The sequence below is a fragment of the uncultured Friedmanniella sp. genome, from assembly GCF_964244285.1.
In the GTDB taxonomy this organism is placed as follows: Bacteria; Actinomycetota; Actinomycetes; order Propionibacteriales; family Propionibacteriaceae; genus Microlunatus.
The window spans coordinates 411,747-521,278 of sequence record NZ_CAXTHT010000002.1; the positions used below are offsets into that span (position 1 = coordinate 411,747).

The window sequence follows — 109,532 nt, forward strand, 5'->3', positions numbered from 1 at the left end:
GCGGCCCTGACGGCATGGCCCTGGCGCCGAACGCCGCGGTCAGGCGGGGTAGGCGACCCCGGTCAGCTGCTCCGACGCCACCCAGAGCTGTCGGGCCACCTCGGGGTCCGTCGCGGCCGCGCTGCGCCCGACCAGTGTCGGGTACCCGCTCATCTCGTTCCGTCCGTCCGGGCCCACGTAGCTGCCGCCGGGTAGGTCGGTGACCACCGCGTACAGGCTCGGCAGCGCCCCTTGGGCGTCACTCTGGGCGAACACGCGGTTGGCCACGGCCATCGCCGCACGGGCGACCGGGTTGCTGGAGCGGCCCTGCAGGTTCGTCGCCGCGTAGCCCGGGTGGGCCGCCAGAGCGCGGATGGGAGAGCCCTGCTGCTCCAACCGGTGCTCCAGCTCGAGGGTGAACAGCAGGTTGGCCAGCTTGGACTGCCCGTACGCCGCGTACGGGGTGTAGCGGCGACGCTCGAACTGCAGGTCGTCGAGCACGATCCGGCCCCGTCGGTGAAGGCCGGAGGAGACGGTGACCACGCGGTCGGTGATGGCCGGCAGGAACAGCAGCGTGAGGGCGAAGTGGCCGAGGTGGTTGGTGCCGAACTGACGCTCGAAGCCGTCGACCGTCGTGCCCCGGGGGACGGCCATGATGCCGGCGTTGTTGACCAGCACGTCCAGCGGCCCCGTCCAGCCGGCGGCGAAGGCGCGGACCGAGGAGAGGTCGGCCAGGTCCAGCAGCCGCACCTCGACGTCGCCCGTCATGGCCCGGGCCGCCTCCTCGCCGCGCGCCCGGTCGCGGACGGCCAGCACCACCCGGCCGCCGGCGCGAGCCAGCTCGGCCGCCGTCACCCGACCCAGCCCGCTGTTGGCACCGGTGACCACGAAGGTCCGTCCGGCCTGGGAGGGAATCTGGTCAGCGGTCCACGTCACGCGCCCACGATAGGTGGGGGTTCAGCGGGTGCTGACTCCGGCGTCCGCCAGCTCCGCCAGGGTGGCGTCGAGCCGGTCCGGGGCCACGGCGGCGGTCAGGCTGAGCAGCACGGTGGTGGCGAAGCCGGCCTGCGCGGCATCCAGGGCGGTGGCGCGGACGCAGTGGTCGGTGGCGATCCCGCACACCTCCACCGCCTCGACCCCGTGCTGGCGGAGGAAGTCGGCCAGCCGGCTGCCCTGCGCCGAGCGGCCCTCGAAGCCGGAGTAGGCGGCCTCGTACTCGCCCTTGTCGAAGACGGCGTCGAAGTCACGGAAGCCGAGGGCGTCGTGGAACTCCACGCCGGGCGTCCCGACCTCGCAGTGCCGGGGCCAGCTGTCGACGAAGTCGGGGGAGTCGGAGAAGTGGCTGCCGGGATCGATGTGGTGGTCGCGGGTGGCCACGACCACGTCGTAGGGGTGGTCGCCGGCCAGCAGTCCGGTGACCGCGGCCGCCACGGCAGCCCCACCGGCGACGGCCAGCGACCCGCCCTCGCAGAAGTCGCGCTGCACGTCGACGACGACCAGCGCGGTGCTCACGCGTCCGCCCGTGCCACGGCCCCGAGCCGGGCGGCGAAGGGGTTGCCGTCGGGGATCCCGGCACCGGCGTAGACGGTCTCCAGCACCGGTTCTCCCCGGGACATCTTGGACGCCTCCATCGGCAGCTCGGCGCGGCTGCGGACGTGCCGCTCGCGGGCGGCCGAGAGGGGCTCGTCCCCGATGACCTCCCCGCCGCGGACCAGCGGCACCAGCAGCTCACGGTCGTCGGAGTCGTGCCGGGAGACCGCCCCGACCCCGATCAGCTCGGCCTCGGCCACGCCGTCGGGGGAGAGCTGGCGGACGGCGTACTTGCGTCCGCCGACCGAGATCTTGTCGGTGCTCTTCTTGGCCACGGGCTCCAGCGGCGCGCCGGGGTCATTGGAGCCGGCCCGGGCCACCAGCTTGTAGACGAAGCCGCAGGTCGGGTGGCCGCTGCCGGTGACCAGCGAGGTGCCGACGCCGTAGCCGTCGACCGGCGCCCCGGACAGCGCAGCGATCGTGTACTCGTCCAGGTCGCTGGTCACGATGATCCGGGTCGTCGTGGCGCCGAGGGAGTCCAGCAGCTCGCGCACCTGGGTGGCGCGCAGGGCCAGGTCGCCGGAGTCCAGCCGCACCGCCCCGAGCCGGCCGCCGGTCAGCTCGACCCCGGTCCGGACGGCCGCCTCGACGTCGTAGGTGTCGACCAGCAGGGTGGTGTCCTCACCCAGCGCGGCGATCTGGGCGGCGAACGCCTCCCGCTCGGTGGGGTGCAGCAGGGTGAACGAGTGGGCCGAGGTGCCGCGGGTCGGGACGCCGTAGCGACGACCGGCCTCCAGGTTCGACGTGGCCTCGAAGCCGGCGATGTAGGCCGCCCGGGCCGCGGCGACGGCGGCCAGCTCCTGGGTCCGGCGCGAGCCCATCTCGATGCACGGCCGGCTGCCCGCCATCAGGGTCATCCGGGAGGCCGCCGAGGCGATCGCGGCGTCGTGGTTGTAGATGCTGAGCAGCACCGTCTCCAGCATCACGCCGGCGGCGAAGCTCGACTCGACGACCACGATCGGCGAGCCGGGGAAGTAGATCTCGCCCTCCGGGTAGCCCCAGATGTCGCCGTCGAAGCGGAAGCCCGCCAGCCAGTCGGCGGTGGCCGTGTCCACCACGTCCGCCTCCTGCAGGAACCGCAGCGACTCCTCGTCGAAGCGGAACTGGTTCAGCGCCCGCAGGGCCCGGCCGACCCCGGCGACGACGCCGTAGCGGCGGCCCGGGGGCAGCCGTCGGGCGAACAGCTCGAACACGCAGCGCCGGTTCGCCGTCCCGGCCTCCAGCGCGGCCCGCAGCATCGTGAGCTCGTAGTGGTCGGTGAGCAGGGCGGTCGTCGGCACCTCGCGGGGTCCCCAGGAGGTGGCGCCGGTCGACAACACGTCGGTGCCGGTGCGTGGAGAAGCGGTCACGACGGTCAGCCTAACGAGCGCCACTGGTGCGACCGCCGCGCCGGGTTTGTCACAATGGTCGGCATGGCCGAAACCGAGGGTGGCAGCGCCGTCCCTGCCGGCGGCACCGCAGTCGTCGAGCGGCCGCTCGAGCAGGTCCTCCCGCAGACCCCCTGGGTGACGATCGTCTGGGACGACCCCGTGAACCTGATGTCGTACGTGACCCACGTGTTCGTGACCTACTTCCACTACGCCAAGCCCAAGGCCACCAAGCTGATGATGCAGGTCCACTCCGACGGCAAGGCCGTGGTCTCGAGCGGCTCGCGGGAGGAGATGGAGCGCGACGTGAACGCCATGCACGAGTACGGCCTCTGGGCCACCATCGACAAGTCCGACGAGTGATGGGGGCCGACACGTGAGGAAGTTCTCCCGGCGCCGTGGCGTGATCAGCACCTCCCTCAGCGGCTATGAGGTCGAGCTGCTGACGTCCCTGGTCAACCAGCTGGTGGAGCTGGTATCCGACGGCGAGCCGGAGCAGTACGCGCCGGCCGAGGGGGAGGCGGACTCGTTCGAGCGACTGGTCCGCGACCTGCAGGCCGACCCCGACGAGCCCGAGGTCTCCGACGACCCCGTGCTCCGGCGGCTGTTCCCCAACGCCTACCCCCACGACGCGGCCGCGTCCTCGGACTTCCGGCGCTTCACCGAGCGCGACCTGCGGGGCAAGAAGGTGGAGGACGCGGTGGTCGTGCTTCGGGCCCTCGGGGAGACGGAGGCCGGCGCGAAGGACCTGCGGGTCGACCCGGCCCAGGCGGACGCCTGGCTGCGGACGCTGACCAGTGTCCGGCTCGCCGTCGCCACGCGGCTGGGGATCACCGACGCCGAGAGCGCCGACGACCTGGCCCAGCTGCCGGAGGAGGACCCGCGCAGCTTCATGGTCAGCGTCTACGACTGGCTCGGCTTCGCCCAGGAGACCCTGATCTCGTCCCTGTAACCGTCTGCTGAGCCCGTCGAAGGGCGGGTACCGGTTAGGCTCGCCGCCGTGCTCAGCATCGCCCAGTCCCACGTGGACGCCATGGTGGCCCACGCCCGCGCCGACCACCCGGACGAGGCGTGCGGGGTGATCGTCGGCCCGGAGGGGTCCGACGTCCCGACCCGGATCCTGGCCATGACCAACGCCGACCGCTCGCCCACCTTCTTCCGCTTCGACCCGACCGAGCAGCTGCACCTCTACCAGGAGATGGACGACCGGGACGAGGAGATCGTCGTCGTCTACCACTCCCACACCGCGACCGAGGCCTACCCGTCGCGTACCGACATCTCCTACGCCGCCGAGCCGCAGGCGCACTACGTGCTGGTCTCGACCGCCCTTCAGGAGAGGGTCTCAGTTCGTTCGTACCGGATCCTCGACGGTGTCGTGACCGAGGAAGAGCTCGCGATCTCGGAATAGTGCCTGGTGGGCGCGCGTTCGGACGGAGAACGCCGCGGCACGTGGCGGCCTGGTCAGAAAGAGGCGGACATGGCGGTAGAGGTACGGATCCCGACGATCCTGCGCACCTTCACGGGCGGGGAGAAGAGGGTCGACGGCACGGGCGCCACGCTGGCCCAGGTGATCGACGACGTCGACTCCCGGCACCCGGGGATCAAGTCGCGGCTGATCGAGGCCGACACCCTCCGCCGCTTCGTCAACGTCTACGTCAACGACGAGGACGTCCGGTTCTCCGGTGGGCTCGAGGCGGCAACCGCGGACGGGGACGTCGTGGTCGTGCTCCCGGCCGTCGCCGGCGGCTGAGCGTGGTCCGCTACAACTCCCTCGCCGACTCCGTCGGCCACACCCCGCTGGTCGGACTGCCGTCGATGTCCCCGAGCCCGACGGTGCGCCTGTGGGCCAAGCTCGAGGACCGCAACCCGACGGGATCGATCAAGGACCGTGCCGCCCTCAACATGATCCGGGTGGCCGAGGACTCGGGCCAGCTGCGGAAGGGCTCGACCATCCTGGAGCCCACGAGCGGCAACACGGGCATCTCGCTGGCCATGGCCGCCAAGCTCGCCGGATACCGGCTGATCTGCGTGATGCCGGAGAACACCTCGGTCGAGCGACGCCAGATCCTCGCGATGTGGGGGGCCGAGATCGTGTCCTCCCCGGCCGCGGGCGGCTCGAACGAGGCCGTCCGGGTGGCCAAGGAGCTGGCCGCGGAGCACCCCGACTGGGTGATGCTCTACCAGTACGGCAACCCCGCCAACGCCGAGGCGCACTACCTGACCACGGGCCCCGAGATCCTCGAGGACCTGCCCGAGGTCACCCACGTGGTGGCCGGTCTGGGCACCACCGGCACCCTAATGGGCGTGGGCCGTTTCTTCGCCGACAAGAAGCCCGACGTCAAGATCATCGCCGCCGAGCCCCGCTACGGCGAGCTCGTCTACGGACTCCGCAACCTCGACGAGGGCTTCGTGCCCGAGCTGTACGACCCGCAGTACGTGACGTCGAGGTTCTCGGTCGGCTCCCGCGACGCCGTCCGTCGCGTCCGTGAGCTGCTCGAGCGCGAAGGCATCTTCGCCGGGCTGTCCTCCGGCGCGATCGTGCACGCAGCGCTGGCCCAGGCGGCCCGCGCCGAGAAGGCCGGGGTGGCCGCGGACATCGTGCTGGTCATCTGCGACGGCGGCTGGAAGTACCTCTCCACCGGCGCCTACACCACCGATCTCGACGCCACCGAGGACTTCCTGGACACCCAGGTCTGGGCCTGAGCTCTCACCGAGCGCCGGCCACCCAGCCGGGGTCCCGGCCGGCGGCACCGAGCGTGCGGTGCAGCAGGGGAGCCTGGTCCTCGACCGGGACGACGGGCCCGAAGAGGCCCCGTCGGGCGGCGGGGTCGTCCGGGGTCTCCGACACCATCTGCCAGGACGCCGCCACGTTCGCCTCGGCCACCCGGATCTGCTGACCGGTCGCCACCGCCAGGTCCCAGCCGTGCAGCACCAGCTCGTTGTTGGCCACGACGCCCATCACCGTGCCGGGCAGTTCCACCCCGCCCGCGACGGTCATCCCCGTCCAGGCCGCAGGGTCACGCCAGCCGCCGACGAGCCCGGCCAGCCGGAGCGGCAGCTCCTCGCGCCATCCGGCCGCCAGCTCGACGTCCGCCGAGCTCGGGGCGCTTCGCGTCAGGGGTCCGTCGAGCTTTCGGGCGGCGTCGGTGAAGGCGCGGCTGAGGCCGATGAGGTGCACCAGCAGCACGCTCACCGGGTAGCGGCACGGCGTCGGCAGGCTCAGGTGCTCCTCGGTCACGCCGAGCACGAGGCGTGCGAGGTCTATGGCGGGCGCGTCGAGGTCCAGGGGCGGGGCGTCGGGCGTGGGCATGAGGGGTGGACCGGCGCCGGGTCGTAAACTCATCGCCCGTGACTCCCGACACCGAGGCCCCGATCGGGATCTTCGACTCCGGGTTCGGTGGGTTGACCGTGGCGCGGGCGGTGATCGACCAGCTGCCGTACGAGGACGTGGTCTACCTCGGCGACACCGCACGTGCTCCCTACGGCGAGCAGCCCATCGCCAGCGTCCGCGAGTTCGCCCTGGAGTGCCTGGACCACCTCGTCGCCCAAGGGGTGAAAGCCCTGGTCATCGCCTGCAACTCGGCCAGTGCGGCCGTGCTGCGGGACGCTCGCGAGCGGTACCGGGTCCCCGTGGTCGAAGTGATCCTGCCGGCCGCCCGGCGGGCCGTGGCCACCACCCGGAGCGGGCGCGTCGGGGTGATCTGCACCGAGGCGACCGCCACCTCCCAGGCCTACGACGACGCGTTCGCTGCCGCTCCGCAGGTGGAGCTCTCCACCGTGGCCTGCCCCCGCTTCGTTCCCTTCGTCGAGGCCGGGGTCACCGGTGGGCCCGAGCTGCTGGCCTGCGCCGAGCAGTATCTGCAGCCGCTGCGGGCGGCCGGGATCGACACCCTGGTGCTGGGCTGCACGCACTACCCGCTGCTGACCGGGGTCCTCGCCTACGTCCTCGGCGACGGGGTCAGCCTGGTCTCGAGCGCCGACGAGTGCGCGCTGGAGGTCTACGCCACCCTGACCCGCCGCGGCCTGACCCACGACCACCCGCGGAGGCCGAGCCACCGCTTCCTCACCACCGGCAGCCCGGAGGCGTTCGAGGGCGTGGGTCGCCGACTGATGGGCGGCCTGGTCTCCGACGTCGAGCAGTTCGCGTGAGGAGCTGACGTCGTGCGCCTGACCGTCATCGGCTGCAGTGGTTCCACGTCGGGTCCCGACTCGCCCGCCTCCAGCTACCTCGTCCAGGCGCCGTACCAGGGCCGGACCTACTCGCTGGTCCTCGATCTCGGGCCGGGGGCGTTCGGCCGGCTGTGGGCCCAGCTCGACCCGCGCGAGGTCGACGCGATCGCGCTGACCCACCTGCACCCTGACCACTGCCTGGACCTCTGCGCGTTCTACGTGGGCGCCCGCTACTCCCCGACGGCACCGTGGGCACCCGTCCCGGTGCTGGGACCGTCCGGCACCCGCGAGCGGATCGTGCGGGCCTACGAGGTCACCGCTCCCGGCGTCGTCGATCCCGAACCCGGACCCGGCATCGGCGAGCACTTCGGCTACCGGGACTGGCGGCCCGAGCAGCGGCTCGGGCCGTTCGTGGTCGAGACCGTCCGGGTCGACCACCCCGTCGAGACCTACGCCCTCCGTGTCACCGGAGACGGTCCTGGCGGCGGCACCCTGGTCTACTCCGGCGACACGGGCCCGTGCCCCGCGCTGGTCGAGCTGGCGCGCGACGCCGACCTGCTGCTGGCCGAGGCGGCCTTCCTCGACCGGCCCGGCAACCCGACGGGGCTGCACCTCTCGGGCCGCGAGGCGGCCGAGACCGCGGCTGCGGCGGGGGTGCGCAGGCTGGTGCTCACCCACATCCCGCCCTGGCACGACCCGGACCGGGTGCTGGCCGAGGCGGCGCCCCACTACCAGGGCCCGATCGAGCTGGCCCGGTCCGCCTGCTCCTGGACTGTCGGTGCACGCCCCTAGGGTGGAGCCCATGACCCGAGCCGACGGACGCGAACTCGACCAGCTGCGCGAGGTGCGCTTCACCCGGAACTGGCTGAGCCAGGCGGAGGGGTCGGTGCTCGTCGAGTACGGCCAGACGCGGGTCCTCGTCGCGGCCAGCGTCACCGTCGGGGTGCCCCGCTGGCGCAAGGGCTCCGGGCTCGGCTGGGTGACCAGTGAGTACGCGATGCTGCCGCGGGCCACCAACACCCGGAGCGACCGCGAGTCGGTCAAGGGCCGGATCGGCGGTCGGACGCACGAGATCAGCCGGCTGATCGGCCGCAGCCTGCGGGCGGTGATCGACTACAAGGCGCTCGGGGAGAACACGATCGTGCTCGACTGCGACGTCCTGCAGGCCGACGGCGGCACCCGGACGGCCTCGATCACCGGCGCCTACGTCGCCCTCGCCGACGCCGTGGCCTGGCTGCGGGGCCGGGACGCGCTGGCCGGCGAACCGCTGGTCGACAGTGTCGCGGCGGTGTCGGTGGGCGTGGTCGGCGGCGTCTCGATGCTGGACCTCTGCTACACCGAGGACTCCGCCGCCGACACCGACATGAACATCGTGATGAGCGGCGCCGGTACCTTCGTCGAGGTGCAGGGCACCGCCGAGGGCGCCCCGTTCGACCGCGGAACCCTCGACCAGCTGCTCGACCTCGGCGCCGCCGGTTGCGCCGAGCTGACCCGGCTGCAGCAGGCCGCGCTGAGCGCGTGAGCCTTCGACAGGCTCCGGGGGCGGTCGTCGTGCTGGCCACCAACAACGCCAAGAAGCTGGCCGAGCTCCGACGCATCGTGGCCACTGCGGCGCCCGAGATCGAGGTGCTCGCCCTCGCCGACCTCCCGGCGTACCCCGAACCGGCCGAGACAGGGGCCACGTTCGAGGAGAACGCCCTGCTCAAGGCTCGGGCCTGTGTCGAGGCCACCGGCCTGCCGGCGCTGGCTGATGACTCGGGACTGTCCGTGGACCGGCTGAACGGGATGCCCGGCGTCCGCTCGGCGCGCTGGTCGGGGGTCGACGCGAGCGACGCGAGCAACAACGAGCTGTTGCTGCGCCAGCTGTTCGACCTCACCGGAGCCGACCGGCGGGCCCATTTCCACTGCGCCATGGCCCTGGTGCTGCCTGAGGGCACCGAGCAGGTCGCCCGGGGGACCATGTCGGGTCAGCTCGTCGAGGCCCCGGTAGGGGACAATGGCTTCGGCTACGACCCGCTCTTCGTGGCTGACGGGCACGACCGGACCACCGCCGAGCTCGACCCGGCGGCCAAGGACGCGATCAGCCACCGGGGCCTGGCCATCGCCGCGATCGTGCCGGTGCTGGTCGCCGAGCTGCACCGCCTCCGACCGGGCGCGGCCACCGATGCGCAGGAGGAGTCCTGAGTGAAGACCTACCTCGACCTGCTCGACCACGTCCTCGACACGGGAGTACCGAAAGGGGACCGCACCGGCACGGGCACCCTCAGCACGTTCGGCTACCAGATGCGCTTCGACCTGCGCGCGGGCTTCCCGCTGCTGACCACCAAGAAGCTGCACGTCCGCTCCATCGTCGCCGAGCTGCTCTGGTTCATCTCGGGGTCGACGAACGTGAAGTGGCTGCACGAGCAGGGCGTGAGCATCTGGGACGAGTGGGCGGACGCGGACGGCGAGCTCGGCCCGGTCTACGGCTACCAGTGGCGCTCCTGGCCGACGCCGGAGGCGGGCCACGTGGACCAGCTGGCGGGCGCGGTCGAGGCGATCCGTACCAACCCGGACTCGCGGCGACACCTGGTCAGCGCCTGGAACGTGTCCGACCTCGGCGACATGGCCCTGCCCCCCTGCCACACGATGTTCCAGTTCTACGTGAGCCCCGCTGACGGGCCGGGTACCCGCGGCCGGCTGTCCTGCCAGCTGTACCAGCGCTCGGCCGACGTCTTCCTCGGCGTCCCGTTCAACATCGCCTCCTACGCCCTGCTCACCCACCTGGTGGCCCAGGTCTGCGACCTCGAGGTGGGTGACTTCGTGCACACCCTCGGCGACGCCCACCTCTACGTGAACCACCTGGACCAGGCCCGACGCCAGCTCGAGCGGGAGCCCCGCCCCCTGCCCCGGCTGGTGCTGAACCCGGCGGTGGGGTCCCTGGACGACTTCGCGATGGACGACATCGTGATCGAGGGCTACGACCCGCATCCGGGCATCAAGGCCCCGATCGCGGTCTGAGCCGTCGATGAGCCCCCGAGCGGAGGTGGTCGCGATCGCCGCCGTGGCCCAGAACCGGGTGATCGGTGCCGGTCCGGACATCCCCTGGCGTATCCCGGGCGAGCAGGCCCGCTTCAAACGGCTGACCATGGGCCACCCGTTGGTCATGGGCCGTCTCACCCACGACTCGATCGGGCGTCCACTGCCCGGCCGGACCACCCTGGTGGTCAGCCGGGACCCCGACTACGCCCCCGAGGGGGTGGTGGTCTTCGGCGACCTCGACGCCGCTCTCGACCGCGCCCTGCAGCTGGACGACCGGCTCGTGTTCGTGGCCGGGGGCGGCCAGGTCTACCGCGCGGCCTGGGCCCGGCTGGACGCCCTCGAGCTCACCGAGGTCCACCAGGAGCCGCCCGGGGACGTGCTGTTCCCGGTCGTCGACCCCGAGCAGTGGCGGCAGACCGAGCGGGAGGAGCACGACGGGTTCGCCCACGTCCGGCTCGTCCGGCGGAACGGCTCCAGGCGGTAGGCTGCGGCCGCCGCCGGAGTGGTGGAACGGTAGACACGCAGGATTTAGGTTCCTGTGCCTACGGGCGTGAGGGTTCGAGTCCCTCCTTCGGCACCGGCTCGGTCAGAGGCCGAGCTCGCGGCGCAGCTTGTCGACGTGGCCGGCCGCGCGGACGTTGTACTGCGCGACGGCGACCGTGCCGAGCCCCTTGGCGTTCACGTCGACCACGAAGGTCGAACGGATCACGCCTTCGACCAGCTTGCCGTAGAGCAGCTTCTCCCCGTACGCGCCGTAGCTGTCGAGCGTGCTGCGCTCGGTGTCGGACAGCAGCGGGAAGCCCACCGAGGACCGCTCGCGGAAGGTGGCCAGCTTGGTCTGGGCGTCGGGGGAGACGCCGAGCACGTGCACGCCCGCCGCGCTGAGGTCGGTCATCGCGGCCGTGAAGTCGACGGCTTGGGTGGTGCAGCCCGGGGTGAGCGCCGCCGGGTAGAAGTAGACGATGACCCGCTGGCCCGCGAAGTCGGCGAGGGACACCGGCTGACCGTCGGCGTCGGGCAGGGTGAAGGCCGGGGCCGGATCGCCGGTCGTCAGTCGGGTCGTCATGTCTCCGACCCTACTGGGGGCCGCCGACATCCATGCTCGTGTACCCGTCCGCCGCCATCCTCGGCCGCCCTCAGGCCTGCGGCGCCGCTGCAATACGCTGGCCCCCCAGACGCCGGCAGCTGCCGCGTCGGCCGCAGCAGGGAAGGGGTGGTGATGATGGCAGGCAGCAGCTCGGGCCGTCCGGATCGCGACAAGGACCAGATCGAAGCCGACCTGGCCGCCACGCGCGACCGCCTCACCGGAGCTCTCGAGTCGTTGATCGACCAGGTGCACCCCCAGCGGATCAAGCAGCGCGAGATCGCCGGCGCCAAGCGCTTCGTCAGCACCGAGATCGAGAACGCCAAGTCGCTGGTCTACAACGCCCGGGGCGACCTGCGCACCGACCGCTTGGCCGTCCTGGGCGGCGCCGCGGCAGGGCTCGTGTCCCTGGTGGTGGTCCTCCGCGCGGTCGCGCGCCGCCGCCGAGGCTGACCCCGCCTTCCCGGTACTGCTTCCCGCCCGGGTCGGTGTGTGAGAGGCTCCTTAACAAATCTCGACACTCGGTCAGCACGAGTTGCTCCAGAGTGACGAAGATCATCTAGTGTGGCGAAGTGGCACCACGGATGGGTGCCTCTACAACGAAGTGAGGCCTGAATGACTTTTCCACGTCCGGCGCGCCGCGTGCTTGTCGCGGCAGCGTCCCTAACCGCATTGCTCGCCGCGGCCGCCTGTGGTGGCGGTGGCTCCTCGACCCCGGCCGGTTCCTCGGCTCCGGGGGTCGACTTCTCCAAGCAGGGTGACACCGAGCTCTGGACCGGCAAGGACACCTCGGGGAACCTGAAGAACGTGGTGGCGGCCTTCAACGCCCAGCACCCGGCCGGCAAGGTGATCATCCACGAGCTGCCCGACAACGCTGACCAGCAGCGGGCGCAGATGATCCAGAACACCCAGATCAAGAACCCCAAGATGGGCATCCTGAGCACCGACGTCGTCTGGACCTCGGAGTTCGCGGCCAAGGGCATCCTGGTGCCGCTGCCGGCCGACCAGTTCCCGACCGACGGCTTCCTCAAGCCCACGGTCGACAGTGCGACCTACTTCAACAAGGTCTACGCCTACCCGCAGTCCTCCGACGGCGGCCTGCTGTACTACCGCAAGGACCTGCTCGACAAGTACAGCCTGCAGCCGCCCACCACCTTCGATGAGATGAAGGCTGACTGCACCAAGATCAAGGCGGGCGAGAACAACCCCAAGCTGGAGTGCTTCGCCGGCCAGTACAACAAGTACGAGGGTCTGACCGTCAACTTCGCCGAGGCCGTCAACGGGGCCGGCGGGGTCATCGTCGGCGACGACGGCAAGCCGAACGTGAACACCCCCGAGGCCATCAAGGGCCTGAGCACGCTGGCTGACTGGTTCAAGGACGGCACCATCCCCAAGGGTGCGATCACCTGGCAGGAGGAGCAGGGCCGTATCGCGTTCCAGGCCGGCAACCTGATCTTCCACCGCAACTGGGGCTACGTGTACAACCTCGCCGCCAAGACCGACGGCTCGTCCAAGATCGTCGGCAAGTACGCGGTGGCTCCGCTGCCGGGCATCGCCGGTCCGGGCGTCTCCAGCCTCGGCGGTCACAACCAGGGCATCGCCACCAACGCCGAGAACAAGGGCACGGCCGCGGACTTCATCAAGTACTTCTGCAGCGAAGAGGTGATGAAGGCCAACGTGATCGCGACCTCGTCCTCGGCCACCCGCGAGGGCATCTACTCCGACCCGGCCGTCATCAAGAAGTTCCCCTACATGCCGATCCAGCTCAAGAGCATCGAGACCGCGAAGCCGCGGCCGAAGGCGGTCGAGTACGGTGACGTCACCCTGGCCATCCAGGACGCCGCTTACGGTGCCCTGCAGGGTCAGACCCAGCCGGATGCGGCCATGGCCAGCTTGCAGACCAAGCTCCAGACGCTGATCAAGTAGTTCCTCGCTCTTCGGACCCCGGCGTGGCGTGAGCCACGCCGGGGCTCGGGGCATCTCTCCTCAAAGGAGGTTGGCCGCATGGCAACTGCCACCGCGGAGTCACAAAGTCTCCCCGCCGTCCAGCAGGACGGTCACAAACACAAGAAGAGCGCGCTCAGCGACGGACAGGGCCGGCTGGCCTGGATCCTGCTCGCCCCGACGCTGCTCGTGATCATCGTGGTGGCCGGCATCCCGGTGCTGCTGTCCATCCGCGAGTCGTTCTTCCAGACCAACTCCCTGCCTGACCCCACGACGGGCATCATCACCGGTGGGGAGAGCTTCAGCGGGCTGAAGAACTTCACCGCCATCTTCACCAACCCGGACAAGGTGGTCGGCAACTACGGCACCATCGGTCGCTTCTCCAACGCGTTCCTGAACACAACCGCCATCACCATCGTCTGCGTCATCCTCGAGACCGTTCTCGGGGTGGCGATGGCGCTGATCATGGCCAAGGCGTTCAAGGGCCGCGGGATCGTGCGCGCCGGCATCCTGGTGCCCTGGGCCATCCCCACGATCGTCTCCGCGCTGATGTGGAAGCTCATCTTCGACGAGGCCGGGGTGATGAACCGGATCCTCGGTACCCAGATCCTCTGGCTCGCCGACTCGCCGTCCTCGTTCTGGGCTGTCGTGATCGCCGACGTCTGGAAGACGGCGCCGTTCATCGGCCTGCTGACCCTCGCTGGGCTGCAGACCATCCCCGCCGAGGTCTACGAGGCCGCCAAGGTGGACGGAGCGACGACCTGGCAGCAGTTCGTCCGCATCACGCTGCCGATGGTCAAGCCCACGTTGGTGGTGGCGGTGCTCTTCCGCACCCTCGACACCCTCCGCATGTTCGACCTGCCCTGGGGCATGGTCGGGCAGGGCAAGTACCGGGTGGAGACCGTGTCGATCTTCGCCTACCAGGAAGCGACCGCCACCCGCTACGGGCCGGCGGCCGCCTACGCCATCGTGCTGTTCCTCTACGTGCTGCTCGTCGCCTTCATCTTCGTGAAGGTGCTCGGTGCGGACGTGATCGGTGACTCGGGCCTGCCCAAGAAGAAGAAGAAGCGGGGACGCGGCGCCGGTGTCGGCGGCGAGGACTCGGTCAAGGCCCAGGGCGCACCTGCGCTCGAGGCGATGGGAGGGAACCACTGATGGCTACCGCGGTAACGGCACCCACCCAGGCGCACCTGTCCCAGGCCGAGGTCGCGAAGCTCTCGCACCCGAAGCGGAGCGGCAAGGCCCTGTTCGGGATGATCGCTTCCTACGTGGGGATGGCGCTCATCGTCCTCTACTGCGTCATTCCCTTCTACTGGATGATCGTGTCCTCGCTGCGCCAGCCGAGCGAGGGCCGCAGCACGGAGTTCATCCCCAGCCCGGTGTCGGTGTTGAACTACAAGGGCGTCTTCGCGGGCGGCAACGCCTTCGGGCGCGCGTTGATCAACTCGGTGATCGTCTCGGGGACCACCACCGTGCTCACGCTCCTGTTCGGCATCGTGGCGGCGTACGCGCTGGCGCGGCTGCAGTTCAAGGGCAAGGGCGCCGTGCTGTGGCTCATCATGGCCTGCTCGATGTTCCCGTTGATCATCCTGATTCCGCCGCTGCTGAAGATGTTCTCCTCGACGGCGCCGTTCCAGTGGTTCCCCAACTGGATCAACACCTACCAGGCGGTCATCGTCCCCGGCCTCAGCTTCGGCTTGCCGCTCGCGGTGTGGAACCTCACCGCGTTCTTCAAGCAGATGCCGGTGGAGCTGGAGCAGGCGGCCATGGTGGACGGCTGCACGCCGGCCGTGGCCTTCCGTAAGGTGATCCTGCCGCTCGCGGCACCGGGCGTGTTCACGACGGCGATCATCGTGTTCATCGGGTCGTGGAACGAGTTCCTGGTCGCCCTGACCTTCCTGACCGACCAGGACCGGCAGACCGCCACCGTGGCGATCAGCAAGTTCACCGGGACGACCGGCTTCGACACTCCGTACGGCTCCATCATGGCGGCCGGTGTGATCGTGACCGTGCCACTCCTGATCGCGGTGCTGCTCTTCCAGCGCCGCATCGTCGCCGGCCTCACCGCAGGTGGCGTCAAGTAGGACCGCCTGAGCCCGTCGAAGGGCTCGAAGCCAGAGCTGGCGCAGTCGCAACCCGCGACTGCGCCAGTCCTGTGTCTGAAGGGTCACACCCTGTGGAGCCGCCGGACACAGGCTCGGCTCAGCCGGCCGACGTACCGTGAGAGAGTGAATCAGTTCTACGGCCACCTGCTCCTGGCCGCGTCCGTCCTGGTGGGCTCGGCGATCCCCTTCGTGCCCACCGGTGAGATGGTCAGTGGTGCGGCTGCAGTCGCTGCCCACTCCAAGCTCAACGTCTTGTTGATCTTCCTGATCACGTGGATCTGCTCGGTCCTGGGCGACACGGTGATGCTGATGGAGGCTCGGCTCGGCCGCCGTCGTCTGCAGGGTTGGCTGAACAGGGCGAAGTTCGGCACCCGGGTGACGACGGCTCAGCAGTCCCTGACGGGGAACGCCTTCAACGCGGTGGTGACCGGACGGCTGATCCCGGGCGGTCGGACGCCGGTGATCGTCGCGCTGGGCCTGTCCCGGTTCTCGGTCCGGCGCTTCATGCTGCTCGACACGGTCGCCTGCGCGCTCTGGGCGGGCATCTACTCCACCATCGGCTCCATCGGCGGCCGGATCGCCACCCACCCGGTCTGGGCGATGGTCATCGCCATCGCCTTCGCGGTGTCGATGGGCGTCCTGGTTCAGGAGCTGCGCAAGCTCTGGAGCTGGTACCGCGGTCGGTCGGTCACCGAGGACGCTGAGCCGAAGGTCGCCCACGCGCTCGACGTCGCTGACGAGGCGCGGGCTCGGTAACCTCGCTGGGTCGGGCCGCAGGTCAGCGGGCGAACGGCGTGTTGTGCCGCTGAGCCGCGATCAGAAGGTCCTCCCGCATCGCCGAGCTGCTGGCGTTGGCCAGGGCGCGCTCGATCTCACGGCGGGAGCGGCGCTCGTTGCGGCGGGAGCGGAGGTGGGTGGTGAGGCGTGACATGAGCGTTCCTTGCTGTTCCGAGGTCGAACTATTCGATCTCGAAATCTACAACCTGAAATCAGTCCGGGGTATTCCGCTCCGCCGGGCGGTACGAAGCCGGAGGTTGTCGATCCCGCCCTGCCTCTCCGGACCGCAGGTACGCTGACCTCAAGCCTCCAGTGGCGCTGCTCCATCCAACCCCCCGTTCGGAGCCAGGCACGTGTTATCACCTGTCCAGACCAGTCCCACGACGGTCATCCCTGACGTCCTCGAGGCGGCTCAGACCTACGACATCCGACGGCTGCTGTTCCTGCTGAACCAGTCGCAGACCACCTTCGGACTGGGAACGACGGTCGATGAGATCGTGATGCCCTCGATGCGCCTCGTGGGACGCCTGTGGGAGAGCGGCCAAGCCGACGTGGGCGAGGAGCACGTGGCCACAGTGGCGACGCAGATGTGGCTGGGACAGGTACTGGCGAACTCGGTCCCCCCGAACCGGATCGGCACGGTGTTACTCGCGTGCGGTCCGAGTGACCTGCACAGCCTGGGCCTGGAGTGCATGGCGGCCCTGCTCGCCGAGCGAGGCGCCGACTGTCGCAGTCTCGGCTCGGCCGTCCCGACGCGGTCGGTCGCCGCAGCCGTCGCCCGGGTCCGCCCCGTGGCGGTCGTGCTGGTGTCGCACTCTCTCAAGGGGCGGCCGGGAGCTGTCCGGACCCTCACCGCTGCGGCTCAGCAGGGCGTCGACGTCTACTACGCCGGAGCAGCCTTCGGGCTCGAGGGGAGTCGGACAGGTGTCCCGGGCTGCTATCTCGGCGAGCGTCTGAGCGACGCGGCCGACCTGGTGGTGCGGCTCAGTCTGGGCTGAGATGCGACGTTGACGCGAGGTCTACTGTGGGAGCACGCGACTCGGTTCCCCCGGACCGGGCACGGGCACCATGAACAGTGGGCCGGCGGCGCTTTCCCCCAGCAGCGTCGGGTCCGCGGTAGGGGCGTGGATGACCGACACCTCTCCGGCTACGGCAGTCGAACGTGCCGGCTCACCGGCGACGCCGGCGACGCCTCTGGTGGGCCAGGCGGCGGGCGCGGACGAACGCCTGGTGGACGAGCTCGACCGCTCCGTCCGGCGGCGACGGGTCCAGCGGCTGCTGCGGGCGCACAAGCTGCTCGCAGCCGAGCTCAGCCTGCCGTCGCTGTACCGCCAGGTCGCCGCCGTCGGTGGTCGCCTGGTCGACCGGTCGGCCTCCTCGCTCGTCGTGCTGAACGCCGACGGCGAGGTGGTCCAGCTGCTCGAGTGGGGGGCCTCGACCGGCGAGGCCACCACGACCGAGCTCCAGCCGGCCGACGCCGGGCAGCTGACGCGGCTGGTGAGCCGGCTCTGGCCCGAGCTCGTGCGTCGCCTGTCTCCGCGCGAGCGGGTCGCCCCGGAGGTAGGTGCTGCGTGGCTGCCCGGAGACCTGGCGGTGCCCGTCACCTATCGCGGCACCCTGCTCGCCGTCCTCAACGTGCACCAGGAGAGCTCGCGGTCCTTCAGTGTCGCCGACCGGGACATCCTGGCCAGCTTCGGTCTCACCGCCGGTATCGCGATCGAGAACGCCCGGCTGTACGAGGAGTCCCGGCAGCGGGAGGTCTGGCTGGAGCACGCCGCCACCCTCAGCACGGGCCTGCTCGGGAGTGCCGGGCAGGGGACGGCGGTGGCGCTGGTGGCCGAGGGGGTGCAGCGGCTGGCCGACGCCGACCACGTCGCCCTCTGGACCTCAAGCAGCCCCGACGACGTCTCGACGGCGTCGGCCGCCGGCTGGGAAGGGACGCTACCGCTGCCCTCGACGGCCGACGTCCTGGCGCGGCAGGCGCTCGAGCAGCGGCGGGGAGTCCGGACGCTGGCCGGCGATCACCCGCGCAGCCCGCTGGGTGTGGCCGCCGTCGGGCTCGGGGCGGGGCCGCTGATGGCCTTCCCCTTCGGTGCCGAGGGCGGGCAGTCCGGTCTGATGGTGGTCCTGCGCCGCAGCGGCCGTCCGGCCTTCTCCGGGTTCGAGCTGGACCGGGCGATCGAGTTCACCACCCAGCTGGCCCTGGCTGTCGAGGTGCTTTCGGCGCGGACCCTGCACCACCAGCTGCTGCTGGTCACCGAGCGCGAGCGGCTGGCCACCAACCTGCGCGACGACGTCGTCCAGGATCTCTACGCCGCGGGCCTGAAGGCCAGCAGCCTGGCTGCGGACATGCCGAACGGGGAGTCGCGGTCGAGGCTCAACGAGGTGGTGGCGATCCTGCACGACTGCGTCATCCAGCTGCGCCGCTCGATCTTCCGGCTCAAGCAGCCGGGCTTCGAGGTCGCCGCTGATGACGACGACTCTCGGGAGGGCCGCGAGGGTGTCGAACCTCCAACCCGCTGAAGGCTTACTCCCAGGGCAGACTGACCCTGTCCGGTGCGCCGTCATCGGCACGCAAGCCCGACGGACGTGACCAGCACGGTCGTGAGCGCCAGCCGGCGAGGTCGATGACTCCGACAATCTGCGTCCCTCGAGACCTCAGACCTCACACCGAGACCCGGGGCGGTTCAAGGGAGCCTGGCCCGGGTCTTCGGCTTCGGGGCGGCGGAGCTGTGGTCAAGCTGAGTCGATCGCCCTTCCCGACGGGCGGTGACCTGCAGCCGCCGACGCGCTGACCCAATCGTGCCAAGGCGGCCGGTTCAAGCGGGCCTTGCTGCTCGCGCTCGCCCGCGGGCTCTGACCCGGTCTTCCTGTCGCGCAGCATCAGCGGCCCTCGTCACCGCTCCTGTGGCGCTCGCTGCCCAGAGGCTGGCGTCGCTGCGTGCTCGTCCAGACCGGGTCCGGCCGCGAGCTGCCCGACGTTCGCAGCGGAGGGTGGTGGGGCGGAGCCGCTGACCTCGATCAGGCCGTAGACCCGCCCGGCGGGCCCTCGAAAGTGCTGGTAGCGCACCGGCCCCGCCCCACCCCCCGAGCCCAGCAGGCTCCAGCCGCTGGCCGCGAGGTCGCGAACGACGGCGTCGAGGTCGGCTACGCGGAAGCCCAGCACGACGTCCTGGTCGGCGAAGAGGTAGGGGGGAGCGTCGTAGCCCGGCGCGCAGTACTCGATGACGTCCCCACGGCGTGTCTGCAGCATCACGTGGTACTCGGTGCTCGCGAGCACCTCGAGCCCCAGGACCTCGCCCAGCCGCCGCGCATCGTCCAGGTCTTCGACGTCGACCCGGTGCGCGACCCAGGTGATCTCGTGGGCCGGCGGAGTAGTCACGGCACAACTATAAGGCCTTTACATTTCTGCGGTGAGCGGTTAGCGTCCTCGCATCGAGCTCACGAAGGAGTGGTTGATGGCAGCTCAGCAGGAACCGATCGTCGTCCTGGGGGCCGGGCCCGCCGGCATGGCGAGTGCCCTCGCCCTCCACGCGGCAGGCCAGCCGGTGGTGCTCCTCGAGCGGTACACCGAGGCCCGCCCGGCGGGCAACATCTTGAACCTGTGGCCGCCGCCCATCAAGGCACTGGCGCTGATGGGGGTCGACGTGAGCGACCTTGGGGCACCCTGCCACTCCACGTTCCGCAGCAGCACGGGTCGCGTCCGGGCCGATGTCCAGATCCCCTCCGAGGTCGTCGAGGAGTTCGGCGGCGGCTTCATCGGCATGCTCCGCCCCGACCTGTACCGGCGGATGCTCGCGGCCCTGCCCGAGGGCATGTTGCGCACCGGACAGGAGGTGAGCGGCATCGCCGACCGCGGCCCGCTGGTCGAGCTCACGCTCCGGGACGGGACGACGGTACGGACGCCCGTGCTGGTCGGCGCCGACGGCATCGGCTCCATGGTGCGCACGCACCTGTGGGGTGACACGCCCAAACGCGAACACAAGCTGGCGATCATCGGCGGCTACACCTTCGAGCTGCCACCGGCGGCGGAGCCGGGGGAGTGCGTCGTCGCGCACAGCGCGACCACCCAGGGTGCCTACACCTCGATCCGCAGTGAGGGCCGCGACGGCTACCAGTGGTGGGTGCTGGAGGCGTGGGAGCCGTCCCGACCGGCGCCGGCTGACCTGCACGCGCACGCGACCGCGGCGGCGGCCCCCTTCGGCGACGCCCTTCGTCAGCTGGTGGCCGCCACCCCGGCGGGAAACCTGCAGCGCTGGCCCATCCGGGACCGGGTGCCGCTGAAGAAGTGGTCGAAGGGTCGCATCACCCTTGCCGGTGACGCCGCGCACGCGACGTCGCCGTATGCGGCCTACGGTGCGGGGATGTCGATCGGCGACGGCTACTTCATCGGCCAGGCGCTCGCCGGGGTCGACCTGACCGACAGCGGGGCCGTAGCAGCCGCGCTCCTCGCGTACGAGAAACCCGCATCCCGCACACGACCGCCCAGGTCCAGCAGGCCTACATCCTCGGCAAGGTCTTCCACCACGCTCCGGCCCCGCTCCGCCCCGTCCGCGATCTCATCCTGAACCGAACGCCGTTGCTGCAAAAGCAGGTCGGCGAGCGCAGTCCGGCCGAGATCGTGGCCCAGCTCGCCGAGATGGGGACGGGCGTTCGCGAGCCGGCCTCGGCGCCGCACTGAGGAGGATGCCGCTGAGAGAAGATGCAGGGGTGACCTTGCCCCCGCACCTTGCCCCCACGGTCCGAGTCCCTCAGCAGGAACGCAGTCGCCAGGGCTGGGAGCGGGTGCTCGAGGTCGGGCTCCAGCTCCTCGAGGACGGGGGCGCCGAGGCGGTCACCATCACCGAGGTCTGCCGCCGGGCCCGAGTGTCCCCGCCCAGCCTGTACGCGCGGGTGGACGGTCGAGCCGGGCTGTTCGCCGCCGTCTACGAGCGAGGGATGACCGCCGTCCGGGCGACCGAGCAAGCCGTCTTCGAGGCACGGCCCGCGTTCGGGGCGCCGCCGGAGGCCCGGGCGGCTGACGCCGCCGCCGGCCTGGCCGAGGTGTTCCGCCGGCATCACCGCTTCCTGCGCCCGGTGATCGCGCTGGCCGCCGCGGACCCGGACCTGCTGCGGCGCGGCGGGACCGAGTCCCAGCGACTGCTGGGGCTCGTAGCGGCTGCGCTACCCCTCCCGCCCGACCAGGCGGGTGAGGTGGCCCGCACGCTCTACGCGGAATGCATCCTCCGCACCATGTACGGGCCGGCCTTCCTCACCCCCGAACCCGAGACCGACGCCGGCTTCAAGCAACGCCTGGGTCGACTCGCCGCCCGCATGTGCGCTTTCGACGTGGCGTGAGGGACCGGAGGCTGCTGAGATCAGCCGGCCCGGTCCAAGGTCGGGTCGGCCGAGTCCCACCGCGACACCGACACCGACACCGACTTGAGCTGACTACCGGGCCATCGGTTCTGATGCCCTGGCCCCTGCACCAGTCCTTGGGGCCCCCGAGAATCGGGTGGAACCGAGCCGAAACCGTTTGGCTAGGGAGTCTGTGCGCCGCGAGGGAATCGAACCCCCAACCCGCTGATTAAGAGTCAGCTGCTCTGCCTATTGAGCTAGCGGCGCGCGAGGAGCAACATTAGCAAACGGCTGCGGCGGGGTGAAATCGACTTCTCCCGGCTCGAGGACGGCCATGGCGGCGTCGTGACCGCCGAGGCCGCTGACCGCCCCGCCGCGGACGGCGCCGGAGCCGCAGAGCAGGACGCCCGGGTACGCGGTGGCGACGCCCCAGCGCTCAGCGGCGCTGGCCGGGGTCGCGCCGGCGGGCAGCCAGGGCCAGCTGAGGTCGCCGTGGAAGATGTGACCGCCGGGCAGGCCGAGCTCGTCCTCGAGGTCGAGCGGGGTCACCACCTCCACGCACGGCCGTCCGTCGGCGTCGACCTCCAGACAGTCCTCGAGCGGCTCGGCCAGCACGGCCTGCAGGGAGCGGAGCGCTGCCGCGCCGACCTCGGCGCGCCGGCCGTCCGGGTCGTCGGCGAACAGCCGGGCCGGGGTGTGCAGGGCGAAGAGCGTCAAGGTGTGCGCCCCGCCGGCACGGAGCTCTGGCCCGAGGATCGTCGGGTCGGTCAGGCTGTGGCAGTAGGCCTCCACGGGCAGCGGGTCGGGGATCCGGCCGGCCTCGGCCTCGGCGTGGGCCTGCTCGAGCCGGGTGTAACCCTGGGCCAGGTGCAGGGTGCCCGCGAAGGCGGTCTCGGGGTCGAGTCCCGACCGTAGCCGCGGCAGCCGGCGCAGCACCAGGTTGACCTTGGTCTGGCTGCCTTCGGGCCGCACCGCCGGCTCGCCGAGGAGGGCCGCGAGGGTGGCCGGTGCGCAGCCCACGAGGACCGAGGGAGCAGTCACCCTGCTGCCGTCGGCCAGCGTCACGGTTCCGCCACCCGACGGGTCGGGCTGCAGCCGGACCACCGCAGCACCCGTACGCAGCTCGGCGCCCGCCGCCCGGGCCACCCGTTCCAGCTCGGCGGCGACCCGGCCCATGCCGCCGACCGGTACCCGCCACTCGCCGGTCCCGTTGCCCACCACGTGGTAGAGGAAGCAGCGGTTCTGCCGCAGGCTCGGCTCGTGCGCGCGGGCGAAGGTGCCGATCAGTGCGTCGGTGAGGACCACGCCACGGAGGGTGTCGTCGATGAGGCTCGCCTCGAGCAGCTCGCCGACGGGCCGCTCCACCAGGCTCCGCCACAGGTCCGGCTCGACGCCGTCGCGCAGGTCCTCCTCGCGGGGGAGCGGCTGCATCAGCGTGGGCGCCACGACCTCGGCCAGCGCAGTGAGTCGTTCCTCCAGCCGCTGCCAGCCGGCACGGTCGGCCGGTGCGACCGCCGTGAACGACGCTTCTGTCGCAGGCCCGGGAACCCGCTCCACCAGCAGCCCGCCGTCCCCGAGAGGGGAGTAGGAGGCGATCCGGCGCGAGGCCAGCTCGAGCTCCAGACCGAGCTCGTCGACCAGCTGCCGGGGGAGCACCGAGACCAGGTAGGAGAACCGTGACAGGTTCGCATCCACGCCACGGAACGGCCGGCCGCTGGCCACCGCGCCACCGACGGTGTCCCGCGCCTCGAGCAGCACGACGCGGCGCCCGGCCCGGGCCAGGTAGGCGGCGGCCACCAGGGCGTTGTGGCCGCCGCCGATGATCACCGCGTCGGGATGATCATGGTGCAGGACACCATGATCATCGTCGACGCGGCTGTTGATCATGGTCAGGAGGCGTTGCAGGCGGCGAGCTCGTCCTCGGTCAGCTCCAGGTCGGCGGCGAGAGCGGAGTCGGTGATCGACTCTGGTCGCCGGGCGCCGGGAATGCAGATGACGTGGTCACCGAGCGAGAGCTCCCAGGCCAGCACGACCTGCTGGGGGCTGACCCCGTGGTCGGCGGCGACCTGGGCGAAGGCCGGGTACTTCTCGGCCACGGCCTTGGCGCCTCCGCCGGTACCGCCCAGCGGGCTCCACGGCAGGAACGCGATGCCGTGCTCGCCGCAGTAGTCGAGCTCGTCCTGGCTGGAGCGGAAGCGGGGCGAGAACTCGTTCTGGACGCTCACCAGACCGCCCTCGCCGAGCACCTGCACCGCCACCTCGATCTCCTCGACGTTGGCGTTGGAGATGCCGATGGCCTTGATCAGGCCCTCGTCCTGCAGGGTCTTGAAGCTGGCGATCACGTCGCCGTAGACGAGCCACCGGTCGGGCCGGTGCCACTGGTAGAGGTCGAGAGCGTCGACGCCGAGGTTGGTCAGCGACTTCTGCACCGCTGAGCGCAGGTACGCAAGCGTTCCGTCGCGGCCCCACTGCTCGCCCTCACTGCGGGTGATGCCGCCCTTGGTGCCGATCACGATGCCGGAGGTGTCGCCGCTCCAGGACTTCACGGCCTTGCCGACGATGAGCTCGTTGTGACCCATCGTGTCCCAGCTGGGGGAGTAGATGTCGGCGGTGTCGATGAAGGTCACGCCGGCATCGAGCGCGGCGTGGACGGTCGCGATGGCCGCGTCCTCGTCGGGGTAGGTGTTGTCGTTGTTCATCGAGACGGGCATGGCGCCGAGTCCGATGGCGGAGACGGTGTAGGGGCCGAGTTGTCTGGTTTTCACGTCGCTGACGCTACCCGGGGCATTCAGCGCCGAACCGCGGCCAGTCGCTGGCGGCGCAGCTCGGTCACCTCGGGCCGGTCCAGCGGCACCATCGGCTCACCGAGAGCCAGCGACAGCACGTGGTCGGCCAGCGCCGGGTTGCGGGCCAGCACCGGTCCGTGGGGGTAGGTGCCGACGACGGTCCCCGCGACGGCGCCCTCGGTCCCGTCGCCGCAGTTGCCGACGCCCACCTCGACCCGGGCCAGCGGGCTCGCGCCGGGGCCGAGGACGGTGTAACCGCCGTGGTTCTCGAAGCCCGTCAGCCACCGGTCGTCGCCGTCCCGGCCCTCCCAGCGGCTGAGGATCTCCCCGACGGCTCGCACCGGACCTCGGGTGGTCGTCACGTCGAGCAGGCCCAGGCCGTCGATCACCGCGTCTTCCGGCCCGTCCGCCACGGTGAACGAGCGGCCGACGATCTGGTAGCCGGCGCAGACCGCGAGCACCGCCGCGCCCCGCTCGACCGCCCGGTGCAGCCCGCCGTCGGCGCGCAGCGCGTTGACCGCCGAGATCTGGGCCGCGTCCTCACCGCCCCCCAGCAGGTAGACGTCCCCGGACTCGGGCAGCGGCTCGCCCGGCTCGACCGTGCTGAGCACGGCGTCGAAGCCCCGCCAGGCCAGCCGCCTGGCCAGTACGGTCGCGTTCCCGCGGTCACCGTAGATGCCGAGCAGCGACTGGTAGACCAGCACCACTTCGACGCGTCGGCCCCGGCCCTGGTCCACCCCCTGCTTCAGCTCGACGGTGCTCATCAGACCCCTCCCAGCTTGCGCAGCCGTTGGAACGGTGTGTAGGTCGCGATCACGTCGACCGGTGCCGGGTGGCCGGCCAGCGCCTGGGCGAGGTCCGGGACGCAGCGGCACTCGACCTCGGCGTAGGCCAGCCGGACGGCCAGGTCCTGGGCTCGCGGCCCGGTGGCCACCACCGTCCGCCCCGCCAGCTGCTCGTACTCGACGTCCCACAGCCAGGAGACGTCCCGTCCGTCCGCGGCGGCGGAGTCGATGGCCAGCACGACCGTGTCGGTCTGGGCCAGCGGCAGCGCCTCGGCCCAGCCCGCCGGGTTCTTGGCCAGCAGCAGCCGCGCCGTCGTCCCGCCCACCTGCATGGTGGCGAACCGGCCGGCCGGCGCGGTGACCGTCCGCATCCCCTCGAGCGCGGTGGCCGTGTCCACGCCCAGCAGCTCCGCCGCGGCCAGCGCGCAGGCTGCGTTGCCGACGTTGAAGGCCCCCGGTACTCGGAGCTGCGGGTCCCAGGCCTGACCGGCGCGGTCCAGGATCCGGCCGTCGGCGACCCGGTAGTCCGCGGCTGGCTGGGCCAGCCGGCAGCCCGAGCAGTGCCAGTGCCCGCCGCCCTCGCCGGTGCTCCCGGGCTGCTCGCGGACCAGGCCGGAGCCGCAGTTCGGGCACAGCGACGCGTCCTGGGTCCAGGTGCTGGCCGTGTCCACCCAGACCACCCGGCGGGCGGTCTCGGCCGCCCAGACGATCAGCGGCTCGTCGGCGTTGGCGACCACGACGGGCCCGTCCTCGCCCGCGGCGGCAAGCGCGGTGCGCCAGCTACGGCCCAGGCCCTTGATCTCGTGGTGGCGGTCCAGCTGGTCCCGGCTGAAGTTCAGCAGCACCAGCACCTCGGGCCGGCCCAGCCGGACCAGGTCGGCGACGACCCGCTCGTCGGTCTCCAGCACGGCGATGTCGGCGTCGGGCTGGCCACTGAGCGCGGACGCGATCCCGTGGTGCAGGTTCGCGCCGTCCGCGTTGTGCACCAGCCGTCGGCTCTGGTCGCCCAGCGAGGCGCGGACAGCTCCCGCCAGGAAGTGGGTGGTGGTGGTCTTGCCGTTGGTGCCCGACACCATCGCGACCCGGCGGCCGCGCAGCAGCTTGGCCAGGGCCTCCGGGTCGAGGCGCATCATCACCTGGCCGCGGATCGAGGCGCCGGACCCGCGACCGGCCACGCGGGAGGCGACGGCGGCCAGCCGACCGGCCCAGATGGCCCCTCTCAGCCGGACGCGGCCGGCGAGGGGTGGGGGAGCAGACGGCGCGGGCATGGGAGCCATTGTCGCCGCACCTGCCGGGGGCACGGGCGGTCCGTCGCGGCGGGTCGGGTGTCGCGTCGCCGCCGGAAGCCTAGGGTGAGGGCAGGAGGGTGCCCGGTGGACGGTGTGTCGACGGTCGTGGCTGTGCTCGCGGCGGTGGTGATCGTCCTTGCGCTCCTCTTCTACGTCGTCACCCTGGTCTGGGCGGGTCGGAACCGTCTGGGCACGGCCGGCACCGCGCCCGGCGGGACGGGGCCTCGCCCCCCGGACGGGCCCTCGGAATCTCTCGCCCGGGGCTTCAGCTACCTCCACGTCTCGCCCCGCTCGTCCGCCCGGCGGGCCGGGGTCCAGCAGCGGCTCGAGCGGGCGTACCGGCGCGTCGACGCCGTGGACCCGTACGCTGCTCCCCGCCGGATCGGTGAGGCCCTGCTGCAGGCCGGGCTGACCGAGCCGCCACCGTCCACCCGACCGGAGGACCGCCGATGACCGAGCGTCCCGCAGGAACCGAGCGCTACTCCGACCCGCTGCAGGTCTACGCGGGGGCCGACGAGCAGACCCGGGCCGTGATCGAGAAGGAGCTCGACCGGATCGACCTGCTGGACCGGCGCGACGCCGAGCTGAACGCGCGCGGACTGAACTACGGCGTGGTGGTCACGCTGGCCTTCCTCGCCGCCTGCGTCTACCTGATCGCCAGCGGCCACGGGGTCGAGGGCACCGTCCTGGGCGTCATCTTCATCGCGGCCCTGGTCGCCATCCTCGCCGTCGGCCGCCGCCGCTGAGGATGGTCGTGGGGTTCCGGGCACCGCGGCGCACCCTGCTCGTGATCGGGCTGGTGGGCGCGGTCCTCACGGGCTGCACGGCGGAACCGGCACCCCCGCTGGTGTCGCCGTCCCCGCAGGTCTCCGCCAGCGTCACGCCCGCGCTCTCGTCCCCACCGACGCCCACCCTCACGCCGACGTCTCCGCCGACCCCCGCCCGCAGCCCGAGCCCGACCCCCGCGACGACTCCCAGCTCGCCCCCCGCGCCCCCGCCCAAGCCCGTCATCCTGATCGACCCCGGCCACAGCGGCCGCTCGATCACCAGCACCGACCGGGCCACGGGCCTCCGGGACATCGACTACCCGAACTATCCCGAGATCGACGAGGTCTTCGCCATCAGCAGGTGCGCTGCGCAGGCGCTGCGCCGCGACGGCTACCGGGTCGTGCTCACCAAGAAGCAAGCCCGCGACTCGGTCGGCCTGGCGGCCCGGGCGCGGATGGCGGCCGCCGAGAACGCCGTGCTCGCGATCAGCGTGCACGACGACCACAGCCAGACCGCGGACTTCGAGGCCACCTACTCCCAGCGCGGGGTGAAGCACGCCGGGCGCTACCACGCGATGTACCGGGGGAGTGGCGCGAACCGTACGGTCTTCGACCGGGCCGGCGTCGCTAGGCGGAGTGAACGGGCCGCCGCGGCGATCGCGAAGGCCAGGAGCCAGGCCCAGGGCCGTCCCGTGAGCGTCCGCGAGAACATCTACACCGGCCGGGCGCCGCTGGAACCGGGCAACCTCGCCCTCGTGCAGCTGCTGTCGAGCGTGCCCTGGGTCTACAACGAGATGGGCGCGCTGACCGGCGGCGTCACCAGCCGGACCATGACGATGGCGGACCAGCGCGGCTACGCCAAGGGTCTCGTGCTGGGCGTCGAAGCCGCCGTCCCGCGCTCGACCGGCCGGGTGGCTCAGCCCAGCCGGGGAATCGGCCTGGTGGCCGGCTGCCTGGAGGGCACCCGGTAGCGGCGTCGACCTGCCGAGCGCGGCCGAGCGGCTGCTGCCGGGGCGCCGGAGGGTCGTGGACCCGTCCATCCACCGGCAGGGATGACTCGGGCGATGGGGTGAGTGACGGGACTTGAACCCGCGGCCACCTGGACCACAACCAGGTGCTCTACCAACTGAGCTACACCCACCATCGCTCCTGCGGCGGGCGCAGGGGCAGCGTCGAGTGTAACGGTCCGGCCCGGCCGAGCCGAAATCAGTTGCCGGTCGGGGCCGCCGGGGCCGCACCTGCGCCGGTGAGGGCGCCGGCGTGACGGCCGGCGATCTCCTTGGCCGTGGCCGAGTCGGGCCCGGGCAGCGGCACGAAGACCGCGTCCCGGTAGTAGCGGAGCTCCTCGATCGACTCCCGGACGTCCGCGAGCGCGCGGTGGTTGCCCGACTTCGCCGGGGCGGAGTAGTAGGCCCGGGGGAACCAGCGGCGGGCCAGCTCCTTGACGCTCGACACGTCGACGTTGCGGTAGTGCACGTGGCTCTCGAGGGCCGGCATGTCCCGGGCGAGGAAGGCCCGGTCGGTGCCGATGGTGTTGCCGGCCAGGGGTGCCTTGCGCGGTTCGGGCACGAACGCCCGGAGGTAGTCGAGGATCTGCTCTTCGGCCTCGGCCATGGCCAGGCCCGACTCGAGCTCGGCGAGCAGGCCGGAGGAGGAGTGCATCTGGCGCACGAAGTCGCCCATCTGCTCCAGCGCCGCGTCGGTGGGTTTGATGACCAGGTCGATCCCGTCGCCGAGGACGTTGAGCTGACCGTCGGTGACCAGGGCGGCCACCTCGATCAGCGCGTCGTTGACCAGGTCGAGCCCGGTCATCTCGCAGTCGGCCCACACCATCACGTCGCGCACGCCCCTCACCTTACGGTCCGGGTCCGTCCGCGCGGGCCGGCGGCGTACACCGGAACCCAGCGGACCAGCCAGCCCGAGCCGGCCCAGCTCAGCAGGCCGATCGCGACGGCGGCGACGGCGAGCGGGGCGAACAGGCTGACGCCGCTGACCAGCAGCGGCCCGGACGCGTTGCCCAGGTCGGCGGCGAGCCGCCAGCCGCCGAGGAACTGGGTCCGGCCGACCGACGGCGACGCGTCCGCGCCGAGGGTCATCACGATGCCGGCGCTGATGCCGTTGCCCAGTCCCATCAGGCAGGCGACGAGGCCGATGCCGACCGCGCCGGAGGTGAGCGGCAGCAGCAGGAACCCGAGCCCCAGGACGATCATCGAGGGGACGGCGACGTAGACCCGGCCGAACCGGTCCATGATCGCGCCACCGGGGTAGAAGAGCAGCATGTCGACCCCGGCGGAGACGCCGTAGATGATGCTGGTCGTCGCCGCGTCCAGGCCCTGGGCCTCGGCCCAGAGCGGGATGATCGACTGCCGCGTCGCCCGGGCGGCGGAGATCACGAGGACGCCGAGTCCGAGGGTGAGCAGCACCCGGCGGTGCTCGGCCAGCACGCTGCGGACCGTCCTGGGGCTCTGGCCGGCTGAGACGGTGTCAGCCCGGGCCTGACGGGTGACGTCGGGCAGGAAGGCGGTCAGCGCCGCGGCGGAGAGGCTCATCAGTGCGGCAAAGCCGTACGCGGCCCCGATCGTCCAGGTGGTGACGATGGCCGCGCCCGCGAACGGGCCGAGAAAGAGCCCGATCCGGAAGGTGCCGCCCAGCGTGGACAGCGCGCGCGCACGCATCCGGATCGGCACCACCTCGGTCAGGTAGGCCTGCCGGGCCAGGCTGAACACGGCGCCGGCCAGTCCGGTGACCAGCACCGCGGCCGCGAGCAGGAGCAGGCTGTGGGCGAGGAAGGCACCGAGCAGGGCCACCGCGTCCAGCAGGCAGGCGGCGACCAGTGCCCGCTGCTCGCCGATCCGCGCCGCCAGCGCGCCGGCCGGGAGGTCCCCGATCAGCTGGCCGATCCCGGTGAGGGCGACGACCAGTGCCGCCACCGTGACGCTGGCCCCGAGGCTGCGGGCCGACAGAGCGACCAGGGGCACGATGGCGCCCTGGCCGATCGAGACGAGGACGGTGGGGCCGTACGCCGGGACGGCGATGGAGCGCCAGCTCACCTGCTGACCCTGCAGTCGACCGCCGTCGGTTGGTCGGTCGGGTCCGATCATGGGCCCGAATCTACGGGCCCCCGCGACGGGCTCGGCGGCTAGGATGCCGGACGGCGGACCGCGCGTCCCAAGCCCCCGTAGCTCAGAGGATAGAGCAGCAGCCTTCTAATCTGTCGGTCGTAGGTTCGATTCCTACCGGGGGCGCAGGTGATCTCAAACTCGAGCGGCGACCGACCAGCTTCTCATCTGTCGGTCGTAGGTTCGATTCCTACCGGGGGCGCAGGCGACCGACCAGCTTCTCATCTGTCGGTCGTAGGTTCGATTCCTACCGGGGGTGCGCTCACCGGAACGGCGTTGCGCCTCTTCTCGACCGTTGCGCCGTCCGTAGAGGGCGCAACGATGGCGAAGCGGCGCAACGTCGTCGAAAGGCCGTCGGGCTGGGTCCGACGAGCGCCTCGTGCGCCCAGAGGATCCGGGGCCGATAGCCTGCCACCCATGGCGACCGTAACGCTCCCGGGCGGGCCCACCCTGAGCTACCGGGAGTGGGGCCGGCCCGACGGCGCCGTGGTCCTGCTGCTGCACGGACTCGGCAGCTCGAGCGCCGGCTGGCGCCACCTCGGCCCCGTGCTCGGTCGGCACTTCCGCTGCATCGCGCCGGACGCCCGCGGGCACGGTGAGAGCAGCTGGATGGCCGACTACTCCTTCGAGGCGATGCGGGACGACGTGGTGGGCCTGATGGGCCAGCTCGGCATCCTGGCCGCCATCCCGTACGGGCACTCGATGGGTGCCCTCACCGCCTACCTGCTTGCCGCGACCCAGCCCGACCTGGTCCGTCGGCTGGTGCTGGAGGAGATGCCGCCACCGGACGCCGCCGAGCCGCACCGCCCGATCCCTCGCCAGCCGGACCCGACCGCCGACCACGACTGGCGGGCCGTGATCGCGGTCCACCGCTGGCGCAACGTCGACCACCCGGGCTGGTGGGACCACGCCGATCGGATCACCGTGGACACCCTCGTGCTGGGCGGCGAGCAGAGCTACCTGCCACAGTCCCGACTGCGCGACCTGGCCGGTCGGCTCCCGCACGGCACGTTCGCGTCGCTCGACCTGCCGCACGGGATGCACGAGGACCGGCCCGGCGAGGTGCTGACCGTCGTCGAGCCGTTCCTGACCCGCTTCGCCAAGTAGCCCCGAACCGCTCGGGGCGTCAGAGGCCGCAGGTACCCTGGGCCGCATGTCCGTGGCCGCCTCCGCCGTACCCAAGCAGCAGCGGCGCGCCCTCAGCCGCAACGGGCTGCCGGCCGAGCCGGACCCGAACGAGCCGCTGCCCAAGCGCCTGCTCAGGACGCGCCTGTTCTGGGTCACCGTGGTGGTGCTCCTCGGCTACGTCGCCTGTCTGGCACTGCTCTACCGCCAGGTCGTGCCCGACCAGGAGGTGCCGGGCGGCATCGTCCCGGGCCTGGGGACCGAGGCGGTCCCGATCGCGGCCAAGTACGCCGCCATCACGGCCGTCCCGCTATCCCTGCTCTTCCTGTGGGCGGACCGCTTCCGGCCGCAGCGGTTCTGGGTCTGGCTGATGACGTTCGGCTGGGGCGCCTGCGTCGCCACCTTCGTCGCCGCCCAGATCAACACCTGGGCCGCGTCCCACCTCAGCGTCATCGGGGACGGTGACCCGGCCACCAGCGCCCGCGCCGCCATCTACGTCGCCCCGTTCGTGGAGGAGGCGGCCAAGGCCACGATCCTGTTCTGGCTGGCCATCCTGATGCGCTACCAGTGGGTCAGCCGGCTCAGCGGGATCGTGCTGGCGGGGCTGTCGGGGGCGGCATTCGCCTTCGTCGAGAACATTCTCTACTACGGCCGCGCCTACCGGTACGCCGCGCGGACCTTCGGCCAGGTGGCTCCGCTGGAGGCGCTGCAGCAGACGTTCCAGCTGCGCGGGCTGCTCACCTTCTTCGGCCACCCGCTCTTCACCTCGATGACCGGCATCGGGCTCGCTGTGGCGATGAGGTCGCGGAGCAAGATCGTCCGCGTCGTCGCGCCGCTGGCCGGCTACTGCGCCGCCGCCTTCCTGCACATGGCCTTCAACACCACGGCCTCGCTGGTGTCGGGCCGCCAGCTGCTCTACATCTACCTCGGGGTGGCGCTGCCGGTGGTGATCGGCCTGGTGCTGTTCATCGTCCGCCAGCTCTTCCGCGAGGGTCGGCTGATCCGCGAGCGGTTGACCGACTACGTCCGCGTCGGCTGGCTGCCCGCCGACGACCCGGTCGCGCTGTCGCGGTTGCGCACCCGGACCAGGGCCGTCTGGCACGCCCTCTTCCTCGGCCCGGCGGTGCTGCTGGCCACCGTACGGATGCAGCGGGCCGTGACCGAGCTGGCCTACCTGCGCGACGCCATGGTGCGCGGCCTGGTCGACCAGACCGGCCTGTCGCGGGAAAAGCTGCTCCTGGCCCGGATCCGGACGCTCCGCGGGGCGGCGATCACCCAGCCCACCGGTCGAGCCGCCTACCCGCAGCTGCGCCGTCGCCCGGTGGGCGCGCAGGCCTACTCGCCGGCCAGCTATCCCGGCCCCGCTGGCCTGGGCGGCAACTACCCCGCTCCGCGCGCGGCGGCCCCGTACGTCCCTCCCACGGGAGTCCCGCCGACCGCGGTGAACCCGCTGGGGCAGACTGCTACCCAGTACTCGGAGGTCGACCCGACCTGGAAGCCGCCCGGAGAATGAGAACAGCGGCGTAGCCGCGAAGGAGCGCCGATGCCCGGCAGTGAACGCACCCCGCTCGAGCTGGCTCTCGTCGAGCTGCGGTCCGCGGTCACGCCGGTCACCTTCCCGCTGCCCCTGCCCGAGGCGGCCGACTCGGCGCGTACGGTCACCGACATCACCCGCCAGCTCGACGACTACGTGCTGCCCCGGCTGGCCGGAATCGACGCGCCGCTGCTCGCCGTCGTCGGCGGCTCCACCGGCGCGGGGAAGTCCACGCTGGTCAACTCCCTCGTCGGTCGCCGGGTCACCGCGCCGGGCGTGATCCGCCCCACCACCCGGGCGCCCGTCCTGGTCCACCACAGCAGCGACGCGCACTGGTTCGCCGACGACCGCATCCTGCCGGGACTCGCGCGTTCGACCGGTGCCCGCAACGACACGCAGTCGCTGCAGCTGGTCACCGACGACAGCATCCCGCCCGGTCTGGCGCTGCTGGACGCTCCCGACATCGACTCGGTGGTGAGCGAGAACCGGACCCTGGCGGCCCAGCTGCTCGCGGCGGCCGACCTGTGGCTTTTCGTCACCTCGGCCGCCCGCTACGCCGACCAGGTGCCGTGGGACTTCCTGCACTCGGCCGCTCAGCGCAGCGCGGCCGTCGCGGTGGTCCTGGACCGGGTGCCGCCGCGGGCGATGGCCGACGTGCCGCCCCACCTGGGTCAGATGATGAGCGAGCGGGGCCTGGCCGGATCGCCGCTGTTCGCCGTCCCCGAGACCGCCGTGGACGCTGACGGGCTGCTGCCCGTGTCGGCCGTACAGCCGATCCGCGGCTGGCTGGCCGCGCTGGCCGCCGACAAGACCAGCCGGACCGCGGTCGTCCACCGCACCCTCGACGGCGCGATCGCCGCCCTCACCACCCGGACGCCGCGGGTGGCCGCCGCGCTGGGGGACCAGCTGGAGGCGGTCGAGCGGCTGCGGGCCGAGGCCGACCACAGCTACGCCGAGGCCGTCCGTACGGTGCAGGTCCAGACCGCCGACGGCACCCTGCTGCGCGGGGAGGTGTTGACCCGCTGGCACGAGTTCGTGGGCACCGGTGAGTTCTTCCGGGCGCTGGAGCAGAAGGTCAGCTGGCTGCGCGACCGGGTCACCGCCGCGATCAAGGGCCAGCCGCCCGAGGCCGACAACCTGAAGGTCGCCGTCGAGTCCGGCCTCGAGTCCCTGGTCGAGGCCGAGGGTGACGCCGCCGCCGAACGAGTCGAGGCGTCCTGGCAGGCGAACGCGGCCGGCCGGGCCGTGCTGGAGCGGACCCGGGAGGACCTGTCCCGCTCGTCGGTGGATTTCGACCGGGCCGTCGACCGGGCGATCCGGGACTGGCAGGGCGCCGTCCTGGACCTGGTGGCCGACGAGGGGATGACCAAGCGGTCCCGCGCCCGCTTCCTGGCCTTCGGCGTCAACGGCCTCGGGGTCGCGCTGATGATCGTCGCGTTCGCCCACACCGGCGGGCTGGTCGGCGCCGAGGTGGGCGTGGCCGGCGGGACGGCTGTGCTGGCCCAGCGGGTGCTGGAGGCCGTCTTCGGCGATCAGGCCGTCCGCCGGCTGGCCGACATCGCCAAGGCCGAGCTCGACCTCCGGGTCGAGGCCCTGATGTCGGCCGAGCTGCTGCGCTACCACGCCGTCCTGGACGCGCTGGCGCTCGACCCGGCCGCGGCCGACCGGCTACAGAGCGCCACGGCAGCCCTGGTGGCGGCGCGGGCAGGCGGCCTGCCCGCCGCCGCGCCCGAGTCCGAGCCGGCCCTGGCGGCGGCCCCGGCACGGCCGGCCCTCGAGGCGCCGCGGGTCTCTCAGCTCCCGTTCGGGACCCAGGACGGGGGCGAGGTCTGGGAGGCCGAGCTGGTGGAGCCGCCCGCCCCGCGGCAGGAGCTGCGCTGATGGCGGGCAAGGGCCTGGCCCTGCTACGCCGACGCGACGAGACGGAGCAGCTCAGCGTCCGCGTCCGCGCGCTTGGCGAGGCGGCGGAGCTGTGCGAGGGTCGGGCGGCCGAGGAGGCGGTGGCCGAGGCGAAGCGGGTCGTCGCGCAGACCGACCGTCGGCTGGCCGTGTCGGGAGCCGCGACCGTGGTGGCCCTGGCCGGCGCCACCGGCTCGGGGAAGTCGAGCACGTTCAACGCCCTGACCGGCACCGACCTGGCGACGGTGGGCGTCCGACGGCCGACCACCTCGAGCCCGCTGGCGGCCAGCTTCGGTGACGATGCCGGTGAGGAGCTGCTGGACTGGTTGGCCGTCCCCCGCCGGCACGGGCTGGCCGTGGATGGGGTTGCGGCCGCCGGGCTGAGTGGCCTGGTGCTGCTCGACCTGCCCGACCACGACTCGACCCAGATCGCCCACCGGCTGGAGGTCGACCGGCTGGTGCAGCTGGTCGACATGCTGGTCTGGCTGGTGGACCCCCAGAAGTACGCCGACGCGGCCCTGCACGATCGCTACCTCAAGCCGCTGGCCTCGCACGCGGCGGTGATGATGGTCGTCCTGAACCAGGTCGACACCCTGACCCCGGAGCAGCGGGACCAGTGCCTGCGCGACCTGCGGCGGCTGTTGGCCGCCGAGGGCCTGGGCGCCGTGGAGGTGCTGGGCGTCTCCGCCCGGACGGGAGCGGGACTGCCCGAGCTGCGCAGCCGGCTGGCCCGGCGGGTCGCGGACAAGAAGGCGGCGGCCACCCGGCTGGCCGCCGACGTCTCCGCCGCGGCCGACCGGCTCTCGACCGCGTCCGGGACGGGAGGCGTGGCCGGGCTGCCGCAGTCGGCGGTGGAGGCGCTGAACTCCTCGTTCGCCCAGGCGGCGGCCGTCCCCGTGGTGGTCGAGGCCGTCGACAAGGCGTGGCGGCTGCGCGGCGGCCTGGCCACGGGCTGGCCGGTGCTGGCCTGGCTGGCCCGCTTCAAGCCCGACCCGCTGCGGCGACTGCACCTGGACCGGCTGGGCGTCGGCGGCCGGCGGCGCGAGATCGACCCGTCAACGCTCGGCCGCACCTCCCTGCCGGCCACCACCGGCGTCCAACGGGCCCGGGTCGACAGCGCGCTGCGCAGCCTCGCCGACGCCGCGACCAGCGGTATGAGCCGCGGCTGGGCCGACGCGACGAGGCGGGCCGTCCGCTCGGGGGAGTCCTCGCTACCCGACGCGTTGGACCGTGCCGTCGCCGGCACGGACCTCGACCTGGCCGGGCACCGTCGCTGGTGGAGGTGGGTGCAGGTGGTGCAGTGGGTGCTGGTCGCCGCCGTGGTGGCCGGACTGCTCTGGCTGGGCTCGGCGTTCGTGCTGGCCTACCTGCGGCTGCCGCCGCTGCCCGACGTGCTCTGGTGGCGGCTGCCCGCGCCGACGGTGCTGACGCTGGGCGGGGTGGTGGCCGGCCTGCTCGTGGCCGCCCTGTCCCGGATCGGGGTGGCGGTGGGTGCCCGGCGGCGGGCCCGGCAGGCCCGGTCGGCGCTCCGCCGCTCCATCGCCGCCGTCACCGAACGCCTGGTGCTGGAGCCGTTGACCGTCGAGCGCCAGCGCTACGAGGACGCGCTGACGGCCCTGCGGCAGGCCCGGGGCTAGGCGACGAGCTACGGGGGGTGCGATGGGGGCGGCGGAGGATGTCGTCAGCGCGGCCGACGCGATCGGGCCCCTGGGGACGATCCGGGACGACGACCCGGTGTGGGCGTACAACGACGGCCCGACCGGGTGGACCGCCGCGCGCACGGTCGAGCACATCGTGGACGCCCTGCTCTTCTACGCCGGTCAGGTGGCCCGTCGAGCCCACGGCCGGCTGCCCGTGTTGCGGGACGGCCGCCGGGCGCCGCCGTCGGCACAGCTCGACAACGCCCGGACCGCCGCCCACGTGCTGGCGGGGCAGCTCCGCGATCTCGGGAGCGACGTCGCCTGGCACCCCAGCGGCCTCGCCGATGCGGCCGGCTGGTCGGGCATGGCGGTGACCGAGCTGCTGGTGCACGGGAGCGACGCCGCGCACCTCGTCGGTGTCGAGCTCGACCTGCCGTCCGACGTCTCCCTCCGTGCCCTCAACCGCGTGTTCCCGTGGGTGGACACCACTCTGGGCGACCCCGGACGGCTCCTGCTCGCCGTCACCGGACGCACCCGGGTGGAGGGATTGCCCCACGACCCGGAGTGGTGGTGGCAGTCGGCTCCGCTGACGGAGTGGAACGGGCAGCCGCGACGTCGCGACCGCCCTCCGTTCTGGTCCTAGCCGACCACCTCGCTGATCCTCAGGCGTTCGCGGGCGCGACCAGCCGTCGTGCGGCCTCGACGGCGGCTCGGCGGTGGTCCTCGGTGCCGGTGGTCAGCTGCTCGGGCGGGATCGGGGTCTGCACCCAGGCGTGCGCGACCGAGAACAGCAGCTCCAACAGGTCCTCCGGGACCCAGGCGATATCGACGGCGCCGATCCGCTGCGCCTCCCGGAGGGCCTCGATCTTGGCGTCGGGCGCGGCCTGACCCTCCGGCAGGCGGTAGGTCATCCCCTCCAGCCGCGCCCAGGTGAGCATCCGCAGGTGCTCGGGGTGGGCCAGCGCATGGTCGAAGGCCGCGGCGACGAAGGCCGGCACGTCGGCCGGGTCGAGATCGACCGACTCGTGGAAGTCGGCGGCCCCGAGGTCGAGCACCGCCTGGAACAGGGTGGTCTTGTCACAGAAGTAGGCGTACATCCGCTCCTTGCTCGCCCTGGCCTCGTGCGCGATCCGGTCGATCCTGGCGCCGGCGAGGCCGCGTTCGGCGAACTCCGCGCGCGCCGCCAGCAGCACCCGGCTGCGGACGTCGACGGCGGTGGCGGCGGACATGAGGCCACCGTACACCGGTCGAACTAGTTCGTTTGACTTCGACCGAACCAACTCGTACGGTTACTCACGCAAACCGATCGAGGAGAACCATGTCTGTCGCCACCCGTCCCATCGCCCCGGCCCCCGCCGGCCTCGACCGAGGCAGGGGTGGATCGCGGTGGCTGGTGCTTGCCGTGGTGGCGCTGGCGCAGCTGACGGTCGTGCTGGACGCGACCATCGTCAACATCGCCCTGCCCGCCGCCCAGGCCGACCTCGGGATGACCGACGGCCAGCGCGGCTCGGTCGTGACCGTGTACGCCCTCGCCTTCGGCGCCCTGCTGCTGCTGGGCGGCCGGATCGCCGACTACGCCGGCCGCAAGCGCTCGTTCATCATCGGCATGGCCGGCTTCGCGCTCGCCTCGGCCGTCGGCGGGGTCGCCACCTCGGGCACCCTGCTGCTGCTGGCGCGCGGCTTCCAGGGCGCGTTCGCCGCGCTGCTGGCCCCCGCTGCGCTCGCCGTCCTCTCCATGACGTTCCCGAGCGGTCGCGACCGGGTCCGCGCCTTCGCGGTCTACGGCACCATCGGCGGCGGCGGGGCCGCGGTCGGCCTGGTCCTCGGCGGGGTGCTGACGGAGTACCTGAGCTGGCACTGGTGCCTGCTGGTCAACGTGCCGATCGCGGCCGTGGCCATCGTGGCCGCCATCGTGCTGCTGCGGGAGAGCAGGGCGGACGGCGACACCCGCTACGACGTCCCGGGCGCGGTGCTGGTCACCGGCGGGCTGGCGTCCCTGGTCTACGGCTTCTCCCGTGCGGAGTCCGGCTGGGCCAGCTGGGACACCATCACCTTCCTCGCTCTGGGCGTGGTGCTGCTGGCGGCCTTCGTCCGGGTCGAGGCGCGCTCGGCCCACCCGTTGCTGCCGTTGCGCGTGCTGGCCGACCGGGTCCGTGGTGGCGCCTACCTGGTCTCGGTGCTGGTCGGCGCCGCGCTGCTCGGGGCCCTGCTCTACCTCACCTTCCACTTCCAGATCGTGCTCGGGATGACCCCGCTCCAGGCCGGGCTCGCGTCGCTGCCGATGACGGCAGCGATCGTGGTCACCGCGCCGGTCGTCTCCCGGCTGCTGGGCACCGTGGGGCCGCGGGTCCTGATGACCGTCGGCCCGCTGGTGGCCGCAGCGGGCCTGCTCTGGCTGAGCCGGATCAGCGTCGGCGGCTCCTACGCCACCGAGGTGCTGCCGGGTCAGCTGCTGCTGGGCGTCGGTCTGGCCCTGGTCTTCGTCCCGCTCCAGAACGTCGCCCTGGCCGGCATCGAGCCCCGCGACTCCGGCGTGGCCAGTGCAGCCGTCACCGCCACCCAGCAGATCGGCGGCTCCGTCGGAACCGCCGTCTTCACCGCCATCTACGCCGCGGTCCTCGCATCCGCGACCGCTGACGGATCCGTCGGCCCGGTGGCCCTGGTCGAGGGCTACTCCTGGGTCTTCCTCGCCGGGGCCATCGGGCTGGCCGCGGCCGCCCCGATCGCCTGGACCATGATCGGGGTCGACCGCCGGTCGTTCACCGTCAGCGACGAACCGGTGGCGATGCACTGAGCGCGGGTAAGGGGACTGACGCTCCTGCCTGTTGTCAGAGCCGTCCCCTAGCGTGACGAGCATGACGAACGAGACGAACCGGGTGCCGCTGCCCGGTAGCCACCGCAAGGCTCCGGCGGACGCCCGACGGCTCGAGGCCCTGCCGGCCGACGAGCGGCTGGAGGTGACGGTCGTGCTGCGACCGCGCCGCGGGACGGCCGAGCCCGCCGCGCAGCAGCGGTTCACCTCCGCGGAGGTCCGCGGCCGCTCCTACCTCAGCCGGGACGAGTTGGCCGCCGCCACCGGGGCGGACGAGTCCGACCTGCAGGCGGTCGCCGCGTTCGCGGCCCGGCAGGGCCTGACGGTGGTCGGGTCCGACGGTCCCCGCCGGACCGTACGGCTGGCCGGCTCGGCGACCGAGCTGCAGCAGGCGTTCGGCGTCGAGCTGCACCGCTACGAGGGAGTGGCCGGCACCTTCCGCGGACGGGTCGGAGCGGTCCACCTGCCCGCCGAGCTGGTCGAGCGGGTGCAGGCCGTCCTCGGGCTGGACGACCGGCCTCAGGCCGCCACCCGGCACCGGGTACGGCCCGCCGCCCAGGCGGCGGGGACGTCGGTCACCGCGCGGCAGCTGGCCTCGCTCTACGACTTCCCGACCGACGTCGACGGCAGCGGTCAGTGCGTGGGCATCATCGAGCTCGGCGGCGGCTACGCCGACAGCGACCTGCAGACCTACTTCTCCGGCCTCGGTCTCCCCGTACCGACGGTGGTCGCCGTCGGGGTGGACGGGAGCGCGAACACCCCGACGGGTGACGCGAACGGCGCCGACGGTGAGGTGCTGCTCGACATCGAGGTCGCCGGTGCGGTCGCGCCCGGCGCGACCATCGCGGTCTACTTCGCGCCCAACACCGACGCGGGCTTCCTGGACGCGATCACCACCGCGCTGCACGACAGCACCCACCAGCCGTCGGTGCTCTCGATCAGCTGGGGTGCCGCGGAGTCGGAGTGGACGGCCCAGGCGGCCACGGCCATGGACGACGCGTTCGCCGACGCGGCCCGGCTGGGCGTGACCGTCTGCGCCGCCTCCGGCGACAACGGGGCGGCCGACCGGGTCACCGACGGCTTGGCCCACGCCGACTTCCCGGCCTCCAGCCCGCACGTCCTCGCCTGCGGCGGCACCCGGATCGAGGTCTCGGGCGACCAGATCGTGAGCGAGCAGGTCTGGAACGACGGTCAGGGCGGCGCGTCCGGGGGTGGCGTGAGCGACCTCTTCCCGGTGCCGGACTACCAGGCCACGGCCGGGGTTCCGGTCTCGGTCAACCCGGGCGGACGTCAGGGCCGGGGCGTCCCCGACGTCTCTGGCGACGCCGACCCGGCCAGCGGCTACGAGGTGGTGGTGGACGGGCGGTCCGTCGTGATCGGCGGCACCAGCGCGGTCGCCCCGCTGTGGGCCGGTCTCGTCGCCCTCGTCAACTCCGCGCTGGGCAGCCCGGTGGGCCAGCTGAACGCCGCGCTGTACGCGCTCGCCTCCGCCTCGCCGTCGGCCGGGCCCGTCGTCGACATCACCAGCGGCAGCAACACCGTCAGTGGGGCGCCCGGCTATCCCGCGGCGGCGGGCTGGGACGCCTGCACCGGCCTCGGCCGCCCCGACGGAGCCGCGCTGCTGGCCGCGCTGCGCGCCTGAGCGAGGGGAGCCGGTGCCCGACGCTGGCATACTGGGCGGCTGCGGGGCCACCGCTCTCGGTCCGGACCGCTCGCACGCCGCTCCACCCCACCAAGCCAAAGGTTCGCCTGCTCATGCCTGAGTTCATCTACTCGATGCACAACGTCCGCAAGGCCCTCGGTGACAAGGTCGTCCTCGACAACATCACCCTGTCCTTCTACCCGGGCGCCAAGATCGGCGTCGTCGGACCGAACGGCACCGGCAAGTCGACGCTGCTCAAGCTGATGGCTGGGCTGGAGAAGCCCAACAACGGCGACACGATGCTGGCCAAGGACGCGTCGGTCGGCATTCTCTTGCAGGAGCCGCCGCTGACCGAGGGCAAGACGGTCCTCGAGAACGTGGAGGAGGCCGTCGCCGACATCAAGACCCTGCAGCGCCGGATGGACGAGCTCGGGGCCGCCATGGGCGAGCCGGACGCCGACTTCGACGCCCTGATGGCCGAGATGGGCGACGTGCAGACCGAGCTGGACAACCGCAACGCGTGGGACATCGACTCCCAGCTCGAGCAGGCGATGGACGCGCTGCGCTGCCCGCCGCCGGACGCCATGGTCGACGTGCTGTCCGGTGGTGAGCGCCGCCGGGTCGCGCTCTGCAAGCTGCTGCTGCAGCAGCCCGACCTGCTGCTGCTCGACGAGCCCACCAACCACCTGGACGCCGAGTCGGTGCACTGGCTGGAGGGCCACCTCAAGTCGTACGCGGGCGCCGTCCTGGCCGTCACCCACGACCGGTACTTCCTGGACAACGTGGCCGAGTGGATCCTGGAGATCGACCGCGGCAAGACCCACCCCTACGAGGGCAACTATTCCACCTACCTGGACTCCAAGCGGGCCCGGCTGCAGGTCGAGGGCAAGCGGGACGCCAAGCGCGCCAAGATCCTGGAGCGCGAGCTCGACTGGGCCCGTTCCAACCCGAAGGCGCGGCAGGCCAAGAACAAAGCCCGTCTGATGCGGTACGAGGAGATGGCGGCCGAGGCCGACCGCAACCGCAAGCTCGACTTCGAGGAGATCAACATCCCGGCCGGGCCGCGGCTGGGCAGCACGGTCCTGGACGCGGACCACCTGGTCAAAGGCTTCGGCGAACGCCTCCTGTTCGACGGCCTCAGCTTCTCGCTGCCCCGTGCCGGGATCGTCGGCGTCGTCGGCCCGAACGGCGTGGGCAAGTCGACGCTGTTCAAGATGATCGTGGGCGAGGAGCAGCCGGACGCTGGCAGCCTGCGGCTCGGCGAGACGGTCAAGTACTCCTACGTCGACCAGAGCCGCTCGGGCCTGGACGAGAAGAAGAACGTCTGGGAGCTGGTCTCCGACGGCCTCGACTACATCAAGGTCGGCAGCTTCGAGGTGCCGTCACGGGCCTACGTCGCCTCGTTCGGCTTCAAGGGGCCCGACCAGCAGAAGCCCTCCGGCGTGCTCTCGGGTGGTGAGCGGAACCGCCTCAACCTGGCGCTGACGCTGAAGATGGGCGGCAACCTGCTGCTACTCGACGAGCCGACCAACGACCTGGACGTCGAGACCCTGCAGTCCATGGAGGACGCGCTGCTGGAGTTCCCCGGCTGCGCCGTGGTGATCTCCCACGACCGGTGGTTCCTGGACCGGGTCGCCACCCACATCCTCGCCTGGGAGGGCGACGACGAGAACCAGGCTCAGTGGTTCTGGTTCGAGGGCAACTACGCCGACTACGAGTCCCACAAGATCGCCCGGCTCGGCGCTGAGGCCGCCCGGCCGCACCGGGCCACCCACCGCCGCCTCACCCGCTGAGCGCGAACCCCCTGCGGGGCTGAGCACTTCCACCCTGAAGCTCAGCACAGGCACCGGTGCCTCCCGACCGCCACGCTGCCCCCTGAGATCGCTCGTGCACCCGCTCGACAGGGTGCACGAGCATTCTCGGGATGCAAGGAAGCGTCGGAGGGCGGTTCCTCCGCCTCGGGCAGTGGGTAGGTGACTGACATGAGCGACGTACCCGCCGAGGACCTGCCCGACCCCGACCACCGCACCCCCGACGGCGTCTCCGACGCGACCGTGGACGCGCTCGGCAAGCTCAGCGAGGCCCTGGAGACGGTGGAGCGCGCCCGCGGCGAGCTGTACACCTTCCACCAGCTGACCGGCGAGGCCGACATCGCGCTCCAGGGCGCCGTCGAGGCCCTGCGTGCGGCCGGCCACGCCGAGGTGGCCGACCGGCTGAGCTCAGAGCTCGTGGGACGCAACGTGGTCGCGGGCCGGTGGACGTTCCAGATCGTGGAGGACTACGACGACGGCTACTGGTCGCTCTTCCGCGAGCACGAGCGGTCCGCCCGGGAGCAGCTCGCGGGCGGACGGCGGCACCTGTTCGAGGCCCGCCTCAAGCAGGACGAGCGCTCGGTGGGGAAGCCGGGCCACGAGGCCACGCCGTAGGGCCGAGGGCCAGCAAGCGGTTCAGGAGACGGCAGGTCCGGAGCTGGGCGGCAGCACGAGCCTGGGCATGGCCCGACCCACCAGTGGCCCGACGGCGAGAGCGAACACCACCGTCGCCACCCCGACGGAGCCACCGAGCAGCCAGCCCACCAGCAGCACCGTGCCCTCGATCAGCATCCGGGCGGCGTACACGGGCAGCCCGAGCGCCGCCAGCCCGGTCATCAGACCGTCGCGAGGGCCTGGGCCCCAGCCCACACCCACGTACAGCCCGGTGCCGACGGCGATGGTGACCAGCGACAGGACGACGAACAACACCCGGACGACGAGCGAGTCCGGCTGCGGGATCAGTGCGATGCCGAGGTCGAGGACCGGGCCGACCACGAAGGCGTTGGCCACCGTCCCCAGTCCGGGTCGCTGACGCAGCGGCACCCACAGGGCCAGCACGGCCAGCGACAGCAGCACGGTCACCGTGCCGAGGCTGAGACTCAGCCGCTCGGCGAGACCCTGGGTCAGGACGGTCCAGGGGTCGAGACCGAGGTGGGCCTGGACCAGCAGGGCCAGGGCCAGCCCGAACAGCACCAGGCCGACCAGCAGGCGCAGGCTGCGCAGCACCGGTCGGTCCGACCAGCGGCTCCGCGTCACCCGGTGACGGTACCCGGCCTAGGGTGGCGGTCATGAGTGATCTCGCACCGCGTCAGAACGTCCGCTTCGACCGGGACGGCACCACCATCAGCGGCTACCTGCAGCTGCCGCCCGGGGGCCGCGGCCCTGGGCTGATCGTCATCCAGGAGTGGTGGGGCCTCGACGACCACATGGTCGGCGTGGTGGACCGCTTCGCGACCGAGGGCTTCGTCGCCCTGGCGCCGGACCTGTACGGCGGCCGCGTCACGCACGGGGTGGACGAGGCGGGGCAGCTGGCCGGCTCGCTGTCGGAGGAGGCGGCGGCCGGCGCGCTGGCCGGCGCGGTCGACTACCTGCTCGAGCAGGAGGCGGTGACCTCGGAGAAGGTGGGGGCGGTGGGCTACTGCATGGGTGGCGGCTTCGTGCTGCTGCTGGCGACCGAGCGGCCGGACTCGATCGGCGCGGTGGTGCCCTACTACGGCGTGGGCCACCTGCCCGGTTCCTACGCGGCGATCGCGGCCCCCGTGCAGGGCCACTACGGCGAGACCGACCAGATGTACCCGGTCGACGCCGCGCACGCCCAGGAGCAGCAGATCCGTGACGAGGCGGGCGTCGAGGTCGAGTACTTCTACTACCCGGCCGGCCACGCGTTCGCGAACCCCGACGACCACCTCGGCACCTACGACGCCGCGAGCGCCGAGCTGGCCTGGACGCGGACGCTCGACTTCCTGCACGCCCAGCTGGGTTGAGCCGGGCCGCCGGTCAGCGGACCTGGACGACCGTCCTGGCCGACCCGCTGGCCACCTCCGACGTCCCGCGGTAGAGCACCGTGTAGGTGTGCTTCCCCTGGGTGATCTTGCTGGTGGACCAGCTCGCCCGGCCCGAGACCAGCGCCAGCGTGGGCTTCAGCGTCTTGCTGCCCTCCCGGATGGCCAGCAGGCCGCGGAGGCCGGGCTGTCCGGACGCCGTGACCTTGACGGCGATCTTCACCTTGCCCTTGCCGGCGGAGGCGCTCTTCACGGTCAGCACCGGCTTCACCTGGGCCTTGACGGTGGTGCTGATCGTGGTGCTGGACGCCTTCACCCGGCTGGTGCCGCTGTACCGGACGGTGAGGGTGTGCCGGCCCGGCGTGAGCTTGCTGCCCTGGTAGCGCGCGGTCCCGGCGCTGACCGCGAGGTCGGCCCCCAGCGTCGTCGTGCCCTCCTGGACCGAGACGGTGCCCCCGACCGCCGGCTGCCCGGCCGCGTCGACGGCGACGTCCAGCGCGAGCCGGCCGACCGCCGCCGAGCTGGCGCTCACGGTCAGGTCGGGGCTGATCGCGTCGGCGACGGTGAGGGTGGTGGTGGTCGTCGCTCCGGCTGCCGAGTCGTCGCCGCTGTAGACGACCGTGAAGGTGTGCCGGCCGGGGGGCAGGTCAGTCGCGTCCACGGTGGCGCTGCCGTCGACCAGGGGCTGGGCGGGGGCGATCGGGTAGCCGTCCTCGCGCACCTCGACCGTGCCGCCGACTCCGCTCACCGGGGCCGAGACGGTGGCGACGAGGTGCGCCTGGCCCGGATCGGTCGAGGTGGCGGTCACGGTGATGCTCGCGGGCGCCTTGGTCACCGCGGTCGTCTCCGTCGAGCTGCTGGTTCCGGTGGTCGAGTCGGTCAGGGTTCCGGTGGCGCGGACGCTGATCCGGGCGCCGACGTCGTCGGCGGTCAGGGCGTAGGTCGTGCCCGTCGCGCCCGGGACGGGGGTGCCGTTCCGCAGCCATGCGTACGCCGTGCTCGCCCCGGACGGGGTCCAGGTGGGCGCCGAGGCCGTCAGCAGCTGCCCGACCTGAGCGGTTCCCGTGACCGTCGGCGCGGCGGTGGCCGTGACCTGGACGGGCGCCGGCGGTGCGTCCCCGGCGGGGTCGAACAGCCGGACCGGGTAGGTGTAGTCGTCCAGGGTGTCGCCCCACCGGTTGGTGATGTTGGAGACCGTGACGGTGTAGGTGTCGACCCGGCTGCCCGTCGGGACGGGCAGTAGCCCCACCTCGAAGACCAGCGACGACTTGGCGTCGGCGACGTTGTGCATCGTGACGCTCACGGGCTGACCGCCCGGCCCGGTGACCCGCACGGTGGCCCGCTGAAGGCTGTTGTCGGGGTTCCAGGGGGTGAGGGACCATCGGCCGGCCGGTTCCAGCGGAGCAGGGAAGTACCCGCTGGAGGGCCAGCTCGTGTAGTCGGGCCCGTCGACGTTGCCGCGGGTGGTGGTCACCCAGAGCGCGTTGTAGGTACCGACCGTGCCGTTGCCGATGGACTGCACGGTCGGCTTCTGCAGCCGCGAGCGCCGAATGACGTTGACGTGGTCGTCGCCGGCCTCGTCCAGGTACTGCTCGACCACGCTGGCTCCGGAGGCCGAGCCGCTGCGGTTGGAGGCCGCGAGGCCGTCCTGACCCGCGTCGGTCGCGCACCGAGCGCCCGCGGGCGGGGTGACTGCACCGTTGGCGTACATCATCAGCGCCGCCTGCTGGGCCGAGGCCGAGTAGGTGGTGTTCATCGTGACCGCCGGCACGCCGCTCAGCTGACGCACGTAGTTGACCAGCGCGAGCGTCGCGTCCTGGAGAGCCTTGGGCGGGGTGCCCGCCGCGCACCGCGAGGCCGCATCGGCTGCTGGAGCAGGAGCGGTCACCGCGGCCGCGGGCAGGTAGACGTCGCGGTACGCCGCCGCCACCGAGGACCGGTCGTTGCTGTCGACCGCACTGCCGGCCGCGGCGGTGACCGCCCGACCGTCCGGACTCGGCGGGGTAGCAGCAGCGGGTTGAGCGGTGAGGAGCACGAGCAACGGGATCACGCCTACCGCGACGGCGCGTGCGCCGGCGAGCATGGCTCCGGGGGTGGCCATGGCGGAATTGTGCCAAGACCGGGACCCCGATCGGGACTCGTCGGGACTACTCGGGACTTTTCGGGACTTTGGGCCCGGACGGCACGCGCACGGGCTCCGCGCCTACCGACCCTGAGGGAGTCGACTCAGGTGAGCGGGCCAACAGCTCGGCCAGGGTGATGGCCTGGCGACCCGCCAGCTCGGCCAGCTGGGTGCGGCAGGAGAAGCCGTCGGCCAGGACCACGGCGTCGGGGCGGGCCTCGACGGCGGGCAGCAGGTCGTGTCGGGCGACCGCCACCGACACGTCGTAGTGGCCACGCTCCACGCCGAAGTTGCCGGCCAGCCCGCAGCAGCCGCCGACCGTGGTGACGGTGGCGCCGGAGGCGGTGAGCAGGGCGGCGTCGGCGCGCCAGCCGATCACCGAGGCGTGGTGGCAGTGCGGCTGGGCCACGAGCTCGACGCCGGTGAGGTCCGGCGGTTGCCAGCCCTCGGTCCGCTGCAGCAGCTCGGCCAGGGTGAGCACCCCGGTCGCCAGGTCGGCGACCCGCGGGTCATCCGGCAGCAGCTCGGCGGCGTCGCCGCGCCAGACCGCGAGGCAGGACGGCTCCAGCCCGACCACCGGTGTCCCGGCCGCCACGTAGGGGTGCAGCACGTCGAGCGCCGTCCGCAGCTGCCGGCGGGCGCCGTCCCGCTGGCCGGTGCTGATCCAGGTCAGCCCGCAGCAGGCGGGGCGTTCGAGCAGCTGCGGGGCGTAGCCGGCCTGGCTGAGCACCTCGAGGGCCGCCTCGACGCCGCTGCCCTCGAAGCAGTCGGAGAACGAGTCCACCCAGAGCAGGACCGGGCGGCCCCCGGTCCTGGGCGCGGCTACCCGGCGGCGGGCGGACCGGGTGGCGAAGCGGGGTAGCGACCTCCGCTGGTCGGCACCCGCCGTCCAGCGCACCACGTTCCGCAGGCCAGGCGTGCCCGTGGTGAAGTTGATCATGGTCGCGAGCGCCCGGCTACGGGTGATCATCCGGCCCCAGCGCGGCAGCCAGCCGAGTGCGTAGTGGCTTCGGGGACGTAGCCGGCCGCGGTAGCTGTGGTCGATCACCTGCGACTTGTAGGAGGCCATGTCGATACCGGTGGGGCAGTCGCGTGCACATCCCTTGCAGGACAGGCAGAGGTCGAGCGCGTCGTGCACCGCAGGGTCCCGCCAGCCACCGCTGACCACGTCGCCGATGATCATCTCCTGCAGCACGCGCGCCCGGCCCCGGGTGGAGTCCTTCTCCTCACGGGTGGCCTGGTAGGACGGGCACATCACGCCCAGCCCGGGGGTGGTGTCGGCCAGGCACTTGCCGACCCCGGAGCAGTGGTGCACCTCGGTGGTGAAGTGGTCGACGGGGCTGACCAGCTGCAGCACCCGGACGTCGGCGGTGTAGGGCCGGGGGTCCACGAGCACGCCCGGGTTGAGCAGGTTGTCGGGGTCGAACGCCGCCTTGACCTCCCCGAAGAGCCGGATCGCGGCGGGGGAGTACATGGTGGGTAGCAGGGACGACCGGGCCCGACCGTCCCCGTGCTCGCCCGACATCGAGCCGCCGTAACGGGCCACCAGCTCAGCGGCCTGCTGGATGAAGGCCCGGTGCACGTCGCCGCCGCCGGCCGTGGTCAGGGGGAAGTCGATCCGGACGTGGACGCAACCGTCGCCGAAGTGCCCGTACGGCAGCCCGTCCAGCCCGTGGTCGGCCAGCAGGGCGTCGAAGTCGCGCAGGTACGCCCCGAGGTGCTCCGGCGGTACCGCCGCGTCCTCCCAGCCGGGGTAGGCCGGAGCGGCCAGGCTGACCCCGGCCAGCCCCGCGCCGTCCTCGCGGATCTTCCACAGCGCGAGCGCCTGCCGCGCATCGTCGACGACGAAGCCGTCCAGCGCCTGACCCTCGGCCAGCACCCTCATCGCCCGCTGCCGCACCTCGAGCGGGTCGTCGCCGACCACCTCGACGAACATCCAGCCGTCGCCCCGGGGCAGCGGGGGTACCGCAGCCTCGCCGTGGGTGCGGCGGACGACCTCGACGATGCGCCGGTCCAGGCCCTCGGCAGCGGTCGGGGAGTGCTGCAGCACCGCCGGCGCGGCGTCGCCGGCCTCAGCCATCGAGGGGTAGCCGAGCGCGACCATCAGCTTGTACGGCGAGTCGGCCACCAGCCGCACCTCGGCGCCGAGGATGACCCCGAGCGTCCCCTCCGTCCCGGCGAGGAAGCGGGCGACGTCGAAGTGCCGCTCCGGCAGCAGGTGCTCCAGGCTGTAGCCGGAGACCTGGCGGCCGAAGCGGCCGAACTCGGTCCGGATGGTGCCGAGGTCGGCGGCGACGAGCGTACGCAGGCTGGTGAGGCTCGCGGAGGCATCGATGGCGGCGTCGTCGAGGCGGGTCCGCGAGTCCAGCCGCAGCCGCTCGCCGCTGCCGGTGAGGACGTCGAGAGCCACCACGTTGTCAGCGGTCCGGCCGTAGCCGAGCGCCCGTGGACCGCAGGCGTTGTTGCCGATCATCCCGCCGATGGTGCAGCGGTTGTGGGTGGAGGGGTCGGGGCCGAAGCGCAGCCCGTACGGCCGGGCCGCGACCTGCAGGTTCGATTGGACCACGCCGGGCTCGACGGTGGCTGTCCGTGCCTCCGGGTCGAGCGCGGTGATGGCGTTCAGGTGCCGGGCGGTGTCCAGGACCAGGCCGGGACCGACTGCGTTCCCCGCGCAGGATGTCCCCGCGCCGCGCGTGGTCACCGGCATCCGCACCGCCCGCGCCGCGTCCAGGACGGCGACCGCCTCCTCGACCGAGCGGGGGTGGGCCACAGCCTGAGGCACCACCCGGTAGAGCGAGGCGTCGGAGGAGTAGAGCGCGCGGGTGAGCGTGCTGGTGTCCAGCGTCTGATCGACCCCGCGGCGACGCAGCTCAGCCCGCAGCTCCCCGACGTCGGGCTGGGGGGTCTCGGGCCGGGAGGCGGCCGGCGGCGGCAGGGTGGCGGTCGACATGATCGCCTCGATGCTAGTCGGCGGTCTGATGGCGGTGGCCGAGAAGCTCAGTCGGCGGTCGCCCGCGCGATGGCTGCGAACGCCCGGCCCACGGCCGCGTAGTCCTCGGCCGACATGACCTCGACGAAGTGCCGCCGGACGCAGGCCACGTGCTCGGCGGCCGCTTCGGCCAGCAGCTCGAAGCCGTGCTCGGTGAGCTGCGCCCACACACCGCGGCGGTCGGTCGGACAGCTGACCCGCTCGACCAGCCGCGCCGCCTCCATCCGGGTCACGGTGTGGGTGAGACGCGACCGCGACTGGTGGACCGCCTCGGCGAGGTCCGACATCCGCACCCGACGGTCAGGCGCCTCGGACAGGGTGACGAGGATCTCGTACTCGGCGAGGTCCAGCCCGAACTGCCGCAGGTCGGCGTCCAGCCGGTCCTTCAGCCGCGCACTGCCCAGCAGGTAGTGCCGCCAGACCGTCTGCTGCTCGGTGGACAGCCAGGGCGTCGTGGGCAGGGCGGGTGCGATGGCCATGCCGGAAGCCTAGGAGATGGTCATTGACAATTCAACTTTCCCTCCTTATTCTGCTAGTTATTGAAGCGTCAACCGGCGCTCTGGGGCAGGTCGCCCGCCGACCCCACTCCTCCAACCTCACGCCCCACCCTCACCTCAAGGAGCAGCAATGACCCAGGAAGTCCTCGGGTCCGGCCTCGTTGCCGGCACCTGGACCATCGACCCCGCCCACTCGACCGTCGGTTTCACCGTCCGGCACCTGATGAGCAAGGTGCGCGGCACCTTCACCGACTTCACCGGCGAGATCACCACGACCGACGACCCGACCGCCTCGGTCGTCAAGGTCGCGATCACCAGCGCATCGATCAACACCAACAACGCCCAGCGTGACGGCCACCTGCAGAGCACCGACTTCTTCGACGCGGAGGCCGGCCAGCAGCTCGTCTTCGAGAGCACGGGCGTCCGCGAGAGCGGCGACGGCCACATCATCGACGGCACCCTGACCATCAACGGCCAGAGCCACCCGGTCGAGCTCGCCACCGAGTTCCTCGGCGTGGCCACCGACGCCTACGGCCTCACCCGTCTGGGCGCCGAGGCGACCACCTCGATCAGCCGCAAGCAGTTCGGCGTGGACTTCAACGTCCCGCTCGAGGGCGGCAAGCTCCTCATCGGCGACAAGATCGACATCTCGCTCGAGATCGAGGCCATCCTCGGCTGAGTGCCTAGGAGGTCCCGCGGACCCGGTCCGCTGCGGCCAGCACTTCCTCGGGGTTGACGGCCAGCAGCGCCGGGTCGGGGACGTCGGTGAAGGCGTCCCCCCGCCGGAGCTCGGCGTGGGTGAGCGCGGCGTGGGGTCCGGGCGGCGGTCCCCACTGCTCCGGCGGCGCGGGGCCGAAGATCACCACCGAGGGCCGCCCGTAGGCCGAGGCGAGGTGGCCCGCTCCGGTGTCGGCGGTCACCACCAGGGCCGCGTCCGCGACCAGGGCGGCGAACGAGCCCAGCCCGAGCCGACCGGCCAGCACCGCCTCACCGGGCAGCCCGGCCGCGGCGGCCACGGCAGCCGCTCGTTCACGGTCGGCCGCGCCTCCCGTCACCACCAGCCGTTCACCGCGGACCGCCAGCGCGCGGGCCACCACGGCGAAGTCCGCTACCGGCCAGGCGCGGGAGCCGTACCCACGTGCACGACCACGCAGCCGGGAGCCGGACTGCGCTCCTCAGGCCGGCGGATCGCCAGGTCGTCCGGGTCCGCCGGCATCCGGTGCCAGCTGACGAGCCCGGCCCAGCGCCTCCGTTCGAGGCCTCCCACCGGCCACTCGGGCCCGTCCCAGCCGGGAGCACGGAAGCCGACCAGCCGCTGCGGTCGCAGGGCCTCGCAACGGCCGCGGCTCTGCGGACCGTGACCGTGCAGGTCGACGGCGGTCTCGATCCGGCCAGGAGCGACGTCCAGCACCACCTCCAGTCCCGGGGTCGGCACCAGCACGTCCACAGCGTCGACGAGGTCCAGCACCGGCTCGAGCCACGTCGGCATCGCCACCACCACCCGGGCGTCCGGCCGGGCGCGGCGGATCCCACGCAGCGCCGGCACGCTGACCAGCAGGTCCCCGAGCCCGAGCGCCCGCAGCACCAGGATCTCGGGCCGTCCGTCCGGTTCAGCCAGCCGCTCCATCGGTCCCTCCCCGGCTCTGCGCCAGCAGCTCGATCACGTCTGCGAGCACCCGGTCCGGGTCGACGTCGGCCACGATCGAGGGGTCGTGCGCGCACCGGTCGGCCGTCCAGCCCACCTGGGTGAGGTCGGCGCCGCAGACCTCGCAGCGGGCGGTGAACCCGACCTGGACCCGGTGCCGGGCCCGGCCCAGCGGCCCGGCGTTGACCAGGTTGCCCGCCCAGTAGATGCCGACGGTGGCCACCCCGAGCGCTGCCGCCACATGGCGTGGCCCGGAGTCGCACCCCAGCAGCACGTCGGCCTCCAGCAGCTGGGTGACCAGCCCGGCCAGCGGCTGGGTGCCCGCGACCGAGTGCATCAGACCCGTCCGATCGGCGACGCCGGCCAGGATGGCCTCGCTCGTGGGCACGTCCTCGGCGTCGCCCACCAGCACCACCCGGACCCCCTGGCGTACCAGCGCGCCGGCCACCCGGGCGAAGGCCGCCGCCGGCCAGCGTCGTCGGGGGTCGGACGCGCCCGGGTGCAGGACCACCGTGGGTGCGGCTGGCCGGCGGGCCCGCCGCTGCTCCTGCTCGCCAGGGGTCAGCGGCAGCGAGGGCTCCAGCGACACGGGAGCCGCACCGGCGAGGGCCACCACCTCCAGCCCGCGCAGCACCTCGTGCTGGTAGTAGACGAAGGCTCGCGTGCGTTCGAGGGGGACCGCGTCCGGGGTCCGGCTGCCCACCGTGTGCCGGGCTCTCAGCTCGAGCAGGAACCGGTTGGAGTTCCGGCCGCCGCCGTGCAGCTGGACGGCCAGGTCGAAGTGCCGGGCCCTCATCCGCGACACGAACGCCGTGGCCGCCGCCGGGTCCCCCGGCCCGTCGTCGCGGATACCGGGGCGCAACGGCAGCGCCTCCAGCCGCGCGTACGGGGAGGGCCGCCCGGTCAGCAGGGCCACGTGGGCGGGGGTGCCGAGCAGGGTCAGCTCGGCGTCGGGGTAGGTCGCGGCCAGCGCCTCCGCCGCCGGCAGCGACTGCAGGAGGTCACCGATCCCGCTGCCGCGGAGCACGGCGATCCGCCGGATGTCGCGGAACGGCGGCTGCACGTCGCCCACCCACCCCATCCGGTTCCCCTCTCGATCGCCTCCGTGGCCGCTGTCAGCGGATTGTGCCTCAGCCCTGGCCAGGGAATGCATCCGAGGTGAGGAGAAGTGGGTAGTACCTCGACATGGACTACTCCGCCAGCACCGGTGCCGTGACGGTGACGCCCGACCTGGTGCTCGCGCTGCGGCACCTGGCTCCCCGGATCGTGGTCGCCGGAGACGTGATGCTGGACCGCTGGTGGGTCGGCAGCAGCAACCGGCTGTCCCGGGAGGCTCCCGCGCCGGTGGTGGAGGTGCATCGGCGTTCCGACGTCCCGGGCGGCGCCGCCAACACGGCGATGAACCTGGCGGCGCTGGGCGCCGACGTGCGGCTGGTCGGCCTGGTCGGGGCGGACGAGGCCGGGACCGTCCTGCGGGAGCTGCTGGTCGAGGCCGGGGTCGAGGTCTCGGGCCTGCTGACGGCGCCGGAGGTCGCCACGGTCACCAAGACCCGGGTGGTCAGCGACGACCAGATGCTGGTCCGGATCGACGACGTGGCCCGGACGCCGCTCACCCCGGACCTGGAGGAGGAGCTGGCCACGGCGACGGCCAAGGCGCTGGTCCAGGTCGAGGCGCTGCTGGTCTGCGACTACGACTCCGGACGCCTGCTCGGAGCGGTGCAGAGCGCGTTCGGCCGCCAGAGCCGGCCGCCGCTGGTCGTCGTTGACGCCCACGACCCGGCGCCCTGGGCGGGGCTGCGTCCCGACGTGGTGACCCCGAACGCGGCGGAGGCGTTCCGGCTGCTGGGCCGTCCCGCGCCCACCGACGGGACCCGGCTGGCCGCCCTCGTGGCGGCCGCGCCCGAGCTGCGCGAGCGAGCCGGCGCGGAGGCGGTGCTGGTCACCCTGGACCGTGACGGCAGCGTCCTGTTCGGTCCCGACCACGGGGTGGTCGCCGAGCCGCACCGCACGCCCGCCTGGCCTCGGGCGGAGAAGCAGGCGGCGGGAGCTGGCGACACCTTCGTGGCCGCCCTGACGCTGGCCCGAGCGACCGGGGTGCCGCTGCCGGTGGCCGCCTCGCTGGCCCAGGCCGCCGCTGACGTGGTGGTGCAGCGGTTCGGGACCTCCGTCTGCTCCACCGACGAGCTCGTCGAGCACCTGGCCGTCGGCGACGCCGCGCTGGAGGAGGAGGCGCTGCTGCGTCGCGTGGCCGCCGATCGGGCCGCAGGCCGCCGGATCGTGCTCACCAACGGCTGCTTCGACGTCCTGCACCGTGGCCACACCATCTACCTGAGCCAGGCCGCGCAGCTGGGCGACGTGCTGGTGGTCGCAGTGAACAGTGACCGCTCGGTCCGGCGGCTCAAGGGGCCCGAGCGCCCGATCAACTCCGCCGCCGACCGGGCCGGGGTGCTCGCGGCGCTGAGCTGTGTGTCGTACGTGACCGTCTTCGACACCGACACTCCCGTCCCGCTGCTCGAGCGGCTGCGTCCCGACGTCTACGCCAAGGGCGGCGACTACACCCCCGACCAGCTCGTCGAGGCCGTGGTGGTCGAGGGCTACGGAGGCGAGGTCCGCATCCTCGACTACGTGCCCAGTCAGTCCACCACCGAGGTGGTCGGGCGGATCCGGTCGCGACGCGGCCAGCCGGGTGTGGACGATCCGGCGTAGCTGGCCGCAGGGCGCCCGGCGTCGGGGGAGATTGGGAGGTCATGGTCGGATGCGACCGCCCCTACCGTTGACCGGGCCGCAACGCCGGCATGAGCACGACCGGATTGGCACTGACGCGATCAGCGGCTATCGGAAGCGATGATCGACGTCGACGACACTCGTCAATTCGTCGTGGCTGGTCGCGCGGCCCCTGGGGGGAACGACGGTCACCGCCGGCAGAGGTCAGTGCGAGGACGCCTGCGATCGCCGCCTCACGCGGTCATACTCAAGGCGCGTCGGAAGCGACCGTCACCGGTGTCCTGCAGATCCGTCACCTCTGTCCTGAAACACCGCACGGGGCGACCCCCGAGGGCTTGCACTCGAACACGCATTCGAATATAATGAGTTATGGCTCGGGGAAACCAGCAGGACAGCGACGCGGTCGGGCGTGCGCTGACGCTGGTCGAAGGAGCGTTCGGCGAGCTGCTGGACGCCGTCGACGACGGCGGCCTTGCCGGGTTGGACCCCCTCGCGCTGGTGGCGTTCCTGCAGCGGTGGGAGCGGCTCCGCAACCGCCTGCCGATGGTCGATCACGCTGCTCTGACTCAGGCGGAGGCCGACGGTCTTGCCGATCAGCTGACGCAGCCGAACCTGACGCGTGTCCTGGTGGGTGCGCTCCGGCTCTCAGCCGGTGAGTCGCGTCGGCGGGTCCGGGCGGCCGAAGCCGTCGGACCGCGGACGGCGCTGACGGGGGAGCGGCTCGAGCCGGTCCGGCCGCTACTGGCCGAGGCGCAGCGAGCCGGCGAGGTGACCCCCGAGCAGGTGCAGGTGGTCGTCCGGGCGCTCGCCGGAGTGGACGGTCGGGGCTTCGACCCGGACGACGTCGCCGCTGGTGAGCGGCTGTTGACCGAGCATGCGTCGACCTTCGAGCCGAAGGTGCTGGGTCTGCTGGCCGAGCAGGTGGTCGCCGCGATCGACCCGGACGGGACGCTGCCAGACGACCGGCTGGTTGCGGAGCGCCGCTCGTTCAACCTGCGGCCGACCCCGGACGGCGGGTTCCGCGGCGAGTTCCGGCTGACCGGGGTGGCCGGGGTGAAGCTCGCCGCCGTGCTGCGGCCGCTGGCGCGTCCCAAGATCGACCGGATTTTGTGCGCCGAGGGGGCGGAGCCCGTCGCGGCCGAAGTGACCGGGACCGACGATCGGACGCACGGCCAGCGGATGCACGACGCGCTGGAGGAGGTCTGCGACCGGGTGCTGCGCTCCGGAACGCTGCCCGACTCGGGCGGTGTCCCGGCCACCGTGATCGTCACCATCGACGAAGACAGCCTGATGCGGCGCAGCGGCGTCGGGCACACCACCGACGGGGTGGCCCTGTCGACGGCCCAGATCCTGGAGCTGGCCGAGGAGGCCGACGTGATCCCGACGGTGCTGACCGGTGCCGGAGCGGTGGTGGCGTACGGCAGGAGCCGGCGGATCGCCAGCCCGGCGCAGACCTTGGCGCTCATCGCCCGGGACGGCGGCTGCTCCTTTCCCGGCTGCGACCGGGCACCGGAGCTCTGCGAGCGCCATCACGTCGTGGCCTGGGTCGACGGCGGCTTCACCGACCTCGACAACCTCACCCTGCTCTGCCGCTATCACCACCATCAGTTCGAGCAGCGGGGCTGGAGCGCCGCCATCAACCGGGACGGACTGCCGGAGTGGCGGCCGCCTCGATGGATCGACCGGGAGCAGCGCCCGCTGCTCCACGACCGGATTCGACAACGGCAGCTCGGCCGCGCCATCGCGCCGACTCTGGTATCGACAGGTGGGCCGTGATCGTGACCCCCCATCAGTCTTCGGCACAGACCAGGGAGCTGAGGACAGACCGGGTTCTCAGCTCTCCGAGCGCTGCCTCGTCGCCCTGCTGCCGTTTTCGACCCCGCGGAACGGATCCGTGCCCGGCCCGGCTGGGTCGGTCAACCGACGGACGGCCTCGGGGGTGAGACTGTCGTCCTCGTCCCTGCCGTCGAGGTCGTGCAGGACGAGGGGGTGCAGCCGCGGGTCGCCGAGGGCGCGGCGGGCATCACGCTCGAGCTGCCACAGGTCGCCACTGCTGCGGGACCTACCGCGCGCACCCTCGGGTAGGCGTGCGGGTCCTTGCGGTACGCGAGCCCGAGCAGGGCCTCGCACCGGGTGTCGCGGTCGAGGTAGGCGAGCCGCGCCGCCAGGGATTCCTGCGGTGGCAGGGGTGTGCACCTCCCGGCAGTCCGCCGGATCCGAGCAGGCCCGGTTCGCGGACGGTGACCGCAGGATCTGCCGTCGTCCGGATCACCACGTCCACCACCTGAGGCGGCGGTTCGGTGGGGAAGGCGATGGGCAGCAGCGACACCAGGGCGTGGCGGACCTGAGCGGCCTGGTGGTCGGCGAGCAGGTGGTCTCGCAGCACGCCGTGCGCCTCTCCTGACCCCCAGGTCCATTCCGGAGTACTCTGGTGGGGTTACTCGTCAGTAACTTACGGTCTGGAGGCCCCATGCGCCGCACGATTTTCGACTCCGACCACGAGACCTTCCGCGCGAGCTGCCGGGCCTTCGTCGACCGCACGCTCCGGCCCGACCAGGAGAAGCACCTCGCCAACCATGAGTTCGGCCGGCAGATGTGGCTGGACCTGGGACGACAGGGCTTCCTCGGGCTGAACGTGCCCGAGGAGTACGGCGGCGCCGGCGTCGAGGACCCCCGGTTCATGCTCGTCCTGGCCGAGGAGCTGTCCAAGCTCGCCTTCGCCTACTCCTCCTGCGTCGGCATCCACGCCGACTGCGTGGCGCCCTACCTGGTGGACCTGTGCACCCCGGAGCAGAAGGCCCGGTGGCTGCCCAAGTTCTGCACCGGCGAGCTGCTCACCGCCATCGCCATGACCGAGCCCTCGGGCGGCTCCGACCTGGCCGCGCTGACGACCACGGCGGTCCGCGACGGTGACGTCTGGGTGCTGAACGGCGCCAAGACCTTCATCACCAACGGCTACTCCGCCGACCTGGTGATCGTGGCCGCCCGGACGAGTCCGGAGAAGGGCGCGCGGGGGATCACGCTTTTCGCCGTCGAGACCGGGATGGCCGGGTTCGAGCGCGGCCGCAAGCTGGACAAGGTGGGCCAGGCCGAGTCCGACACCGCCGAGCTCTTCTTCGCCGACGTGCGGCTGGGCGATGCGCAGGTGATCGGTGAGGTCGACGCCGGCTTCGGCTACATGATGCAGCGGCTGGTGGTCGAGCGGATCGGGGCGGCGGTCAACAACCTCTCCCACGCCCGGCAGATCCTGGACGAGACGTTGGAGTACGTGAAGGACCGGCAGGCGTTCGGTCAGCCGATCGGTTCCTTCCAGGCCAACAAGTTCCGGTTGGCCGAGCTGGTGACCCTCGCCGACGTCAGCCAGGCGTTCGTCGACGCCTGCGTGATGCAGCAGGTGCACGGCACGCTGACCGCCGTCGACGCGGCGAAGGCCAAGTGGTGGGCCGCCGACGTGCAGAACAAGATCCTCGACGTCTGTGTCCAGCTCTACGGCGGCTACGGCTACATGAACGAGTACCGGGTGGCCAGGGCCTGGGCCGACGCGCGGGTGTCGCGCATCTGGGCCGGTACCAACGAGATCATGCTCGAGCTGATCGGGCGCGACCTCGGTCTCGGCGGTCAACCGGTCCAGAAGAGAGCGCACTGATGCCCCAGGCCGTCATCGTGGCCGCGGCCCGGACGCCGATCGGCCGGGCCGTCAAGGGGTCGCTGGCCGGCGTCCGGCCCGACGACCTGGCCGCCGGCGTGATCGCCGCGGCCCTCGGACAGGTACCCGCGCTCGATCCGGCCACCTTGGACGACCTCTACCTGGGCTGCGCCGAGCCGCGGGACGAGCACGGCGGGAACATGGCGCGACGGGTGGCCGTCCAGCTGGGCCTCGACGGCGTCCCGGCCGCGACGGTCAACCGCTTCTGCGCGTCCAGCGTGCAGACCGCGCGGATGGCGTTCCACGCGATCAGGGCCGGCGAGGGGGACGCCTTCGTCTCGGCCGGCGTGGAGTGCGTCTCCCGGTACCGGAACTTCGGCTCGGCCGGGGTCGATGCCCCCGGCACCCATCACCCGGCGTTCGCCGCGGCGGAAGAGCGGACTGCGGCCACCGCCCTGAGCAACGACCGGTGGCGCGACCCGCGCGGGGACGCCCAGCTGCCCGACGTCTACATCGCCATGGGCCAGACGGCCGAGAATGTCGCGACGCTCACCGGGATCACCCGCCGGGAGCAGGACGAGTTCGGCGTCCGCTCCCAGAACCGGGCCGAGCTCGCGATCGCCGGCGGCGTGTTCGACGCCGAGGTCGCCCCGGTGACTCTGCCCGACGGACGCGTCGTCGCCACCGACGACGGGCCCCGCGCCGGCACCACCCTCGAGGGGATCAGCGGCCTACGACCGGTGTTCCGGCCCGAGGGCACGGTCACCGCCGGCAACTGCTGCCCGCTCAACGACGGTGCCGCGGCCGTGGTGATCATGAGCGACCGGCGGGCCGCCGAGCTGGGGGTCACCCCGCTGGCCCGGATCGTCGCCACAGGAGTCAGCGGCCTGAGCCCGGAGATCATGGGGCTGGGCCCGGTCGAGGCCAGCCGCCAGGCCCTAACGCGGGCCCGAATGGGCGTGGCCGACCTGGACCTGGTCGAGATCAACGAGGCCTTCGCCGTCCAGGTGATCGCCTCGGCCCGCGAGCTCGGCCTGGACGAGGACCGGCTCAACGTCCACGGCGGGGCCATCGCGCTGGGCCATCCGTTCGGCTCGACCGGCGCGCGGATCATGACGACGCTGCTCAACGCGATGCGGCTGCGCGACGCCTCGGTGGGGCTGGAGACGATGTGCGTCGGTGGCGGTCAGGGGATGGCGATCATCCTCGAGCGGCTCGGCTGAGCACCGAGCGGCCGCCGGCCAGGCACCAGACGGCGATCACGGGATCGCAGACGGCGCAGCCGAAGGAGGAGTCGGGCAGGAAGGGCAGGATCGGCGCGTGGCGGTGGTGGTGCACCACGTCCCACGCGGTGTGCAGCAGCCAGGCCGCGCCCGTCCAGCGATAGTCGGAGAGGCCGCGGTAGGCGCAGTACGTCGCAGGAGCGAGGAACGCGAGCTCGCCGGGCCCGAGCGAACCGCTGCTCAGGTACGCCGCCCCCGCGCCCGCCACGACGACCGCGTTGAGCCGGCGCCGGGTCGGCTCAGGAACCAGCGACATCGCGGCCACGAACGCGCCGCCGACCAGCAGTGGCCCGACGACCCTCACGAGAGGTCCTCGACGACCCGGTCCGGCTGCGGAGCAACCCGGAGCGCCAAGAGGGTGCCGACGGCCGGGACCAGCACCAGCAGCCGCGCCGACCAGCGTGAGCGCGAGCTCCAGACGAGAACGACGCCGACGAGGTAGAGCAGTCCGTGGACCGGGCCGAGGGCCGCGGCGAGCCCGCCGACATGCACGGTGGCGAGGTTGACCAGCAGCACCGCCAGGGTCAGCGCCTCGGTCGAGCCGACCCACCACAGCAGCGGACGCGACATCTCAGACCCCCGTCGTCGAGCCGGGCCGCAGGATCATCAGCACCACCACCGCCACCCACAGCAGGGAGAAGACGCCCGTGACCATGCTCAGCCGGTGCAGTCGCCCGAGCAGCGTGCGGCCGCCGTCGGCCACGGGCCCGCCCGCGCGCGGCAGGTCCAGCAGCACCGCCCGTTGGGCGGGCAGCAGAGCGGCGGCGAGCACGGCGGCCGCGGCCACCGTCAGCACGAGAGAGCTGAGCACCCAGGCGTCGCCCAGCACGTGCATCGCTGCGCCCGTCCCGATGCCGAAGACCGGCACGGCCAGCGCGGGAACGGCGTAGCCGCGGCTGATCCGGTGCATCGCCAGAGCGGTCGCCCGGGCGGACTCGGCCGGCACCGGGTCGGTGCCGCCGACCCCACCGGACCGGGTCAGGGACAGGCGCGCGTAGCGCGGGAAGACGCTGGCGGCGACGGTGATCGGTCCGACGAGCAGGATGGCGGCGACCACGTGGACGGTGAGCAGCACGACCTTCACCCGGAGCTCCTTTCGGTTCCGCGGACTCTGATGACCTCAAGTTACAGTATGACTGAAACTTGGGTCCAGCCCGAGGCCGGTTGGCGGAACGGCAGACTGTCTGCGATGAGTGACGACAGCGACCAGCCCCCGGGCCCGCCCGCCCGGGCAGCCGGACCTCCGGCCACACCGGAGCTCGCCTTCCTGCTGATGGCGCTGGGCCGACGCGTCCGTGGCCAGGTCGACGACGCCCTCACCGCGTTCGACCTCTCCTACCGGCACCTCTCGGTGCTCGGGCACCTCTCCCGGGATCCCGACCTCTCCTACAGCGAGCTCGCCCGACGCGCGGGCGTGACCGCCCAGAGCATGCAGGCGACCCTGCGGCACCTCGAGCAGACCGGGGCGGTCCAACGGCACAGCCCGCCCGGGAAGGGTCGGCGTGCGCAGCTGCGGGTCACCGAGGTCGGGACGCTCCGGCTACGACAGGCGATGGCCGAGGTGGTCGGGGTGGACCGTCGGCTGACGGAGCGGTTGAGCGCCGAGGAGCGCCGTGCGGCCACCGAGGCGCTCGCCCGGCTGCTGAGCAGTCTGGTCGACGCGCCGGCTGATCGATAACGGCTGGGGTGTCGGACGGGCGTGGATTCGTTACGCTCAGGTGACGCCCGGGCGCCGGCTGGTTCCCAGCCGCACCGCGGGCCGAGCCGAACCCAGAGCAAGGTGGAGCGCATGACCGAGTCGACCCTGCTGGCTGCACGCCACCCGAGCATGGCCGCGATGTTGCTCGCGCAGGTCGACAGCTCGGGCGCCAAGGAGGCCTTCCGCTACCGCGAGGGCGAGCGCTGGGTCTCGCTGACCTGGGAGCAGACGCGGACGCGGGTCGTCGACCTCGCGGCCGGGCTGATCGCCCTCGGCGTCGGGTCGGAGGACCGGGTCGCCATCGCCTCCGGCACCCGGATGGAGTGGATCCTGGCCGACCTGGCGGTGATGTGCGCCGGTGGCGCCACCACCACCGTCTACCCCAGCACCCAGCACGAGGACGTCGCCTACATCCTCAGCGACTCCGGCTCCACCATCGTCTTCGCCGAGGACGAGGTGCAGGTGTCCAAGGTGCTGGACCACCTCGACGACCTGCCGCAGCTGTCGGTGGTCGTTCAGCTGAGCGGTGCGGTGGGCCACGACCGGGTGATCAGCTGGGCGGAGCTGACCGAGCGCGGCCGCGCCCACCTGGCCGCCCACCCGTCCGCGGTCGACGACGCCGTGGCCGCCATCCAACCCGAGCACCTCGCCACCCTGATCTACACCTCCGGCACCACGGGGCGGCCCAAGGGCGTCCGGCTGGTCCAGGACAACTGGACCTACCTCGGCGCCGCGCTCGAGGAGTTCGACATCATCGAGCCGGGTGACCTGCAGTACCTGTGGCTGCCGTTGAGCCACGTCTTCGGCAAGGTCCTGATCGCGGCTCAGCTACGGATCGGCTTCGCCACCGCCGTGGACGGCGACATCGACCGGATCGTGGAGAACCTCGGGGTGGTCCGCCCCACCTTCATGGCCGGTGCGCCCCGGATCTTCGAGAAGGTCAGGGCCAAGGTCATGACCTCGGCCACCTCCGGGGTCAAGGGCCGGATCTTCGACTGGGCTTTCGCGGTCGGGCGCCGGACCAGCCCGATCCGGCTGGGGGGCCGCAAGCCGACCGGCCTGCTCGCTGCGCAGTACGCGGTGGCCGACCGGCTCGTGTTCAGCAAGATCAAGGAGCGGATGGGCGGCCGGATCCGGTTCTTCGTCTCGGGCTCCGCGGCCCTGAACCGCGAGGTGCAGGAGTGGTTCTACGCCGCCGGGCTGTTGATCCTGGAGGGCTACGGCCTGACCGAGACCGGTGCGGCCTCCTGCGTCAACAACCCGCGGGCCGTCCGTTTCGGCACGGTCGGTCCGCCGGTGCCGGGCACGAAGATCAAGATCGCCGGGGACGGCGAGATCTTGATCAAGGGCGGTGCCGTGATGCGTGGCTACCACCACATGCCCGACGCCACGGCGGAGGTGATCGACGCCGAGGGCTGGTTCGCGACCGGCGACATCGGTGAGCTCGATGATCATGGGTACCTGCGGATCACCGACCGCAAGAAGGACTTGATCAAGACCTCCGGCGGCAAGTACGTGGCTCCGCAGAAGGTCGAGGGAACGCTCAAGGCCGCCTGCCCGTACGTGAGCCAGGTGCTGGTGCACGGTGAGGGCCGCAAGTACATCACCGCCCTGGTGACCCTCGACCTCGAGGCGGTGCAGGAGTGGGCCGGTGGCCACGGCCTCGCCCAGCGCGGAGATGATCTTGTCGAGTCGGCGGAGGTGCGCCAGCTGCTCGAGGGCTACGTCGCCCAGGCGAACAAGAAGCTGGAGCGCTGGGAGACGGTCAAGAAGTTCGAAATCCTGCCCAGCGACCTGAGCGTGGAGGAGGGCGAGGTCACGCCCAGCCTGAAGGTCCGACGCAAGGCCGTGGAGAAGAAGTACGACCACCTGCTCGCGAGCATGTACGAGGCCGTCTGAACCGACCTCACCCCGAGCGCCGGTCGACTGGTCAGGCCGCCCCGCGCCCGGAGAGCACGGCCCCCACGGTGCGGCCGAGGATCGAGGCGTCCAGGGCCGGTGAGCACCGGTCGACGTAGGCCAGGTCCAGCCGTACGGACTGGTCCTCGTCGAGGTCGGAGCGGCCGCTGACCTGCCACAGCCCGGTGAGACCAGGCCGGACCTCCGCCCGACGACGGGCCGCAGGTGGCATCCAAGCCACCTCCGCGGGCAGGTGCGGTCGCGGGCCGACCAGCGACATCGTGCCGTTCAGGACGTTGAGCAGCTGCGGGAGCTCGTCCAGTGAGAGCCGGCGGAGCACGCGACCGAGCGGGGTGATGCGCGGGTCGGACCTGATCTTGAACAGGTGATGAGCGCCTTCGTTGGCGCCCAGCAGCTCGGGCTTGAGCGCTTCGGCGTCAACGACCATCGAGCGGAACTTGTAGATGGTGAACAGAGTGCCCCGCCGGCCGACCCGGGTCTGCCGGAAGAGCACCGGACCCCCGTCCTGCAGCGCGATCGCCAGGGCGATGGCGGCGATCAGCGGTAGCAGGACGAGCAGGCCCAGGAGCGTGGCCACCAGGTCGAAGCCCCGCTTGGCGTGGTCGGGCCACCAGCCGGTCACCGGAGCCGCGGTCGTCGTCTCGACGGCGGTCGAGGTCGCGGTGGAGGGCCGGTCGAGAACTGCGCTGACGGTCATCTGCTGGGACTCCCTCGGAAGGCTGTCGTGAGCCCCCGTGGCCCACTCCCAGCAGGGTGCCGAGCCGACCTCGAGACGAGATCGGCCTCGGCTCACGCGTGGTCACAGAACTTCGTCAACGTTCGTCGCGGGACCAGCCGTTCCTCAGGACTTGAGTCCCGAGCCCCCGGGCGGACCTCAAGGTCTGCTCAGGGGCCCGGGATCGGTTCAGCGCAGCCGGACGATCGTCCCCGGCCCCGCGTCGCTGGCGAAGGTGCCGGCGTACAGGTGGCCGCGGCCGGACTCCACCGAAACCACGCCCGGCAGCGACTTGTACAGCCTCGGCCCGCCGTGGCTGACCGTCGACACCTGGCCGGCGTAGTACTCCGACACGTAGATCCTGCCGCGGTAGAGCGCCAGGTTCGTCGGCCCGCCGAAGCCGGTGGCCACGCGGTGACTGGTCCCGTTACGGGGGTGCACCCGGTACACGCTGCCGCGAGCGCCGATCTCCGGGCCGCCCGGCAGCGTGGTGACGAAGACATGACCGTGCCGACCCACCTCGACGTCGGTGGGTACCGGCTCGAAGTTGTACGTCGTCCCGATGACGCAGTCCGGCACGTGCAGGCTGGCGGCGATCTGGGCGGTGATCACCAGCGGCTGGACGGGCAGGACGGCCAGCGTCGAGACCCTGCCGCGGGCGTCGACCTTGAGCAGGTCGTTGCCGCCGGCGTCCGCGACGATCCAGGAGCTGCGCCCGTACGCGGCCACCGAGTAGGGGTGGGAGTCCTTCTCCCCCGTGTAGGTGGCGGGTCCGCCTGTCGCGGCCGCGACGGCCGCCGTGACGCAGGGGTCGGTGCTGGTGGTGCCGTAGGTGTTCCGCTTGTCCGGGTTGCGTCGGGACTCATAACCGGCCAGATCCACGGTCAGCCTCGAGCCGTACGGGCCGAGGATGTGCAGCGTGCCGTGTGCATTCACCTCCGGCGATGAGTGCTCGGCGGTGGTGTAGGCGGTGTAGCGGCCGTTGTTGGAGATCGCGACGCCCGCGACCTCGCCACCGCTGCCGGGTCCGGTCGCGATGGTGCGCAGCTTGTTGCCTCCGAGCACCTCCGACAGCGTCGAGGTACCGCCGTCGGCGACGAGCAACCGGGAGCCGTGGACGGCCAGGTTGAAGGGCGCGACGACCTTGGTACTGATGGGCGCCGCGGTGCGGGCTGGCGCGTGAGCGGACGCCGAGACAGGCGTGACCGCGAGCAGGGCCGCGGCGCCGAGGGCCGCGTAGGTGAGCTTCCTAACGGACAAGTCAATCCCCTTTGATCGAGTCGGACGGCGCTCATCTTCGTCCGACCGGGCAGACGCGTCCACGGATTCGCTCAGGCAATTCTCAGTGCTGTGTCAGGCGGAAGTGGGCCCGCCCGCCGTCCACGACGAGCTCGGCGCGCCCGCCGATCGGCAGCGTCATGAGTGGGTGGGTGTGTCCGACGTCGACGTTGGCCAGCACCGGCACCCCGAACGGCAGGCCGGCCCGCTCGACGATCTGCGCGAGCAGGTCCCGGGTGAGGCCGCTGGCGCCCTGGAAGCGGCCGACGACCACGCCGGTGATGCCCGCGGCGTCGGGCAGCTGGAGCAGCGAGGTCAGGTCGCGGGCGAGCTGCGCGGGGAAGGTGAGCGCGTCGTCCTCGACCACGAGCAACGCCCCCTCGAGCGAGGGCCGGTACGGACCGCCCTGCAGCAGGTTGAAGGTGCAGAGGTTGCCGCCCACGATCCGGCCGGCGGCGCTACCGGGGCGCAACGCCCACCAGCCCTCGTTGGGCTGCGGGTGCCGGTCGTCCTGGTCCAGGAACCAGAGGTCGTCGGTCCAGCTCGACGACGCCGTCAGCTCCAGGGGCTCGTCGCTGAAGAGGGCGGCCTCGAACCAGTCCAGCGTCTGCTGCAGGTGGTCGCGCATCCCGAAGGTGGACCAGTGCGGGCCGGAGTAGGTGACCAGGCCGGTCCGGGCCAGGATCGCGTTCTGCAGCGCTGTGATGTCGGAGTAGCCGCAGAGGACCTTGGGGTGGGCCGCGACCAGCGCCCAGTCCAGGTGCGGCAGCAGCTCATGGGAGTTGAAGCCGCCGATCACGGTCATGATGGCCGCCACGTCGGGGTCGGCGAACGCCTCGTGCAGGTCGGCGAGGCGGGAGGCGACCGGGCTCGAGTCGAAGTCGTCGCGCTCGTCCACGTGGGCGCCGTAGGTGAGCCTCAGCCCGAGGGCGGCGAACCGCTGCTCGATCAGCGCCGTGTGGTCGTGCTCGGTCACCATCGACCGGCTGCGGGAGGGGGCGACCACCCGCACGGTGTCACCACGGCGCAGCTTCGGCGGGAACACCGATGCCCAGGCGGTCGAGGGAAGGGGGGCGGTCGAGGGAAGGGGGGCCGTCGGGGGAAGGGGGGCGATCGGGGGAACGGGGGGCGGTGCCGGGAGCTCCATCTGGGCATCGTGCCGTCGAACGAGGCCCGGCGCACCCGGATTACCGCCCTGACATTCGTCACCCCGCGGTCGTGACGAGCGGGGCAGGCGCGGGGCCGGCGCGAGGGCGAGGCTGAGGGCATGCCCGCTTCCGACCTCGCCGCCGCCCGACTACCCGCCGTCCGACCTCCTGCTGGTCGACTCCCGGCCGTCGGACTCCCCGCCGTCCGACTTCAGCGCGTGACCAAGAGCTTTGGCGCCGTCCAGGCCGTCCGCGGCATCGACCTCGAGCTCGAGCAGGGAGAGATCGTCGCCTTCCTCGGACCCAACGGCGCCGGCAAGACCACGACCATCGACATGGTCCTCGGGCTGTCGGCCCCCAGCAGCGGCGAGGTGGACGTGCTCGGCCTGCAGCCCCGGCAGGCCATCGCCCGCGGCCTGGTCTCGGCGGTGATGCAGTCCGGCGGCCTGCTCAAGGACCTCACCGTCAAGGAGACGGTGCGCTACACCGCCAGCCTGTTCGCCGACACCACGCCGGTCGGGGAGGTGATGGACCGTGCCGGCATCACCGCGATCGCCGATCGCAAGGTGCGCAAGTGCTCGGGCGGTGAGCAGCAGCGGCTCCGCTTCGCCATGGCCCTGCTCCCCGACCCGGCCCTGCTGCTGCTGGACGAACCCACCACCGGGATGGACGTCGAGGGTCGCCGCGCCTTCTGGTCGGCCATCCGCGGCGACGCCGAGCACGGCCGGACCGTGCTCTTCGCCACCCACTACCTCGACGAGGCCGACCAGTACGCCGACCGGATCGTGCTGATCAGCCAGGGCCGGATCGTGGCCGACGGCACCGGTTCGGAGATCCGCGCCCTGGCCTCGGGCCGTACGGTCCGCGCCCTGCTGCCCGACGCCGACGTCGCCGCCCTGTCCGCCCTCGGCGGCGTCGACGGGGTGGAGGTCCGCGGCGACACCGTGATCGTGCACGCCCTCGACAGCGACGTCGTCGCGCGCTACCTGCTGACCGAGACGGCGGCCCGCGAGCTCGAGATCACCTCGCACGGGCTCGAGGACGCCTTCCTCAGCCTCACCGGCCAGCCCCGCACCGCCACCCTGGAGGACGCAGCATGAATGCCACCACGACCGGTAGCACCGGAAACACGAGCACCAGCGCCGCCGACCCGACCGTCCGCCGCGTCCCCCGGCTCGGTGGCTTCAGCCTGACCGTGCTGGGCATCGAGCTGCGCCGGATGCTGCGCAACCGGCGCACCGTCATCTTCACCCTCGTGCTGCCGGCCGCCCTGTTCTTCTCCTTCGGCGGCAGCGCCGGCTGGGACGCCGAAGCCGGCCGCGGGAACGTCGCGGCCTACATCCTGGTCTCGATGGGCCTCTACGGGGCGGCGGTCACCGCGGCCGGCGGCGGAGCCATGGTGGCGATGGAACGCGCCGTGGGCTGGTCGCGTCAGCTGCGGCTGACGCCGCTGAAGCCGGCCGTGTACGTCGGCATCAAGGCGTTGCTGGCCCTCGTGCTCGGGGCCATCGCCATCGCGGTGGTCAACCTCGCCGGGATCGTCCAGGGCCACCCGTCGATGCCGCTGCACATCTGGATCGGCTGCGCCCTGCTCACGCTCGTCTGCACGTTGGTCTTCGCCGCGCTCGGCGTCTTCGTCGGTTACCTCGTCCCGGGGGAGAACGCCATGCAGTTCCTCGGCCCGGGCCTGGCCCTCTTCGCCTTCCTCGGCAACGTCTTCATCCCCCTGGCGGCCGGCAGCGCGATCTACCGGGTCGCGGAGTGGACGCCGATGTTCGGGGTGGCGGAGATCAGCCGCTGGCCGCTGACCGACGACCTGCCCTGGACGGCGGTGGTCAACGCGGTCGTCTGGTTCGCGCTCTTCGTCGCCGGCGCGGCCTGGCGGCTGAGCAAGGACACGGCCCGGGTCTAGGTGAGCACTAGCGTGAGGGAGGTGGGAGCGACTCAGCCGGTGCAGCCGGATCCCCCGGCGACGAGCCGGATCGGCCCGTTCTTCGCGGCCATCTGGCTGTTCTTCCTGCTCGAGCCGTTCCTGGCGGGCTGGGCCCTGCGCACCGAGGCCCGCGGCGTCGCGGCGATGGCGGCCACCGTGGCGTTCGGGGCCGTGTACCTGTCGCTCTGGATGCACGGCCGTCAGCTGCGGCACCGGTTGGTGAAGAACCCGCCGGTCGTCCTGGCGGCCGGCTACGTCGCGGCCCTGGTGGTGCTCGGCTCGCTCGTGGTGGCGCTGCTGGGTGAGGCGGGCATGACCTGTGCGGTCTACGTCGGCGTGGCCTGCGTGATGGTCTTCCCGTTGCGGCTGGCGGGTCCGATCGTGCTGGTGCTGACGGTGGGCGTCGCGGTCTCCGGCACCCTCGAGCCCTGGGGCAGTCAGGTGGGTAACGCTTTCTCCGTCCTCGCCGGGTCTTTCGCCATCGTCGGGCTGCGGGCGGTGATGAGCCGCAACATCGACCTGCTTCGCGCCCAGCAGGTCAACGCCTCGCTGGCGGTGGAGAACGAGCGGAGCCGCTTCGCCCGCGACCTGCACGACATCCTCGGCCACTCGCTCACCGTGATCACGGTCAAGGCCGAGCTGGCCCAGCGGCTGCTGGACGTCGACCCCGAACGTGCCCGGGCCGAGGTGGCCGATCTGGAGCGCCTCTCCCGGGACGCCCTGGCCGACGTCCGGCATGCGGTGGAGGGATACCGCGAGCTGACCCTGCCCGGGGAGATCGCCCGGGCGCGCACCGTCCTGGACACCGTCGGGGTGCAGGCGCAGGTCCCCGGCTCGGCGGACGAGGTGCCCACCGAGCTGCGCGAGCTGTTCGCCTGGACGATCCGGGAGGGCGTCACCAACGTCGTGCGGCACGCCGGGGCCCGCTCCTGCTCGGTGCTGCTCACCCCGACCAGCGTCGAGATCCGCGATGACGGTCGCGGCTCGCCGCCTGGCCCGGTACGAGGCTCAGGTCTGGCCGGGCTCCGCGAGCGGGCGGCCGCGGCCGGCGCCATCGTGGTCACCCGCTCGCTCGAGCCCGGCTTCTCGCTGCGGGTGGTGCGGCCGTGATCCGGCTGCTGCTGGCTGATGACCAGGCCCTCGTCCGCGGAGCCCTGGCCGCCCTGCTCGGGCTGGAGTCCGATCTCGAGGTGGTGGCCCAGGTGGGCTCGGGGGAGGAGGTCGTGGCGGCCGCGCTGGAGCACCGGCCGGACGTGGCCCTGCTCGACGTCGAGATGCCCGGGCTGGACGGGATCGCCGCCACCGCGCGGCTGCGGATGGCCGTCCCGGCGACCCGGGTGCTGATTGTCACCACCTTCGGCCGGCCGGGCTACCTCCGGCGCGCGCTGCAGGCCGGTGCCTCGGGGTTCGTGGTCAAGGACACCCCGGCCGCCCAGCTGGCCGACGCCGTCCGCCGGGTGCACGCGGGGCTGCGGGTGGTCGACCCCGCGCTGGCCACCGACAGCCTGGTCGCGGGGGAGTCGCCACTGACCGCGCGCGAGACCGAGGTGCTGCTGGCGGCGCGCGACGGGGCCCCGGTGGCGGTGATGGCGCGGCGGCTCTTCCTCTCCGAGGGGACGGTCCGCAACCACCTCTCGGCCGCGATCGGCAAGACCGGCTCGACCAACCGGGCCGAGGCCGTGATCACCGCCGAGGGCAACGGCTGGCTCTGAGGACGCGACCGGCCCGCAGATCCTCGACCGACGTCCTCGGCACCGGCTCCAGGCGACTAGCCACCTAGGCGAGCACGTCTGTGACCACGAGCTCGGGGAGGATGGACTCGGCGCGGAGCGACTGCAGGCCCTCGGCCGACGGTTGGCCGGCGACCATCAGCAGGTCGACTCGGTCCAGGGTGGCGAACTGGACGAAGGCGGAGTGGCCGACCCCCTCGGCCCCGACGACCACCACGACGCGCCCGGCCGTGGCCACCACGGCCGCGTTCACGGCGGCGGCGGCGGTCGTGTCGGAGGTCAGTCCGGACTCCACGCTGATTCCCGACGTCTCGACGACGGCCACGTCGACTCTGAACCGCGCCAGCTCCTCGAGCGCCCACTGACCTTCCTGGCCGCCGCTCGAAGGAGACACCGTCCCGCCGACCAGGTACACCCGCAGCGACGACGGTCCCCGTGACAGGTCGTTCGCCGCGTAGAGCGACGTCGTGACGACGGTGAGTCCGGGTGGGCCGGGCGGATCATGGACGGCCGCCTGGGCCACCGCGGGGATCAAGGGTCCCGTACCGAGGGTGATGGCGCCGGTGCGTGGCAACCGGGCCCAGACCCGCCTGCCGAACTCGGTCACCTCGGCGGTCAGGAGAGAGGGGTGGTGAAACCCCGGGCTCGGTGGTGCCGAGTCGACGGGGATGGCCCCACCGTGGACCCGGTGGAGCCTCCCGGCTGCCTCGAGCGCCCGTAGATCACGTCGGATGGTCTCCTGGGTGACGCCGAGGACATCGGCGGACTCGGCGACGACGATGCGGCGATCGCGGTTCAACCGGGACAGCAGCACGCCGTGACGTGCAGCAGCCCTCACCGAGTTCGACCCCATCGGACCGCCTCCGGGCGCCGGAGGCGGCTACTTGACCGCGCCCAGGGAGAGGCCTTGGACGAGTTTGTCCTGGGCGGCGAAGCCGGCGATCAGCACGGGGAGCGAGACCGCGGTGGCCGCGGCGCACACCTTGGCCAGGAACAGGCCCTGGGAGGTGACGAAGCTGGTCAGGAAGACGGGTGCGGTCTGGGCGACGATGCTGGTGAGGGTGTTGGCCAGCAGCAGCTCGTTCCAGCTGAAGATGAAGCAGATCAGGGCGGTCGCGGCGATCCCGGGAGAGATGATCGGGACGATGACGCTGCGGAGGGTGCGGATGAGCCCGGCGCCGTCGATGGCGGCGGCCTCGAAGAGCTCGACGGGGATGTCGGCGAGGAACGACCGCATCATCCAGACGGCGATCGGCATGTTCATCGCGGTGTAGAGGATGACGATGAAGTTGATGTTGTCGAGCAGGCCCAGGGTCTTGGCGATGATGTAGAGCGGCAGCAGCCCGGCGACGGCCGGCAGGAACTTGGTGGAGAGGAAGAAGAACATGACGTCGGTCCACTTCTGCACCGGCCGGACCGACAGCGCGTAGGCGGCCGGGATCGCCAGGACGATCACCACGATCGTCGACACGATCGACGCTGTTGCCGAGTTGATCAGCGGCGGCCAGGGACTGGCTCCCGAGGAGGCGCCGAAGAACTCGCGGTAGCCGTCGAGGGTCAGGGGAGCGAAGAAGCTGGGCGGGTTGGTGGCCGCGTTGGTCTCGCTGTGCAGGCTCGTGAGCAGCATCCAGACCACGGGGAAGACGAAGATGATCCCGATCACCCAGGCGGCGAGGCCGGCGACGGTGTTGCCGCGACGGGAGCCGAGACCGCGGGCGCGGGCGTTGGACTTCCGCCGTGCCTTCGCGATGGCTGTCGGTGCGGGGGCCAGAGCGGTCGTCATCTCAGTTACCTTCCTCGAACAGGCTGGACACGGTGCGCAGGGCGAAGGTGGCGATGATGATCGTCCCGATCACCACGATGACCCCCTGGGCGGACGCCAGACCGTAGTCCTGGGCGTTGTAGAGCGTCTGGTAGATCGTGTAGGGCAGGTTGGCGGTGCCGTAGGCGCCGCCGGTCATGGTGAAGACCGAGTCGAACTGCTGGACGATGTAGATCGAACCGAGCAGGCCGCCGAGCTCCAGGTAGCGACGCATGTGGGGGAAGGTGATGTTGGCGAAGGTCTGGAACGGGCCGGCACCGTCCACGGAGGCGGCCTCGAGCACGTCCCCCGGGCGCGACTGCAGACCCGCCAGCAGGATCAGGGTCATGAACGGCGTCCACTGCCAGACCAGCTCGCCCATGATCGCCAGTCGCGGGAAGTCGGTGATCCAGTCGGGCTGGGGGGCATCAGGCCCGAGGAACTGGTGCAGGAGTCCGTTGAGCAGACCGTACTCCGGGTTGTAGATCGCGTGCTTCCACAGCAGGGCCGCTGCCACCGGCACGACGAGGAACGGCGCGATCATCATGGTGCGGACGATGCCGCGGCCGATGAAGTTGCGGTTGAGCAGGAGTGAGATCCCCAGGCCGAAGGCGAGCGAGACCAGCACGACGGTCGCCGTCAGCAGGATCGTGAAGAACACGCTGGAGCGAAGGCTGGGATCGGTGAAGACGGTGGCGAAGTTGTGCAGCGTCCCGAACGCGATCTCGTCGGGGTAGTTCGCGTTCCAGTTCGTGAACGAGATGGCCAGCGTCGCTACGAACGGGAGCTGGGTGATGATCACCACGAACGCGAGTGCCGGTACCAGGGGCGCCCGTCGGGCCCACCCCTTGGCGTCGGTCCACCGGCTGACGAACCCGGGATCGGGAGGAGGCTCGGGCGTGGCCGGTGGTCGTTCGATGGTGGCGGCTCGTGACATGGCGGTCTCCTCTGACGGCACTTCGGGTTGGGCTGGTGGTCCAGCCACCGGGTCTGGCGACAGCAGCCGCCGACCGGGCGGGGCGTCCGGCGGGCCGGCTACGTCGGTGAGGCGGCGCGCCAGCTCCGGGGTGGGTGTGCCTGAGCGGATGGGTACCCAGGCACACCCGGTCTCCGGCCTACTTGTTCTTGTACTTGTCCCCGGCCGCCTGCGCGAGCTTCTGGCCGCTGTCGAGCGCCTCGTCCACGGTCCTCTTGCCCGCGATCACCCCGGAGACGTCCTGGGAGATCTTGGTGGCGAAGTCGGTGAACTCGGGGATGTCGACGAACTGGATCCCGACCGTCGGCCGCGGCTGGACGCCGGGGTTCGTCGGGTCGGCGCCCTCGATGGCCTTCTTCGTCGGATCGGCGAACGCGGCGGCCGCTTTGATGTAGTCGGCGTTCTGGTAGGTCGACTCGCGCTTCCCAGCGGGCACGGTGGCCCAGCCGTCCTGGGCCCCGACCAGCTCCTCGTACTTCTGCGAGGAAGCCCAGGAGATGAACTTCCAGGCGTCGTCGGCCTTCTGGCTCTTCTTCTCGATCGCCCACGACCAGGCGTACAGCCAGCCGGAGGACTTGGTCTCCTTCACCGGGGCCTGGACGTAGCCCATCTTGCCCTTGACCGGAGAGTCAGGGCCTTCGAGCGACCCGGCCGCAGACGTGGCGTCGTACCACATGGCGACCTTGCTCTGCTCGGTCGCGGTCAGGCATTCGGCGAACCCCGCCTGGGCCGCACCCGCCTCGCCGTGAGCCTTCACCAGGTCGGTGTAGAAGGTGGTGGCGTCCTTGAACGGCTGCGCGTTGACCTGGGCGTTCCAGTCCTTGTCGAACCAGGTGCCGCCGTAGGTGTTGACCACCGTCGTCAACGGTGCGAACACCTCACCCCAGCCCGGCAGACCACGCAGGCAGATCCCCTTCATCCCCGGCTCCGCGCCGTCCATCTTCGCTGCGGCCGCGGCCACCTCGTCCCACGTCGGCGTCTCGCTGAACTTCACGCCCGACTTCGCGGCGATGTCCTTGCGGTACATCAAGAACGAGGACTCGCCGTAGAACGGCTCTCCGTAGAGCTTGCCGTCCGGTCCCTTGAGCGAGGCGGTCATCGCCGGAAAGATGTCCGCCTGGTTGAAGGCGGTGTCGGACTTGTACGCGGCGATCTCGTCCAGGGGGGTCAGCCAGCCGTTCTTGGAGTAGAACGGGATCTCGAAGTTGCTCAGGGTCGCCACGTCGAACTGGCCCGACTGGTTGGCGAACTCCTGCGCTGCCTGGTTGCGCATGTCGTTCTCCGGCTTCACGGTGAAGTTGACCGTGACCCCGGACTCCTTCTCGAAGTCACCGATGTGCTTCTGCAGGGCCAACATCTGCGGGTTGTTGACCATCAACACGTTGATCGAGTGGTCAGAGCTGCCGCCGCCCCCACCGCCGCCGGTGTTACCGCCGCCGGCACCACTGCACGCGGCAGTGGCAGCCACCAGTAGGACGCAGCTGGCAATGCCGGCCGTTCTGAGCGTTGAACGCATGAGTGGATGGACCTCCTCGGTTGGGCAGCGACGATCGAGACGACCGTGGTGCGTTGATCTGCGGTCGGGCTGTCGATCTCTGCGAGGCAGAGGCAGGCTCGCCATGACCGATCATCTGGCAGAAATAGCCGGTTGGTTGTGTGTTGGAAGGCTAGACCCATCCTTGGTGCCCGGTCCAGTGGTTCCTGGGCGTTGATCCTCGTCTTTGCCCGAGTTGCGGGTCTCGAAGCCGGAGGCGACCGGCACCGTCGGGTGAGCACCACCACCAGGTCCTCCGCCGTCGGGCCGGAGAACCCTAGGATCGGTCCTGTGAGCGCCGACGCCCCGACGATCCTGGCCACCTCCGGCGGGCTCGTCGAGGGCCGCCGCACCCGCTACGCGCTGGGTCCGCTGACCGAGTACGCGCTCGACCTGACCGGGGTGTCGGGCCGGGCGCCGCGGATCTGCTTTCTGGCCACGGCGTCGGGGGACAACCCGGCCGTGCTGGGCTGGCTGCACGAGGCCGCCCAGCTCCGCGGCCTGCAGTCCTCGCACCTGGCGTCGTTCCCGATGCCCAACGTCGAGGACGCGACTGCTCACCTGCTCGAGCAGGACCTCGTCTTCGTGATGGGCGGCAGCGTCGCCGGGCTGCTGGCGATGTGGCGGCTGCACGGCTACGACGCCTCGCTGCGCACGGCCTGGCAGGCCGGTGTCGTGCTGACGGGCATCTCGGCCGGGTCCATCTGCTGGCACGTCGGCGGCACCACCGACTCCTTCGGCCCGGACCTGCGTCCGGTCACCGACGGCCTGGCATTCCTCCCGTTCTCCAACGGCGTGCACTACGACTCCGAGGCGAGGCGGCGGCCGCTGTTCCAGAGCCTGGTCGGGCGGGGCGTGCTGCCCGCCGGCTACGCCACCGACGACGGGGTGGGGGTCCTCTACCGCGGGACCGAGTTCGTCGAGGCGGTCAGCGAGGAGGACGGCAAGGCCGCCTACCGGGTGGAGGCCGGGCCGGTCGAGGGCGGGGCAGGCGGGGGCGGGGCGGGCGGGGGTGCGGCCGTCGAGACCCGGCTCGAGACCCGACGGCTCTGAGGAGTCGGTGGACCCCGTTGCGAAGACGGGCTATCGACCTCTAGGGTCGGCAGGGCTCGGCCGTGACCACCCCCCACCTCACCCGGAGCCACCCCATGCGCCTTCGTCGCACCCCTGCCCTCGCCGTCGCCGCGGCCGCCCTGCTGCTGCCGCTCGCGCTCGTGCCGCGGGCCGACGCCGCCCCGACGGCGAAGGGGACCAGCCACCGGAACGTCTCGGTCTGCGCCACCGCCGGGCCGGGCAGGGCCGGCTGCCTCGCGATCCGTCGGGACGCGATCGACACCGCGGGCCAGGTCGTCCACCAGAGCCGGACAGCCGCGGCGGCCGCGGCCCCGAGCGGTCTCGCTCCGGCGGACATCCAGTCCGCGTACAAGCTGCCCGCCGCCACGACGGCGACGCCGGCCGGCCCGACGGTGGCCATCGTGGACGCCTACGACGACCCGAAGGCCGAGGCCGACCTCGCGGTCTACCGCAAGCAATACGGGCTCCCGGCGTGTACCACGGCCAACGGCTGCTTCCGCAAGGTGAACCAGAACGGCGGCACCACCCCGCCGAAGGCGAACGGGGGCTGGGCGCAGGAGATCTCGCTCGACCTCGACATGGCCTCTGCCGCGTGCCCGAGCTGCAAGATCCTGCTCGTCGAGGCCTCCAGCGCGTCGTTCGCGAACCTCGGGACCGCGGTCAACCGGGCCGCCACCCTGGGCGCGAAAGCCATCAGCAACAGCTACGGCGGCAGCGACAGCTCCGCCTCCAGCGCCTACGACCACCCCGGGATCGCGGTGGTCGCCTCCACCGGTGACGCCGGCTACGGGGTCGAGTCGCCGGCCTCGTACCAGACCGTGGTCGCGGTCGGCGGCACGTCGCTGAAGAAGTCGAGCACGACCCGCGGCTGGACCGAGACCGCCTGGAGCGGGGCCGGCTCGGGCTGCTCGACCATCAACACCAAGCCGAGCTGGCAGACCAGCGTGACCGCGTGCAGCCGCAAGGCCAACGCCGACGTCTCCGCGGTCGCCGACCCCAACACCGGCGTCGCCGTCTACGACTCCTACGCCTACCAGGGCGTCTCGGGCTGGCTGGTCTTCGGCGGGACCAGCGCGTCGGCGCCGATCATCGGCAGCGTCTACGCCCTCAGCGGCCGGACCAGCGGCTACCCGGCCTCCTACACCTGGAGCCACGCCAGCGCGCTGAACGACGTGACCAGCGGCAGCAACGGCAGCTGCTCGACCACCATCTGGTGCACCGCCCGGTCCGGCTGGGACGGTCCGACCGGTCTCGGCACGCCGAACGGCCTCACCGCCTTCTAGTGATGATCAGCAGGCTGCGGGCCGTCTGAGAGGCGGGGTCGTCTGAAAAGATGCGGGCGTGACCCGGCACCACTACTCCTGCCCGATGCGCTGGGGCGACATGGACGCCCAGGGCCACGTCAACAACGCGGCGTTCCTGGACTACCTGCAGGAGGGTCGGGTCGACTTCCTGCTGAGCGGCCCGCCCGAGATGGGGCAGCTGCTGGAGACCGGCGTGCTGGTGGTCGGTCACCAGGTCGAGTACCTCGCGCCGGTGGTCTTCTCCGAGCGGCCGCTCCGGCTCGAGCTGTGGGTGGACGAGGTCGGGGCCAGCCGCTTCGCCATCGGGTACGAGGTCTGGGACGGGGACGTGCTGGCGGCCCGCGCCCGGACGACGGCCACGCCGTTCGACCTGGCGGCGGGCGCGCTCCGACGGCTGAACGAGGTCGAGCGCCGCTGCCTGACCGCGGCGATGGACGCCGCCGTCCCCCTGCGCGAGCTGGCCCGGGTGCCGGTGGCCGAGCCGGCGCACCGCTACCGGTTGGCCGTGCGCTGGTCCGACCTCGACTCCTACGGCCACGTCAACAACGTGAAGTTCTACGACTACATCCAGGAGGCGCGGATCGCGGTGATGGTGGCCACGCTGCACTGGCGCCCCGAGGACAGGTGGGTGGTGGCCCGACAGGACCTGGAGTACCGGCGGCCGGTCGACTTCCGGCCCGCGCCGTACGAGGTCCGGACCTGCGTCACCGCGCTCGGCCGCCGCTCGTTCACCCTCGCCGCCGAGATCCGCGACCCGGACGACGGGATGGTCTTCGCCACCGCGCGGACCGTCGTCGTCGGCCGCTCACCGCTGGCGGGGGAGGAGCGGGCGGCCCTGGCTCGGTGGGCGGTCCCGGATGTCGGTGACCCTCACTAGGCTGCCGACATGACCATCACCTCGACGCCGAGTGACCAGACCAGAGCCGTCCTGCTGCGCGAGCACGAGATCGCCGTACAGCAGGCGCCCGTGCCGCAGCCAGGCCCGAACCAGGTGCTGGTCGAGGTGGCCGCGGTCGGCATCTGCGGCTCGGACGTGCACTACTTCGAGCACGGCCGGATCGCCGACTTCGTGGTCCGGGAGCCGCTCGTCCTCGGTCACGAGGGTTCGGGCACCGTCCGGGCCGTCGGCGAGGCGGTCACCGACCGGACGGTCGGCCAGCGGGTCGCGATGGAGCCGCAGGAGACGTGCGGCCGCTGCACCCAGTGCCTGGCCGGCCGCTACAACCTCTGCCCCGACGTCGTGTTCTTCGCCACCCCGCCGGTCGACGGTGCCTTCGCGCAGTACGTGGTGCTCGACAGCATCCGGGCGCACCCGGTGCCCGACAGCCTCTCCGACGAGGCCGCCGCGCTGATCGAGCCACTGTCGGTGGCCGTCTGGGCGGCGCGGAAGGCCGCGATCGAGCCGGGGGACCGGGTGCTGGTCACCGGGGCGGGGCCGGTCGGGCTGCTCTGCGCCGACGTCGCCCGCGCCCGGGGGGCCACGTGGGTCGGGGTCAGCGACACCAACGACCACCGGCTCGAGGTGGCGCTGCAGCGGGGTGCGAACGCCGCCGTGAACGCGATGGCCGGCCCGCTGGTGGAGCAGGTCGACCCCGTCGACGTGATCCTGGAGTGCAGCGGCGCGACGCCGGCCGTCCAGGCCGCCTTCGCGGTCGCCGCGCCCGCGGCCCGGATCGTCATGGTCGGCATGGGTGCCTCCGACATGTCGCTCCCGGTGGCCACCATCCAGGTGCGTGAGCTGGTGGTGACCGGGGTGTTCCGCTACGCCAACTGCTACCCGGCGGCGATCGCGCTGGCCGCGAGCGGCGCCGTGGACCTGGACTCCCTGGTCACCGGACGCTTCGGGATCGAGCAGGTCACCGAGGCGCTCACGGCCTCCCGCAGCGACCCGAACAGTCTCAAGCCGGTCGTCTACCCGGGGGTCGACCGCCGCTAGCGGGGCGCCCTAGAGCTGCAGACCCCGGGCCGCGCCGGCCGGCCCGTCGAGGGAGTTGACCATCGAGTGCGCCGCGCGCTCGAGATAGCTCCACAGCTCGGTGGCCTGCGCCGGCGCCAGCTGGTCGAGGGAGTCGACTGCGTCCCGCATGTGCCGCAGCCAGCGGTCCCGCATGTCCAGCGTCACCTCGAAGGGCATGTGCCGCATCCGCAGCCGGGGGTGGCCGCGCTGCTCGCTGTACGTGGTCGGGCCGCCCCAGTACTGCTCGAGGAACATCCGGAACCGCGTCTCGGCGTCGGTCAGGTCCTCCTCGGGGTAGAGGGCGCGCAGCGGGGGGTCGGAGGCCACGCCCTCGTAGAACCGGCGAACCAGAGCCACGAAGGTCTCGTGGCCACCGACGGCGTCGTAGAAGGTCTGCAGAGGTGCTGGCTCGGTCATCGCCGTCCATCATCCCTCTGGCAGAGTGGTTCGCGCACACCCGATCCCGGTCCACCCGAGCTCAGTCACCACCAAGGAGAAGTCATGGCAACCGTCCGCACCGCAGAGGCGCACTGGGAGGGCTCGTTGATGGAGGGCCAGGGCGAGGTCGAGCTCGTCACCTCCGGCGTCGGCAGCTTCGAGGTCAACTGGGCCTCGCGCGCCAACGAGTCCGACGGCAAGACCAGCCCCGAGGAGCTGATCGCCGCCGCCCACTCCACCTGCTTCTCGATGGCCCTCTCCCACGGCCTCGCCCAGGCCGGCACGCCGCCGACGTCCATCGACACCACCGCCGACGTCACGTTCGTGGCCGGCCAGGGCATCACCGGGATCAAGCTGACGGTGAAGGGCGTCGTCCCCGACCTGACGCCGCTGCAGTTCGAGGAGGCGGCCCAGGACGCCAAGGCCAACTGCCCCGTCTCCCAGGCCCTCACCGGCACGACGATCACCCTCGAGGCCTCTCTCTCCGAGGCCTGAGCCGCTCAGGGAACGGGTTCGGGCTCGGCCGGGCGCCCGGCCGAGCCCTGGGAGAAGTTGCCGACCCGGAGCACCTCGCCGTTGCGCACGTACCAGACGGTGTCGTCGTCGTCGCGGAGCGAGGTGACCCGCAGGCCGATCGCCTCGACCCGTCCGGACGCCTTCTCCATGTCCACCCAGTCTCCGACGCCCAGCTGGTCCTCGATCAGCATGAAGACGCCGGAGATCAGGTCCTTGACGACGTTCTGCAGGCCGAAGGCCACGGTCACGGCCACCACCGAGGTGCCGGCCACGATGGTGGTGACGTCGAAGCCGAGCTCCCCCAGCACCATCAGTGCGGTGACCAGGACGATCAGGAACGTGACGGCGCTCCGGGCCAGCGAGCCGAGGGCCGAGATCCGCGCCTCGCGTCGGTTCGCGGGCAGGCTCGTCGCGTCCAGGAAGGCCTGCGTCGCCCGGAAGTGCGACCGTGGCTGACGGCCGACCGCCTGCCGGACGGCCCGGTTGATCAGCCGGTGCGTCACGGCGCGGGCCACCGCCGCCAGGATCAGCAGGAACAGGATTCGCAGCGGGACGAAGAGTGCGGTCTCGGTCAGGTTGGTGGGGAACCAGTCGGGCATGCGTCCAACCCTAAGTCGACGGGCACCGGTGCCGATGTCGCGATCCCTGCGGTTCCTGGCCGGTAACCGGGTGGTGCGGCGGCTGCCCGACCCAGCAGAGTGGGCCGCGTGGACGAACCTCCGAACGGCCGGCTGCTGCTCGCGGTCGGCATCACCGTGCTGGCCTGGGCGTCGGCGTTCGTGGTCATCCGCTACGTCGGCCCGCACTTCGCGCCCGGATCGCTGACCCTGGGCCGACTGCTCGTCGGCAGTGCCGTGCTCAGCGTGTCGATGGCTGGTCGTCGTCGGGTCCGCCTCGACCGCCGCGAGTGGTCGCTGGTCGCCCTGATCGGGGTGGCCTGGTTCGGGGTCTACAACATCGCCCTGAACGCGGGCGAACGGCGCGTCGACGCCGGCACGGCCGCGATGCTGATCCAGCTGGCGCCCATCCTGATCGGTGTCCTCGCCGGCCTGGTCCTGGGGGAGGGGTTTCCCCGGATGCTGGTGCTCGGTGGCCTGGTCGCGTTCGCCGGCACGCTGGTCATCGGAGTCGCCTCAGGCGCCGGCGGCGGAGCGACCAGCTCGGGCGGCGCGACCACGAACGTGGTCGGGGTGCTGCTGGTCCTGCTGAGCGCCGTCGTCTACTCGGTCGCCATGGTCGCCCAGAAGGTGGTGCTGCGCCGGCTGCCCGGGCTGCAGGTCACCTGGCTCGCCTGCCTGGTCGGAACCGTGGCGACGCTGCCCTTCGCCGGGACGCTGGTGCGCGAGGTCGCCGTCGCCCCGACCCGGTCGGTACTCGGCGTGGTCTACCTCGGCGCCGTGCCCACCGCCCTGGCCTTCTCCACCTGGGCCTACGCGCTCAGCCGCACCAGCGCCGGACGGCTGGGTGTCACCACCTACGTCGTCCCGCCCATCGCCATCGCCTTGGCCTGGCTGTGGCTGGGCGAGGTCCCCGCCCTGCTCGCCGTCCTCGGCGGCGTGCTGTCCCTGGTTGGCGTGGCCATCGCGCGTCGGCCCTCGCGCACGCCTGCCCCGGGCGCCTGAGCCGGGCGTGACGATCCACGCAGGGTCACCTCAGTCGTGCCGGTGACCAGTCCGGGGACGAGCCCCCCCGGATGGCCAGGCGCGGCGCGGGTGAGGAGCAGTTCCCGGCGTTGCGCTTGATCCAGATCCCGGTCTTCCCGGCCCACGCGAGCGCGGTGGAGTCGGGGGACCACGTAGGGCTGGCGTGTGCGGCTTCGCCGTTGGTGTAGCAGGTGTACCGCGGAACGGCCGGCGGCGCTCCCTTGCGGGCGTTTCCGGTCACGCGGTACCAGATGATCGCCGAGGTGGCCCGGTAGCCACGGACCTCGGCGAGCCAGTGGCCGTTGCGGGAGAGCTCGCCGTCGGCGAGGTCGGTGCTGGGAAAGGTGTAGTCGTGGTCGTCGAACCAGTGCCGGGGGTCGTCCTTGAGGTCCTGGAGCATGACCTGGGAGTTGTAGCCGCCGGTCTGGAGCGTACGGCCGTTTCCGATCCAGCTGGCCGCACGGTAGTAGGTCGAGCGGCCGGCGTGGCTGCGGTGGGTGGCTGAGGTGTAGCCGGTCGCGTAACGGGTGAGGCAGTCGGCACCGATGGGGCAGCTGTAGCGGACGTAGCTCCAGGCGATGGTCCTGCCGTTCGGCGAGATGGCGACGTCGTTGACGGCCCCGTCCATGGCCTCGCCGGCGGTGTTGATGAGCCGGGGCGGGTTGATCGTGTCGAGGACCCTGCCTCGCTGGGTCATCCGGATGATCAGCGGGCCGCGGGCGACCGCGATGACGCCGTGGTCGGACTCCGACGGGGAGTGGTAGGCGTGGGCCCGGGCGCCGTTCTTGGTGACCTGACGGGCGTGGCTGCCGTCCCCGCGGGCAATCCACACGTTGTGGCCCTTGATGAACACGATCGAACCGGAGACGCCCGCCTTACGGGCCGAGACGACCGTTCCCGCGGCGGCCGCGGTCGTCGAGGGTGCGAGGTTTGCGAGGTTGGCCGCTGACGGCAGGGTCGGCGCGGCGGCCCCGACCGCGGCCGGGACGATGAGGATGGCGGCCGGCACCAGGGAGGCGGTGATGAGCCGGCGGGCCAGGGTCGAGTTGACGGCAGGGCGTGGGGTGGGCATGGCAGGTCCTTGGGCTCTGGTGTGGCGGGTGAGGGTCAGCTGGTCGAGCGACTGGTCCGGGAACCGGGGGGCTGGTCGTGCGGCGCGGGCTGTGGATGCGGCTCGAGGACGGTGCCGGCCGCCGTCGCCTCAACCCGGACGGGATGGCGAGGTGGAGTCCTCGACTGCCGGTGAGCGCGCCGCGCCGCGGCGGCGGCCGGCGTCCCCGTAGGTTGGTCGGGGCGCCGCCACACCCCCGTGGTGGCCGAGCTCGACAGCCTCCGGGGGCGGTCGATGGGATCTGGCCGAGTCCAGCAGAGCCTCCACCGCTGCGAGCAGACGCCGCCAGCAGGACCGGGGACTCCTCGCTGGCATCCGCGTCGAAGGGTCATCGGTCGAGGGGAGTGGGCGGTCGACGCGCGGCGTCTGGTCCGTGGAGCGGGTACCCGGGACAGCCCGGCGCGCTACCGGTCTCACGCGAACATGGGGTCGTCGATCACCAGCTTCCACGTCCCGTCGGGCTGACGCCGGGAGACCTCGGCGGTGGTGCCCTGCTGCCGGACGACCGTTCCGTCCGGCAACACCATCTCAGCGGTCCAGCTCGCCGAGCTCAGCGCGATGTCGTCGGTGACGAAGAGCTTCCGAGTGCTGCCGTCGATTCGCCGGATCGCGTCGGTCAGGCCGACCATCATGGCGTGCATCGCCTCGGCTCCGGTGCACTCGGCGCCGTCGAGCTGCACGGCGATGCCGCCCGAGTCATACATCGCCACCAGCGTGGCGACGTCGTGGGCGTTGGTGGCCTTCAGGAACAGGTCGTGGATCTGGTCGGGGGCGGTGATCACGCCGCTTGCTGCTGGTTGATTCATACCGCAATCCTCGAGGCGGCGGCACCTTCGCCACCATCCCAGGTTTGTGGGGATCGAGCCGCTCAGCCAGGCCAGCTCAGGTGAGGATGAACTGACCGACGAGCTCGCGTCGGCTGCTGACTTCCAGCTTGGCGAAGATCGCCTTGAGGTGGTCCTGAACGGTGTGCGGGGAGAGGTAGAGACGGCTCGCGATGTCCTTGGTGGAGGCCCCCTGCAGGACGAGGGCGACGACCTCCTGCTCGCGCACGGTGAGGCCACGGGCCGCGATGGCCATCTGTCCGACGACGGCAGGGTCGGCCCGTTCGATCGTCAGCACGACCGCGGCCCCAGTGGGCCCCTCGCCCAGGGGCATTGCCCGCACCTTGAACCACCGGCCCGACGATGCCGGGACCTGCGCCTCAGCGGGAGCCCGGAGGCTTCGGGACGAGGCGGCGACCATCATGGCGCTGGCCGGTAGTGACCCGTGGTCCCAGCCGCCGAGCTCCTCGATCACCGTATCCGTGGCGGTGCTCATGTCGGTGACGCGGTCCTCGCCGTCGAGAACCATCACCACGGGCGTCCCGGCGCCGGCGATCGGGGAGGGGTGACCGGCGAACAGCACCCGCCGGACCCCGTCGGAGATGGCCTCGTGCAGCGACGCCACGAGCCGCCCGTCCGCCGGGGTGAACGACGGCTCTCCCCCGGCACGGTAGAGCGCGAGGAGACCCCAGGTCAGCTGGGGCCCCCGGCAGACGAGCCGGAGCTCGTCGGTGAACCCGAACTGCGGCGCCATGTACTCCCTCAACCGCCGGCACAGCATCGGTTCGCCCCCGGTGTCGACCGACAGCAGACCGACCGGTGGCTGGCGGCCCGCGAGCTCGACGAACTGGTTGATGTCCGGACCGCCGTACTCCGAGGCGGCGAACTCCTGGTCGCCCACCGGCAACGGGTGCGACTTGTACGCCGCGTTGATCAACCCGTTGGCCGGATCGGTGGTCGCCAGGCAGGCGAAGGCGAACGGCACGTCCTCAGCCACGGTGTCGAACACGACTCGCGCCAACGTCTCGATGTCCGGGCAGCGTGCCGTCGCAGTCTGCAGCCGGTCTGCCACGGATCTGGTTCGTGCTCGGGAGGTCCGGACCATGTGCTCATCGTGCCCGATCACCGGACGTCGACGCACGGGCTCAGTGCTGGATTCTCCCCAGAAAGCTGGGATGGTCCGAGGACGCATCCGCCGGGAGCCTGGTGGGCATGACCACGACGTCCAGCGACCCGTTCCACGCCTGGTGGAGCACCGAGCACGACCACTCCCGCCGCTGCTGGTGGAACTGGGAGGTGGGCCGATGGGTCTGCCCACCCAGGGTCAGCTCCGCCGCAGCCGTTGCGGCCGCCCCCTCGACCTCTCCGGCCGGCTCGGCCGGGCGGCACGCGGCCGGTCAAGGGCAGGCATGAACGCCTCCGCACCACCTCGGCCCGACCAGCCGTTGGTCGACGTCCGGGATATGGTCGTGGTCCACACCGCGATGCTGCGCGAGTTCCGGCTCGCGTCAGCGGCTGTCGCGCGCACCCTGACGAGTGAGAAGAAGCGGGTACGCCTGGTCAGCCGTCACCTCCGATTCCTGTGCGATCTCCTGCACCATCACCATCAGGGTGAGGACGACCTCCTCTGGCCCAAGCTGCGGCAGCGGACGCAGCCGGCCGCCCTTCAGGTGATCGAGGAGGTCGAGGCTCAGCACGAGGACATCGACGCCATGTTGGGTCGGGTCGAACAGTTCCGGACAGCGTGGGCCGAGGACCCCGGCACGTCGAACCGCGATCGGCTCGTCGAAGCGCTGACGGACCTGTACGCGGTGCTTCGCGACCACCTCGAGCTCGAGGAGCGCGTGCTGCTGCCGCTGGCCGCGACAGTGCTGACCACCGAGGAGTGGCATGCGGTCGGTGCAGCTGGTGCTGCCTCGATCCCGAAGCCGGCCCTGCCGCTGGTCCTGGGCATGTTCGCCTACGAGGGCGACCCGGTGGTGGTCGGGGGGATGCTGAGCAGCGCACCCCTGCCCGTCCGCGTCCTGGTTCCCCTGATCGGGGCTCGCGCCCACGCCCGGCGCGCGAGACAGATCCACGGCACCGCGCGACCCTGAGCGCTCCGCCCTCCCCGAGCACAGCCAGGGGGGCCCAGAGGGGCGGCGGGGCCGGGTCAGCGGGGGCGCAACCTGGTCGGGCGTACCGGTAGGGCTAGCCGGAAGCCTTGGTCGCGCCGTGGTGCGGGCGTCCGATCACAGTTCGCACCCTACTTCCGCCGTCCGTCCGCAAACCCCCGCCGGAGCCGGTGACCAGCCATTACGCTCACCGCGACCGACCGGTCCGCACCCGCGACCTCGGCGTCCGCAACCTCGGGAAGACCGCCATGACGACCTACCAGACACCACCGCCACCCGGCTGGTCACCGCACACCTGGGCGCGGCCGGAGCCGGCACCTGCTCCGACCTCCTACCGGCCTGCTCCGGGTCCGTCCCGGCTGGCCGTCGTCGCCGTGGTGCTGGCCTCGCTCGCGCTGCTGCTGGCGGTGGCCGCAGGCGTGGCGGTGTTGGTCGGTGGCTCCGGTTCCGGGAACGACGGCGGCGGCGGTTCGGGGTGGGACGCGCCGCTCACCGGCCGGCTGGACGCAGCCCCCAAGGGCGCCCTCGGCGGGGGCACGCTGCAGAGTGCGGTCTCCAAGGTCATCATCGAGGACGGCGGCGGGGTGACCCAGCTGACCTGCCCAGCGACCCCGTCGGTCGCCCAGGGCGTCGTCACGGTTTGCCACGCGACGATCGACGGCGACCCGTGGGCGGTGGTGGTGCTGTTCGAGGACACCGACGGCAGCTTCACCCTCGACCTGATCTGACCGTCAGCGAGGACCGTCCGGACCAGGGCCGGGCTGACAGCGCGGGCACCACCAGGTCCGCCGCCGGTCGGGGTCACCCGGTACCTCGGCGGTCACCTCGATGGTGGTCCGGCAGCGTCGGCACGGCTGCCCCGCGCGCCCGGCGACCCAGTGGTCCTGGCCGCGGCGGTTGTGGCCGGTGGTCACCTGGTAGGCGCCGGGTACGAGCGCGGAGTGCCGCAGCGTCCGGACGGCCAACGCGACCGTGGCCTTGAGGTCGACCTCGGCCACCGGCGTCCACGGGCTGTAGCCGCGGAGGAACGCCAGCTCGTTGACCCACAGGTTGCCCAGGCCGGCAAGGTTCCGCTGGTCGAGCAGCGCCGCCGCGAGCGGCCGGTCGGGCCGGGCGGCGAGGTTGGCGATCGCCCGAGCCGCGTTCCAGTCGGCGCGCAGCGGGTCCGGCCCCAGGTAACCGACCACCTCGTGCTCGTCGGCGGTGCGAACCAGCTCGACCACCGGCATCGAGATCCCGTAGACCGAGGAACCCAAGTCGGTCTCCAGCAGCACCCGCACGTCGGGCAGCAGGGTGCAGGGCAGCCGCTTGCCGGGTCCGGTGACCGACCAGGAGCCGTCCATCTTGAGGTGCGTGTGCAGGGTCAGACCTGAGTCGAAACGGGTCAGCAGGTGCTTGCCGTGGGTGTCCAGCTCCACGACGGTGTGGCCGGTGAGGTCGTCGGTGGCGTGCGCCGGCACCCGCAGCTCGCCGCGGGTGAGCCTGCGGCCGGTGAGCACCGGTTCCAGGCGGCGGCGGACGAGGTAGACGCTGTCGCCCTCGGGCACCGGGTCAGGACCGCCGGTACGTCGGCCGGCCGGCCCAGAAGGTGGCCACCACCGGGTCGGGCAGGTCGCGGCCGTGCCACGGGTTGTTGCGGGAGAGCGACGCGGACGCGTCCCGGTCCACCACGCGGCGGGCGGCTGGGTCGACCAGGGTCAGGTTCGCCGGCTCACCGACCGCGAGCGGACGGCCCTGGTGGCCGAGCCGGGCGATCCGCGCCGGCGTGCCGGACATCCGGTCTGCGACCTCGGCCCAGCCCAGCCGGCCGGGCAGCAGCATGGTCTCCACCACCACGGCGAGCGCGGTCTCCAGCCCGAGCATCCCGAACGCGGCCTCGGCGAAGGCGTGCTCCTTGTCGTGCCGGGCATGCGGGGCGTGGTCGGTGGCCACGGCGTCGATGGTCCCCTCGGCCAGGGCGTCGCGGAGCGCGGCGACGTGCTCGTCCGGCCGCAGCGGCGGGTTGACCTTGAACGTCGGGTCGTAGCGGGTCACCTCGGCGGTGGTCAGCAGCAGGTGGTGCGGAGCGACCTCGGCACTCACCCGGACGCCGCGGGCCTTGGCCCAGCGCAGCACCTCCACGGTCTCGGCGGTCGAGACGTGGCAGACGTGCAGCCGCGACCCGGTCAGCTGCGCGAGCTGGACGTCCCGGGCGACGATCGTGGACTCCGCGGCCGCCGGCCAGCCGGGCAGCCCCAGCCGACCCGAGAGCTCGCCCTCGTGGCAGCACGCGTCGGGGCCGGCCAGCTGCGGGTCCTGGGCGTGCTGGGCGACCACGCCGTCGAAGGCTCGGACGTACTCCAGCGCCCGGCGCATCAGCCGTGCGTCCGCCACGCAGTGCCCGTCGTCGGAGAAGACGTGCACGCCGGCCGCCCGGTGCATCAGGCCGAGCTCGGCCAGCTCCGCACCGGCCAGCCCCTTGCTGACCGCGCCGACGGGGACCACCTCGGCCTGGCCCTCGCGACGGGCCAGGTCCGCGAGGTGGGCGGCCGCCTCACCGGTGTCGGTGACCGGTCGGGTGTTGGCCATGGCGAGCACGGCCGTGAACCCGCCGCGCGCGGCCGCCCGGGTGCCGGTGGCCACCGTCTCGGCGTCCTCGCGTCCCGGCTCGCGCAGGTGGGTGTGCAGGTCGACCAGGCCGGGCAGCGCGACCAGGCCGTCCGCGTCGAGGCGCTCGACGTCGGCTCCGGCCGTGGCGGGGTCGGCCAGCCGGCCGTCACGCAGCAGCAGGTCGGCGCGACCAGCACCGAGCAGGTCGGCCCCGGTGACCAGCAGGTCGGGCATCAGTTGTCTCCTCCGCCGAGCAGTTCGTAGAGCACGCTCATCCGCACCGCCACCCCGGCCGCGACCTGGTCGAGGATCAGCGAGTTGGCGGCGTCGGCGGCGTCCGCGGAGATCTCCAGGCCGCGGTTCATCGGCCCTGGGTGGCAGATCGCCGCGCCGGGCTTGAGCCGGGTCAGCCGCTCCCGGGTCAGGCCGTAGCGGTGCGTGTACTCCCGCGGGGTGGGGAAGTAGCCGCCCGACATCCGCTCCCGCTGGACCCGCAGCATCATCACCGCGTCCGCCTCGGGCAGCACCTCGTCGAGGTCGTTGCTGGTCGCGACGGGCCAGGTCTCCACTCCGGAGGGCATCAGGGTGGGCGGGGCGACCAGCACCACCTCGGCGCCGAGGGTACGCAGCAGCAGGACGTTGCTGCGGGCCACCCGGGAGTGGGTGACGTCGCCGGCGATGACCACCACGCGGCCCTCGAAGCTGTTGCGGTCCGGCTCGGCGACCCGGAAGTGCCGGCGCAGCGTGAACGCGTCGAGCAGGGCCTGGGTGGGGTGCTCGTGGGTGCCGTCGCCGGCGTTCAGGACGTGGGCGTCGATCCCGCCCTCCTCGAACCACCGTCTGACCTGGGCGGGAGCGCCGGAGGCGTGGTGGCGGATGACCAGGGCGTCCACGCCCATGGCCGCGACGGTCAGCACGGTGTCCCGCAGCGACTCGCCCTTCGAGACCGAGGAGCCCTTGGCGCTGATGTTGATCACGTCGGCGGACAGCCACTTCCCCGCCAGCTCGAAGGAGGACCGGGTCCGGGTGGAGTCCTCGAAGAACAGGTTGACCACGGTCCGGCCGCGCAGGGCGGGCAGCTTCTTGACCGGCCGGGCCTGCACCTGGGCCATCTCCTCGGCGAGGTCGAGGATCTGGATGGTCTCGGCCCGGCCGAGGTCGGCGGCCGACAGCAGGTGTCGCATCAGCGGGTGCCCTCGGTGCCCTCGGTGCCCTCGGCGGGGTCGCCGGGGGCGATGGTGACCTCGTCGACCCCGTCCACCTCGGCCAGCCGGACGCTGACCCGCTCGTCGGCGCGGGTCGGGATGTTCTTGCCCACGTGGTCGGCGCGGATCGGCAGCTCGCGATGACCGCGGTCCACCAGCACCGCCAGCCGGACCGCGCGGGGACGGCCGAGATCGCCCAGCGCGTCCAGGGCCGCGCGCACCGTCCGGCCCGAGAACAGGACGTCGTCGACCAGGACCACCACCGCGTCGTCCACGCCCACCGGCAGCCGGCTGCGGCCGACCGCGCGGGTGGGGTGCCGGCGCAGGTCGTCGCGGTAGAGGGTGATGTCGAGCGCGCCGACCGGAATCGCAACCCCCTCCACCTCGGTCATCGCGGCGGCCAGGCGTTCGGCGAGGGTGACGCCGCGGGTCGGGATGCCGAGGACGACAAGGCCCTCGGCGCCCCGGTTGGCCTCCAGCACCTGGTGCGCCATCCGGGCGCAGGTGCGGGTGATCTGGTCGGCGTCCATCACCAGCCGGGAGGTCGCCGTACCGGGGTCTGCCAAGTCTTCGACCTCTCCTGCCGATGCTCGCCCCAGTCCGGGTGTCCCTCCGGCTACGGTAGGAGGGTGAACGAGCTCAGCAGCATGCTAGTGCCTCTGCAGACACTGCCCGGCTGGCCCACGGCCCCGGATCCATCGACGCTGCACGTGCTGGCGCTGCTGGTCGGCGGGCCGCTGGTGGTCATCCTGCTGGTGGCGCTGATCGCTCGGGTGCACCACGCCGCCCGCGGCAACGTGGGCGTCCCGGCCGTCGCGAACCAGCCGGTCTGGGTGAACGGCCGGCGGATCGAGCCGGCCACCCAGGATGCGGGCAGCCGTGCCGCGATCGAGGCGGGCCACCAGGCCGTCACGGCGAGCGTGGGCGCCGAGCCGGACGAGACGTCCCAGCGTGACGAGGCCGAGACCGGCGGTGCCGGTGCCCGCTGGTGAGGACCTCAGCCCGGCGGACCGGCTGCAGCTCGAACGCGCTGTCGACGTGGCGGAACGGTTCTCCGGCCTGACGTTCTCGCTGTTCATCGGCATCTCCCAGGATGAGGCCCGCGGCTACGCCGAGCGCCTGCACGCCGGCCTGCCCGATCCCGACGACTCCGTCCTGGTGATGTGCGACCCCGCCCTGCACGCGTTGGAGATCGTGACCGGCTCCGGGGCGCGCCGGGTGCTGGACGACTTCGACTGCCGGCTCGCGGCCGCCTCGATGCAGACCTCCTTCGCCGCCGGCGACCTCGTCGGAGGCCTGGTCACGGGGATCCAGCAGCTCGGCCTCGCCGCCCGCAAGCCGAAGACGCTGCACACCGCCAAGGTCTGACCCCGGTTCGCGGGGACTTCGGACCGTGTTGTCAGAACTGGGTTGCCCCAGGAGGCAACTCAGTTCTGACAAGTCGGGTTCAGGAACGCGTGCCACAGGTGCAGAGCCGCGTAGGAGCGGTAGGGCGACCAGGCGGACGGGTCGCCGACCCCGCGTGCGGTCAGCTGGCGGGCGATGACCAGGTCGGTGCGCAGCAGGACGTCCGGGGCGTGGCAGACCCGCATCAACACGTAGTCGGCCGTCCACGGTCCGATGCCGGGGCAGGCGAGCAGCGACGCCCGGACCGCGGCCGGCTCCGCCGTCAGGTCGATCCGACCCTCGGCCAGCCGTTCGGCCAGGGCCACCATCGCCCGGCCCCGGGCTCGCGGCATCGGCAGCGTCGTCGGGTCGACCGCGGCGAGCACCTCCGCGGTGGGGAAGAGCAGGCTGAGGTCGTCGTCACCGGTGACCGAGCTGTCGGGCCTGAGCAGGTGGTCGCCGTGGCGCCGGGCGATGGTCCCGGCCGACGTCGAGGCCGAGGCGAGGGAGATCTGCTGACCGATCACGGTCCGGAACACCATCTCCTCGGCCTCGAGCACGCCCGGCACCCGCAGTCCCGGAGTCGCCCGGACGAGGTCGGCCAGGTGGGGGTCGGCCCCCAGGTGGGCATCCACGGCCGCCACGTCGGCGTCCGCGTCGACCAGCTGCCTCACCCGGGTCAGCGCCGTCGCCCGGTCGCGGGGGTCGACGTCGAGCCGGCACGTCAGCCGTCGACCGTCCCAGGCCACCCGCACCACGCCCGGGCCGTGCGGCAGCCGGACCGTCCGCGCGTAGTCAGCGCGGCCGTCCGGGGTCACCCGACCGGTCTCCATCCCGGCCACCCGGTGCCGGAGCAGGAAGTCGAGCAGCGCCGTCCCCGCAAAGGGCTGGACGACGGAGACCTCGACCTCGGCCGGGTCGTCCTCGGGCTCAGCCAGCGGTGGCCCCGAGGAGCTGAGGCGGAACCGCCTGGCAGGCCAGCGCGCGGACCGTCTCGTCGCGACGCTCGATGATGGTCCGCAGCACCGAGGCGCCGATCTCGGTCTCGGCCAGCCAGGCGTCGAGCCGGTCGAGGAAGCCCCGCTGGTCGGTCGGCCAGGGGAACAGGTTCCGCAGCGCGCTCTTGCGGAGCGCGATCCCCTTCGTCGCCCACACCCCGCGCGAGGCGGAGATGTCCTCGGCCAGCCGGAAGTAGCGGTCGACGTAGGGCTCCAGGACGTCGTCCTGGGACCGCTGCCAGAAGCTGAGGCAGATGGCGCTCTGCTGGGAGTTGGGGATGTCGTCGCCGTCGACCGCCATCCGCCAGGCCTCGGCCTTCGCCTCGGCGGTGGGTCGTGCCGACCGTGCCCCTGCGGCCCGTTCCTGCCCCGTGACCGACCCGTCGGCGGCCTCCTCCGCGGCGATGGCGGCCTCGTCGATGCGGCCGAGCGAGGCCAGCCGGCCGATCACGGCCCACCGCAGGTCCTGGTCGACCGCGAGCCCCTCGGGGACGTCGTGGCCCTCGAGCCAGCCCGCGACGAGCTCGGCGGGACGGTCGTCGCGGGCCGCCCCGACCAGAGCACGGGCCAGGGCCAGCTGGTCGTCGGAACCGGGTACGGCCGCCTGCACCCGTGCCAGCAGGCCGTGCTGCCAGTAGGTGGCGGTCTCGGGACGGCTGGCCGGCGGGGAGTAGCTGCCGACGGCGGTGGCGCCCTGGGCGAGCAGCCCGTTGATCACCGTGGCGTCGGTCTCGGCGCCCAGGCCCCGCAGCACCAGGTCGGCGAACGCGTCCGCGGGCAGCAGCGCGTCCCGGCAGGCGTCCCACATCGTCTGCCACAAGACGGCACGCGAGAGCGGGTCGGCCAGCCGGGGCAGCAGGGCGTGCGCCGTGGTCAGCGAGGCCGGGTCGAGGCGGGCCTTGGCGTAGGTCAGGTCGTCCTCGTTGACCAGGACCAGGTCCGGACGGGTCCGCCCGACCAGCGCGGGCACGGGCGTCAGGCCGCCGCGGACCTCGACCTCGACGACCTCGGTCCGCACCAGCTCCCCGTCGAGGAGGGCGTACAGGCCCAGCAGGACGCGGTGGTCGCGCAGCGTGGGCCAGCGCGGGTCGGCGGTCTGCCGGATCGCGGCCCCGCTGACCAGACACTCCTCCTCGACCAGCTCGAGGCTCAGCGTGTTGACGCCGGCCGCCTCCAGCCACTGCGCCGACCAGGCGGAGAGGTCGCGGTCGGAGGACTCCTGCAACGCGGCCAGCAGGTCGGCCAGCGAGGTGTTGCCGAAGGCGTGCCGGGCGAAGTAGGTGCGCAGGCCCGCCAGGAAGGCGTCCCGACCCACGTAGCCCACCAGCTGGACCAGCACCGAGCCGCCCTTGGCGTAGGTGATCGAGTCGAAGTTCGACTCCACCGCCTCGAGGTCCACCATGTCCGCGGCCACCGGGTGGGTGGAGGACAGCTGGTCGGCGCGGTAGGCGTTGGTCTTGAACCCGCTGAGGAAGCGCGCCCAGACGGCCCGCTGGTCGCTCGACTGCTCGCTGACGGCGAAGTTCGAGGCCCAGGTGGCGAAGGACTCCTTGAGCCACAGGTCGTCCCACCAGCGCATCGTGACCAGGTCGCCGAACCACATGTGCGACAGCTCGTGCAGGATCGTGTCCTGCCGGCGCGAGCGCGAGGCCGCCGTCACCCGGCTGCGGAAGATGTACTCGTCGCGGAAGACGACGCAACCGATGTTCTCCATCGCCCCGGCGTTGTACTCCGGGACGAAGATCTGGTCGTACTTCCCGAACGGGTACGGGAACGCGAAGTGGCCCTCGAAGACGTCGAAGCCGTCCGTCGTCACCTTGAGGATCGCGTCGGCGTCCAGGTGGTCGACCAGGGACTGGCGGCAGTAGACGCCCATGGCCAGCTCGCCGGCCTTGCCGATGTAGCTGCCGCTGACGTGGGCGTAGTCGCCGGCCACCAGCGCGGTCAGGTAGGTCGACACCGGCTCGGTCTCGCTGAACGAGGCCCGGACCAGGCCCTCGCCCACCGGCTCGCGGCTCAGCAGCGATCCGTTCGACACGACCTCCCAGGCCTGCGGCGCCACCGCGGAGGTGGTGAAGCGCGCCTTCAGGTCGGGCTGCTCGAAGTTGGCGAACATCCGCCGCGCGTCGGCGACCTCGAACTGGGTGTAGAGGTAGGTCCGGCCGTCCGCCGGGTCGACGAAGCGGTGCAGGCCCTCACCGCTGCGGCTGTAGCGGCAGACCGCGACCACGGTCAGCTCGTGCTCGCCGGGGGTGACCTCGAGCGGCAGCCGGGAGCCGCTGAACGAGGACGCGTCGAGCGCCACCCCGTCCAGGGTCACGCTGCGGACCGACTCCGCGATCAGGTCGACGTGGGTGAGGCCGGAGCCGCGGCCGGTGTAGAAGACCGTCGAGGTGGAGACGAAGTGAGCGGTGGGCTGGTCGAGGTCGCGGCCCGAGAGGTCGATCTCCACCGTGTACCGCGAGGTGGCGAGCAGCTCCGAACGGGAAGTCGCCTCGGCCCGGGTGATGTTGTCCGGAAACATGGGTCCGATCCTGTCACGGGTAGCCGAACGCACCCGGAGTGGCCAGTCCGCTCCTCAGAGTTCCAGGAACGAGCGGACCCGCGCGGCGATGTCGGCGGCGCCGGAGTCGCTGGGGTGGATGGCGTGGTCGGCGTACTTCTGCGGCCGGACGGCGTCGGCCTCGGCGAAGGTCGCACCCCACAGGTGGCTGAGGTCGAGGAAGGGCGTACCCGTGGCGCTGGCGATCGCGGCGTAGCGGTCCACGTACTCGGCGTACGTGGGGCCGCCGGCCGGGTGCAGCGAGGGGGCCGAGACCGGTGGGAAGGTCAGCACCACGTCGCCGCCCGTCGCCCGCTGCCGGTCCAGCAGCAGCCGGACCTCCGGCTCGACCTCCTCGAGCGGCCGGCCGGCGTTGTAGTCGTTGGTCCCGAGCTCGACCACCAACAGGTCGAAGGCGAACCTCGCCACGTAGGGCAGCCCGAACAGCGGCTCCAGCGCGGGGTCGGCCGGACCCAGGAAGGTGAGCAGGGACTCACCGGAGGACGACACGTTGTCGACCAGGTAGAGCCCCTCGCCGGTGCTGGCCGACACCGCGACGAGATCGCAGCGGCCGACGTCGCCCCAGACCCGGATCGTGTGCCGCCCGGCTGAGCCGGTGGGGATGTCGCTCCGCAGCAGCCCGGGCGCCGGGGCCGCCACGTTGGCGAGCGAGTGCAGAGCACCGCCGTCGACGGAGACGAGCTGACGGCTGCGACCGCCCGGCTGGCCGCGGACCAGGGTGGTGAAGCGGCTCCCGGCCGCGGTGAACTCGACGTACGAGCGCGGCCGGCGGCCGCCCGCCGGGATGCCGAAGCAGGCCCGCTTGAACGGTCCGGCCGCCTCCTTGGTGACCCGGCCCACGACCCTGACCCGCGGCTCCCACCCCCGGTTGGCCGCGGTGACCGGCCACAGGGCGTGGTTCATCAGGACCCAGCCCGTGCCGGCGGCGCCGTAGGTGGTGTCCAGGGCGGCCCGCAGCTGGCCGGGGTAGCACCAGCGGTACTTGGGCAGGGAACTGCCCGAACCCGGCGGCGGCCCGCCGCCGAAGCTGATCGAGTCGCCGAGGAAGGCGATCCGGCGCGGCGAGCCCGGGGTGGCCGTCCGCAGGCGTTGCTGCCAGGACGCCGGAGCCGGGGCGCTCGGCCCGTCACAGCCCAGCAGGCTGCCGACGGCGACGGCGCCGGCCGCGCCGAGCAGCGCCCGGCGGGTCAGCCGCGACGGCGGGGGGAGGGCGGGCACCGGCTCAGCATAGGAACCGCCGGCCGGTGGAGGGCGGACCCGGCGCGGGTGGTCTCTGCCAGACTGCGGGCATGCGCGTACACATCGGTACCGACCACGCCGGCTTCGAGCTGAAGACCTACCTCGTCACGGCCCTGACCGCCGACGGGCACGACGTGGTGGACCACGGTCCCCACGCCTACGACGCCGAGGACGACTACCCCGTCTACTGCATCCCCGCGGCCGCGGCCGCCGTCGCCGAGCCCGGTTCGCTGGCCGTGGTCGTCGGCGGCTCCGGCAACGGCGAGCAGATCGCGGCCAACAAGGTCGTGGGGACCCGGGCGGCGCTCGCCTACGACCTGGACACCGCCACTCTCGCCCGGCAGCACAACGACGCCAACGTCATCTCCATCGGCGCCCGGATGCACACCGAGGAAGAGGCTCTCACCCTGGTCCGGGCCTTCCTGGCCACCCCGTTCAGCGGCGAGGCGCGGCACGCGCGGCGGATCGCGCTGCTGGCCGACTACGAACGCGACCGCGCCGCCGGCTGACGCCGACCGTCCACCCGGGCCAGCAGCTCGGCGAGGACGTCGGAGGCCATCCGCTCGTCCTCGGGGTCGGGCCGCGAGACCTCGCGGGCCCGCAGTGCCCGGTCCAGGGTGACGAGGCCGGAGACGCCGTCGCGGCCGAAGTCTCGGGGCCACAGGTCGCGTCCGTCGTGGCCGTGCCCGGCGTGCGATCCGCCGCCGCTCCTGCTCGGGTTCCGTGCCCCCGGCGCCCCCGCACCATTCATGGCGCCCACCGTAAGCCCGTTACCGTGCTCCGCGGGGCCGTTCACGCAAGCGTTACCCGACGCGTCGCGTCCAGAGCAGCAGCAGGAGGGTGATGCCGGAGTCGGTGTTCGGCTGGGGCGGCGCCGAGGTGGCGCTCGACGCCACCGGCACCGTCACCTCCGTGCGCCACGCGTCCGCTCCGGGGGCCTACCTGAGCTCACTCGGCGAGGTCGAGGTGTGGACGCGCGGAGGACCCGTGACCTGGTCGTCGCCCGAGGTCGCGCTCGACGTGGACGAGGTCGAGGTGGTGCGGCGCAGCGGGGACCTGCGGCTGGTGGTGCGGCACGGCTTCGCCGCCGGGTGGGGCCTTCGGGTGACCCTGGTCAACGCCGGCTCGGCCCCGAGACAGCTCGAGCGGGTGCAGCTGGCCTGGCGGCTGCCGACGGACCGACCCGTCTGGGCGCTCACGGCGGGAGCGACCGGCAGCTTCGCCGTCCTGCCGGCCGGCGGGAGCGGTCCGCTGCTGGGCGCCCTGCTCCGGCTGGGCGCGGTGCAGCACGCGGACGCCGCCGGTCTGGAGGTCGGTCCCGTCCTCCTGGAGCCCGGCGCCCGTTACGTCGAGCAGTGGCACCTGGACTTCCACGCCTCGCCCCGGGCCTTCGACCGGACCGTCGCGGCCGGGGTGCCCCGGCGGCTGGACATCGGGCTGGACGAGGTCGTGACGCTGACCGCCGACGAGGACGCGGCCCTGGTGCTGGACGAGGGCCTGCACGCCGAGACCGTCCGCGACCGGCTCGAGCTGACGGCGTCCGCCGCCGGCCGCTACGGCGTCGAGACGCGTTCGGCCCGCGGGGTGACCCGCTACGAGATCGGTGTCGCCGAGCCGCTGGAAGCCACGCTCGCGGACGCGGCGTCGACGCTGGTCGCCGGTCCCCGGACGGGGGCCGGCACCCTCCGCCTCGCCGACGTGGACGCCGCGCTGGTGGTCCAGCACGGGCTGGCCCGGGGCCTCGGGCCCGATGACCAGATCGCCGCCGAGGACGGGCTGGACCTGTTCGGCAGCCGGCTGCCCGAGGAGGGGCCGTTCGACCCCCGGACCGTGGCCTTCCTCTGTGGTGAGCACCTGCGGACCGCCGACCCGGAGCCGTTGGCCTGGGCGACCCGCGGGGTGCTCTCGGCCGCTCGACCCGAGCCCGGGCTGGGCGTGGCCGCCACCCGGGTGTGCCTGGCCCGGCTGGTCGCCGGCCGGTCGGTCGCGCCGGTTCTCGACCACCTCCGTGCGCTGGTGGCCGAAGCCGCGGCTGGTCCCGCCGCCGGTGCCGCGCCGACCGCCCGACGCGACCAGGCCGCCTTGGTGGAGCTCGAGGTGGTGACGATGCCGCAGTCGGGCCCGACGCCGGCCGGCCTGCTGGCCCGGACGGTCGCGCTCGGCGGCTGGCTGGGTGCCGGGCTGCGGGGCCGGGCCGTCCCGCCGCTGCCGCTGGACGAGCTGGGCCACCTCGCGCTGGTGCTCGCGCTGCTGCCGGAGCCGGTCAGCGTCGAGCTGGCGCGACGGTGGGGCGCGGGGGCGCACGAGCTCGCGCGGCGGGCCCGGACCGAGGTCCTGGTCCGGCTGGGTGACGAGCGGGCCGACGGCCCGGACCAGCACGTCGTCGGACCCGCTCACGGCTGGCTCGTGCTGGCCGCCGTCCCGACCTGAGGCGTGCGTCGCGACGCCCGGAAAAGTGGGTGCGGTCTGCCAGAGTGGGACCGTGAGCACCACGGAGACGGTCCGCACCCCGGCGGCCGTACCGACGAGCACCCGGCGGGGCCGGGGCACCCCACCGGCGGCCCGGCGTCGGCTGCCGAAGCTGCCCTTCGTGGTCTCCCGGCTGTTCTTCGTCGGCGCGGCGGTGCTGGCCCTGCAGGCGCTGGCCCCCGGCGTCTTCTGGACCGGCGTGGTGGTCGACGTCTACTCCACCGTCGTGCTGCCGGTGGACGGCGGCACCCTCGGCTTCGCGATCTTCCTGGCCATCATCGGTGGCGCCCTGGCCCGGCGGAAGCAGACGGCATGGGTGGTGGCCCTGGTGCTCTGCGGGCTCTCGCTGGTCGGCGACCTGCTCGCGGTGGTCACCCTGGTGATCGGGGCCACCGGCGACCAGGTCGACTACGCGTCCCTGCCGTTGCTGGCCCGGTTCGCCTTCAACCTGCCGGCCCTCGGCTTCCTGACCGCCTGCCTCGTGGTGTACCGGGCCGAGTTCACCGCCCGGCGGCCCCCCGGCGGCCTCCGCAAGGCGCTGGTCGCGCTGGTCGCCGGGCTGGCGGTGAGCTTCGGGGTCGCGATGGCCCTGGTGTCGATCTTCCCCAACCAGCTGGCCGGCCCGCGCGGTCGCTCGGTCTGGATCCTGCGCCGGATCGTGGTGGTCATCTTCGGCAGCGACAACGACGTCGACCCGCCGGCCGTCAACGCGCCGCCGTCGTGGATCAACACCGTCGTCGGCGTGCTGGTCGGTCTCAGCCTGCTGGTCGCCCTGGTCGCCCTGATGCGGTCCCAGCGCCGGGCCGCGGCGATGTCGGCCGACGACGAGCCCCGGGTCCGGGCGCTGGTGGCCGAGTCGGGGCAGGACTCCCTCGCCTACTTCGCGACCCGCCGGGACAAGTCGGTCGTCTTCGCCCCGAGCGGTCGGGCCGCGGTCACCTACCGGGTCGACCTCGGTGTCTGCCTGGCCAGCAGTGACCCGCTCGGGCCGCTCGACCACTGGCCGGGCGCGATCACCGCCTGGCAGGAGCTGACCCAGACCTACGGCTGGACGCCCGCGGTGATCGGGGCCAGTGAGGCCGGTGCCACCGCGTACGCGCGGGCGGGGATGCGGGTGATCCGGCTGGGCGACGAGGCCGTGCTCACCACCCGGGACTTCCAGCTGGACTCCCGTGAGCTGCGACCGGTCCGGCAGGCGGTGCAGCGGCTGGAGCGGATGGGCTACCGCACCCGGATCCGCCGTCACGGCCAGATCCCGGCGGCGGAGATGGTGCAGCTGGTCGGGCTGGTCGACGCCTGGCGCGACACCGAGACCGAGCGGGGCTTCTCGATGGCGCTGGGACGGCTCGGCGACCCGGCCGACGCCGACTGCCTGATGGTCGAGGCGCTCTTCCCGGCCGACCGCACCGGTCCGGGACCCGTCGACGACGTGGCCGGGCTGCTGTCCTTCGTGCCGTGGGGGAGTGACGGCTTCTCCCTGGACGTGATGCGCCGCTCGCCGCAGGCCGACAACGGCGTCACCGAGCTGATGGTCTGCGGGTTGATGGCCGAGGGTCGCAACCTGGGGTTGCACAGCGTGTCGCTGAACTTCGCGGTCTTCCGCTCGGCGTTCGAGGAGGGCGCCCGGATCGGTGCCGGACCGGTGCTGCGGGTCTGGCGGCGGCTGCTGCTGGTCGCCTCCCGCTGGTGGCAGATCGAGTCGCTGTACCGCTCCAACGTCAAGTACCACCCGACGTGGCAGCCGCGGTTCCTCTGCTTCGACGAGGCGCGCGACATCGCGCTGGTCGGTGCGGCGTCGGGGGTGGCCGAGGGCTTCATCGACCTGCCCACGTTCCTGCGGCCGCGGCTGACCGACGTCTCGGCGCTCACGTCCGGCAGCCGGCCCGTCCCGACCTCTGTGGCGGCTCTCGCCGTCGAGGCGTCCCCGGCGCGGGTGCCGGAGCAGGTGCGGCAGCGGATGGCGGTGCGCAGCGGGCTGCTGGCCCGCGGCGTCGACCCGTACCCGCCCTCGTTCCGGCCCAGCCGCAGCACCGCGGAGCTGCGGCTGGGGATGTCGGCCTCCGTGGCGGGTCGGGTGCTCGCCGTCCGCGACTTCGGCGGCGTGATCTTCCTCCACCTCCAGGACTGGAGCGGCCAGACCCAGCTGATGCTGACCCACGAGGTCGCCGGAGCGGCGGCCATGGCCGAGCTGCGGCAGGCCGTCGGCCGCGGCGACCACGTCGGCGCCGAGGGCATGGTGGTGCTGTCCCGCGCCGGTGAGCTCTCGCTCGAGGTGACCGGCTGGCTGCTCACGGCCAAGGCCCTGCGACCCCCGCCGGACCATCGCGCCGTGGCTCGTGACGGCGGTCTCCGTGATCCCGAGACCCGCGTCCGGCAGCGCTACCTCGACCTCACGGTGAGCGCCGCGGCCCGGAGCCGCCTGACCGCCCGCTCGCGGACGATCCGCGCCGTCCGGGACACCCTCCACGAGCTCGGCTACCTCGAGGTCGAGACCCCTGTCCTGCAGACCGTGCACGGCGGCGCCAACGCCCGGCCCTTCCGTACCCACATCAACGCCTACGACCTCGACCTCTACCTTCGGATCGCCCCGGAGCTCTACCTCAAGCGGCTGATGGTGGGTGGGGTCGACCGGCTGTTCGAGATCGGGCGCAACTTCCGCAACGAGGGCGCCGACGCCACCCACAACCCCGAGTTCACGATGCTCGAGGCCTACCAGGCGTACGGGGACTACACGACGATGCGGACCGTGGCCCAGCAGCTGGTGAGCACGGCCGCCCGCGCCGTGAGCGGTTCACCGGTGGTGCACGGCACCGACCAGCAGGGCCGCAGCCACGAGGTCGACCTCGGCGAGCCGTGGCCCGTGGTCACCGTGCACGACGCGATCGGCGCCGCCGCGGGGGTCCCGGTCACGGCCGACACGTCCCCCGCCGAGCTGGCCGCGCTGGCTCGCCGGATCGGTCTCGACCTCGACCCGAGGTCGAGCCGCGGCGCGGTGGTGCTCGAGCTCTACGAGCACCTGGTGGAAGCCCGGACCGTCCGGCCGACCTTCTACACCGACTTCCCGGCGGAGGTCTCACCGCTCACCCGCGCCCACCGGGACGACCCCCGGTTGGCCGAGCGCTGGGACCTGGTGGCCTTCGGCGCCGAGATCGGCACGGCGTACTCCGAGCTGGTCGACCCGGTCGAGCAGCGCGCTCGGCTGACCGCCCAGTCGCTGCAGGCTGCCGGCGGCGACCCGGAGGCGATGGAGCTGGACGAGGACTTCCTGGTCGCGCTGGAGCACGCCATGCCGCCTTCCGGCGGGCTGGGGATGGGCATGGACCGGCTGGTGATGCTGCTGACCCAGGCCTCGATCCGGGAGACGATCGCGTTCCCGCTGGTGCGGCCCCGCCGCCGGGATGAGGGCCGGTGAGGCGACTCGGCTGGCCCCTGCTGGGTGCGGTCACGGTGCTGACCTACAACACCTGGGTGTTCTGGCAAGTCAACGGGCATCGCCGGATCTTCGACGGCTACCTGTCGGAGTTCTCCGCCTCCGACCAGCCGCACAGCTTCTTCTTCCGGGGCGGGGACCTCGTGACGGCCGTGATCACGCTGGTGCTGGTGCTCAGGGCCCGTCACCTGGCCCGGGAGCGTGGGGTGGCGAGCCGCTGGGAGGTGGTGGCCTGGCTGGGTCTGCTGCTGTTCGCGCTCTCGACTTCGCTGGACGCCTTCTCTTCCATGGACTGCTCGCCGACCTTGAGCCACGCCTGCCGGGTGGCGGAGGAGACGGGCCGGCTGTCCTGGCCGCACTACGCCCACACCTGGACCAGCGTGGGCGCGCAGACCGGCATCGTCGCCTCGATGGTGGCGGCCTACCTCGCTCTGAGGCTTGGCCCGACCTGGGTGGGGCGTGGCGTCGTCGTCCGGCGGCTGGTGCTGGTGCTGACGGTCGTCGAGGTGGCGGCCCTGGTGGTGATGATGGCGATGCTGGTGCTCGGCGCACCCGGCCTCGGCTACCCCCAGGCGCTGATGGTGCTGGTCGCCTCGCTGTGGTTCGCGGTGCTGGGATGCGACCTGGCCGGGGCGGCCGGTGACTCCGTCGTCGAGCCCGTGGTCGAGCGGTCCGGCGTCCGGTGAGCGCGGTCGAGCTGGGGGGACGCCGGGTGTGGCTGACCGAGCAGGAGGGCCGCCGGCCGGCGGTGGTGCTGCTCGGCGGCTGCGGGGTGCCGTCGGCGCTGTGGCAGCCGGTGGTCGACCTGCTGCCCGGGCGTTGCGTGGTCCGACTGGACCGGCCAGGGATGCTCGGCACGCCCTGGCCGGGGCGGCTGCCGCGGTTGGACGAGGAGGTTGCCACACTGGCGGCTCTGGTCGGGCGGACCCGGGTGCCGGTCGTGCTCGTGGGGCACTCGATGGCCGGCCCGCATGCCGAGGTGTTCGTCCGCCGGTACCCGGAGCTGGTCCAGGGACTGGTCGTGGTCGACGGCAGCGTCGAGTGGGACCTGCGACCGGCCGGTCGGCGCGACCGAGCGCTCCGGGCGTTCTGGCTGGTCGCCGCCCGCGCTGTTCAGTCGGGACTGCGGCCGCCGCCGCTCCGGCTGGTGGCCCGGCTCGGCGGCCGGGTGGTGGTCGCCGCCCAGAGCCGGCTGCGGCTCTGGGAACCGATGCCGGCCGTGGCTGCGCTTGGCGATCCCGACGCGGCGGCCAGTGTGGTGGCCGAGAACGGGGCCTACACCGACCAGCTCCGCGATCTCGACCGCGTCCGGGCCGAGCGTCCGTGGCCGGGGCTCCCGACGGTCGTGCTCACCGCGGCCGGGGACGGTGGGTCGAGCTGGGTGCACGCCCAGCGCCGGCTGGCCGACCTGCTGGCCGCTCGGCAGGTGGTGGTAGAAGACTCTCGGCACCTGATGATGCTGGACTGCCCGCAGCGGATCGCGGACGCGGTCCGGGCCGTCGAGGAGGAAGCATGAGCGAAGCCCTGTCCCTGGTCGCCGAGCTCTGGTACGAAGCCCCGCCCGAGCTCGACGACCCGGCTCTGCTGGCCGCGCTGCGCGAGGTCTCGCCCGAGGCGGAGGCCCAGAACGGCTCCTTCACCGTGCCGCATCCTCTCGGTACCGGGGAGGCGCCGCCGCTGGTGACCGTCGTGGTGGCCGGCTCGCCGTTGGGTGCGGACGGCAAGACGTTGCCCGACCTCAGCCAGACCTGGAGCTGGCCCGAGGCGGAGTCCGCGCTGGCGGGCTGCCGGGCGAGCGTGCTGGTGACCGAGATGCTGGTCGAGAGCCGCACCCCGGCGGAGCGGCTCTCCGCCCTCGGCCGGGTCGTGGCGGCCCTGGCCGGTGCCACGCAGCCCGCCGCGATCCACTGGGCGCACAGCCAGCGGCTCAGCGACCCGGCGACCTTCGGGCCCGAGGACCTCGACGGCGTGATCAACGTGCGGATGTACGCCGACGCGCACGACGAGCAGGCGCTGGCCATGGACACCCTCGGCCTGCACGTCTTCGACCTGCCTGACGTGCAGTGCCACTTCCGCGACCGGGAACCGGGCGAGATCGCCGAGCTGCTGTTCGCCACCGGGGTCTACGTCTTCGAGGCCGGCGACGTGATCGAGGACGGCAACACGATCTCCGGCACCGACGGTGAGGGCCGCTACCGGTGCCACCGCGAGGCCTCGTTGCTCGACCCGGCGCGGCTGGTCATCGACGTCGACCTCGGGGACCCGTACGCCGCTGGCCGCCGCGACCGCGGCTGAGGAGGCACCTGAGTCCCGCTTGCGGGTGAGGTGCAGAGTGGGGGCGTGGCCGTCAGCATCCGATCCCTCGCGACCGTGGTGCCCGAGACCGTCCTGGCGCAGGACGAGATCCGCGACCTCTTCGCGCGGCAGCCGGAGCGGAGCCGGCTCGGGGTGCGGCGGATCACCTCGGTCTTCGACGCCGCGGCCATCGACACCCGGCACACCGTGATCGCCGAGCTCGCCGACGGCGGCAGCGCGGGGGGCGGGACCTTCCTGGAACCCGGCACCGGCCGGCTGCTGAGCCCGCTCACCGGTACCCGCAACGACCTCTACCGCCGGGAGGCGGGTCGCCTCTTCGTGACCGCGGCGCGCGACGCGCTCGCCGGTGCGCCGGGGCTGGACGCGACCGACGTCAGCCACGTGGTGACCGTCTCCTGCACCGGCTTCTACGCGCCCGGGCCGGACATCGAGATCGTCCGCGCGCTCGGGCTGGCGCCCACCACCCAGCGCACGCACATCGGGTTCCTGGGCTGCTACGCCGCCTTTCCCGCGCTGCGGACCGCGGCGGACGTCTGCCGCGCCGACCCCGCGGCCGTCGTGCTGGTGGTCGCCGTCGAGCTCTGCACCCTGCACCTGCACGCCGCGGACGACACCGACACCGTCCTCAGCTCGTCGTTGTTCGCCGACGGCGGCGCGGCTGCGGTGGTGACCGCTCGTCCTGCGCCGGCCGGTACCCCGCTGCTGGACCTGGACGCGTTCTCCTCGACCCTGGTCGTCGAGGGCGAGGACGACATGGCCTGGACGATCGGCAACGCCGGCTTCGACATGGTGCTGAGCAGCCGGATCCCGCGGCTGGTCGAGGCGCACCTGCCCCAGGCCCTGAAGCCGCTGGTCGGGGACGGCCGGGAGGGTCGCGGGCTCGCCGAGATCGACCTCTGGGCCGTGCACCCGGGTGGCCGCAGCATCCTCGACCGGGTGCAGTCCGCGCTCGCGCTGACCGAGGACCAGCTCGGCCCGTCCCGGGAGGTGCTGCGCCGCTACGGCAACATGTCCAGCGCCACCGTGCTGTTCGTGCTGCGGGAGCTGCTGGCCGCGGCCGACGCGGTGCCGGCGACCGTGTGCGCCCTGGCGTTCGGACCCGGCGTGAGCGTGGAGAGCGCGCTGCTGACCCGCCGGACCGCCTCGTGAGCCCGGGTCTCGGCCAGCGCTCGACCACGGCTGTGGAGCTGATGGACGCCCCGGACTGCGACCTCGCCGCCCTGCGCCGGACCTACGCCCGGTTCGCCGCGGTCAACCGGCTGGTCGCGGGTTGGCGGCGGCTCTACGCCGACGTGCTGCGACCGCTGCTGTCGGCCCACCGCAGCTCGAAGCTGCTCGACCTCGGCTGCGGCGGCGGGGACCTGGTCGCGTCGCTGCACCGCTGGGCCCGCGACGACGGACTGCAGCTGGAGGTGCTCGGCGTCGACCCGGACCCGCGCGCGTACGCCTTCGTCGCCGAGCGCCCGGCCGTCGCGGGACTCCGGTTCCGGCAGGCCGACAGCGCCGAGCTGGTGCAGTCCGGCGAGCGCTTCGACCTGGTCGTCTCCAACCACCTGCTGCACCACCTCGGGCCGGCCGACCTGGCCGGCGTGCTCGCCGACAGTGAGCGGCTGGCCCTGCGGCTGGCCCTGCACAACGACCTGCGCCGCAGCCGGCTCGCCTACGCGGCCTGGGCGGCGCTGTCCTGGCCGGCGGCCGCCGACTCGTTCCTGTTCACCGACGGCCTGCGCTCGATCCGGCGGAGCTACCGGCCCGCCGAGCTGGCCGCTGCCGTGCCGCCGGGCTGGCGAGTGGCCCCCTCGCCGCCCTTCCGGCTGCTGCTGAGCTGGACGCCTGGTGCCTGAGCTCGGCCGCCGGAGGTCCCGGACGCTGTTGCGAGCCGCCGCGGGCAGCTACCTCGCCTCCTGCTGCCTCGGGACGGGGGTGGCCGCCGGGGTCGTGGTCACCGGGCGCGCGCGTTGGGTGCACCACGCGCTGTACGTCCTCACCGCGACCCTGACCGGCGTCGCGCTGGTCGCCGCCGCGTCCACGAGGCGGCCGTCCGGCTGGTGGCTGCTGCCGACGGCCGTCCCGCTGGCCCTGGTCCCCTACGCCGGCAGCCGGCTGCCCCGGCACGCGCTCGTCGCCGCCTCGGCGGCCCCCTTCTACGCGGCCGCCCTGGTCGCCGACCGGAAGTAGGCCGTCGACGGTGGAGTTCCTCGACGTCGTCCGCCGCCGGAAGACCACGAACGGGCACTTCCTGCCCGACCCGGTCTCCGCGGAGCACCAGCGGCTGCTGATGGAGGTGGCCGGCCGGGCGCCGTCGCAGCTGAACAGCCAGCCCTGGCGGTTCGTGCTCACCGAGGACCGGTCCGTGATCGAGCAGGTGTCCGAGATCAGCGGCCAGAGCGTGACCGAGTCGATGTCCAACGGCACCTTCTTCGAGCGGTACAAGCGGTACTTCAGGTTCAGCGCCGCGGAGATGGAGTCCCGGCGCGACGGGATGCTCTTCGACCGGCTGCCCGCACCGCTGCGGCCGTTCACCTCCCAAGTCTTCACCAAGCGCGGCCAGAGGATGATGAACGCCCTGCGGGTGCCGCAGACGCTGGGGGAGGAGAACCGGAAGCTGGTGGCCGGGTCGCCGCTGCTGATCGCGGTGCTGCTGGACCGCGCCGAGTACCGGCCGGAGGCGCTCTCCTCGTTCTACTCGGTGTTCAGCATGGGCGCGGCGATGGAGAACGTCTGGCTGACCACCCTCGAGGTGGGGATGGGCATCCAGTTCATCTCCTTCCCGATGGAGGTGCCCAGCCAGTGGGCCCGGATCGAGCAGCTCTTCGGCGTCCCGCCCGAGCTCGACCTGATGGCGGTCTACCGCCTCGGCTACCTGCCCGCCGAGCAGCGGCGTCCGGCCATCGACTGGTCGAGCTCGCAGCGCAAGCGGGTCTCCCAGTACGTCTTCCGCGACACCTGTGCCTCCCCGCAGCAGGGCTGGGACGACCTGGAGACCCCGCTGTCCTGAGGCCGGTGTGTCACGCTGCGCCCAGCGGGATCGCGTGCCAGCATGCGGAGATGAGCGAGGTGCTGAGAGCGCGGGTCGGGGACGTCGAGCGCAACGCCTGCGTCGACCGGCTGACCCGGGAAATGGTCGTCGGTCGGCTGACCGAGGACGAGTTCGATGCTCGCGTCGAGCAGGCGCTCCGGGCCCAGACCCACCAGGACCTGGCCGAGCTGACCGGGGACCTCGACGATCCGGCCACGACCTCGCTACCGGTCCGCCGGCCCTCAGCGGAGCCGGCGATCACCCTCAGCCGACGCGACGTCGGCGCGGTCGCGGTGACGACTGCCGTTCTCGGCGTGCTCACCTTCCTCATCGCCCACCAGGTCACCTACGACAGCGACGCCATCGCGCTCTGGCTCCTGCTGTGGCTCTTCGGCGAGGTCTGCGGCCTCACCGGGGCGATGCTGGCTCGCCGCCCCCGCCGCTAGTCCCACCGGGACGGCTGGTGCGGGCGCGACCCTCGGCGCGTCATGGTCACCTTCCAGGCTCAGTCCAGCCCGAGGACGGCGAGGAGGGCCGCATCGACTGCGTGCAGCTCGTCGGCGGTCAGGCGTCCGGCGAACTGACCGAGCCGAGTCTTTGGATCACGACGGTGAGCTGCTCGACCAGGACGCGCGCTAGCTGGTAGGTCACCACGCACGGAGCGCGTCCATCTCGGACGCCAGCTCCTGCGAATCGGCGACGCCCTTCGGGTCGTTGCGCAAGGACTCAGCCTCGGCCCGGAGGGCTGCGCGCCGGTGGACCCGTTCCGTCTCCAGGATCGCCATCCGGGCTGCTTCCGAGCGCGACATACCTTCTTGGGTCAGCTTCTCCAGGGCTCGTTCCACGTCGGCGTCAGTGCGGACTGTCAGGGTTGGCAGACGACAAGACGTCACACGGTCCGTGCAGGGCTAGTCCTCGCTCGTGCGCAGCTGGCGCCGCGCGGAGAGCAGCTCCATCTCGGGGCGGTAGGCGGCGAACCGCTCGGCGGCGTCGAGCACCTCGGTCACGTGGTGCTGGTCGCTGCTGACCAGGGCGACACCGATGCTGGCCCGTCGGTGCAGGTCGAGATGGTCGACCTCGGCGGCGCTGACCTCGAAGCGGCGTCGCAGCTCGGCCACCAGCGGCCGGACCAGCGAGCGCTTCTCCTTCAGCGAGTGCACGTCGCCGAGCAACAGGTCCAGCTCCACCGATCCCATCCACATCACCAGGCGATCGTATGACCCTCACTATTGGTACGAGGTCGGACCATTGACGGCGGAGTGGCCGGGCCGCCAGACTGAGCCGCGTCGCCCGCTTGCCCTGCCGATCGGAGTCCCATGAGCACCCCGAAGACCGACAGTCCCGCCCTGGACGCCGACGCCCAGGCCCTCGCCGACCTCGGGTACACCCAGGAGCTGCACCGCGGCATGTCCGGGTTCTCCAACTTCGCGGTCTCGTTCTCGATCATCTCGATCCTGGCCGGCTGCATCACCTCCTACGGCATCGCGCTCCGCTCGGGCGGCCCGTCGGCGCTCGTGCTCGGCTGGCTCGGCGTCGGGGTGCTGGTGCTGGCGGTGGCCGGCGCGATGGCGGAGGTCTGCTCCCGCTACCCGACCGCCGGCGGCCTCTACTTCTGGGCCGGACGGTTGGCACGGCGCAACCGGCGCGAGTGGGCCTGGTTCACCGGCTGGTTCAACTTCCTCGGCGAGGTGGCCGTCACCGCGGCCATCGACTTCGGCTGCGCCACCACCTGGATGGCGTTCATGAACCTGGTCTGGGGCGTCGAGCCGACCCCGGTCACGACCTTCCTGCTCTTCGTCGGCATCATCGTCGTGCACGGGCTGCTCAACACCTTCGGGGTCAACCTGGTCAGCCTGCTCTCCAGCGTCTCGGCCTGGTGGCACGTCGTCGGGACGCTCATCATCGTGGGCGCGCTCTGGCTGCTGCCCGAGCACCACCAGTCGGTGTCCTGGACGCTGACGGGCTTCCACAACGAGACCGGCTGGAGCAGCGCGGTCTACGTGTTCCTGCTCGGCCTGCTGATGGCCCAGTACACCTACACCGGCTACGACGCCTCCGCCCACGTCGCGGAGGAGACCAAGAACGCCTCGGTCGCGGCCCCTCGCGGCATCGTCACCAGCGTGGCCGTCTCGGTCGTCGGCGGCTTCATCCTCCTGTACTCGATCACCGCGGCCATCACGGACCGCAGCGAGGCCGGGCTGGCCAAGCTCTCGGAGTCCGACACCGGACTGCCGCCGGCCCAGATCTTCCTGGACGCGCTGGGCAGCCCGGCGATCGCGAAGTTCCTGCTCTTCATCGTCTGCATCGCCCAGTTCTTCTGCGGCATGGCCTCGGTCACGGCCAACTCGCGGATGTCGTACGCCTTCTCCCGCGACCGGGCCCTGCCGGGGTCGCGACTGTGGGCCACGGTGAACCCCCGGACCGGGACACCGACCAACTCGATCTGGCTCTGCGTCACGCTGTCGGTGATCCTGGCCGCTCCCGCGCTGATCAGCACCACGGCGTACTTCGCGGTCACCTCGATCGCGGTGATCGGGCTCTACATCGCCTACGTCATCCCGGTGCTGCTGCGCCGGCTCAACCCCGACTTCACGCCCGGTCCGTGGAACCTCGGCCGCTTCAGCGCCGTGGTCGGCTGGGTGGCGGTGGTCTGGGTGGTGATCATCTGCGTGCTGTTCGTGCTGCCGCCGGTCGCGCCGGTCACCGTCTCGACGTTCAACTACGCGCCGGTCGCCGTCGTCGTGGTGCTCCTGCTCGCGACCGTCCTCTGGTTCGCCGGGGGCCGCCGCACCTTCATGGGGGGCGAAGCCGCGGCGTCGGGCTCGGGCCACGCGACCAGCCCCGAGGCCGAAGAGGTGCTGGAGAGCTGAGTGGCGCAGGACGGGCTGGGCGACCTGGTCCTCAGCTCGGGTCGCAGCCGGCACGCCTTCGAGGACTGTGTCGAGCGGTTGGGCACGGCGATCCGGCTCGGCGCCTACCCGTACGGCACGACCCTGCCCCCCGAGCGGGAGCTGGCCACCGCGATGGGGGTCTCCCGGGCGACGCTGCGGGAGGCGATGGCGGGGCTGCGCGCGGCCGGGATGGTCACCACCACCCGCGGCCGGGGCGGCG

Annotated in this window: 114 protein-coding genes and 4 tRNA genes (1 of these 118 only partly in view); 70 read left to right on the forward strand and 48 right to left on the reverse strand. The window is 72.3% G+C overall.

Annotated features, from left to right (window positions below; genetic code table 11):
- Positions 1 to 39: 39 nt before the first annotated feature.
- Genes ACFE7W_RS06185 through ACFE7W_RS06195 form a run of 3 tightly spaced genes read right to left on the reverse strand, consistent with a single transcriptional unit; the run spans position 40 to position 2,807 of the window.
- Positions 40 to 915, reverse strand: coding sequence for an oxidoreductase (locus tag ACFE7W_RS06185; protein WP_375387323.1), 876 nt, complete (start codon positions 913 to 915; stop codon positions 40 to 42).
- 21 nt (positions 916 to 936) lie between these two features.
- Entirely contained in the window at positions 937 to 1,491 is a 555-nt protein-coding gene (locus ACFE7W_RS06190; RefSeq protein WP_375387322.1) for an isochorismatase family protein, read from the reverse strand.
- On the reverse strand, positions 1,488 to 2,807 hold the full coding sequence (locus ACFE7W_RS06195) for a nicotinate phosphoribosyltransferase (protein ID WP_375424214.1): 1,320 nt from the start codon (positions 2,805 to 2,807) through the stop codon (positions 1,488 to 1,490). Before ACFE7W_RS06195 ends, ACFE7W_RS06190 begins: the two co-directional genes overlap by 4 nt.
- Positions 2,808 to 2,972: 165 nt before the next feature.
- Here ACFE7W_RS06195 and clpS point away from each other — a divergent pair, with 165 nt between their 5' ends.
- The 5 genes from clpS to ACFE7W_RS06220 all read left to right on the forward strand — a co-directional run bounded on the left by clpS (position 2,973) and on the right by ACFE7W_RS06220 (position 5,639).
- A complete protein-coding gene (gene clpS / locus ACFE7W_RS06200; protein ID WP_375423916.1) occupies positions 2,973 to 3,299 on the forward strand; it encodes an ATP-dependent Clp protease adapter ClpS in 327 nt (108 codons plus the stop codon).
- 13 nt (positions 3,300 to 3,312) lie between these two features.
- A complete protein-coding gene (locus tag ACFE7W_RS06205; RefSeq protein ID WP_375387320.1) occupies positions 3,313 to 3,888 on the forward strand; it encodes a DUF2017 domain-containing protein in 576 nt (191 codons plus the stop codon).
- Positions 3,889 to 3,936: 48 nt separating this feature from the next.
- Positions 3,937 to 4,344 (forward strand): Mov34/MPN/PAD-1 family protein, encoded by a 408-nt coding sequence (locus ACFE7W_RS06210; RefSeq protein WP_375387319.1) that lies wholly within the window; start codon positions 3,937 to 3,939, stop codon positions 4,342 to 4,344.
- A gap of 69 nt (positions 4,345 to 4,413) precedes the next feature.
- Positions 4,414 to 4,686 carry a MoaD/ThiS family protein gene (locus tag ACFE7W_RS06215; RefSeq protein WP_375387318.1) on the forward strand — a complete coding sequence of 91 codons (273 nt, stop codon included), beginning with the start codon at positions 4,414 to 4,416 and terminating at the stop codon, positions 4,684 to 4,686.
- Between the two features lie 2 nt (positions 4,687 to 4,688).
- Positions 4,689 to 5,639, forward strand: coding sequence for a PLP-dependent cysteine synthase family protein (locus ACFE7W_RS06220; protein ID WP_375387317.1), 951 nt, complete (start codon positions 4,689 to 4,691; stop codon positions 5,637 to 5,639).
- Positions 5,640 to 5,643: 4 nt separating this feature from the next.
- On the opposite strand, the gene ACFE7W_RS06225 is transcribed toward ACFE7W_RS06220, so the two are convergent.
- Complete coding sequence (locus ACFE7W_RS06225; RefSeq protein ID WP_375387316.1) at positions 5,644 to 6,246, reverse strand: TIGR03086 family metal-binding protein; 603 nt, start codon at positions 6,244 to 6,246, stop codon at positions 5,644 to 5,646.
- A gap of 38 nt (positions 6,247 to 6,284) precedes the next feature.
- Here ACFE7W_RS06225 and murI point away from each other — a divergent pair, with 38 nt between their 5' ends.
- The 7 genes from murI (at position 6,285) to ACFE7W_RS06260 (ending at position 10,704) form a co-directional block, all read left to right on the forward strand.
- The gene (murI, locus tag ACFE7W_RS06230) at positions 6,285 to 7,085 is read left to right on the forward strand and encodes a glutamate racemase (protein ID WP_375387315.1); all 801 of its coding nucleotides are present in this window, start codon (positions 6,285 to 6,287) and stop codon (positions 7,083 to 7,085) included.
- A 12-nt stretch (positions 7,086 to 7,097) separates the two neighbouring features.
- Positions 7,098 to 7,898 (forward strand): MBL fold metallo-hydrolase, encoded by an 801-nt coding sequence (locus tag ACFE7W_RS06235; RefSeq protein ID WP_375387314.1) that lies wholly within the window; start codon positions 7,098 to 7,100, stop codon positions 7,896 to 7,898.
- Positions 7,879 to 8,628: a ribonuclease PH gene (gene rph / locus ACFE7W_RS06240; protein ID WP_375424215.1), complete on the forward strand. Its 750-nt coding sequence runs from the start codon at positions 7,879 to 7,881 to the stop codon at positions 8,626 to 8,628. Before ACFE7W_RS06235 ends, rph begins: the two co-directional genes overlap by 20 nt.
- Complete coding sequence (gene rdgB, locus ACFE7W_RS06245) at positions 8,625 to 9,290, forward strand: RdgB/HAM1 family non-canonical purine NTP pyrophosphatase (RefSeq protein WP_375423917.1); 666 nt, start codon at positions 8,625 to 8,627, stop codon at positions 9,288 to 9,290. The genes rph and rdgB overlap by 4 nt, the downstream gene beginning before the upstream one ends.
- A complete protein-coding gene (locus tag ACFE7W_RS06250) occupies positions 9,291 to 10,106 on the forward strand; it encodes a thymidylate synthase (RefSeq protein ID WP_375387311.1) in 816 nt (271 codons plus the stop codon). It abuts the gene before it with no gap.
- Between the two features lie 7 nt (positions 10,107 to 10,113).
- The gene (locus ACFE7W_RS06255) at positions 10,114 to 10,611 is read left to right on the forward strand and encodes a dihydrofolate reductase (protein WP_375387310.1); all 498 of its coding nucleotides are present in this window, start codon (positions 10,114 to 10,116) and stop codon (positions 10,609 to 10,611) included.
- A 12-nt stretch (positions 10,612 to 10,623) separates the two neighbouring features.
- Positions 10,624 to 10,704, forward strand: a tRNA-Leu gene (locus tag ACFE7W_RS06260).
- A 9-nt stretch (positions 10,705 to 10,713) separates the two neighbouring features.
- Here ACFE7W_RS06260 and bcp read toward each other — a convergent pair.
- On the reverse strand, positions 10,714 to 11,193 hold the full coding sequence (gene bcp, locus ACFE7W_RS06265; RefSeq protein ID WP_375387309.1) for a thioredoxin-dependent thiol peroxidase: 480 nt from the start codon (positions 11,191 to 11,193) through the stop codon (positions 10,714 to 10,716).
- Between the two features lie 156 nt (positions 11,194 to 11,349).
- Between bcp and ACFE7W_RS06270 the strand changes: the two genes are divergently transcribed.
- The 5 genes from ACFE7W_RS06270 (at position 11,350) to ACFE7W_RS06290 (ending at position 16,016) form a co-directional block, all read left to right on the forward strand.
- A complete protein-coding gene (locus ACFE7W_RS06270) occupies positions 11,350 to 11,664 on the forward strand; it encodes a DUF3618 domain-containing protein (protein ID WP_375387308.1) in 315 nt (104 codons plus the stop codon).
- Between the two features lie 162 nt (positions 11,665 to 11,826).
- Positions 11,827 to 13,137, forward strand: a complete 1,311-nt coding sequence (locus ACFE7W_RS06275) for an ABC transporter substrate-binding protein (protein WP_375423918.1) — start codon at positions 11,827 to 11,829, stop codon at positions 13,135 to 13,137.
- Positions 13,138 to 13,215: 78 nt separating this feature from the next.
- The gene (locus ACFE7W_RS06280; protein ID WP_375387306.1) at positions 13,216 to 14,310 is read left to right on the forward strand and encodes a carbohydrate ABC transporter permease; all 1,095 of its coding nucleotides are present in this window, start codon (positions 13,216 to 13,218) and stop codon (positions 14,308 to 14,310) included.
- 119 nt (positions 14,311 to 14,429) lie between these two features.
- Positions 14,430 to 15,239, forward strand: coding sequence for a carbohydrate ABC transporter permease (locus tag ACFE7W_RS06285; RefSeq protein WP_375424216.1), 810 nt, complete (start codon positions 14,430 to 14,432; stop codon positions 15,237 to 15,239).
- A 144-nt stretch (positions 15,240 to 15,383) separates the two neighbouring features.
- Complete coding sequence (locus ACFE7W_RS06290; protein ID WP_375387304.1) at positions 15,384 to 16,016, forward strand: DedA family protein; 633 nt, start codon at positions 15,384 to 15,386, stop codon at positions 16,014 to 16,016.
- Positions 16,017 to 16,038: 22 nt separating this feature from the next.
- Here the strand turns inward: ACFE7W_RS06290 and ACFE7W_RS06295 are convergent, their stop codons facing one another.
- Entirely contained in the window at positions 16,039 to 16,191 is a 153-nt protein-coding gene (locus ACFE7W_RS06295) for a hypothetical protein (protein WP_375387303.1), read from the reverse strand.
- A 199-nt stretch (positions 16,192 to 16,390) separates the two neighbouring features.
- Here ACFE7W_RS06295 and ACFE7W_RS06300 point away from each other — a divergent pair, with 199 nt between their 5' ends.
- Together ACFE7W_RS06300 and ACFE7W_RS06305 are read left to right on the forward strand one after the other, a co-directional pair.
- Positions 16,391 to 17,035: a B12-binding domain-containing protein gene (locus tag ACFE7W_RS06300; RefSeq protein WP_375387302.1), complete on the forward strand. Its 645-nt coding sequence runs from the start codon at positions 16,391 to 16,393 to the stop codon at positions 17,033 to 17,035.
- A 130-nt stretch (positions 17,036 to 17,165) separates the two neighbouring features.
- A complete protein-coding gene (locus ACFE7W_RS06305; protein WP_375387301.1) occupies positions 17,166 to 18,560 on the forward strand; it encodes a GAF domain-containing protein in 1,395 nt (464 codons plus the stop codon).
- A gap of 373 nt (positions 18,561 to 18,933) precedes the next feature.
- Here the strand turns inward: ACFE7W_RS06305 and ACFE7W_RS06310 are convergent, their stop codons facing one another.
- Complete coding sequence (locus ACFE7W_RS06310; protein WP_375387300.1) at positions 18,934 to 19,419, reverse strand: VOC family protein; 486 nt, start codon at positions 19,417 to 19,419, stop codon at positions 18,934 to 18,936.
- A gap of 76 nt (positions 19,420 to 19,495) precedes the next feature.
- On the opposite strand from ACFE7W_RS06310, the gene ACFE7W_RS06315 reads away from it, so the two are divergent.
- Together ACFE7W_RS06315 and ACFE7W_RS06320 are read left to right on the forward strand one after the other, a co-directional pair.
- On the forward strand, positions 19,496 to 20,605 hold the full coding sequence (locus tag ACFE7W_RS06315) for an FAD-dependent oxidoreductase (protein WP_375387299.1): 1,110 nt from the start codon (positions 19,496 to 19,498) through the stop codon (positions 20,603 to 20,605).
- 142 nt (positions 20,606 to 20,747) lie between these two features.
- Complete coding sequence (locus tag ACFE7W_RS06320) at positions 20,748 to 21,374, forward strand: TetR/AcrR family transcriptional regulator (RefSeq protein WP_375387298.1); 627 nt, start codon at positions 20,748 to 20,750, stop codon at positions 21,372 to 21,374.
- 194 nt (positions 21,375 to 21,568) lie between these two features.
- Here ACFE7W_RS06320 and ACFE7W_RS06325 read toward each other — a convergent pair.
- The 5 genes from ACFE7W_RS06325 to ACFE7W_RS06345 all read right to left on the reverse strand — a co-directional run bounded on the left by ACFE7W_RS06325 (position 21,569) and on the right by ACFE7W_RS06345 (position 26,075).
- Positions 21,569 to 21,641: transfer RNA gene (locus ACFE7W_RS06325), tRNA-Lys, on the reverse strand.
- On the reverse strand, positions 21,624 to 23,261 hold the full coding sequence (locus tag ACFE7W_RS06330) for a phytoene desaturase family protein (protein ID WP_375387297.1): 1,638 nt from the start codon (positions 23,259 to 23,261) through the stop codon (positions 21,624 to 21,626). The genes ACFE7W_RS06325 and ACFE7W_RS06330 overlap by 18 nt, the downstream gene beginning before the upstream one ends.
- A 2-nt stretch (positions 23,262 to 23,263) precedes the next feature.
- Positions 23,264 to 24,139: an aldo/keto reductase gene (locus tag ACFE7W_RS06335; RefSeq protein WP_375387296.1), complete on the reverse strand. Its 876-nt coding sequence runs from the start codon at positions 24,137 to 24,139 to the stop codon at positions 23,264 to 23,266.
- A 23-nt stretch (positions 24,140 to 24,162) separates the two neighbouring features.
- Positions 24,163 to 24,924, reverse strand: a complete 762-nt coding sequence (locus tag ACFE7W_RS06340; protein ID WP_375387295.1) for a type 1 glutamine amidotransferase — start codon at positions 24,922 to 24,924, stop codon at positions 24,163 to 24,165.
- Positions 24,924 to 26,075, reverse strand: coding sequence for a MurT ligase domain-containing protein (locus tag ACFE7W_RS06345; RefSeq protein ID WP_375424217.1), 1,152 nt, complete (start codon positions 26,073 to 26,075; stop codon positions 24,924 to 24,926). The genes ACFE7W_RS06340 and ACFE7W_RS06345 overlap by 1 nt, the downstream gene beginning before the upstream one ends.
- 243 nt (positions 26,076 to 26,318) lie before the next feature.
- On the opposite strand from ACFE7W_RS06345, the gene ACFE7W_RS06350 reads away from it, so the two are divergent.
- Genes ACFE7W_RS06350 through ACFE7W_RS06360 form a run of 3 tightly spaced genes read left to right on the forward strand, consistent with a single transcriptional unit; the run spans position 26,319 to position 27,972 of the window.
- Positions 26,319 to 26,687, forward strand: coding sequence for a hypothetical protein (locus ACFE7W_RS06350; RefSeq protein WP_375387293.1), 369 nt, complete (start codon positions 26,319 to 26,321; stop codon positions 26,685 to 26,687).
- Positions 26,684 to 26,980 carry a hypothetical protein gene (locus ACFE7W_RS06355; protein ID WP_375387292.1) on the forward strand — a complete coding sequence of 99 codons (297 nt, stop codon included), beginning with the start codon at positions 26,684 to 26,686 and terminating at the stop codon, positions 26,978 to 26,980. Before ACFE7W_RS06350 ends, ACFE7W_RS06355 begins: the two co-directional genes overlap by 4 nt.
- An 8-nt stretch (positions 26,981 to 26,988) precedes the next feature.
- The gene (locus tag ACFE7W_RS06360) at positions 26,989 to 27,972 is read left to right on the forward strand and encodes an N-acetylmuramoyl-L-alanine amidase (protein ID WP_375387291.1); all 984 of its coding nucleotides are present in this window, start codon (positions 26,989 to 26,991) and stop codon (positions 27,970 to 27,972) included.
- Positions 27,973 to 28,066: 94 nt separating this feature from the next.
- Here ACFE7W_RS06360 and ACFE7W_RS06365 read toward each other — a convergent pair.
- From ACFE7W_RS06365 to ACFE7W_RS06375, 3 genes are all read right to left on the reverse strand, one after another.
- Positions 28,067 to 28,142 (reverse strand) — tRNA-His (locus ACFE7W_RS06365).
- Between the two features lie 65 nt (positions 28,143 to 28,207).
- Positions 28,208 to 28,837, reverse strand: a complete 630-nt coding sequence (orn, locus tag ACFE7W_RS06370; RefSeq protein ID WP_375424218.1) for an oligoribonuclease — start codon at positions 28,835 to 28,837, stop codon at positions 28,208 to 28,210.
- Positions 28,838 to 28,851: 14 nt separating this feature from the next.
- Positions 28,852 to 30,051, reverse strand: coding sequence for an MFS transporter (locus ACFE7W_RS06375; RefSeq protein ID WP_375387290.1), 1,200 nt, complete (start codon positions 30,049 to 30,051; stop codon positions 28,852 to 28,854).
- A 122-nt stretch (positions 30,052 to 30,173) separates the two neighbouring features.
- Between ACFE7W_RS06375 and ACFE7W_RS06380 the strand changes: the two genes are divergently transcribed.
- From ACFE7W_RS06380 to ACFE7W_RS06405, 6 genes are all read left to right on the forward strand, one after another.
- Positions 30,174 to 30,246 (forward strand) — tRNA-Arg (locus tag ACFE7W_RS06380).
- A gap of 291 nt (positions 30,247 to 30,537) precedes the next feature.
- On the forward strand, positions 30,538 to 31,227 hold the full coding sequence (locus tag ACFE7W_RS06385) for an alpha/beta fold hydrolase (RefSeq protein WP_375387289.1): 690 nt from the start codon (positions 30,538 to 30,540) through the stop codon (positions 31,225 to 31,227).
- Between the two features lie 46 nt (positions 31,228 to 31,273).
- Positions 31,274 to 32,758 carry a PrsW family intramembrane metalloprotease gene (locus ACFE7W_RS06390; RefSeq protein ID WP_375387288.1) on the forward strand — a complete coding sequence of 495 codons (1,485 nt, stop codon included), beginning with the start codon at positions 31,274 to 31,276 and terminating at the stop codon, positions 32,756 to 32,758.
- 30 nt (positions 32,759 to 32,788) lie between these two features.
- Complete coding sequence (locus ACFE7W_RS06395; protein WP_375387287.1) at positions 32,789 to 34,660, forward strand: dynamin family protein; 1,872 nt, start codon at positions 32,789 to 32,791, stop codon at positions 34,658 to 34,660.
- Positions 34,660 to 36,315, forward strand: coding sequence for a YfjP family GTPase (locus tag ACFE7W_RS06400; protein ID WP_375387286.1), 1,656 nt, complete (start codon positions 34,660 to 34,662; stop codon positions 36,313 to 36,315). Before ACFE7W_RS06395 ends, ACFE7W_RS06400 begins: the two co-directional genes overlap by 1 nt.
- A gap of 22 nt (positions 36,316 to 36,337) precedes the next feature.
- Positions 36,338 to 36,961, forward strand: a complete 624-nt coding sequence (locus ACFE7W_RS06405) for a hypothetical protein (protein ID WP_375387285.1) — start codon at positions 36,338 to 36,340, stop codon at positions 36,959 to 36,961.
- A gap of 19 nt (positions 36,962 to 36,980) precedes the next feature.
- Here ACFE7W_RS06405 and ACFE7W_RS06410 read toward each other — a convergent pair whose 3' ends face one another.
- Entirely contained in the window at positions 36,981 to 37,547 is a 567-nt protein-coding gene (locus tag ACFE7W_RS06410) for a TetR family transcriptional regulator (RefSeq protein ID WP_375387284.1), read from the reverse strand.
- Between the two features lie 89 nt (positions 37,548 to 37,636).
- Here ACFE7W_RS06410 and ACFE7W_RS06415 point away from each other — a divergent pair, with 89 nt between their 5' ends.
- The 4 genes from ACFE7W_RS06415 to ACFE7W_RS06430 all read left to right on the forward strand — a co-directional run bounded on the left by ACFE7W_RS06415 (position 37,637) and on the right by ACFE7W_RS06430 (position 43,198).
- Positions 37,637 to 39,112 (forward strand): MFS transporter, encoded by a 1,476-nt coding sequence (locus ACFE7W_RS06415; RefSeq protein WP_375387283.1) that lies wholly within the window; start codon positions 37,637 to 37,639, stop codon positions 39,110 to 39,112.
- 61 nt (positions 39,113 to 39,173) lie between these two features.
- A complete protein-coding gene (locus tag ACFE7W_RS06420; RefSeq protein WP_375387282.1) occupies positions 39,174 to 40,772 on the forward strand; it encodes a protease pro-enzyme activation domain-containing protein in 1,599 nt (532 codons plus the stop codon).
- Between the two features lie 113 nt (positions 40,773 to 40,885).
- A complete protein-coding gene (ettA, locus tag ACFE7W_RS06425) occupies positions 40,886 to 42,565 on the forward strand; it encodes an energy-dependent translational throttle protein EttA (RefSeq protein ID WP_375423919.1) in 1,680 nt (559 codons plus the stop codon).
- 189 nt (positions 42,566 to 42,754) lie between these two features.
- Positions 42,755 to 43,198, forward strand: a complete 444-nt coding sequence (locus tag ACFE7W_RS06430) for a hypothetical protein (RefSeq protein WP_375423920.1) — start codon at positions 42,755 to 42,757, stop codon at positions 43,196 to 43,198.
- 21 nt (positions 43,199 to 43,219) lie between these two features.
- Here ACFE7W_RS06430 and ACFE7W_RS06435 read toward each other — a convergent pair whose 3' ends face one another.
- Complete coding sequence (locus tag ACFE7W_RS06435) at positions 43,220 to 43,840, reverse strand: YitT family protein (protein ID WP_375423921.1); 621 nt, start codon at positions 43,838 to 43,840, stop codon at positions 43,220 to 43,222.
- 32 nt (positions 43,841 to 43,872) lie between these two features.
- Here ACFE7W_RS06435 and ACFE7W_RS06440 point away from each other — a divergent pair, with 32 nt between their 5' ends.
- Complete coding sequence (locus ACFE7W_RS06440; protein WP_375423922.1) at positions 43,873 to 44,568, forward strand: dienelactone hydrolase family protein; 696 nt, start codon at positions 43,873 to 43,875, stop codon at positions 44,566 to 44,568.
- 13 nt (positions 44,569 to 44,581) lie between these two features.
- Here ACFE7W_RS06440 and ACFE7W_RS06445 read toward each other — a convergent pair whose 3' ends face one another.
- Genes ACFE7W_RS06445 through ACFE7W_RS06455 form a run of 3 tightly spaced genes read right to left on the reverse strand, consistent with a single transcriptional unit; the run spans position 44,582 to position 50,176 of the window.
- Positions 44,582 to 46,687, reverse strand: coding sequence for an Ig-like domain repeat protein (locus ACFE7W_RS06445; protein WP_375423923.1), 2,106 nt, complete (start codon positions 46,685 to 46,687; stop codon positions 44,582 to 44,584).
- A gap of 46 nt (positions 46,688 to 46,733) precedes the next feature.
- Positions 46,734 to 49,658 carry an FAD-binding and (Fe-S)-binding domain-containing protein gene (locus ACFE7W_RS06450; protein ID WP_375423924.1) on the reverse strand — a complete coding sequence of 975 codons (2,925 nt, stop codon included), beginning with the start codon at positions 49,656 to 49,658 and terminating at the stop codon, positions 46,734 to 46,736.
- Positions 49,659 to 49,705: 47 nt separating this feature from the next.
- Complete coding sequence (locus ACFE7W_RS06455; RefSeq protein WP_375423925.1) at positions 49,706 to 50,176, reverse strand: MarR family winged helix-turn-helix transcriptional regulator; 471 nt, start codon at positions 50,174 to 50,176, stop codon at positions 49,706 to 49,708.
- A 148-nt stretch (positions 50,177 to 50,324) separates the two neighbouring features.
- On the opposite strand from ACFE7W_RS06455, the gene ACFE7W_RS06460 reads away from it, so the two are divergent.
- Complete coding sequence (locus ACFE7W_RS06460; RefSeq protein ID WP_375423926.1) at positions 50,325 to 50,873, forward strand: YceI family protein; 549 nt, start codon at positions 50,325 to 50,327, stop codon at positions 50,871 to 50,873.
- A gap of 4 nt (positions 50,874 to 50,877) precedes the next feature.
- On the opposite strand, the gene ACFE7W_RS06465 is transcribed toward ACFE7W_RS06460, so the two are convergent.
- Genes ACFE7W_RS06465 through ACFE7W_RS06475 form a run of 3 tightly spaced genes read right to left on the reverse strand, consistent with a single transcriptional unit; the run spans position 50,878 to position 52,920 of the window.
- Positions 50,878 to 51,291, reverse strand: coding sequence for a glycosyltransferase family 9 protein (locus tag ACFE7W_RS06465; RefSeq protein WP_375423927.1), 414 nt, complete (start codon positions 51,289 to 51,291; stop codon positions 50,878 to 50,880).
- Between the two features lie 11 nt (positions 51,292 to 51,302).
- Positions 51,303 to 51,821 carry a glycosyltransferase family 9 protein gene (locus tag ACFE7W_RS06470; RefSeq protein ID WP_375423928.1) on the reverse strand — a complete coding sequence of 173 codons (519 nt, stop codon included), beginning with the start codon at positions 51,819 to 51,821 and terminating at the stop codon, positions 51,303 to 51,305.
- Positions 51,805 to 52,920, reverse strand: coding sequence for a glycosyltransferase family 9 protein (locus ACFE7W_RS06475; protein ID WP_375423929.1), 1,116 nt, complete (start codon positions 52,918 to 52,920; stop codon positions 51,805 to 51,807). Before ACFE7W_RS06475 ends, ACFE7W_RS06470 begins: the two co-directional genes overlap by 17 nt.
- A gap of 104 nt (positions 52,921 to 53,024) precedes the next feature.
- Here ACFE7W_RS06475 and rfaE2 point away from each other — a divergent pair, with 104 nt between their 5' ends.
- From rfaE2 to ACFE7W_RS06495, 4 genes are all read left to right on the forward strand, one after another.
- Positions 53,025 to 54,545, forward strand: coding sequence for a D-glycero-beta-D-manno-heptose 1-phosphate adenylyltransferase (gene rfaE2 / locus ACFE7W_RS06480; protein WP_375423930.1), 1,521 nt, complete (start codon positions 53,025 to 53,027; stop codon positions 54,543 to 54,545).
- A gap of 387 nt (positions 54,546 to 54,932) precedes the next feature.
- Entirely contained in the window at positions 54,933 to 56,339 is a 1,407-nt protein-coding gene (locus tag ACFE7W_RS06485; protein ID WP_375423931.1) for a DUF222 domain-containing protein, read from the forward strand.
- Positions 56,340 to 57,033: 694 nt separating this feature from the next.
- On the forward strand, positions 57,034 to 58,209 hold the full coding sequence (locus tag ACFE7W_RS06490) for an acyl-CoA dehydrogenase family protein (RefSeq protein WP_375423932.1): 1,176 nt from the start codon (positions 57,034 to 57,036) through the stop codon (positions 58,207 to 58,209).
- A complete protein-coding gene (locus ACFE7W_RS06495) occupies positions 58,209 to 59,432 on the forward strand; it encodes an acetyl-CoA C-acetyltransferase (protein WP_375423933.1) in 1,224 nt (407 codons plus the stop codon). The genes ACFE7W_RS06490 and ACFE7W_RS06495 overlap by 1 nt, the downstream gene beginning before the upstream one ends.
- Here the strand turns inward: ACFE7W_RS06495 and ACFE7W_RS06500 are convergent.
- From ACFE7W_RS06500 to ACFE7W_RS06510, 3 genes are read right to left on the reverse strand one after another with little or no spacing between them, the layout of a single operon-like run.
- Positions 59,410 to 59,796 carry a DUF6010 family protein gene (locus ACFE7W_RS06500; protein ID WP_375423934.1) on the reverse strand — a complete coding sequence of 129 codons (387 nt, stop codon included), beginning with the start codon at positions 59,794 to 59,796 and terminating at the stop codon, positions 59,410 to 59,412. The two genes, ACFE7W_RS06495 and ACFE7W_RS06500, sit on opposite strands and share 23 nt — an antisense overlap.
- The gene (locus tag ACFE7W_RS06505) at positions 59,793 to 60,062 is read right to left on the reverse strand and encodes a hypothetical protein (protein WP_375423935.1); all 270 of its coding nucleotides are present in this window, start codon (positions 60,060 to 60,062) and stop codon (positions 59,793 to 59,795) included. The genes ACFE7W_RS06500 and ACFE7W_RS06505 overlap by 4 nt, the downstream gene beginning before the upstream one ends.
- A gap of 1 nt (position 60,063) precedes the next feature.
- Positions 60,064 to 60,576 (reverse strand): hypothetical protein, encoded by a 513-nt coding sequence (locus ACFE7W_RS06510; RefSeq protein WP_375423936.1) that lies wholly within the window; start codon positions 60,574 to 60,576, stop codon positions 60,064 to 60,066.
- A gap of 105 nt (positions 60,577 to 60,681) precedes the next feature.
- On the opposite strand from ACFE7W_RS06510, the gene ACFE7W_RS06515 reads away from it, so the two are divergent.
- Together ACFE7W_RS06515 and ACFE7W_RS06520 are read left to right on the forward strand one after the other, a co-directional pair.
- The gene (locus ACFE7W_RS06515) at positions 60,682 to 61,170 is read left to right on the forward strand and encodes a MarR family winged helix-turn-helix transcriptional regulator (RefSeq protein WP_375423937.1); all 489 of its coding nucleotides are present in this window, start codon (positions 60,682 to 60,684) and stop codon (positions 61,168 to 61,170) included.
- 111 nt (positions 61,171 to 61,281) lie between these two features.
- The gene (locus ACFE7W_RS06520) at positions 61,282 to 63,090 is read left to right on the forward strand and encodes an AMP-dependent synthetase/ligase (RefSeq protein ID WP_375423938.1); all 1,809 of its coding nucleotides are present in this window, start codon (positions 61,282 to 61,284) and stop codon (positions 63,088 to 63,090) included.
- 31 nt (positions 63,091 to 63,121) lie between these two features.
- Here the strand turns inward: ACFE7W_RS06520 and ACFE7W_RS06525 are convergent, their stop codons facing one another.
- The 3 genes from ACFE7W_RS06525 to ACFE7W_RS06535 form a co-directional block, all read right to left on the reverse strand.
- Positions 63,122 to 63,808, reverse strand: coding sequence for a sugar transferase (locus ACFE7W_RS06525; RefSeq protein ID WP_375423939.1), 687 nt, complete (start codon positions 63,806 to 63,808; stop codon positions 63,122 to 63,124).
- 207 nt (positions 63,809 to 64,015) lie between these two features.
- Positions 64,016 to 65,086, reverse strand: coding sequence for a ScyD/ScyE family protein (locus ACFE7W_RS06530; RefSeq protein WP_375423940.1), 1,071 nt, complete (start codon positions 65,084 to 65,086; stop codon positions 64,016 to 64,018).
- A gap of 82 nt (positions 65,087 to 65,168) precedes the next feature.
- Complete coding sequence (locus ACFE7W_RS06535) at positions 65,169 to 66,149, reverse strand: S66 peptidase family protein (RefSeq protein WP_375423941.1); 981 nt, start codon at positions 66,147 to 66,149, stop codon at positions 65,169 to 65,171.
- Positions 66,150 to 66,470: 321 nt separating this feature from the next.
- Here ACFE7W_RS06535 and ACFE7W_RS06540 point away from each other — a divergent pair, with 321 nt between their 5' ends.
- From ACFE7W_RS06540 to ACFE7W_RS06555, 4 genes are read left to right on the forward strand one after another with little or no spacing between them, the layout of a single operon-like run.
- Positions 66,471 to 67,352 (forward strand): ABC transporter ATP-binding protein, encoded by an 882-nt coding sequence (locus tag ACFE7W_RS06540; protein WP_375423942.1) that lies wholly within the window; start codon positions 66,471 to 66,473, stop codon positions 67,350 to 67,352.
- Positions 67,349 to 68,164 (forward strand): ABC transporter permease, encoded by an 816-nt coding sequence (locus ACFE7W_RS06545; protein WP_375423943.1) that lies wholly within the window; start codon positions 67,349 to 67,351, stop codon positions 68,162 to 68,164. The genes ACFE7W_RS06540 and ACFE7W_RS06545 overlap by 4 nt, the downstream gene beginning before the upstream one ends.
- A gap of 21 nt (positions 68,165 to 68,185) precedes the next feature.
- On the forward strand, positions 68,186 to 69,295 hold the full coding sequence (locus ACFE7W_RS06550; RefSeq protein WP_375423944.1) for a sensor histidine kinase: 1,110 nt from the start codon (positions 68,186 to 68,188) through the stop codon (positions 69,293 to 69,295).
- Complete coding sequence (locus ACFE7W_RS06555) at positions 69,292 to 69,897, forward strand: response regulator (RefSeq protein WP_375423945.1); 606 nt, start codon at positions 69,292 to 69,294, stop codon at positions 69,895 to 69,897. Before ACFE7W_RS06550 ends, ACFE7W_RS06555 begins: the two co-directional genes overlap by 4 nt.
- A 64-nt stretch (positions 69,898 to 69,961) precedes the next feature.
- Here the strand turns inward: ACFE7W_RS06555 and ACFE7W_RS06560 are convergent, their stop codons facing one another.
- From ACFE7W_RS06560 to ACFE7W_RS06575, 4 genes are all read right to left on the reverse strand, one after another.
- Positions 69,962 to 70,753: a DeoR/GlpR family DNA-binding transcription regulator gene (locus ACFE7W_RS06560; RefSeq protein ID WP_375423946.1), complete on the reverse strand. Its 792-nt coding sequence runs from the start codon at positions 70,751 to 70,753 to the stop codon at positions 69,962 to 69,964.
- A 42-nt stretch (positions 70,754 to 70,795) separates the two neighbouring features.
- Positions 70,796 to 71,698, reverse strand: coding sequence for a carbohydrate ABC transporter permease (locus ACFE7W_RS06565; RefSeq protein ID WP_375423947.1), 903 nt, complete (start codon positions 71,696 to 71,698; stop codon positions 70,796 to 70,798).
- A 1-nt stretch (position 71,699) separates the two neighbouring features.
- The gene (locus tag ACFE7W_RS06570; RefSeq protein ID WP_375423948.1) at positions 71,700 to 72,653 is read right to left on the reverse strand and encodes a carbohydrate ABC transporter permease; all 954 of its coding nucleotides are present in this window, start codon (positions 72,651 to 72,653) and stop codon (positions 71,700 to 71,702) included.
- 178 nt (positions 72,654 to 72,831) lie between these two features.
- Positions 72,832 to 74,160, reverse strand: coding sequence for an extracellular solute-binding protein (locus ACFE7W_RS06575; RefSeq protein WP_375423949.1), 1,329 nt, complete (start codon positions 74,158 to 74,160; stop codon positions 72,832 to 72,834).
- A 357-nt stretch (positions 74,161 to 74,517) separates the two neighbouring features.
- Between ACFE7W_RS06575 and ACFE7W_RS06580 the strand changes: the two genes are divergently transcribed.
- From ACFE7W_RS06580 to ACFE7W_RS06595, 4 genes are all read left to right on the forward strand, one after another.
- Positions 74,518 to 75,279, forward strand: a complete 762-nt coding sequence (locus ACFE7W_RS06580; RefSeq protein ID WP_375423950.1) for a Type 1 glutamine amidotransferase-like domain-containing protein — start codon at positions 74,518 to 74,520, stop codon at positions 75,277 to 75,279.
- Positions 75,280 to 75,341: 62 nt separating this feature from the next.
- Complete coding sequence (locus ACFE7W_RS06585; RefSeq protein ID WP_375423951.1) at positions 75,342 to 76,583, forward strand: hypothetical protein; 1,242 nt, start codon at positions 75,342 to 75,344, stop codon at positions 76,581 to 76,583.
- 58 nt (positions 76,584 to 76,641) lie between these two features.
- Positions 76,642 to 77,481, forward strand: coding sequence for an acyl-CoA thioesterase (locus ACFE7W_RS06590; RefSeq protein WP_375423952.1), 840 nt, complete (start codon positions 76,642 to 76,644; stop codon positions 77,479 to 77,481).
- Positions 77,482 to 77,490: 9 nt separating this feature from the next.
- Positions 77,491 to 78,540, forward strand: coding sequence for an NAD(P)-dependent alcohol dehydrogenase (locus tag ACFE7W_RS06595; RefSeq protein ID WP_375423953.1), 1,050 nt, complete (start codon positions 77,491 to 77,493; stop codon positions 78,538 to 78,540).
- Between the two features lie 9 nt (positions 78,541 to 78,549).
- Here the strand turns inward: ACFE7W_RS06595 and ACFE7W_RS06600 are convergent, their stop codons facing one another.
- Positions 78,550 to 78,978, reverse strand: a complete 429-nt coding sequence (locus tag ACFE7W_RS06600) for a globin (protein ID WP_375423954.1) — start codon at positions 78,976 to 78,978, stop codon at positions 78,550 to 78,552.
- Positions 78,979 to 79,062: 84 nt separating this feature from the next.
- Here ACFE7W_RS06600 and ACFE7W_RS06605 point away from each other — a divergent pair, with 84 nt between their 5' ends.
- On the forward strand, positions 79,063 to 79,494 hold the full coding sequence (locus ACFE7W_RS06605) for an OsmC family peroxiredoxin (RefSeq protein ID WP_375423955.1): 432 nt from the start codon (positions 79,063 to 79,065) through the stop codon (positions 79,492 to 79,494).
- Between the two features lie 5 nt (positions 79,495 to 79,499).
- Here the strand turns inward: ACFE7W_RS06605 and ACFE7W_RS06610 are convergent, their stop codons facing one another.
- Positions 79,500 to 80,114, reverse strand: coding sequence for a mechanosensitive ion channel family protein (locus ACFE7W_RS06610; protein ID WP_375423956.1), 615 nt, complete (start codon positions 80,112 to 80,114; stop codon positions 79,500 to 79,502).
- A gap of 108 nt (positions 80,115 to 80,222) precedes the next feature.
- Between ACFE7W_RS06610 and ACFE7W_RS06615 the strand changes: the two genes are divergently transcribed.
- Entirely contained in the window at positions 80,223 to 81,137 is a 915-nt protein-coding gene (locus ACFE7W_RS06615) for a DMT family transporter (RefSeq protein ID WP_375423957.1), read from the forward strand.
- Between the two features lie 25 nt (positions 81,138 to 81,162).
- Here the strand turns inward: ACFE7W_RS06615 and ACFE7W_RS06620 are convergent, their stop codons facing one another.
- The 3 genes from ACFE7W_RS06620 to ACFE7W_RS06630 form a co-directional block, all read right to left on the reverse strand.
- Positions 81,163 to 82,230, reverse strand: a complete 1,068-nt coding sequence (locus ACFE7W_RS06620) for a hypothetical protein (RefSeq protein WP_375423958.1) — start codon at positions 82,228 to 82,230, stop codon at positions 81,163 to 81,165.
- A gap of 452 nt (positions 82,231 to 82,682) precedes the next feature.
- Complete coding sequence (locus ACFE7W_RS06625; protein ID WP_375423959.1) at positions 82,683 to 83,075, reverse strand: YybH family protein; 393 nt, start codon at positions 83,073 to 83,075, stop codon at positions 82,683 to 82,685.
- A 76-nt stretch (positions 83,076 to 83,151) separates the two neighbouring features.
- On the reverse strand, positions 83,152 to 84,102 hold the full coding sequence (locus ACFE7W_RS06630) for a response regulator transcription factor (RefSeq protein WP_375423960.1): 951 nt from the start codon (positions 84,100 to 84,102) through the stop codon (positions 83,152 to 83,154).
- A 203-nt stretch (positions 84,103 to 84,305) separates the two neighbouring features.
- On the opposite strand from ACFE7W_RS06630, the gene ACFE7W_RS06635 reads away from it, so the two are divergent.
- From ACFE7W_RS06635 to ACFE7W_RS06645, 3 genes are all read left to right on the forward strand, one after another.
- Positions 84,306 to 84,506: a hypothetical protein gene (locus ACFE7W_RS06635; RefSeq protein ID WP_375423961.1), complete on the forward strand. Its 201-nt coding sequence runs from the start codon at positions 84,306 to 84,308 to the stop codon at positions 84,504 to 84,506.
- Positions 84,507 to 84,556: 50 nt separating this feature from the next.
- The gene (locus ACFE7W_RS06640) at positions 84,557 to 85,189 is read left to right on the forward strand and encodes a hemerythrin domain-containing protein (protein WP_375424219.1); all 633 of its coding nucleotides are present in this window, start codon (positions 84,557 to 84,559) and stop codon (positions 85,187 to 85,189) included.
- A 188-nt stretch (positions 85,190 to 85,377) separates the two neighbouring features.
- On the forward strand, positions 85,378 to 85,935 hold the full coding sequence (locus tag ACFE7W_RS06645; RefSeq protein WP_375423962.1) for a DUF4333 domain-containing protein: 558 nt from the start codon (positions 85,378 to 85,380) through the stop codon (positions 85,933 to 85,935).
- 3 nt (positions 85,936 to 85,938) lie between these two features.
- On the opposite strand, the gene ACFE7W_RS06650 is transcribed toward ACFE7W_RS06645, so the two are convergent.
- From ACFE7W_RS06650 to pyrR, 4 genes are read right to left on the reverse strand one after another with little or no spacing between them, the layout of a single operon-like run.
- Positions 85,939 to 86,754 (reverse strand): DNA-formamidopyrimidine glycosylase family protein, encoded by an 816-nt coding sequence (locus ACFE7W_RS06650; RefSeq protein ID WP_375423963.1) that lies wholly within the window; start codon positions 86,752 to 86,754, stop codon positions 85,939 to 85,941.
- 4 nt (positions 86,755 to 86,758) lie between these two features.
- Positions 86,759 to 88,030: a dihydroorotase gene (locus ACFE7W_RS06655; protein WP_375423964.1), complete on the reverse strand. Its 1,272-nt coding sequence runs from the start codon at positions 88,028 to 88,030 to the stop codon at positions 86,759 to 86,761.
- Positions 88,030 to 88,980, reverse strand: coding sequence for an aspartate carbamoyltransferase catalytic subunit (locus tag ACFE7W_RS06660; protein ID WP_375423965.1), 951 nt, complete (start codon positions 88,978 to 88,980; stop codon positions 88,030 to 88,032). The genes ACFE7W_RS06655 and ACFE7W_RS06660 overlap by 1 nt, the downstream gene beginning before the upstream one ends.
- Positions 88,980 to 89,567, reverse strand: a complete 588-nt coding sequence (gene pyrR / locus ACFE7W_RS06665) for a bifunctional pyr operon transcriptional regulator/uracil phosphoribosyltransferase PyrR (RefSeq protein WP_375423966.1) — start codon at positions 89,565 to 89,567, stop codon at positions 88,980 to 88,982. The genes ACFE7W_RS06660 and pyrR overlap by 1 nt, the downstream gene beginning before the upstream one ends.
- An 81-nt stretch (positions 89,568 to 89,648) precedes the next feature.
- Here pyrR and ACFE7W_RS06670 point away from each other — a divergent pair, with 81 nt between their 5' ends.
- Entirely contained in the window at positions 89,649 to 89,993 is a 345-nt protein-coding gene (locus tag ACFE7W_RS06670; RefSeq protein ID WP_375423967.1) for a hypothetical protein, read from the forward strand.
- On the forward strand, positions 89,980 to 90,369 hold the full coding sequence (locus tag ACFE7W_RS06675; RefSeq protein WP_375423968.1) for a DUF5130 family protein: 390 nt from the start codon (positions 89,980 to 89,982) through the stop codon (positions 90,367 to 90,369). Before ACFE7W_RS06670 ends, ACFE7W_RS06675 begins: the two co-directional genes overlap by 14 nt.
- Before the next feature lie 59 nt (positions 90,370 to 90,428).
- Here ACFE7W_RS06675 and ACFE7W_RS06680 read toward each other — a convergent pair whose 3' ends face one another.
- From ACFE7W_RS06680 to ACFE7W_RS06690, 3 genes are read right to left on the reverse strand one after another with little or no spacing between them, the layout of a single operon-like run.
- Positions 90,429 to 91,325: a DNA-3-methyladenine glycosylase family protein gene (locus tag ACFE7W_RS06680; protein ID WP_375424220.1), complete on the reverse strand. Its 897-nt coding sequence runs from the start codon at positions 91,323 to 91,325 to the stop codon at positions 90,429 to 90,431.
- Positions 91,318 to 93,909 carry an aminopeptidase N gene (gene pepN, locus ACFE7W_RS06685; RefSeq protein ID WP_375423969.1) on the reverse strand — a complete coding sequence of 864 codons (2,592 nt, stop codon included), beginning with the start codon at positions 93,907 to 93,909 and terminating at the stop codon, positions 91,318 to 91,320. The genes ACFE7W_RS06680 and pepN overlap by 8 nt, the downstream gene beginning before the upstream one ends.
- Before the next feature lie 54 nt (positions 93,910 to 93,963).
- Entirely contained in the window at positions 93,964 to 95,166 is a 1,203-nt protein-coding gene (locus tag ACFE7W_RS06690; RefSeq protein WP_375423970.1) for an SGNH/GDSL hydrolase family protein, read from the reverse strand.
- A gap of 71 nt (positions 95,167 to 95,237) precedes the next feature.
- Here ACFE7W_RS06690 and ACFE7W_RS06695 point away from each other — a divergent pair, with 71 nt between their 5' ends.
- The gene (locus ACFE7W_RS06695) at positions 95,238 to 95,696 is read left to right on the forward strand and encodes a ribose-5-phosphate isomerase (protein ID WP_375423971.1); all 459 of its coding nucleotides are present in this window, start codon (positions 95,238 to 95,240) and stop codon (positions 95,694 to 95,696) included.
- On the opposite strand, the gene ACFE7W_RS06700 is transcribed toward ACFE7W_RS06695, so the two are convergent.
- The gene (locus tag ACFE7W_RS06700; RefSeq protein ID WP_375423972.1) at positions 95,669 to 95,938 is read right to left on the reverse strand and encodes a hypothetical protein; all 270 of its coding nucleotides are present in this window, start codon (positions 95,936 to 95,938) and stop codon (positions 95,669 to 95,671) included. The genes ACFE7W_RS06695 and ACFE7W_RS06700 overlap by 28 nt on opposite strands.
- Positions 95,939 to 96,030: 92 nt before the next feature.
- Between ACFE7W_RS06700 and ACFE7W_RS06705 the strand changes: the two genes are divergently transcribed.
- The 10 genes from ACFE7W_RS06705 (at position 96,031) to ACFE7W_RS06750 (ending at position 106,867) form a co-directional block, all read left to right on the forward strand.
- A complete protein-coding gene (locus ACFE7W_RS06705) occupies positions 96,031 to 97,617 on the forward strand; it encodes a hypothetical protein (RefSeq protein WP_375423973.1) in 1,587 nt (528 codons plus the stop codon).
- A gap of 160 nt (positions 97,618 to 97,777) precedes the next feature.
- Entirely contained in the window at positions 97,778 to 101,068 is a 3,291-nt protein-coding gene (gene lysX / locus ACFE7W_RS06710; RefSeq protein WP_375424221.1) for a bifunctional lysylphosphatidylglycerol synthetase/lysine--tRNA ligase LysX, read from the forward strand.
- The gene (locus ACFE7W_RS06715) at positions 101,065 to 101,772 is read left to right on the forward strand and encodes a DUF998 domain-containing protein (protein ID WP_375423974.1); all 708 of its coding nucleotides are present in this window, start codon (positions 101,065 to 101,067) and stop codon (positions 101,770 to 101,772) included. The genes lysX and ACFE7W_RS06715 overlap by 4 nt, the downstream gene beginning before the upstream one ends.
- Positions 101,769 to 102,602 carry an alpha/beta fold hydrolase gene (locus ACFE7W_RS06720; RefSeq protein WP_375423975.1) on the forward strand — a complete coding sequence of 278 codons (834 nt, stop codon included), beginning with the start codon at positions 101,769 to 101,771 and terminating at the stop codon, positions 102,600 to 102,602. The genes ACFE7W_RS06715 and ACFE7W_RS06720 overlap by 4 nt, the downstream gene beginning before the upstream one ends.
- Positions 102,599 to 103,381, forward strand: coding sequence for a DUF4261 domain-containing protein (locus ACFE7W_RS06725; RefSeq protein ID WP_375423976.1), 783 nt, complete (start codon positions 102,599 to 102,601; stop codon positions 103,379 to 103,381). The genes ACFE7W_RS06720 and ACFE7W_RS06725 overlap by 4 nt, the downstream gene beginning before the upstream one ends.
- 45 nt (positions 103,382 to 103,426) lie before the next feature.
- Positions 103,427 to 104,551 carry a type III polyketide synthase gene (locus tag ACFE7W_RS06730; protein WP_375423977.1) on the forward strand — a complete coding sequence of 375 codons (1,125 nt, stop codon included), beginning with the start codon at positions 103,427 to 103,429 and terminating at the stop codon, positions 104,549 to 104,551.
- On the forward strand, positions 104,548 to 105,246 hold the full coding sequence (locus tag ACFE7W_RS06735; protein ID WP_375423978.1) for a class I SAM-dependent methyltransferase: 699 nt from the start codon (positions 104,548 to 104,550) through the stop codon (positions 105,244 to 105,246). The genes ACFE7W_RS06730 and ACFE7W_RS06735 overlap by 4 nt, the downstream gene beginning before the upstream one ends.
- The gene (locus ACFE7W_RS06740; RefSeq protein WP_375423979.1) at positions 105,239 to 105,580 is read left to right on the forward strand and encodes a hypothetical protein; all 342 of its coding nucleotides are present in this window, start codon (positions 105,239 to 105,241) and stop codon (positions 105,578 to 105,580) included. The genes ACFE7W_RS06735 and ACFE7W_RS06740 overlap by 8 nt, the downstream gene beginning before the upstream one ends.
- A gap of 10 nt (positions 105,581 to 105,590) precedes the next feature.
- Positions 105,591 to 106,400, forward strand: a complete 810-nt coding sequence (locus tag ACFE7W_RS06745) for a nitroreductase family protein (RefSeq protein ID WP_375423980.1) — start codon at positions 105,591 to 105,593, stop codon at positions 106,398 to 106,400.
- 50 nt (positions 106,401 to 106,450) lie between these two features.
- Complete coding sequence (locus tag ACFE7W_RS06750) at positions 106,451 to 106,867, forward strand: DUF1707 domain-containing protein (protein WP_375423981.1); 417 nt, start codon at positions 106,451 to 106,453, stop codon at positions 106,865 to 106,867.
- A 201-nt stretch (positions 106,868 to 107,068) separates the two neighbouring features.
- Here the strand turns inward: ACFE7W_RS06750 and ACFE7W_RS06755 are convergent, their stop codons facing one another.
- Positions 107,069 to 107,206 carry a hypothetical protein gene (locus ACFE7W_RS06755; RefSeq protein ID WP_375423982.1) on the reverse strand — a complete coding sequence of 46 codons (138 nt, stop codon included), beginning with the start codon at positions 107,204 to 107,206 and terminating at the stop codon, positions 107,069 to 107,071.
- A 123-nt stretch (positions 107,207 to 107,329) separates the two neighbouring features.
- Positions 107,330 to 107,623, reverse strand: coding sequence for a DUF503 domain-containing protein (locus ACFE7W_RS06760; protein WP_375424222.1), 294 nt, complete (start codon positions 107,621 to 107,623; stop codon positions 107,330 to 107,332).
- Positions 107,624 to 107,737: 114 nt separating this feature from the next.
- Here ACFE7W_RS06760 and ACFE7W_RS06765 point away from each other — a divergent pair, with 114 nt between their 5' ends.
- Complete coding sequence (locus ACFE7W_RS06765; protein ID WP_375423983.1) at positions 107,738 to 109,291, forward strand: amino acid permease; 1,554 nt, start codon at positions 107,738 to 107,740, stop codon at positions 109,289 to 109,291.
- Positions 109,292 to 109,532, forward strand: the 5' portion of a protein-coding gene (locus ACFE7W_RS06770; RefSeq protein ID WP_375423984.1) for a FadR/GntR family transcriptional regulator. Its footprint extends 497 nt past the window's final position; only the first 241 of its 738 coding nucleotides appear in the window; it begins with the start codon at positions 109,292 to 109,294; its stop codon lies off the right edge, out of view.

Excerpts from the sequence above, each read along its gene's own strand:
- ACFE7W_RS06195 (WP_375424214.1), bottom strand. The coding sequence starts at position 2,807 with ATGCTGCGGGCCGCGCTGGAGGCCGGGACGGCGAACCGGCGCTGCGTG.
- clpS (WP_375423916.1), top strand. The coding sequence starts at position 2,973 with ATGGTCGGCATGGCCGAAACCGAGGGTGGCAGCGCCGTCCCTGCCGGC.
- ACFE7W_RS06215 (WP_375387318.1), top strand. The coding sequence starts at position 4,414 with ATGGCGGTAGAGGTACGGATCCCGACGATCCTGCGCACCTTCACGGGC.
- ACFE7W_RS06225 (WP_375387316.1), bottom strand. The coding sequence starts at position 6,246 with ATGCCCACGCCCGACGCCCCGCCCCTGGACCTCGACGCGCCCGCCATA.
- ACFE7W_RS06255 (WP_375387310.1), top strand. The coding sequence starts at position 10,114 with ATGAGCCCCCGAGCGGAGGTGGTCGCGATCGCCGCCGTGGCCCAGAAC.
- bcp (WP_375387309.1), bottom strand. The coding sequence starts at position 11,193 with ATGACGACCCGACTGACGACCGGCGATCCGGCCCCGGCCTTCACCCTG.
- ACFE7W_RS06270 (WP_375387308.1), top strand. The coding sequence starts at position 11,350 with ATGGCAGGCAGCAGCTCGGGCCGTCCGGATCGCGACAAGGACCAGATC.
- ACFE7W_RS06275 (WP_375423918.1), top strand. The coding sequence starts at position 11,827 with ATGACTTTTCCACGTCCGGCGCGCCGCGTGCTTGTCGCGGCAGCGTCC.
- ACFE7W_RS06280 (WP_375387306.1), top strand. The coding sequence starts at position 13,216 with ATGGCAACTGCCACCGCGGAGTCACAAAGTCTCCCCGCCGTCCAGCAG.
- ACFE7W_RS06285 (WP_375424216.1), top strand. The coding sequence starts at position 14,430 with ATGGCGCTCATCGTCCTCTACTGCGTCATTCCCTTCTACTGGATGATC.
- ACFE7W_RS06295 (WP_375387303.1), bottom strand. The coding sequence starts at position 16,191 with ATGTCACGCCTCACCACCCACCTCCGCTCCCGCCGCAACGAGCGCCGC.
- ACFE7W_RS06305 (WP_375387301.1), top strand. The coding sequence starts at position 17,166 with ATGACCGACACCTCTCCGGCTACGGCAGTCGAACGTGCCGGCTCACCG.
- ACFE7W_RS06315 (WP_375387299.1), top strand. The coding sequence starts at position 19,496 with ATGGCAGCTCAGCAGGAACCGATCGTCGTCCTGGGGGCCGGGCCCGCC.
- ACFE7W_RS06330 (WP_375387297.1), bottom strand. The coding sequence starts at position 23,261 with ATGATCAACAGCCGCGTCGACGATGATCATGGTGTCCTGCACCATGAT.
- ACFE7W_RS06340 (WP_375387295.1), bottom strand. The coding sequence starts at position 24,924 with ATGAGCACCGTCGAGCTGAAGCAGGGGGTGGACCAGGGCCGGGGCCGA.
- ACFE7W_RS06345 (WP_375424217.1), bottom strand. The coding sequence starts at position 26,075 with ATGCGCCTCGACCCGGAGGCCCTGGCCAAGCTGCTGCGCGGCCGCCGG.
- ACFE7W_RS06355 (WP_375387292.1), top strand. The coding sequence starts at position 26,684 with ATGACCGAGCGTCCCGCAGGAACCGAGCGCTACTCCGACCCGCTGCAG.
- ACFE7W_RS06385 (WP_375387289.1), top strand. The coding sequence starts at position 30,538 with ATGGCGACCGTAACGCTCCCGGGCGGGCCCACCCTGAGCTACCGGGAG.
- ACFE7W_RS06390 (WP_375387288.1), top strand. The coding sequence starts at position 31,274 with ATGTCCGTGGCCGCCTCCGCCGTACCCAAGCAGCAGCGGCGCGCCCTC.
- ACFE7W_RS06395 (WP_375387287.1), top strand. The coding sequence starts at position 32,789 with ATGCCCGGCAGTGAACGCACCCCGCTCGAGCTGGCTCTCGTCGAGCTG.
- ACFE7W_RS06400 (WP_375387286.1), top strand. The coding sequence starts at position 34,660 with ATGGCGGGCAAGGGCCTGGCCCTGCTACGCCGACGCGACGAGACGGAG.
- ACFE7W_RS06405 (WP_375387285.1), top strand. The coding sequence starts at position 36,338 with ATGGGGGCGGCGGAGGATGTCGTCAGCGCGGCCGACGCGATCGGGCCC.
- ACFE7W_RS06410 (WP_375387284.1), bottom strand. The coding sequence starts at position 37,547 with ATGTCCGCCGCCACCGCCGTCGACGTCCGCAGCCGGGTGCTGCTGGCG.
- ACFE7W_RS06415 (WP_375387283.1), top strand. The coding sequence starts at position 37,637 with ATGTCTGTCGCCACCCGTCCCATCGCCCCGGCCCCCGCCGGCCTCGAC.
- ACFE7W_RS06420 (WP_375387282.1), top strand. The coding sequence starts at position 39,174 with ATGACGAACGAGACGAACCGGGTGCCGCTGCCCGGTAGCCACCGCAAG.
- ettA (WP_375423919.1), top strand. The coding sequence starts at position 40,886 with ATGCCTGAGTTCATCTACTCGATGCACAACGTCCGCAAGGCCCTCGGT.
- ACFE7W_RS06430 (WP_375423920.1), top strand. The coding sequence starts at position 42,755 with ATGAGCGACGTACCCGCCGAGGACCTGCCCGACCCCGACCACCGCACC.
- ACFE7W_RS06440 (WP_375423922.1), top strand. The coding sequence starts at position 43,873 with ATGAGTGATCTCGCACCGCGTCAGAACGTCCGCTTCGACCGGGACGGC.
- ACFE7W_RS06445 (WP_375423923.1), bottom strand. The coding sequence starts at position 46,687 with ATGGCCACCCCCGGAGCCATGCTCGCCGGCGCACGCGCCGTCGCGGTA.
- ACFE7W_RS06450 (WP_375423924.1), bottom strand. The coding sequence starts at position 49,658 with ATGTCGACCGCCACCCTGCCGCCGCCGGCCGCCTCCCGGCCCGAGACC.
- ACFE7W_RS06455 (WP_375423925.1), bottom strand. The coding sequence starts at position 50,176 with ATGGCCATCGCACCCGCCCTGCCCACGACGCCCTGGCTGTCCACCGAG.
- ACFE7W_RS06460 (WP_375423926.1), top strand. The coding sequence starts at position 50,325 with ATGACCCAGGAAGTCCTCGGGTCCGGCCTCGTTGCCGGCACCTGGACC.
- ACFE7W_RS06470 (WP_375423928.1), bottom strand. The coding sequence starts at position 51,821 with ATGGAGCGGCTGGCTGAACCGGACGGACGGCCCGAGATCCTGGTGCTG.
- ACFE7W_RS06475 (WP_375423929.1), bottom strand. The coding sequence starts at position 52,920 with ATGGGGTGGGTGGGCGACGTGCAGCCGCCGTTCCGCGACATCCGGCGG.
- rfaE2 (WP_375423930.1), top strand. The coding sequence starts at position 53,025 with ATGGACTACTCCGCCAGCACCGGTGCCGTGACGGTGACGCCCGACCTG.
- ACFE7W_RS06485 (WP_375423931.1), top strand. The coding sequence starts at position 54,933 with ATGGCTCGGGGAAACCAGCAGGACAGCGACGCGGTCGGGCGTGCGCTG.
- ACFE7W_RS06490 (WP_375423932.1), top strand. The coding sequence starts at position 57,034 with ATGCGCCGCACGATTTTCGACTCCGACCACGAGACCTTCCGCGCGAGC.
- ACFE7W_RS06495 (WP_375423933.1), top strand. The coding sequence starts at position 58,209 with ATGCCCCAGGCCGTCATCGTGGCCGCGGCCCGGACGCCGATCGGCCGG.
- ACFE7W_RS06505 (WP_375423935.1), bottom strand. The coding sequence starts at position 60,062 with ATGTCGCGTCCGCTGCTGTGGTGGGTCGGCTCGACCGAGGCGCTGACC.
- ACFE7W_RS06515 (WP_375423937.1), top strand. The coding sequence starts at position 60,682 with ATGAGTGACGACAGCGACCAGCCCCCGGGCCCGCCCGCCCGGGCAGCC.
- ACFE7W_RS06520 (WP_375423938.1), top strand. The coding sequence starts at position 61,282 with ATGACCGAGTCGACCCTGCTGGCTGCACGCCACCCGAGCATGGCCGCG.
- ACFE7W_RS06525 (WP_375423939.1), bottom strand. The coding sequence starts at position 63,808 with ATGACCGTCAGCGCAGTTCTCGACCGGCCCTCCACCGCGACCTCGACC.
- ACFE7W_RS06545 (WP_375423943.1), top strand. The coding sequence starts at position 67,349 with ATGAATGCCACCACGACCGGTAGCACCGGAAACACGAGCACCAGCGCC.
- ACFE7W_RS06565 (WP_375423947.1), bottom strand. The coding sequence starts at position 71,698 with ATGACGACCGCTCTGGCCCCCGCACCGACAGCCATCGCGAAGGCACGG.
- ACFE7W_RS06570 (WP_375423948.1), bottom strand. The coding sequence starts at position 72,653 with ATGTCACGAGCCGCCACCATCGAACGACCACCGGCCACGCCCGAGCCT.
- ACFE7W_RS06595 (WP_375423953.1), top strand. The coding sequence starts at position 77,491 with ATGACCATCACCTCGACGCCGAGTGACCAGACCAGAGCCGTCCTGCTG.
- ACFE7W_RS06600 (WP_375423954.1), bottom strand. The coding sequence starts at position 78,978 with ATGACCGAGCCAGCACCTCTGCAGACCTTCTACGACGCCGTCGGTGGC.
- ACFE7W_RS06605 (WP_375423955.1), top strand. The coding sequence starts at position 79,063 with ATGGCAACCGTCCGCACCGCAGAGGCGCACTGGGAGGGCTCGTTGATG.
- ACFE7W_RS06610 (WP_375423956.1), bottom strand. The coding sequence starts at position 80,114 with ATGCCCGACTGGTTCCCCACCAACCTGACCGAGACCGCACTCTTCGTC.
- ACFE7W_RS06620 (WP_375423958.1), bottom strand. The coding sequence starts at position 82,230 with ATGCCCACCCCACGCCCTGCCGTCAACTCGACCCTGGCCCGCCGGCTC.
- ACFE7W_RS06625 (WP_375423959.1), bottom strand. The coding sequence starts at position 83,075 with ATGAATCAACCAGCAGCAAGCGGCGTGATCACCGCCCCCGACCAGATC.
- ACFE7W_RS06635 (WP_375423961.1), top strand. The coding sequence starts at position 84,306 with ATGACCACGACGTCCAGCGACCCGTTCCACGCCTGGTGGAGCACCGAG.
- ACFE7W_RS06640 (WP_375424219.1), top strand. The coding sequence starts at position 84,557 with ATGGTCGTGGTCCACACCGCGATGCTGCGCGAGTTCCGGCTCGCGTCA.
- ACFE7W_RS06655 (WP_375423964.1), bottom strand. The coding sequence starts at position 88,030 with ATGCCCGACCTGCTGGTCACCGGGGCCGACCTGCTCGGTGCTGGTCGC.
- ACFE7W_RS06660 (WP_375423965.1), bottom strand. The coding sequence starts at position 88,980 with ATGCGACACCTGCTGTCGGCCGCCGACCTCGGCCGGGCCGAGACCATC.
- ACFE7W_RS06670 (WP_375423967.1), top strand. The coding sequence starts at position 89,649 with ATGCTAGTGCCTCTGCAGACACTGCCCGGCTGGCCCACGGCCCCGGAT.
- pepN (WP_375423969.1), bottom strand. The coding sequence starts at position 93,909 with ATGTTTCCGGACAACATCACCCGGGCCGAGGCGACTTCCCGTTCGGAG.
- ACFE7W_RS06695 (WP_375423971.1), top strand. The coding sequence starts at position 95,238 with ATGCGCGTACACATCGGTACCGACCACGCCGGCTTCGAGCTGAAGACC.
- ACFE7W_RS06700 (WP_375423972.1), bottom strand. The coding sequence starts at position 95,938 with ATGAATGGTGCGGGGGCGCCGGGGGCACGGAACCCGAGCAGGAGCGGC.
- ACFE7W_RS06705 (WP_375423973.1), top strand. The coding sequence starts at position 96,031 with ATGCCGGAGTCGGTGTTCGGCTGGGGCGGCGCCGAGGTGGCGCTCGAC.
- ACFE7W_RS06725 (WP_375423976.1), top strand. The coding sequence starts at position 102,599 with ATGAGCGAAGCCCTGTCCCTGGTCGCCGAGCTCTGGTACGAAGCCCCG.
- ACFE7W_RS06750 (WP_375423981.1), top strand. The coding sequence starts at position 106,451 with ATGAGCGAGGTGCTGAGAGCGCGGGTCGGGGACGTCGAGCGCAACGCC.
- ACFE7W_RS06755 (WP_375423982.1), bottom strand. The coding sequence starts at position 107,206 with ATGGCGATCCTGGAGACGGAACGGGTCCACCGGCGCGCAGCCCTCCGG.
- ACFE7W_RS06760 (WP_375424222.1), bottom strand. The coding sequence starts at position 107,623 with ATGTGGATGGGATCGGTGGAGCTGGACCTGTTGCTCGGCGACGTGCAC.
- ACFE7W_RS06765 (WP_375423983.1), top strand. The coding sequence starts at position 107,738 with ATGAGCACCCCGAAGACCGACAGTCCCGCCCTGGACGCCGACGCCCAG.